Origin of the sequence: Eubacterium sp. AF34-35BH, from assembly GCF_003477765.1 — a bacterium.
GTDB lineage: Bacteria > Bacillota > Clostridia > Lachnospirales > Lachnospiraceae > Eubacterium_G.
The window spans coordinates 169,382-255,657 of the sequence record NZ_QUDZ01000005.1 but is presented as its reverse complement, the minus strand read 5'-3'; the positions used below and the strand labels follow the sequence as shown (position 1 = coordinate 255,657).

78 protein-coding genes and 3 tRNA genes are annotated in these 86,276 nt (G+C 31.6%); 50 read left to right on the top strand and 31 right to left on the bottom strand.

The window, feature by feature from the left end; all coding sequences use genetic code 11:
• Positions 1-340: 340 nt before the first annotated feature.
• The 11 genes from DWZ69_RS07870 to dnaA all read right to left on the bottom strand — a co-directional run bounded on the left by DWZ69_RS07870 (position 341) and on the right by dnaA (position 12,613).
• Positions 341-1,174, bottom strand: coding sequence for a TIM barrel protein (locus tag DWZ69_RS07870; protein WP_118000034.1), 834 nt, complete (start codon positions 1,172-1,174; stop codon positions 341-343).
• Positions 1,175-1,259: 85 nt separating this feature from the next.
• A tRNA-Ser gene (locus tag DWZ69_RS07865) sits at positions 1,260-1,347 on the bottom strand.
• A gap of 114 nt (positions 1,348-1,461) precedes the next feature.
• Positions 1,462-2,175, bottom strand: coding sequence for a lysophospholipid acyltransferase family protein (locus DWZ69_RS07860; protein WP_118000033.1), 714 nt, complete (start codon positions 2,173-2,175; stop codon positions 1,462-1,464).
• 120 nt (positions 2,176-2,295) lie between these two features.
• Positions 2,296-2,847 carry a Fe-S-containing hydro-lyase gene (locus DWZ69_RS07855; protein ID WP_022164583.1) on the bottom strand — a complete coding sequence of 184 codons (552 nt, stop codon included), beginning with the start codon at positions 2,845-2,847 and terminating at the stop codon, positions 2,296-2,298.
• Between the two features lie 73 nt (positions 2,848-2,920).
• On the bottom strand, positions 2,921-3,763 hold the full coding sequence (locus DWZ69_RS07850) for a fumarate hydratase (protein ID WP_118000032.1): 843 nt from the start codon (positions 3,761-3,763) through the stop codon (positions 2,921-2,923).
• A 210-nt stretch (positions 3,764-3,973) separates the two neighbouring features.
• Positions 3,974-6,502 (bottom strand): DNA gyrase subunit A, encoded by a 2,529-nt coding sequence (gene gyrA, locus DWZ69_RS07845; RefSeq protein ID WP_118000031.1) that lies wholly within the window; start codon positions 6,500-6,502, stop codon positions 3,974-3,976.
• 12 nt (positions 6,503-6,514) lie between these two features.
• Entirely contained in the window at positions 6,515-8,449 is a 1,935-nt protein-coding gene (gyrB, locus tag DWZ69_RS07840) for a DNA topoisomerase (ATP-hydrolyzing) subunit B (protein WP_118000030.1), read from the bottom strand.
• A gap of 16 nt (positions 8,450-8,465) precedes the next feature.
• Positions 8,466-9,554: a DNA replication/repair protein RecF gene (gene recF, locus DWZ69_RS07835; protein WP_118000029.1), complete on the bottom strand. Its 1,089-nt coding sequence runs from the start codon at positions 9,552-9,554 to the stop codon at positions 8,466-8,468.
• Positions 9,554-9,766, bottom strand: a complete 213-nt coding sequence (locus DWZ69_RS07830; protein ID WP_022164588.1) for an RNA-binding S4 domain-containing protein — start codon at positions 9,764-9,766, stop codon at positions 9,554-9,556. Before DWZ69_RS07830 ends, recF begins: the two co-directional genes overlap by 1 nt.
• Positions 9,767-9,828: 62 nt before the next feature.
• A complete protein-coding gene (gene dnaN / locus DWZ69_RS07825; RefSeq protein WP_118000028.1) occupies positions 9,829-10,929 on the bottom strand; it encodes a DNA polymerase III subunit beta in 1,101 nt (366 codons plus the stop codon).
• Positions 10,930-11,200: 271 nt separating this feature from the next.
• Positions 11,201-12,613 carry a chromosomal replication initiator protein DnaA gene (gene dnaA / locus DWZ69_RS07820; RefSeq protein WP_022164590.1) on the bottom strand — a complete coding sequence of 471 codons (1,413 nt, stop codon included), beginning with the start codon at positions 12,611-12,613 and terminating at the stop codon, positions 11,201-11,203.
• Between the two features lie 483 nt (positions 12,614-13,096).
• On the opposite strand from dnaA, the gene rpmH reads away from it, so the two are divergent.
• From rpmH to DWZ69_RS07750, 14 genes are all read left to right on the top strand, one after another.
• Complete coding sequence (rpmH, locus tag DWZ69_RS07815) at positions 13,097-13,231, top strand: 50S ribosomal protein L34 (RefSeq protein ID WP_021953614.1); 135 nt, start codon at positions 13,097-13,099, stop codon at positions 13,229-13,231.
• A gap of 57 nt (positions 13,232-13,288) precedes the next feature.
• The gene (gene rnpA, locus DWZ69_RS07810; protein ID WP_118000041.1) at positions 13,289-13,636 is read left to right on the top strand and encodes a ribonuclease P protein component; all 348 of its coding nucleotides are present in this window, start codon (positions 13,289-13,291) and stop codon (positions 13,634-13,636) included.
• 131 nt (positions 13,637-13,767) lie between these two features.
• On the top strand, positions 13,768-14,022 hold the full coding sequence (gene yidD, locus DWZ69_RS07805; RefSeq protein ID WP_022164592.1) for a membrane protein insertion efficiency factor YidD: 255 nt from the start codon (positions 13,768-13,770) through the stop codon (positions 14,020-14,022).
• A gap of 11 nt (positions 14,023-14,033) precedes the next feature.
• A complete protein-coding gene (locus DWZ69_RS07800; RefSeq protein WP_118000027.1) occupies positions 14,034-15,278 on the top strand; it encodes a YidC/Oxa1 family membrane protein insertase in 1,245 nt (414 codons plus the stop codon).
• 11 nt (positions 15,279-15,289) lie between these two features.
• The gene (gene jag / locus DWZ69_RS07795) at positions 15,290-15,934 is read left to right on the top strand and encodes an RNA-binding cell elongation regulator Jag/EloR (RefSeq protein ID WP_022164594.1); all 645 of its coding nucleotides are present in this window, start codon (positions 15,290-15,292) and stop codon (positions 15,932-15,934) included.
• 284 nt (positions 15,935-16,218) lie between these two features.
• Positions 16,219-17,598: a tRNA uridine-5-carboxymethylaminomethyl(34) synthesis GTPase MnmE gene (gene mnmE, locus DWZ69_RS07790; RefSeq protein ID WP_118436635.1), complete on the top strand. Its 1,380-nt coding sequence runs from the start codon at positions 16,219-16,221 to the stop codon at positions 17,596-17,598.
• 28 nt (positions 17,599-17,626) lie between these two features.
• On the top strand, positions 17,627-19,507 hold the full coding sequence (gene mnmG / locus DWZ69_RS07785; protein WP_243081040.1) for a tRNA uridine-5-carboxymethylaminomethyl(34) synthesis enzyme MnmG: 1,881 nt from the start codon (positions 17,627-17,629) through the stop codon (positions 19,505-19,507).
• Positions 19,508-19,823: 316 nt separating this feature from the next.
• On the top strand, positions 19,824-20,543 hold the full coding sequence (gene rsmG / locus DWZ69_RS07780) for a 16S rRNA (guanine(527)-N(7))-methyltransferase RsmG (protein ID WP_022164597.1): 720 nt from the start codon (positions 19,824-19,826) through the stop codon (positions 20,541-20,543).
• A 10-nt stretch (positions 20,544-20,553) separates the two neighbouring features.
• Positions 20,554-21,081 (top strand): hypothetical protein, encoded by a 528-nt coding sequence (locus DWZ69_RS07775; RefSeq protein WP_118000023.1) that lies wholly within the window; start codon positions 20,554-20,556, stop codon positions 21,079-21,081.
• A 744-nt stretch (positions 21,082-21,825) separates the two neighbouring features.
• On the top strand, positions 21,826-22,587 hold the full coding sequence (locus DWZ69_RS07770; protein ID WP_118000022.1) for an AAA family ATPase: 762 nt from the start codon (positions 21,826-21,828) through the stop codon (positions 22,585-22,587).
• Positions 22,588-22,826: 239 nt separating this feature from the next.
• Positions 22,827-23,768, top strand: coding sequence for a ParB/RepB/Spo0J family partition protein (locus DWZ69_RS07765; protein WP_118436632.1), 942 nt, complete (start codon positions 22,827-22,829; stop codon positions 23,766-23,768).
• 128 nt (positions 23,769-23,896) lie between these two features.
• Positions 23,897-24,367 (top strand): DUF4446 family protein, encoded by a 471-nt coding sequence (locus DWZ69_RS07760; protein WP_118436630.1) that lies wholly within the window; start codon positions 23,897-23,899, stop codon positions 24,365-24,367.
• Between the two features lie 311 nt (positions 24,368-24,678).
• Positions 24,679-25,140 (top strand): LytTR family DNA-binding domain-containing protein, encoded by a 462-nt coding sequence (locus DWZ69_RS07755; RefSeq protein WP_118000019.1) that lies wholly within the window; start codon positions 24,679-24,681, stop codon positions 25,138-25,140.
• Complete coding sequence (locus tag DWZ69_RS07750) at positions 25,137-25,967, top strand: hypothetical protein (RefSeq protein WP_118436628.1); 831 nt, start codon at positions 25,137-25,139, stop codon at positions 25,965-25,967. Before DWZ69_RS07755 ends, DWZ69_RS07750 begins: the two co-directional genes overlap by 4 nt.
• Positions 25,968-26,201: 234 nt before the next feature.
• Here DWZ69_RS07750 and DWZ69_RS07745 read toward each other — a convergent pair whose 3' ends face one another.
• Entirely contained in the window at positions 26,202-26,939 is a 738-nt protein-coding gene (locus DWZ69_RS07745) for a phosphotransferase (protein WP_118436626.1), read from the bottom strand.
• A gap of 183 nt (positions 26,940-27,122) precedes the next feature.
• Between DWZ69_RS07745 and serS the strand changes: the two genes are divergently transcribed.
• The 3 genes from serS (at position 27,123) to DWZ69_RS07730 (ending at position 29,838) form a co-directional block, all read left to right on the top strand.
• Complete coding sequence (serS, locus tag DWZ69_RS07740; protein ID WP_118000016.1) at positions 27,123-28,406, top strand: serine--tRNA ligase; 1,284 nt, start codon at positions 27,123-27,125, stop codon at positions 28,404-28,406.
• A 127-nt stretch (positions 28,407-28,533) separates the two neighbouring features.
• Positions 28,534-28,607: transfer RNA gene (locus DWZ69_RS07735), tRNA-Arg, on the top strand.
• Between the two features lie 220 nt (positions 28,608-28,827).
• Entirely contained in the window at positions 28,828-29,838 is a 1,011-nt protein-coding gene (locus DWZ69_RS07730; RefSeq protein ID WP_118436624.1) for a 3'-5' exonuclease, read from the top strand.
• Between the two features lie 192 nt (positions 29,839-30,030).
• Here DWZ69_RS07730 and DWZ69_RS07725 read toward each other — a convergent pair whose 3' ends face one another.
• The 11 genes from DWZ69_RS07725 to DWZ69_RS07675 all read right to left on the bottom strand — a co-directional run bounded on the left by DWZ69_RS07725 (position 30,031) and on the right by DWZ69_RS07675 (position 40,922).
• Entirely contained in the window at positions 30,031-30,786 is a 756-nt protein-coding gene (locus tag DWZ69_RS07725; RefSeq protein ID WP_022165197.1) for a tyrosine-type recombinase/integrase, read from the bottom strand.
• Between the two features lie 19 nt (positions 30,787-30,805).
• Positions 30,806-32,203, bottom strand: a complete 1,398-nt coding sequence (locus DWZ69_RS07720) for a D-alanyl-D-alanine carboxypeptidase family protein (RefSeq protein ID WP_118436622.1) — start codon at positions 32,201-32,203, stop codon at positions 30,806-30,808.
• 233 nt (positions 32,204-32,436) lie between these two features.
• Positions 32,437-33,051 (bottom strand): V-type ATP synthase subunit D, encoded by a 615-nt coding sequence (locus DWZ69_RS07715; protein WP_118436620.1) that lies wholly within the window; start codon positions 33,049-33,051, stop codon positions 32,437-32,439.
• 16 nt (positions 33,052-33,067) lie between these two features.
• Entirely contained in the window at positions 33,068-34,450 is a 1,383-nt protein-coding gene (locus DWZ69_RS07710) for a V-type ATP synthase subunit B (protein WP_118436618.1), read from the bottom strand.
• 11 nt (positions 34,451-34,461) lie between these two features.
• A complete protein-coding gene (locus DWZ69_RS07705; protein WP_118000012.1) occupies positions 34,462-36,228 on the bottom strand; it encodes a V-type ATP synthase subunit A in 1,767 nt (588 codons plus the stop codon).
• A gap of 11 nt (positions 36,229-36,239) precedes the next feature.
• Complete coding sequence (locus tag DWZ69_RS07700) at positions 36,240-36,812, bottom strand: hypothetical protein (protein WP_118000011.1); 573 nt, start codon at positions 36,810-36,812, stop codon at positions 36,240-36,242.
• Positions 36,813-36,827: 15 nt separating this feature from the next.
• Positions 36,828-37,136 (bottom strand): V-type ATP synthase subunit F, encoded by a 309-nt coding sequence (locus DWZ69_RS07695; RefSeq protein ID WP_022165203.1) that lies wholly within the window; start codon positions 37,134-37,136, stop codon positions 36,828-36,830.
• 32 nt (positions 37,137-37,168) lie between these two features.
• Positions 37,169-37,591, bottom strand: a complete 423-nt coding sequence (locus tag DWZ69_RS07690; RefSeq protein WP_118000010.1) for an ATP synthase subunit C — start codon at positions 37,589-37,591, stop codon at positions 37,169-37,171.
• Between the two features lie 26 nt (positions 37,592-37,617).
• The gene (locus DWZ69_RS07685; RefSeq protein WP_118436617.1) at positions 37,618-39,540 is read right to left on the bottom strand and encodes a V-type ATPase 116kDa subunit family protein; all 1,923 of its coding nucleotides are present in this window, start codon (positions 39,538-39,540) and stop codon (positions 37,618-37,620) included.
• Positions 39,540-40,595, bottom strand: coding sequence for a V-type ATPase subunit (locus tag DWZ69_RS07680; protein WP_118436615.1), 1,056 nt, complete (start codon positions 40,593-40,595; stop codon positions 39,540-39,542). The genes DWZ69_RS07685 and DWZ69_RS07680 overlap by 1 nt, the downstream gene beginning before the upstream one ends.
• A 3-nt stretch (positions 40,596-40,598) precedes the next feature.
• Positions 40,599-40,922, bottom strand: coding sequence for a hypothetical protein (locus DWZ69_RS07675; RefSeq protein ID WP_022165207.1), 324 nt, complete (start codon positions 40,920-40,922; stop codon positions 40,599-40,601).
• Positions 40,923-41,210: 288 nt separating this feature from the next.
• Here DWZ69_RS07675 and trmB point away from each other — a divergent pair, with 288 nt between their 5' ends.
• Positions 41,211-41,849 (top strand): tRNA (guanosine(46)-N7)-methyltransferase TrmB, encoded by a 639-nt coding sequence (gene trmB, locus DWZ69_RS07670; RefSeq protein ID WP_118000007.1) that lies wholly within the window; start codon positions 41,211-41,213, stop codon positions 41,847-41,849.
• A 71-nt stretch (positions 41,850-41,920) separates the two neighbouring features.
• Here trmB and DWZ69_RS07665 read toward each other — a convergent pair whose 3' ends face one another.
• The gene (locus DWZ69_RS07665) at positions 41,921-43,201 is read right to left on the bottom strand and encodes an AI-2E family transporter (RefSeq protein WP_118436613.1); all 1,281 of its coding nucleotides are present in this window, start codon (positions 43,199-43,201) and stop codon (positions 41,921-41,923) included.
• Between the two features lie 288 nt (positions 43,202-43,489).
• Between DWZ69_RS07665 and DWZ69_RS07660 the strand changes: the two genes are divergently transcribed.
• Positions 43,490-43,562, top strand: a tRNA-Lys gene (locus tag DWZ69_RS07660).
• Between the two features lie 544 nt (positions 43,563-44,106).
• Here DWZ69_RS07660 and DWZ69_RS07655 read toward each other — a convergent pair.
• Complete coding sequence (locus DWZ69_RS07655) at positions 44,107-45,483, bottom strand: site-specific integrase (protein WP_118436611.1); 1,377 nt, start codon at positions 45,481-45,483, stop codon at positions 44,107-44,109.
• Positions 45,484-45,611: 128 nt separating this feature from the next.
• A complete protein-coding gene (locus tag DWZ69_RS07650) occupies positions 45,612-46,211 on the bottom strand; it encodes a helix-turn-helix transcriptional regulator (protein WP_118024964.1) in 600 nt (199 codons plus the stop codon).
• Positions 46,212-46,378: 167 nt separating this feature from the next.
• Here DWZ69_RS07650 and DWZ69_RS07645 point away from each other — a divergent pair, with 167 nt between their 5' ends.
• The 26 genes from DWZ69_RS07645 to DWZ69_RS07515 all read left to right on the top strand — a co-directional run bounded on the left by DWZ69_RS07645 (position 46,379) and on the right by DWZ69_RS07515 (position 76,020).
• Positions 46,379-46,594 carry a helix-turn-helix domain-containing protein gene (locus tag DWZ69_RS07645; protein ID WP_021953575.1) on the top strand — a complete coding sequence of 72 codons (216 nt, stop codon included), beginning with the start codon at positions 46,379-46,381 and terminating at the stop codon, positions 46,592-46,594.
• A gap of 15 nt (positions 46,595-46,609) precedes the next feature.
• Positions 46,610-46,918: a relaxasome subunit MobC gene (locus tag DWZ69_RS07640; protein WP_118024963.1), complete on the top strand. Its 309-nt coding sequence runs from the start codon at positions 46,610-46,612 to the stop codon at positions 46,916-46,918.
• Positions 46,919-47,096: 178 nt separating this feature from the next.
• The gene (gene mobQ / locus DWZ69_RS07635) at positions 47,097-48,524 is read left to right on the top strand and encodes a MobQ family relaxase (protein WP_158573370.1); all 1,428 of its coding nucleotides are present in this window, start codon (positions 47,097-47,099) and stop codon (positions 48,522-48,524) included.
• Positions 48,469-49,266 carry a DUF6040 family protein gene (locus DWZ69_RS07630; protein ID WP_118436609.1) on the top strand — a complete coding sequence of 266 codons (798 nt, stop codon included), beginning with the start codon at positions 48,469-48,471 and terminating at the stop codon, positions 49,264-49,266. Before mobQ ends, DWZ69_RS07630 begins: the two co-directional genes overlap by 56 nt.
• A gap of 93 nt (positions 49,267-49,359) precedes the next feature.
• Complete coding sequence (locus DWZ69_RS07625) at positions 49,360-50,091, top strand: response regulator transcription factor (RefSeq protein WP_118024960.1); 732 nt, start codon at positions 49,360-49,362, stop codon at positions 50,089-50,091.
• A complete protein-coding gene (locus DWZ69_RS07620) occupies positions 50,088-51,395 on the top strand; it encodes a sensor histidine kinase (protein ID WP_118024959.1) in 1,308 nt (435 codons plus the stop codon). The genes DWZ69_RS07625 and DWZ69_RS07620 overlap by 4 nt, the downstream gene beginning before the upstream one ends.
• 185 nt (positions 51,396-51,580) lie before the next feature.
• Positions 51,581-51,745, top strand: coding sequence for a cyclic lactone autoinducer peptide (locus tag DWZ69_RS07615; protein ID WP_118024958.1), 165 nt, complete (start codon positions 51,581-51,583; stop codon positions 51,743-51,745).
• The gene (locus DWZ69_RS07610) at positions 51,738-52,355 is read left to right on the top strand and encodes an accessory gene regulator B family protein (RefSeq protein ID WP_118024957.1); all 618 of its coding nucleotides are present in this window, start codon (positions 51,738-51,740) and stop codon (positions 52,353-52,355) included. The genes DWZ69_RS07615 and DWZ69_RS07610 overlap by 8 nt, the downstream gene beginning before the upstream one ends.
• Entirely contained in the window at positions 52,352-52,762 is a 411-nt protein-coding gene (locus DWZ69_RS07605; RefSeq protein ID WP_118024956.1) for a hypothetical protein, read from the top strand. The genes DWZ69_RS07610 and DWZ69_RS07605 overlap by 4 nt, the downstream gene beginning before the upstream one ends.
• An 89-nt stretch (positions 52,763-52,851) precedes the next feature.
• Positions 52,852-53,988: a hypothetical protein gene (locus DWZ69_RS07600; protein WP_118024955.1), complete on the top strand. Its 1,137-nt coding sequence runs from the start codon at positions 52,852-52,854 to the stop codon at positions 53,986-53,988.
• Positions 53,988-54,803: a hypothetical protein gene (locus DWZ69_RS07595; RefSeq protein ID WP_118024954.1), complete on the top strand. Its 816-nt coding sequence runs from the start codon at positions 53,988-53,990 to the stop codon at positions 54,801-54,803. Before DWZ69_RS07600 ends, DWZ69_RS07595 begins: the two co-directional genes overlap by 1 nt.
• The gene (locus DWZ69_RS07590) at positions 54,790-55,647 is read left to right on the top strand and encodes a hypothetical protein (RefSeq protein ID WP_118024953.1); all 858 of its coding nucleotides are present in this window, start codon (positions 54,790-54,792) and stop codon (positions 55,645-55,647) included. The genes DWZ69_RS07595 and DWZ69_RS07590 overlap by 14 nt, the downstream gene beginning before the upstream one ends.
• Positions 55,647-56,303: an ATP-binding cassette domain-containing protein gene (locus DWZ69_RS07585; protein ID WP_118024952.1), complete on the top strand. Its 657-nt coding sequence runs from the start codon at positions 55,647-55,649 to the stop codon at positions 56,301-56,303. The genes DWZ69_RS07590 and DWZ69_RS07585 overlap by 1 nt, the downstream gene beginning before the upstream one ends.
• Positions 56,304-57,137: 834 nt before the next feature.
• Complete coding sequence (locus DWZ69_RS07580) at positions 57,138-58,130, top strand: hypothetical protein (RefSeq protein ID WP_118436607.1); 993 nt, start codon at positions 57,138-57,140, stop codon at positions 58,128-58,130.
• Between the two features lie 256 nt (positions 58,131-58,386).
• Positions 58,387-59,679 (top strand): GHKL domain-containing protein, encoded by a 1,293-nt coding sequence (locus DWZ69_RS07575; RefSeq protein WP_118000002.1) that lies wholly within the window; start codon positions 58,387-58,389, stop codon positions 59,677-59,679.
• A gap of 5 nt (positions 59,680-59,684) precedes the next feature.
• Complete coding sequence (locus DWZ69_RS07570; RefSeq protein WP_118000001.1) at positions 59,685-60,383, top strand: LytTR family DNA-binding domain-containing protein; 699 nt, start codon at positions 59,685-59,687, stop codon at positions 60,381-60,383.
• A gap of 185 nt (positions 60,384-60,568) precedes the next feature.
• Positions 60,569-68,470, top strand: coding sequence for an RHS repeat-associated core domain-containing protein (locus tag DWZ69_RS07565; protein ID WP_118436606.1), 7,902 nt, complete (start codon positions 60,569-60,571; stop codon positions 68,468-68,470).
• A gap of 21 nt (positions 68,471-68,491) precedes the next feature.
• Positions 68,492-69,547, top strand: coding sequence for a leucine-rich repeat domain-containing protein (locus DWZ69_RS07560; protein WP_117999999.1), 1,056 nt, complete (start codon positions 68,492-68,494; stop codon positions 69,545-69,547).
• A gap of 242 nt (positions 69,548-69,789) precedes the next feature.
• Positions 69,790-70,659 carry a leucine-rich repeat domain-containing protein gene (locus tag DWZ69_RS07555; protein WP_117999998.1) on the top strand — a complete coding sequence of 290 codons (870 nt, stop codon included), beginning with the start codon at positions 69,790-69,792 and terminating at the stop codon, positions 70,657-70,659.
• 174 nt (positions 70,660-70,833) lie between these two features.
• Positions 70,834-71,223, top strand: a complete 390-nt coding sequence (locus DWZ69_RS07550; RefSeq protein WP_117999997.1) for a hypothetical protein — start codon at positions 70,834-70,836, stop codon at positions 71,221-71,223.
• Positions 71,224-71,490: 267 nt separating this feature from the next.
• Positions 71,491-71,643, top strand: coding sequence for a hypothetical protein (locus tag DWZ69_RS12085; protein WP_158561105.1), 153 nt, complete (start codon positions 71,491-71,493; stop codon positions 71,641-71,643).
• A gap of 41 nt (positions 71,644-71,684) precedes the next feature.
• The gene (locus DWZ69_RS07540; protein ID WP_117999995.1) at positions 71,685-72,095 is read left to right on the top strand and encodes a hypothetical protein; all 411 of its coding nucleotides are present in this window, start codon (positions 71,685-71,687) and stop codon (positions 72,093-72,095) included.
• Between the two features lie 40 nt (positions 72,096-72,135).
• The gene (locus DWZ69_RS07535; protein ID WP_147364266.1) at positions 72,136-72,558 is read left to right on the top strand and encodes a hypothetical protein; all 423 of its coding nucleotides are present in this window, start codon (positions 72,136-72,138) and stop codon (positions 72,556-72,558) included.
• Between the two features lie 737 nt (positions 72,559-73,295).
• A complete protein-coding gene (locus DWZ69_RS07525) occupies positions 73,296-73,769 on the top strand; it encodes a hypothetical protein (protein ID WP_022165153.1) in 474 nt (157 codons plus the stop codon).
• 151 nt (positions 73,770-73,920) lie between these two features.
• Entirely contained in the window at positions 73,921-74,817 is an 897-nt protein-coding gene (locus DWZ69_RS07520) for a hypothetical protein (protein WP_118436598.1), read from the top strand.
• 93 nt (positions 74,818-74,910) lie between these two features.
• Positions 74,911-76,020 (top strand): DUF6273 domain-containing protein, encoded by a 1,110-nt coding sequence (locus DWZ69_RS07515; protein ID WP_118436596.1) that lies wholly within the window; start codon positions 74,911-74,913, stop codon positions 76,018-76,020.
• 84 nt (positions 76,021-76,104) lie between these two features.
• Here DWZ69_RS07515 and DWZ69_RS07510 read toward each other — a convergent pair whose 3' ends face one another.
• The 3 genes from DWZ69_RS07510 to DWZ69_RS07500 form a co-directional block, all read right to left on the bottom strand.
• Complete coding sequence (locus DWZ69_RS07510) at positions 76,105-76,701, bottom strand: metallophosphoesterase family protein (protein WP_117999987.1); 597 nt, start codon at positions 76,699-76,701, stop codon at positions 76,105-76,107.
• A 47-nt stretch (positions 76,702-76,748) separates the two neighbouring features.
• On the bottom strand, positions 76,749-78,647 hold the full coding sequence (locus DWZ69_RS07505; RefSeq protein ID WP_118436594.1) for a BMP family ABC transporter substrate-binding protein: 1,899 nt from the start codon (positions 78,645-78,647) through the stop codon (positions 76,749-76,751).
• A 66-nt stretch (positions 78,648-78,713) separates the two neighbouring features.
• Complete coding sequence (locus DWZ69_RS07500; protein WP_117999985.1) at positions 78,714-79,349, bottom strand: hypothetical protein; 636 nt, start codon at positions 79,347-79,349, stop codon at positions 78,714-78,716.
• A gap of 250 nt (positions 79,350-79,599) precedes the next feature.
• On the opposite strand from DWZ69_RS07500, the gene DWZ69_RS07495 reads away from it, so the two are divergent.
• The 5 genes from DWZ69_RS07495 to DWZ69_RS07475 all read left to right on the top strand — a co-directional run bounded on the left by DWZ69_RS07495 (position 79,600) and on the right by DWZ69_RS07475 (position 83,289).
• Positions 79,600-80,481 (top strand): RimK family alpha-L-glutamate ligase, encoded by an 882-nt coding sequence (locus DWZ69_RS07495; RefSeq protein WP_118436592.1) that lies wholly within the window; start codon positions 79,600-79,602, stop codon positions 80,479-80,481.
• Positions 80,482-80,623: 142 nt separating this feature from the next.
• Positions 80,624-81,451 carry an ATP-grasp domain-containing protein gene (locus DWZ69_RS07490; RefSeq protein WP_118436590.1) on the top strand — a complete coding sequence of 276 codons (828 nt, stop codon included), beginning with the start codon at positions 80,624-80,626 and terminating at the stop codon, positions 81,449-81,451.
• A gap of 60 nt (positions 81,452-81,511) precedes the next feature.
• Complete coding sequence (locus tag DWZ69_RS07485) at positions 81,512-82,093, top strand: DUF5662 family protein (protein WP_117999982.1); 582 nt, start codon at positions 81,512-81,514, stop codon at positions 82,091-82,093.
• A gap of 104 nt (positions 82,094-82,197) precedes the next feature.
• Positions 82,198-82,800: a rhomboid family intramembrane serine protease gene (locus DWZ69_RS07480; protein ID WP_022165143.1), complete on the top strand. Its 603-nt coding sequence runs from the start codon at positions 82,198-82,200 to the stop codon at positions 82,798-82,800.
• Positions 82,801-82,875: 75 nt separating this feature from the next.
• Positions 82,876-83,289 (top strand): HIT family protein, encoded by a 414-nt coding sequence (locus DWZ69_RS07475; protein WP_118436588.1) that lies wholly within the window; start codon positions 82,876-82,878, stop codon positions 83,287-83,289.
• A gap of 98 nt (positions 83,290-83,387) precedes the next feature.
• Here the strand turns inward: DWZ69_RS07475 and DWZ69_RS07470 are convergent, their stop codons facing one another.
• On the bottom strand, positions 83,388-84,449 hold the full coding sequence (locus DWZ69_RS07470) for an undecaprenyldiphospho-muramoylpentapeptide beta-N-acetylglucosaminyltransferase (RefSeq protein WP_022165141.1): 1,062 nt from the start codon (positions 84,447-84,449) through the stop codon (positions 83,388-83,390).
• 9 nt (positions 84,450-84,458) lie between these two features.
• Positions 84,459-85,859, bottom strand: a complete 1,401-nt coding sequence (locus DWZ69_RS07465; RefSeq protein ID WP_118436586.1) for an LCP family protein — start codon at positions 85,857-85,859, stop codon at positions 84,459-84,461.
• Positions 85,860-86,276 lie beyond the last annotated feature (417 nt).

Here is an 86,276-nt window from a genome sequence, read left to right as displayed (position 1 = left end):
CAACAGCCATATTAATTTAACATACTTATTTATGTTTGTCAACAACTTTTTTATTTTTTTAAAGTTTTTTCTGTCGACTAACAGATTTAAGTTGTTTGGCACCCACTCTTTGCGAGTGCATGAGATATACTACCATCTTTGGATACACCTGTCAACAACTTTTTTCATTTTTTTTCATTTTTTTTAATTTATCTCTATTCAGGCTCTATTCAATGCCTGTTTAGTAGCTCTTTAGCTTGTATTGGTGTGCTTTTAAATTTTTAACTGTTTTAATCTTCTTAATTTTTTATTCATTATCAATTTATCTTCTATTATTAGTTTTATATTTACAAAACATTTATCAAATATCTTTTTTATTCTTTATATAACTTCTTACTTTTGATATATTTCGGTTTAACATATCAAAATCTATGGAGCCATCTTTTTGGAATGCTGTAGATTCTATTGTATAGTCTCCTTTGTATCCAATGTTGTTTATGAAATCAAAAAATTTGTTAAAGTTCACAATGCCCTCACCTACAGGTAATGTTTTAAGTTTGCTCCACTCCATATAACCGCCATTATAATCATTTATATGTAAATGCTTTATGTTGTTTTCCCATAATTTTTTATTTTGATTTTCATATATGTCTTCCATTTGATTATGGAAAGCTGCCATTTTCGTATCAAATATTAATTTTGCATCAGGATATTCATTAAGTAGTCTCTTCCAATTACTTAATGGATCATGGTGATTGCAAACTACATTTTCTATGTATAAATCTATTTCATTTTCTTCAGCTATTTTTATTAATTCTCCATAGCCTTTTATGTTATTTTCTATTGTAGTATCTGAATATATTCCATCCCATAGATGCATTACCATTCTTTTTGCACCGATTTCATTTGCAATTTTACAATTTACTTTGAATTTTTCTTTGGCTGTATAAAAATTACCGTCTGCATTTTTTCCTAAATCTTCGCCTATGTGCTTTTCGCAGTGCATAACTGGAAATTCAGTTTCACATTTTTTTAATTCTTTCAATAAATTAGGAACCTTGTCATACCATGTGCTATACATCATAAATTCAAATCCATCACTATTTATGTTTGGCACACATTTTTTTATTAATGAAAAATCACGATTATTAGGCATTCCTATTAATGCTCCTGTAGAGCATAAAATTTTTTTCATTTTTTCTCCTAAACAAATATCATTTTTTATATTTATAAATTTTATTATATGTAAAAAGCTCAGACAAAACTGTCTGAGCTTTAAACGGAGAAGGAGGGATTTGAACCCTCGCGCCGCGCAAACGACCTACACCCTTAGCAGGGGCGCCTCTTCAGCCACTTGAGTACTTCTCCTTGCCTGATTATTTATCAGTATTTAATTACGCACTTCGCAGTGCATTTGTTATTATAATATAGGTGTTTTTATTTGTCAAACACTATTTTTCTTTTTCAACTCTTTGTAAATTTCTATACACACTCTTTTATCTTTGCTTCTATTCTTTCCTTAACTGTTTTTGCAATTTCCACTGTTGTTAAGTCTTTGTAGTCGTCATAATATAAAGGCTCAAGGTAATGAATTTGCACATCTACTTCTGATGTATCTTTTATGTCAAAAGGTTTGAAAGAGTCTATAAGTGCTACCGGAACAATTGGAGCTTTGGCTTTTGTGGCACTTTTAAAAGAACCACCTTTAAAATCTCCCGGTATATTTCCGTTTTTGCTTCTTGTTCCTTCAGGAAATATTATATAGTTTCTGCCTTGTTTTATTCCTTCTGTCATTTCTTTTATTATTTTCATTGCCTGACGTGGGTCATCTCTGTCCAATGCTTTTGCATCAAGTGCTTTTATTACCTGCTTTAGCAAGATTACGTCTTCCAAATCTTTTCTAATTACAAAAGATGTTGGTCTTTCATGTGTATCACAAATAAGCAGGACGTCAAATAAGCCCTGATGATTTGGTGTTAAGATGTATCCGTTTTCTTTTGGAAGATTTTCAAGTCCTGTGCATGTTATGTTTACATGAGCATATTTATTTACTCTGTGACATACATCGTGAACCTTTTTGTATCTTTCATCAATTGTGTATTTGTTCTCTTTGCCGGCTAATTTTATTTGATGAAAAAGCCAGGGAACTTTATAAAATCTTCGTGTTACTAAATATGCAATTCTATTTACTTTCATGAATATGTTCCATTCTTTTTATTATTATGCTGATTATTATACTGGTTATTATCTTTAACAATATTTTTAATGTCAAAATATTCCAATAATAATTACACTTTTTTGTAGTTGCTACTGCCCTTAGATTTCTTTATATTCTTCTATAGCTGTTTCGTATAAGTTATTTCCTTCGCTGTCAATTACAACTATTGCAGGAAAATTTTCCACATAAAGTTTTCTTATAGCCTCTGTTCCTAAATCGTCATAAGCTACAACTTCACTTTTCTTTATGGATTTTGATAAAATTGCACCTGCTCCACCTACTGCAGCAAAGTATACACAATTATTTCTTACTACTGCGTCAATTACTTCTTTTGAACGTTTGCCTTTTCCAATCATGCCTTTTAAACCTAAATCCAAAAGCTTAGGGGCATACTTATCCATTCTACTTGCCGTTGTAGGACCGGCTGAACCAATTGGTCTGCCTTCTCTTGCCGGTGATGGTCCCATATAATAAATAATATTGTTGTTCATTTCAATTGGTAACTGCTCGCCTTTTTCTAATGCTTCCCACATTCTTTTGTGTGCAGCATCTCTTGCAGTGTAAATAGTTCCTGTTATATATACATAATCTCCTGCTCTTAATTCTTTTGCAACTTCATCAGAAATTGGAGCTTTTATATTATTGTCCATTTAATTCTCCTTTAAAACTATTATTACATCTAATAAGCTTTGATTCTATTCGCTAAAGTATATTAGTCTTTAATTATATTGTTCTTGTTACGTGTCTGTTTACATGACAGCAAATATTTATTGCAACTGGTAAACCTGCAATATGTGTAGGATATGTTTCCACATTTACAGCAAGTGCTGTCTGAGTTCCACCTAAGCCTCCCGGACCAATACCTAATTTGTTTATTTTAGTTAACAACTCTTCTTCCATTTCTTTTACGTATGGAATTTTAGAGCTACTGTCGGCTGGACGTGCTAAAGCTTTTTTAGCCAAAATTGCACACTTTTCAAAAGTTCCACCCACGCCTACACCTACTACCATCGGCGGACATGCATTTGGACCTGCATCTTTTACTGCTGTAAGGACAGCATTTTTTACACCTTCTATTCCGTCGGCAGGTTTTAACATAAATACTCTACTCATGTTTTCGCTTCCAAAACCTTTTGGTGCAATTGTTATTTTCACATTTTCGCCAGGTACGATGCTGTAATGGATTACCGCCGGAGTATTATCCTTTGTGTTTTCTCTTAAAATTGGATCTTTTACTACTGATTTTCTTAAAAATCCATCCACGTATCCTTCTCTAACTCCCTGATTAATTGCATCTTCAATATTCTCGCCTACAATATGTACGTCCTGACCAATTTCAATAAAAACAACTGCCATGCCTGTATCCTGACAGATTGGTATCATGTCCTCACCTGCAATTTTCAGGTTTTCATCTAATTGCTCAAGAATCTGACATCCTAATGGTGATTTTTCATTTTTTCTTGCATTATCAAATACTTTTTTCATATCAGGTGATAGGAAATGATTTGCTTCTATACACATTTCCTTTATATTTTTGGTTATTTCTTCTGAATGGACCTCTCTCATTTTATGTAATTCTCCTTTGTTATTAACATTCCCTTGAAAAAACTTAATAGTTATTAGTTTTAATTAACATTATAATTATCAAACGATTATAAATAGCTTAGTTTAGAAGTTTAATAATACATTGTTAATTTAATTATGTGTGTTTTTATTTTGTATTTCAAAAAAGAAGCGACATAATGCCGCTTCTTTTCAAACATTTGGCATTTTGAATTATTCATTTTCAGAATTTTCTTCATCTGTTTCTTCTGAATTTTCAGCCTCTAATCTTTCAGCTTCTTCTGCATCTGCCTGAGTTACACTTTCTTTTACTTTTGTAATGCTTGCAACGACAATATCATCTTTGTTTCCGGTATTCATAAGCTTAACGCCTAAAGTTACTCTACCTAAAACTGAAATATCATCTACAAACATTCTGATTACAATACCTTCGTTCGTAATCATCATTATTTCGTTGCCATCATTAACAGCCTTTGCTCCAACAACTTCACCTGTTTTTTCTGTAATCTTGTAGCACTTAACACCTTTACCGCCACGATTCTGTAATTTGAATTCAGTAAATGGTGTACGTTTACCCATTCCGTTTGCTGAAACAATAAGAATATATTCTCCTTCTGTGTCAATTTGCATTGAGATAACTTCATCGTTACCTTTAAGTTCAATACCTCTAACACCCATTGCTGAACGACCTGTTTCTCTAACGTCTGTTTCACGGAACTTAATTCCCTGACCATTCTTTGTAACAAGCATAATGTTATGTGTGTTATCTGATATTGTCACATCAATTAATTCATCACCTTCACGTAAAGTTATAGCCTGTATACCACTCTTACGAATATTAGTATATGCATTAATAGGTGTTTTCTTAATTGTTCCATTCTTTGTAGCCATAATGAGATACTTGTTATCTTCAAATTCTCTCATCTGGACCATTGCAGAAATCTTTTCTCCAGGCTGTAGCTGTAATAAGTTTACAATAGCCATGCCTCTGGCAGTTCTTCCTGCTTCCGGAATTTCGTAGCCTTTTAATTTGTATATACGACCTGTATTTGTAAGGAATAAAATATAGTCGTGAGTTGAAACCATAAACATGTCTTTCATAAAATCATCATTTATAGTTTGCATTCCCTTAATACCCTTACCACCACGGTTCTGTGCCTTAAAGTTATCCACAGTCATTCTCTTTATGTAGCCTAAATTAGTCATTACAATAACTGTATCTTCTTCAGGAATTAAATCTTCATCGTCCATATCAATGTCGATACCGATCTTTGTTCTTCTATCATCACCGAACTTGTCTCTGACAATTTCAATTTCTTCTTTAATAACAGTTAAAAGTTTATTTTCATCTGCAAGTATAGACTTTAAGTAAGCTATCTTTTCCATTAATTCCTTGTATTCATTTTCAAGGTCTTCTCTTGCTAAACCTGTTAACTGTCTGATTCTCATATCAACAATAGCCTGTGCCTGAGCATCTGATAAACCAAATCTTTCAGATAATTTTGCCTTGGCATCTGCTGTTGTTCTTGAATTTCTAACAATCTGAATAACTTCATCAATATTATCAAGTGCAATTAATAAGCCCTCAATAATATGAGCACGTTCTTCAGCTTTATTTAATTCAAATTTTGTACGACGTGTAACAACATCCTTCTGGTGTTTTAAATATTCATCTAACATCTGAAGTAAATTAAGAACTTTTGGTTCTCCGTTTACTAACGCAAGCATTATTACACCAAATGAATCCTGTAACTGTGTATGTTTATACAACTGATTTAAAATTACATTTGCATTTGCATCACGACGCACTTCAATAACTACACGTGTACCTTCCTGATCTGATTCGTCACGAAGGTCAGTGATACCATCAATTCGCTTTTCTTTTACTAAACTTGCAATCTTTTCAACAAGTTTTGCTTTATTTACCATGTATGGAAGTTCAGTAACAACAATTCTGCTCTTACCATTATCCATTGTTTCAATTTCAGAGACTGCACGCGTTTTTATTTTTCCACGACCTGTTCTGTAAGCTTCTTCAATTCCTTTTCTACCAAGAATTGTAGCACCTGTTGGAAAATCAGGTCCTTTTACAATTTCCATGATTTCTTCAATTTCAGTGTCTCTGTTTTCCTGAACTCTGTTATCAATAATCTTAACGATTGCATTAATTGTTTCAGCTAAATTGTGAGGTGGAATACTAGTAGCCATACCTACGGCAATACCACTTGTACCATTAACGAGAAGGTTTGGATATCTTGCAGGTAATACTGAAGGTTCCTTTTCCGTCTCATCAAAGTTAGGTATAAATTCTACAGTATCTTTGTTGATATCTCTAACCATTTCCATGGAAATCTTGCTAAGACGTGCCTCTGTATAACGCATTGCGGCAGCGCCGTCACCATCTTCTGAACCAAAGTTTCCGTGACCATCAACTAATGGATATCTTGTGCTCCAGTCCTGAGCCATATTTACTAATGCTCCGTAAATTGAACTATCACCATGTGGATGGAATTTACCCATTGTATCACCAACGATACGGGCACACTTTCTGTGTGGCTTGTCAGGTCCGTTGTTAAGTTCAACCATTGAATAAAGTACACGTCTTTGTACCGGCTTCAAACCATCTCTAACATCAGGAAGAGCTCTTGCTGCGATTACACTCATGGCGTAATCAATATAAGAGGTTTCCATTGTTTCCTTTAAGTCTACTTCATGAATTCTATCAAATATCTTATCGTCCACTTAATGTTCCTCCTATATATCTAAGTTTTGAACAAACTTTGCGTTTGCCTGAATAAATTCTCTTCTTGGTTCAACATCATCGCCCATAAGAGTTGTAAATGTTAAATCCATTTCTGTTAATGTATCTTCGTTTATTTTTACCTGTTTTAAAATTCTTGTTTCAGGATTCATTGTTGTATCCCAAAGCTGTGATGCATCCATTTCTCCCAAACCTTTGTAACGCTGAATCTTGTTCTGATTGTCACGTCCAATTTCTGTAAGAATCTTATCAAGTTCTGCATCACTGTATGCATAATAATTTTTCTTATTTCTTGTTACCTGATAAAGTGGTGGCATTGCTAAATATACATGGCCATCCTTAATAAGTTCAGGCATAAATCTATAAAAGAATGTAAGCATAAGTGTATCAATATGAGCACCGTCAACATCGGCATCAGTCATAATGATAATCTTGTCATAACGTAATTTGCTAATGTCAAATTCATCATAAATTCCTGTACCAAATGCTGTAATCATTGAACGGATTTCTTCGTTCTGCATAATTCTGTCTAATCTTGCTTTTTCTACATTTAAGATTTTTCCTCGAAGAGGTAATATAGCCTGAGTTGCTCTAACTCTTGCCTTTTTGGCTGAGCCACCGGCAGAATCTCCCTCTACTATAAAGATTTCACATTTTTTTGGATCCTTATCTGAGCAGTCAGATAATTTTCCAGGAAGTGCTGCTACATCTAAAACTGTTTTTCTACGTGTAGTTTCTCTTGCCTGTCTTGCTGCTTCTCTGGCACGCTGTGCAAGTACAGCTTTTTCGCAAATTATTTTTGCCACACCAGGATTCTGTTCAAGAAAGTATGTAAGCTGTTCGCTTACAACACTATCAACGGCAGTTCTGGCTTCACTGTTTCCTAATTTCTGTTTTGTCTGACCTTCAAACTGAGGATCTTCGATTTTTACACTAATGATTGAAGTTAAGCCTTCTCTGAAATCTTCACCTGAAAGATTATCTTCTTTTTCTTTCAAAATCTTATTTTGACGGGCATAGTTATTTAATGTTTTTGTTAAAGCTCTCTTAAAACCTTCAACCTGCATACCACCTTCCGGTGTGTTAATGTTGTTTACAAAGCTGAAAGAATTTTCGTTATATGCATCATTGTGCTGCATTGCCACTTCAACATAAACATTGTTTACTGTGCCTTCACAATATATTACATCTTCATACAAAGGAGTCTTGCCCTTGTTTAAGTAAGTTACAAACTCCTTAATACCACCTTCATAGTGGAATGTTTTTTCAATTGGCTCCTCAGGTCTTACATCTCTTAAAATAATCTTAAGGTTCTTTGTAAGGAACGCAGTTTCTCTTAATCTTGTTTCTAACACGCTATAATCGTAAACTGTGTCTTCGAAAATTGTTTTATCTGGTAAGAACTTTACCTCTGTTCCTGTAAATTCAGGATCGCAATCTCCAATTATTTCAAGTCCACCTAATGCATGACCTCTTTGATATTTTTGGTGATGAATCTTTCCATCACGACATACTTTTACTTCAAGCCATTCTGATAAGGCATTTACTACTGACGCACCTACACCATGAAGTCCACCGGAAACCTTATATCCGCCTCCACCAAACTTTCCTCCGGCATGGAGCACTGTAAATACCAACTCTATTCCTGATTTTCCTGTTTTTGTATTAATACCTGTAGGAATTCCACGGCCGTCATCTTTTACTGTAATTGAATTATCTTCATTTATCTGCACATCAATTGTATCGCAGTATCCGGCTAAAGCTTCATCTACTGCATTATCAACAATTTCATAAACCAAATGATGAAGACCTCTTAAAGATGTTGAACCAATATACATTCCCGGCCTTTTTCTAACTGCTTCAAGTCCTTCTAAAACCTGAATCTGATCTGCTCCATACTCATTTTCTACATTTGTGTTGTTACCCATTAGTAACTCCTTTCAGTTAAACTGTCTTTTCTTCTACTTTTCCTTCTGTTACCTGGAAAACCTTATTTATTTTAAATCTGTTTTCTATAAATTCATCTAACCCGGTACATGTAATAATAGTTTGAATATCATCAATGCTGTTAAGTAAATGATTTTGTCTCTCTGAATCAAGTTCCGACAAAACATCATCAAGTAACAATACCGGTGTATCATTTATTAGATTCTTTACTAACTCTAATTCTGCTAACTTTAGAGATAAAGCAATTGTTCTTTGCTGTCCCTGACTTCCATAAATTCTGATATTCTTGTCGTCATTAAAAAATAACAAATCATCTTTATGTGGACCAATGGATGTTGACTTATACTTAATATCTCTGTCTCTGTTTTCTTCAAGTTGCCTTAATAAATCTTCTGCCTCACAATTTTTGTTATAAACAATATTAATATCTTCCAATCCACCTGTAAGTTGTTTGTGTATTGGTTTAATTATCTCGTTTATTTTTTCTATAAAGTTGGTTCTTCTTTCAATAATTTTTGAACCATACTGTGCTAATTGTCCATCCCAAACATCAAGTGTCTGCTTTAGTTCTGGTTTAAAATAAATATCTTTTAATAATTTATTTCTTTGAGCAATAATTTTGTTATAGTTGGTTAAATTATAAACATATATTTTGTCTAACTGGCACAATTCCATATCTACGAACTTTCTTCTCTCCGATGGACCTTTCTTGATAATTTCCAAATCCTCTGGAGAAAAAATAACAACATTAAAAAGCCCAAAAAGTTCACTTGCCTTTTTTATTGGTATTCCATTTATGGCAATACCCTTTGTTTTATTCTTGCGCAAATGAATATCTATTCTCTGTTCCCTGTTGTTCTTTTCCAAATATAACTTAATGTGTGCCTCACCTGAATCTAAGTTAATTAATTCAGCGTCCCTATTAGTTCTATGAGACTTTGTAGTGCTGCAAACATATATTGATTCTAATATATTTGTTTTTCCCTGGGCATTGTTGCCATATAAAATATTTGTTTTTTCATCTAAATCAAGTTTCAATAATTTGTAATTTCTAAAATTACTTAATTCTACTTTTTTTACAATCATTACTTAACTAAAACCACAGTTCCTTCAAATTCAAATGTATCTCCAGGGTAAAGTTTCTTACCTCTTCTTGTATCAACTTCACCGTTCACTTTTACCTGTCCATCCTGAATTAAGAATTTTGCATCCACACCAGAACCAACAATGCCTGCTAATTTCATAGCCTGGCCTAATTTTATAAAATCATCTTTTATAGTAATACTCAAATCTTCCATTTTTATCCAAATTATTCAGTGCTGAATAATATTCCTTTCTTGTCTTAGTCTGATTGTGACTTTTACTGAACTACAGGAAGAACAATGTAAATATAGCTTCCCTCTTCATCTTTAATAAAACATGGAGCTTTAGGGTTAGTAAAGAACATGCTTACTTCTTCCTGATCTAAAACTTTCAAAATATCAATAAGGAACTTAGGGTTAAAGCTTATTAATAAATCGTCTCCATCCTTTGTAATTGGAATACTTTCATCCATTGAACCTATAAATGTATTAATAGTTAATTCCATTTCTGTATCTTTCATTGATAAGAATACAGGTTTCTTGTCTCCTTCTTTTATCAAAAGAGTTGCTCTGTCTATACAATCAGCCATTTCTTTCTTGTTAATTGTAATTCTTGTTTTGTAATCATTGCTAATCATCTTGTCTGTATCAAAGAAGTTAGTTGATTCAATTAATCTTGAAACTACAATAGTGTCATCGAATTCAAAAAGAATATGATTTGAAGTAAAGTAAATATTTACATCATCATCTACTCCACCATTTAAAATTTTACTGATTTCATTAAGTGATTTACCTGGAACTAATACTTTGTAATTTCCATAGTTTTCTTTTAGTTCAATATTTCTAATTGCAATACGGAATTTATCTAAAGCTACAACTTTAAGCTTACTTCCGTTTACTTCAAATAATTCACCTGTAAGTAATTTATTTTTTTCAGCATCATTAATTGCGAAACTTGTTTGTCTGATAATTTCCTTTAATGAAAACTGTGAAATAGTAATCTTGTCTTTCTTTTCAATAACAGGTAGATATGAGAAATCTTCTGCTGACTTTATGAGAATGTTAAACTTAGCATTTTCACATGTAATATTAGCAGTACTTTCATCCTTTACTTCTATAGTTACATCATTGTCCGGAAGCTTTCTTACGATTTCTGAAAAAATCTTTGCATCAATAGCAATGCTTCCTGCTTCAGCAATTTCACCTTGTACTGTAGTCTCAATACCAAGTTCCATATCATTAGCAGTAAATTTAATAATACCTTCAGTGGCATCAATAAGGATACATTCTAATATAGACATTGTAGTTTTTGATGAAACAGCTTTCATTACAATGTTAATACCAGTTATCAAATCTGATTTTTTACAAATTAACTTCATGGGTAAATCTCCTTCAAATTTCGTATAAATATATAAATATTAAGATAATAATAATAATAAGGCACGTTAATATGTTAAAAAAACGTTTTAACGCCCTATTTATGGGAAGTTCCTAAAATAATAACATGTTAATAACTCAAATTTAATTAACAACTTCTTAAAAATTATAATCAAAAAGCTATAATAAAAAAATCTGAAATTTCAAGTTATTAATGTACTATTAACGTAGTTATTAACCTAAAATCGGCACTAATTAACAAAGTTACTAACATTAATTAGGATTAATCTTCTTTTTAAGAACTTCAATAGTTGCTTTAATGGAAGGATCTGTTTCCATAGCCTTCTTTATTTCATTATAACCATAGCTAACAGTGGCATGGTTTTTCTTTCTTAGATATTTTGCAATAGTTTCCAGCTTCTCGTCAGTGTAAACTCTGCATAAATACATGCAAACCTGCCTTGGAAAAGCAACATCGCTGCTTCTTTTCTTAGAACAAATGTCAGCTGCTGAAATCTGGTAATGTTCAGCTACTGTATTAATTATTGATTGACAGGTTATTTTTTCTTCAGTAGTGTCTACTTTTAATGTTTCCATTGCAAATTCTTTTGTAATAGGAACACGATTAACTTTTGAAAAAGCTATTACATTATTAAGAGAGCCTTCAAGTTCCCTTACATTGGATACAAAATTAGTAGCAATGTAATCTAAAGCTTCTAATAAATTAGCATTATCTACATCTTCTTTGTCATCAGTAACCTTAATTCCTTTAGAAAGGGCATGCTTCTTTAAGATAGCCATACGTGTTTCATAGTCAGGACTGTGTATATCTACAGTAAGTCCCTGCTGGAAACGAGTTGTAAGTCTATCTGCAATATCTTCTATTTCATTAGGTTTTCTGTCTGATGTAAAAACAATCTGTTTATGTTTTAAGAATAATTCATTGAAAATGTTGAATAATTCTTCCTGTGTTCTATCTTTTCCTGATATAAATTGAATATCATCAATTAATAAAACATCAACGTTTCGATATTTCTTTCTAAATTGAATAATTTCGTCCTGGTCTTTCTTTTGTTTACCAAGCAAATCAACAATTTCATTAGTAAAAGATTCTGTTGTAGTATACAAAACCTTAGAATTAGGATTTGACTTAAGTACATAGTTACCAATTGACTGCATAAGGTGTGTCTTACCTAAACCAACCCCTCCAAATATAAATAATGGATTGTGGGCTTCACCCGGTGAGTCTGCAACGGCAAGTGAAGTTGCCTGTGCAATGGCGTTGTTACCTACTACGAAAGAATCAAAAGTGTATTTCTTGTCCAGGTTAGCTTCTAAAATTCTTCTTTCAAGAATTAAGTCTTCTGAATTGGCTGCGTTTTCTTCGTCGCTTTCGTCAGAAGAGTCTTCTAAAGAAGCATCTCCAGGTAATAAAATCTGTAAATCTGTGTTTTCACCTAAAAAATGGGCAAGGGAAAGTTTAAGAAAATCAAAATATTTCTTCTTAATATATTGTAGTCCACTGCTACCACTATTTCCTGTGAAAACAAGTTTGACTAATCCGTCCTTATAATATTGTACATTTAAGGGTAAAATGAACGTTTCAAAAGTAATATCCTGGATGTCGTATTCTTTTTTTAAATAATCCAATATTTCAGGCCATTTTTCCTTTAAATTATCTAACATATTGTCCTCCTCAAAGTATAAAAAGGCCCAAAAGCCCATATATAAAAATATAATACATCAAAAAGGGCAAATTTTCAATATTACAAAAAAAAAATAAACATATATATTATAATAGGAAGAAAGTAAAAATCTTAAAAAGTTACAAAAATCATAAGAAAACAGCAAAATAACAAAAATTTTTTTTCGACAAATAATGACAATAACTTTTTTACAGTTATTAACATTTGAGATAATAAAATAGAAAAAATACCCAAAAAAAGGCTAAAACAGCAAAAGTTATTAACATGTTATTAACATTTAGTTGATAACTTTTGATAATTACTCCATTTTTCATCATAGTGTGTTAAAGGACATAAAAAAATTAATTTAAAACACTTGAAATTATATGGAAATTGTGGTTTAATCAGTAAATGACTGCGATTATTTTTATTATGGTAATTGTAATGATGTTTTACTATAGAACAGAAAAGGAGGTGCCGTATTATGAAAATGACATTTCAGCCAAAGAAAAGACAGAGATCAAAAGTTCATGGATTCAGAAAGAGAATGAGCACTGCAGGCGGAAGAAAAGTTCTTGCTAGCAGAAGAGCAAAAGGAAGAAAGAAATTATCAGCTTAGGTCACAGATAATGTGACCTTTCTTTATATGCAATTGAGAGGTTGGTGAAATATGAAAATGAAAGATTATACTTCATTAAAAAAGAATATCGATTTTCAAAAGGTATATAAGGAAGGAAAATCAAAAGCTAACAAATATTTAGTAATGTATGTTTTACCAAATGATTTAGGCATTAACAGATTAGGTATATCCGTTAGTAAAAAAGTAGGAAATAGTGTAGTAAGACATCACCTAACCCGCTTAATCAGGGAAAGCTATAGACTAAATAGTAATATGTTCAATAGTAGTTTGGACATAGTCGTAGTAGTGAGAACCACTGCTAGGGACGAAAATTATCATTCATTAGAAAGTGCTTTAATGCACTTAGGAAAGATTCAGAACATCTTGCAGAAAAATACAAACTAAAGAAAGTGTTATTTAGTATAAAGTGAAGTATTATTTAATATTGGACGTAATTAGTTTGGCAGGATGAAGTTCGTAACTAAATGGAAAATAAAGTGCTAATGACTTAGTGAGTAAATATTAGGAATAATGTTATGGATAAGGTTAAGAAAATTTTTAAGAAGATAGGAAAATTTATTAATTTAATTCTTATTGGAATGGTTAGAATTTATAGGAAGTATATTTCACCTATGAAAAGAATGCCATCTTGCAGATACATTCCTACATGTTCTCAGTATGCAATAGAAGCTTTACAAAAATATGGACCCTTAAAAGGATCATATCTTGCAATAAGAAGGATATTGAGATGCAATCATTTCCATAAAGGAGGATACGATCCAGTTCCTTAAAGGAGGATTAAATGGATAATTTGATTATCGCCACTCAGACTGGTGGTATTTTAAAACCATTTGCATGGATTTTAGGAAAAATTCTTGAAGTTTTATATGATGGTTTTGCTTTTTTTGGTATTTATAATATTGGTCTTTTAATTATTGTATTTACTTTTGTAGTTAGAATGCTTATGTTACCAATGACAATTAAGCAGCAGAAATTTACAAAAATGAATTCTGTTATGACACCTGAAATTCAGGCAATTCAGAAAAAGTACAAGGATAAGAAAGATCAACAGTCACAGTTAGCAATGCAGGAAGAAATGAAGGCTGTTTATGATAAATATGGAACATCACCAACAGGTAGTTGTTTACAGCTTATTATTCAGATGCCTATTCTTTTCGCATTATACAGAGTAATTATGAATATACCTGCGTATGTTCAGCCTATTAAAGAATTATATGCTTCTGTAATCACAAGTTTAAATGCATCACAGATGAGCCAGTTCTTTGGTATTAACACAGCAGGTTCAAAGTTAAAAGCTTCACAGATTACACAGTGTATTGATGCTTTAACAGGATATTCATCAAGAACTAAAGGTGCTATTAATTTGGCAAAGGGTGTTGATGCAAGCAATGTTTTATCAGCTTCATCAAACACAAGTGCTGTGGACAAGATTAACAGTCTTAACAGTTTCTTTGGTTTAAACCTTGGCATATCACCAAGTGCAATGTTTAAGGCAGGAACAGTAACATTAATCGTTGCTTTAATTATTCCTATTCTTGCCGGTATATTCCAGTTATTAAGTGTACAGCTTTCACAGAAAATCAATGGTGTTGCAAGTACACAGGATAATCCAATGGCAGGCTCTATGAAGGCAATGAATATTATGATGCCATTATTCTCAGTATATATGTGCTGGATTTTATCAGCAGGTATCGGTTTATACTGGATGGCAGGTTCGTTGATTATGATGCTTCAACAGGTAATCATTAATCTGTATCTGGGTAAGATGGATGTAAATGATATTATAGAAGCAAATAGGGAAAAGGCAGCTGAAAAAGCAGAAAAGAGAAAAGCAAAGCAGGGAATTTACAGAGAACAGGTTTTACAGGCTTCAAAAACAAATACAAGAAGCGTTCAAAGTAGTTCAAACATGACTGCAGCTGAAAAAGAAGAAAAAATCAGAAAATCAAAAGAAAATGCAAAGGCCGGTTCATTGGCTGCAAAAGCTAATATGGTCAGTGATTATAATAAGAAACACAGCAAATAGAGGTAATAAAGATGGAATATGTAGAATATAAAGGAAAAAACGTTGACGAAGCAATTACTAATGCATGCGTCGCTCTAGGTATTGCAGCTGATAAACTTGATTACGATGTTGTAGAAAAAGGTTCAAACGGTTTTTTAGGATTTGGTAGTAAACCTGCTATTATTAAAGCTAGAAAAAATGAATCAGTAGAAGACATTGTAACTGAATTTTTAAACAAAGTTTTCAGTGCAATGGAACTTACAGTTAAGTTAGACATTAAAGTTGAAGAAGGTGAAAAGGAAAACACAATCAACATTAATGTAATTGGTGATGATATGGGAATTCTCATTGGTAAGAGAGGACAAACACTTGATTCATTACAGTATCTTGTAAGCCTTGTAGTAAACAAGGAAAGCGATAAGTTTAACAGAGTTAAGCTTGATACTGAAAACTATAGAGAAAGAAGAAAAGCAACACTTGAAAATCTTGCTAGAAATATTTCTTTAAAAGTTAAGAGAATTAAGAAACCTGTAGCATTAGAGCCAATGAATCCTTATGAAAGAAGAATTATTCATTCAGCTTTACAAAATGATAAGTTCTGTACTACAAAGTCAGAGGGCGAAGAACCTTACAGACACGTAGTAGTAATGCTTAAGAAGAGAAACAATAACAGATAATTTGTTTTAAATAACCTGTTAGGTTAAGTTGGGATATACCTGATTAAACCTGACAGGTTTTTTTATGTAATAAGAAATTCCTTCAGAATTTCTTATTACATAAAAAACGTTCCACTATGGATGCACCCTGCGTAAATGGAAAAATGTTGCTAAATAGGCACGCGCTGGTTGCGTAGAATGTTGCAAGGGACATTCTTTTTACCCTTTTTATAATAATGAGAATGTGGTATACTCTTACATTAGGTAATTATGCAATTATAAATAATATTAATTTAAGGTGATTTATGAAGATTACAGATACAATTGCGGCTATCTCAACATCAACAGGTAATTCGGGTATTGGAATTATTCGTGTTAGCGGAGACGAAGCCATTGAAATAGTTGATAAAATTTTTAAGTCAAATAAAGAAGGAAAGAGATTAATTAATGTTAAATCTCATACAGTTAATTACGGAAATATTGTAGATGGGGAAAAGGTTCTTGATCAGGTTTTAGTTCTTGTAATGAAAAATCCACATTCATATACAGGTGAAGATACAGTAGAAATTGACTGTCATGGTGGTATGTTGATTTTGAAAAAAGTTTTGGATTTAGTAATTAAGAATGGTGCTAAGTCAGCTGCACCAGGTGAATTTACTAAAAGAGCTTTCTTGAATGGCAGATTAGATTTGTCTCAGGCTGAGGCTGTTATGGATTTAATCAATTCTCAAAATGATTTTGCGTTAAACAGTTCCATTGAACAGTTAAAGGGTGGAGTTTCTAAAAAAATTAAAGAAATTAGAAGTGATGTGATTTACCATATTGCTTTTATTGAGTCAGCATTAGATGATCCGGAACATATTAGTCTTGATGGATACGATAATGAAATTTCTGAAATGATTAATAAGAATATAAGCAAGATAAAGAAAATGATAGATACTTTTGACAATGGTAGAATAATGAAGGAAGGTATAAAAACTGTTATTTTAGGTAAGCCAAATGCAGGAAAGTCTTCACTTCTTAACCGAATGTTAGGAGAAGAACGTGCCATTGTAACGGATATTGAGGGAACAACAAGAGATACCTTAGAAGAAAATATTAACTTAAATGGTTTGTCTTTGAAAATTATTGATACTGCAGGTATTAGAAATACTGATGATAAAGTTGAGCAGATTGGTGTAAATAAGGCTAAAGAGATTGCCGAAGGTGCAGACCTTATTATTTATGTAGTTGACGGTTCAAAAGACATAGATGAAAATGACAAGGAAATATTAGAAATTATAAAAAATAAAAAAGTTATTGTTTTATTAAATAAGACTGATATTGATCGCGTTGTGGACATAGAACAATTAAATGAAATACCTAAAGAGGATATTATTGAATTTTCAGCAAAAGCTGGTTTGGGAATGGATGAACTTGAAGAAAAAATAAAAGATATGTTTTATTCAGGTGAGATTACTTTTAATGACCAGGTTTACATTACAAATGCAAGACACAAAGAAGCATTAGAAAATTCTTACAATAGTTTGCTGAAAGTCAAAGAGTCTGTTGATGCAGGCATGCCGGAAGATTTTTATTCAATAGATTTGATGGATGCTTACGAACAACTGGGACTTATAATTGGAGAAAGCGTAGAAGATGATTTAGTAAATGAGATTTTCTCAAAATTCTGTATGGGAAAATAATAAATTTAGTGAAGAGAAGAGAGAAGAAATGTTAAAGATTGAAAAAAATTATGATGTAGTAATAATTGGTGCAGGACATGCAGGTTGTGAAGCTGCTTTGGCATCAGCTAGACTTGGACTTGATACTATAGTTTTTACGGTAAGTGTAGACAGTATCGCACTTATGCCATGTAATCCTAATATTGGTGGAACATCTAAAGGACATTTAGTTAGAGAAATAGATGCTTTAGGTGGAGAAATGGGTAAAAATATTGATAAAAGTTTTATTCAATCTAAAATGCTTAACAAGTCAAAAGGACCGGCTGTGCATTCACTTAGAGCACAGGCTGATAAACAGAATTATACTAGAGAAATGAGACACACTCTGGAAAATACAGATAATTTAACTATTAAACAGGGAGAAGTTTCAGAATTAATAGTTGAAGATGGTGTTATTAAGGGCGTTAAAACTGTATCAGGTGCAACTTATTATGCAAAAGCAGTAGTTTTAGCTACAGGTGTATACTTGAAATCAAAGTGTATTTACGGTGATGTTTGTGAATATACTGGTCCTAACGGACTTATGGCAGCAAATCATTTATCAGATTCTTTAGTTGCTAACGGAATTAAGATGAGAAGATTCAAAACAGGTACACCTGCCAGAGTAGATAAACGTTCAATTGATTTTTCAAAAATGGAAGAACAGTTTGGAGATGAAAGAATTGTTCCATTTTCGTTTTCAACAGATCCGGAAAGTATTCAAAAAGAACAGGTTTCATGTTGGTTGACTTATACAAATGAAAAAACACATGAAATTATAAGAGATAACATTGACAGATCACCTTTATTTTCAGGTATGATTGAGGGAACAGGTCCAAGATACTGCCCTTCAATTGAAGATAAGGTTGTTAAGTTTGCTGATAAAAACAGACATCAGGTGTTTATTGAGCCTGAAGGACTTTATACAAATGAAATGTATTTAGGTGGTATGTCATCATCACTTCCTGAAGATGTTCAGGACGCAATGTATCACACAGTACCAGGACTTGAAAATGCCAAAATAGTTAGAAATGCGTATGCAATAGAATATGATTGTATTGATTATGGTCAGTTACTTCCAAATTTGGAGTTCAAAACAATAAAAGGTTTGTTTAGTGCAGGTCAGTTTAATGGAAGTTCAGGCTATGAGGAAGCTGCAGCTCAGGGTATTGTTGCCGGAATTAATGCTGCAAGATTTGTTCAGGGAAAAGAAGGCATTGTTATTGACAGATCACAAGGTTATATTGGTGTGTTAATTGATGATTTGGTAACTAAAGAAAGCCATGAACCTTATAGAATGATGACTTCAAGAGCTGAATACAGATTACTACTTAGACAAGATAATGCTGATTTAAGATTATCTAAGTTAGGATATGAAATAGGTCTTGTTCCAAAGGAACGTTATGATTATATTTGCAGAAAAGAAGAGTTAATAGAAGAAGAAATTAACAGACTTGAAAATTATAAAATTGGAGCAGCAAAAGAAAATCAGGATATCTTGGCAGATTTAGGTAGTTCATCATTAAAAACAGCAACTACCTTAGCTGAATTAATAAGAAGACCGGAGCTTGACTATGAAAAGATTGCTCCATTAGATAAGGAAAGACCTGAATTGTCATATGATGTAAAAGAACAGGTTAATATAAATATTAAGTATAATGGATATATCGAAAGACAAAAGAAACAGGTTAAAAACTTTAAAAAGCTTGAAAACAAAAAAATTCCTGAAAACTTTGACTACACAAAGGTAAATAGTTTAAGAAAAGAAGCTGTACAGAAGCTGGAATTCTATAAACCATTAAGTATTGGTCAGGCTTCACGTATTTCAGGGGTTTCTCCTGCAGATATTTCAGTGTTGTTAATTCATATGGAACAACATAAAAGTAAGTAATTGTTTTTTATAGAGTAATAAGTTAATATAGTGATTGATAAATGTATTTAAATAATATTATTTAAATACATTTATTTATGTAAAGAGTTATCGAAAGTTAATTAGAATATATTAATAAGTAATTGGATAATTAGATGAATATGTAAATGAGTAAATAAATGAGTAAATGTATGAGTAAGTATATGAGTGTGTATATGATTATATAAATGAGTGTATGAATACAGTAATATATGAACATATATAACATTTAGAAATATATAATATGTAATTTAATTTAATGTATTTATTTGGATGCAATAAAAATTTAGGAGATTATATGAACGGCAAAGAATTGTTAATTGATGGAATAGAAAAGATTGGATTAGAAATAAGTGAAGAACAAGCTAACCAGTTTATGAAATACTATGAAATGCTAATAGAAACTAATAAGGTTATGAATCTTACAGCAATTACAGAATTAGATGAAGTAATAATAAAGCATTTCATTGATAGTTTATTAGTTGCAAAGAAAATTAACGTAAATAATTTTGATTCACTAATAGATGTAGGAACCGGTGCAGGTTTTCCAGGTATTCCAATTAAGATTATGTTTCCTGAAATTAGAGTGGTGTTATTGGATTCATTAAATAAAAGATTAAAGTTTTTAAATAATGTAATTGATGAATTAGGCTTAAAAAATATAACAACTGTTCATGGGAGAGCTGAAGATATTGCACATATGGATGAATATAGAGAAAAATTTAGCTTATGTGTGTCAAGAGCCGTAGCTAATTTATCAACTTTATCTGAATATTGTATTCCATTTATAAATGAGAGTGGAATATTTATAAGTTACAAGTCTGAATTCAGTGAAGAAGAAACTGATAATGCAAAAAAGGCTATAAAAGTTCTTGGTGGAAAGATTGAAGACACTTATATTGAAGAATTACCACATTCTGATATTAATAGGAGTTTTGTTGTAATAAAAAAAGAGCGTTCTACATCTAATAAATACCCAAGAAAAGCAGGTGTACCATCAAAGAAACCAATAAGATAAGGAGAAAATAGTGACAAAAGATTATCTGTTTAATAGAAAAAGCAAATTACAAGAAAAATTAAAGATATATGAAGATAAATTAAATGATAATATGTATTCAATTGTTGAGTCTAAAAATAAAATAGACCATTTAGAATCAATGGTTGATGAAGCTTCTGAAATCTTTTCCGTACGAGGAAGAGGTGATAGTGGTTTAAATAATCAGGAAATTAACCAGTTAGAAGTACATATATCATCATATTTAACTGAAAATGATTGTTTAAAAGATAAAATTAGCAAATTATCCAATGAAATCAGTATAATTGATACCTGTTTAGAAGAAATATCGAATGTTTCACGTGAAACATTTGATATAAAAGAAACTAAATTATATGAAAGAAAAGAAAATAATACTGTTAAAAGTAGTATACATACTAATCTGAATATAGACAATAATAAAATTATTGATAATTTGGCAGAAAGTTTAAATCTTATAGAAATTGATAAATATAAAGCCAAAGATAAAATACGGGAAGTAATAAATATGTTAGAAAAATAAGATGTTTCACGTGAAACATCTTATTTTTATGTCAAATGAAGCTGTTTATAAGTAGTATAACATTAAAATATTATATAATAGGTGTAAGCTAATATAAAATAATAGTTTTAAACTTTACTCCGGGGTAAGATTCAGAATAAAAATAATGAATATGTAATATTTAGTGCAATGTGGATAAGAAACTTCCTTTTCGCACTATAATAGATATTTAAATTATCTTCTAAATCATATAAATAACATACATATAAAAAAAAATAAGTATATATTGTAAAAAATATAGAAATACTATCAAATCATCTATAAATAACTATTTATTATTAAAAAACTGCAAATATTGAATGTTTCACGTGAAACATTCAATATCTATGTATAAATACAAAATCAATTATATAGATATTGTTAAATTTAATGTGAATCAATAAAATATAAAAAATGTAAGAGATGTATATACAAATATAATAATATAAATATAAATAGATAAATAAATAAATATAAATACATATAAATATATACAGATATCTAATATATATAAGTGGATTAGATACGAGAAAATATAAAAAAATGTTTCACGTGAAACATTTTGGAAAAAATACAGTTAAAAATATATAATAGATGCCAAAAGGAACTAATTAATCTTACAAATATATAGAAAAGCGTATATTATTGTGGTAAAATAGCTAAATGGGGAAATTTGACTTAAAAATAAGAAAGAAAGGCATTAGTTATACTAATGATAGATAGAGAATGGGTAAAATTATTGCAATTGCAAATCAAAAAGGTGGTGTAGGCAAAACAACTACAGCAATTAATCTATCTTCTTGTTTAGCAGAGAATGGAAAAAAAGTATTATTAGTTGATATAGATCCGCAGGGAAACGCAACAAGTGGAGTTGGAATAGTAAAACAGAATCTTGAAAATACAATATATGAGTTATTTTTGGGAGAATGCACTATTTCTGAGTGCTTAACACAAAGTGTAGTGGAAAACTTAAACGTTTTACCTTCAAATGTTAATTTATCAGGGGCAGAAATTGATTTGATAGGCGTTGATGGAAGAGAATTTATATTAAAAGAGACTTTAGAGATGGTGAGAGATCTTTATGAATATATAATTATTGACTGTCCTCCATCTTTAAATATTTTAACTGTTAATGCCATGGCGGCAGCTGATTCAGTTATAGTTCCAATTCAGTGCGAATATTATGCATTAGAGGGATTGTCTCAATTAATACATACTATTAATCTGATTCAAGAGAGATTAAACGAGAATCTCGAAATAGATGGTATTGTATTCACAATGTTTGATAAAAGAACTAATTTATCAACAGAAGTTATTGAAAATGTTAAAGAAAACATACAAATTAAGATTTATGATACTGTAATACCAAGAAATGTTAGATTAGCAGAAGCACCAAGCTATGGATTACCAATTCATATGTATGATGGTAAATCGGCTGGAGCTATTGCTTATAACAATCTGGCATTGGAAGTTATAGCAGAAGAATAATTTATCAGTTTTTATTATATTATATTACATTATTATTTCGTATTATAGTATAGAAGTTTTTATAAAAAGAAGGTTGAAAAATTATCAAAATATGATCATAAATATAGAAATTATATGGTAAAATGTTAATAAAAAATATGTACATATATAAAATTACAAGTAAATGTTCGTTTGTTTATCTATTTATTTATAGTTACAAAGATAATGTACATATATAAACGACATGAAAAGGAGTTTATATGGCAGCAAAAAGAAAAGGATTAGGGAAAGGTATAAATAACTTAATTCCTGAAACTGATGTTATAAGGTCTACGCCTAAAAAGAAAACAGAGAAGAAGGAAGTTGTCAAAGAGGTTGTAAAGGAAGTAATTAAAGAAGTAAAAGTTCCGGTTTCTGGAGATACAATGATGAAAATATCAGACATAGAACCTAATAGAGAACAGCCAAGAAAGAATTTTGACAAGGAAGCTTTACAGGAATTAGCTGATTCTATTAAACAATTTGGAATTATTCAGCCAATTGTTGTACAGAAGAAAGATGATTATTATGAAATTATAGCAGGAGAACGCAGATGGAGAGCCGCAAAGCTTGCAAAATTAAAGGAAGTTCCTGTTATTATAAAAGAATATTCAGATAGAGAAGTAATGGAAATTGCTTTAATAGAAAATATTCAACGAAAGGATTTAAATCCTATTGAAGAAGCTTTAGCTTATAAGAGTTTAATTGATGAATATAGTTTAAAACAGGAAGAACTTGCAAATAGAGTGTCAAAGTCAAGAACTGCAATTGCGAATTCTATGAGATTGTTAAAATTAACAGATAGTGTTCAAAATATGCTGATTAATGATGAAATTTCAATGGGACATGCGAGAGCTTTGTTGACTTTAGAACAGGAAGATTTGCAAATTGAAGCGGCAAAGACTATTGTTAGCAAGGGATTAAGTGTACGTGATACTGAAAAATTAGTAAAGTCAATTCTTAATCCAAAGCAGGTTAAACTTCCAATTCCATCAGCAGAAGCAGCTATATACGATGCTATAGCTAATAAGTTAAGAGAAAAAATGGGCACAAAAGTTTCAATTAATCACAAGAAAAATGGTAAAGGAAAAATTGAAATCGAATACTATTCACAGGAAGAATTAGAAAGATTACTTGAAATGTTTGATGATATTAAAGAGTAATTATTATCAAAAAAAATAAGATAGATAGTAAGAAGAATTAATCCAAATGGAAATAAGATATCGAATGATACTTCGTATTAATAAAATAGTATCATTTAATGAAAAGAACAAAACAAAAGGAGTAGAAAATGAAAGATTATATTTATTTAGTAATAATAGCAGTTATGTTTGTAGTATTTTTAATTCTACATATTAAGCAAAACAACAGAATTACAAAACTTATGAACAGATATGAAAAGTTCATGAAAGGTAAGAATGCTGAAAATTTATCAGCAGCAATTGAAGAAAACTTCCAGCAGATGGATAAACTTCAGCAGGCATACACATCTAATGAAGAAAAAATGGATAAAACATTGCATAATTTAACATCAACATTCCATAAATTAGGAATTGTAAAGTATGATGCTTTTAAGGAAATGGGTGGAAATTTAAGTTTTGCTCTCTGCATGCTTGATGACTCAAACACAGGATTTATCTTAAATACAATGCATGGTAGAGACAGTAGTTATACTTATATTAAGGAAATTACTAAAGCTGAATCATATGCTACACTAGGCGAAGAAGAAAAAGAAGCTTTGGAAAAAGCAATGAATAGTTAATTTGAAAATTAAAATTAATGGTAATGAAATAAGACAATTGTGTTTTAATAATTTAATTCGTTGTATATTAAATGAAAAATAATATATAAGTAAAATTATATTGAATCAAAATTAATATATAAGTAAAATTACATTGAATCAAAATCTTACAAAAACCAAAAGTTACTACAAAACAAAGTAACGATTTGGAATTTGTAAGATTTTTTTTACCACTTAGCGCTATAATTTTACCACTTACAGAAAATATATTTACTAATTAAGAATAAAGCAATAAAATAAATGCATGTTTAATAAATTTTAAGAGGGAGCCAATGAAAATTACGGTAGATTTAGACGAAAACTACATAGAAAATGAAGTTGTTATAAAATGTTCGAAAATTAATGAAGAAATAATTGAATTACAAAAAGTAATATCGACATACAAAAGCAAAAATGTAAAGATAAAACTGTATAAAGTAAATGTTGTATATTACGAATTTTTGGAGAATATTATATTTTTTGAAACGGAAGGTGATGTGGTAAAAGCTCACACAAGAGATGAAATTTTTATGACGAAAAATAGATTATATGAATTGGAACAGATTTTACCATACTATTTTTGCAGAATATCAAAGTCTGCTATAGTTAATGTAAAAGAAATTTATTCTATTTCAAAAAACATAACAGCTTCTTCAAAAATAGAATTTAAAGATACTTATAAACATGTTTTCGTATCAAGAGGTTATTTTAAACCGTTAAAAAATAAAATTGAAGAGATAAGGAGTGTAATATGAAAAAAAAATCAGAAAATATAATTGTTGGTGTCTTAATAATTGCTACAGCAATTTTATGGATGTTAAATGAATTAGGGGTTATGAGAAATATAAATTTAGGTCATATTGTATTTACAGCATTGTGGGGAGCTTGGTTGATTAAAGGACTTATTCAAAGAAAAAGTTTTGTTGTATTTATGTCACTAGCTTTTTTGGCAATTGTTTGGGACAAAGAACTTGGAATTGAAGCAATCACACCATGGCCGATAATTGGAGCAGCTATTCTTTTAACAATTGGTTTCTCATTTATTTTCGAAAAAAACGGCAGAAAAGAATGGGAAGAAAATCAATTTAGAAAACATCATAATTTTGATAATAACTACAAAAAAATGTCTACTGAAAATAGAACAGAGTGGGAAAATGATAATAATAAAGAGCAATGGAAAAATAATAGTACTACAGAGAAAAATACAACATATGGAACAGCACAACCAAATAGAAGTTATGAAGATGGGGAGCATGTATATCATATAAATCGTTTTTCTGGAACTGAAAAATATATTGATTCTCAAAATTTGAAAAGTGTTGAAATTATTAATAAGGTAGGAGGTATGGGAGTTTATTTAGATAAAGCTAAAGCGGCAGGAGATAAAGTTTATATGAGAATTGAATGTTATGCAGGGGGAATTGAAATTTATATTCCAAGAAATTGGAAACTTGAAAATCATGTAGACTGTATAATGGGTGCTGTAGAAGAACCTGGTAATATTGATTCAGCAGGAAATGATGTTATCTTAGAAATTAGTGGAAAGATAATAGCCGGAGGAATTGAGATTATCAGAGTATAAATATAAGATTATAAATTAATTAAAGTAATGATACATAGTTTAATATTAAAAAAGTAATAATATAGAGTTGAAGAATAACTAGAAAGAAAAGACCTGGAGATTAAATCTTCGGGTCTTTTAATATTGAATAATTTAAATATTTATTTTATATAAATTAATTAGATGTAATCTTATAAATAATTAGCATATTACAATAATTAGAAATATAATTAATGTATATTTAAAAGAGTTATTTTAATATTCTATAATAGAAATTAAGCTATTTAACAAATCTTCTTCTCCTGGATTCTTCTTGCCAAGTCTTGCGGCTGCTACAATTGGAATCCAGTTATGAACATACTTTGAACTTGTGTTAGTTGCATCGCAGAATTTTGTTAAATATAAATCAGCGTATTCTGGCATGTTCGTTTTCATCCAAATATAAGTGCGGGCTACGTCGGCACTGGCACTGCCCTGGGCTGCATGATTCCAATCTAAAATGTAATCACCATTATCAGATACCAAAATATTATGTGGTGTAAAATTACCATGAACAAGTTTCTTGTGTTTTGGACATGTGTTAAGCATATCTAAAAGATCAATTTTCATTCCTTCATCTAAATCTGATAAATTAATGTAATCAGTAAGCTTGTCCTTTTGAATTGGAAGTTTAGGGCATTTAAATTTATGAATAGAAGTATGAACTTCAACCATTTTGTCTAAATATTTATCAACATTGTCAGGATCATTTTTTATTAAAGAAAATAAAGTGTCCCCTTTAATGGAATCTGATTTAAAACACCAGTGGTTGTCGTTAAAAGTTACTTCTTTAATAGAAGGAACTTTGACACCTGCGGCTTCAACTTCGGTTGTAATAAATGATTCTAAAAAAACTAATCTTTTGTCATAGTTTTCGTTGAAAACCTTATATGTATCAATTCCATTAGTGTATATTTTATTGTTGCGTCTTGTGTTAATTATTTCAAAATTCATAAGTAAACCTCTTAGATATATATTTACATTCCAAATTAGTATATCACAATTAAAAAATCTTGGCTACAATCCTTGAAAAAATAAGGCTATACCTTGCAAAAATACTATGATAGGGGTATAATCGAAATACCGTTTTAATAATAAAAAAGCGCGAAAAAACATAGAAAATAGGTGGTAATAAATATGTTAGATATTAAATTTGTCAGAGAAAATCCGGAAATTGTTAAACAGAATATTAAAAACAAATTTCAGGATAAGAAACTTCCATTAGTTGATGAAGTTATAGAATTAGATGATCAGAATCGTAAGATCAAAAAAGAAGTTGAATCACTTCGTGCTGAAAAGAATAGTTTATCAAAGAAGATTGGTGGACTTATGAAGGAAGGCAAGAAGGAAGAAGCTGAAGAAATTAAGGCAAAAGTTGCTGCCGGAAATGATAAGATTGATGAACTTACAGCAGAAGAAAAGAGAACAGCAGAAGAAATTAAGAAGAGAATGATGGTTATTCCAAATATTATTGATCCATCAGTTCCTATTGGAAAAGATGATAGCGAAAATGTTGAGCTTGAAAGATTTGGTGAACCTGTTGTTCCTGATTTTGAAGTTCCATATCATACAGAAATTATGGAAAAATTCAATGGCATAGATTTAGAAGCTGCACGAAATGTTGCAGGAAATGGTTTCTACTATCTTATGGGAGATATTGCAAGACTTCATTCAGCAGTTCTTTCATATGCTAGAGATTTTATGATTGATAGAGGTTTCACATACTGTGTACCACCTTTTATGATTAGAAGTAACGTAGTAACAGGTGTTATGAGTTTTGATGAAATGGATCAGATGATGTACAAGATTGAAGGTGAAGACCTTTACTTAATCGGTACAAGCGAACATTCAATGATTGGTAAGTTTATTGGAACACATACAAATGAAGAAAATCTTCCATACACACTTACAAGTTATTCACCATGTTTCCGTAAAGAAAAAGGAGCTCATGGTATTGAAGAAAGAGGAGTTTACAGAATTCATCAGTTTGAAAAACAGGAAATGATTGTTATTTGTAAACCTGAAGACAGTATGATGTGGTATGACAAGCTTTGGAAGAATACAGTAGATTTATTCAGAAGCATGGATATTCCTGTTAGAACATTAGAATGTTGTTCAGGTGATTTAGCAGATCTTAAAGTTAAGTCAGTTGACGTTGAAGCATGGTCACCAAGACAGAAGAAATATTTTGAAGTGGGTAGCTGCTCTAACTTAGGAGATGCTCAGGCAAGAAGACTTGGAATTAGAGTTAAGGGTAAAGATGGAAACTACTTTGCTCATACACTTAACAACACAGTTGTTGCTCCACCACGTATGCTTATTGCATTCTTAGAAAATAACCTTAATGCTGATGGAAGCGTAAACATACCTGAAGTTTTAAGACCATACATGGGTGGAAAAGAAAAAATCGAAGTAAAATAATTAAGTTATTAACATATTTTCTATACAATTTATATTTATGATAATAAAATATGTAATACCTAATAAAATGTTAATATGATATATTAGTTACGGCGAAGATGTTTCTTTGCCGTAATTGATTATAAATGTCTCAGTACCTCAGTAGGATAGAGGGTTCGCCTCCTAAGCGAAACGTCGCAGGTTCGATTCCTGTCTGGGACGGGTTAAAGCAGCTACTATGTAGCTGCTTTTTAATATAATAGTAAATTTCATATAAATTTACTATTATATTAAAACGTTCCACTAGGGATGCATACTTGTAAAACATACTATTAAATGGTATTATAAAGCTTGAGGCTTTAGTATATTGAAGTAACGTACATTTAGAAATATAAGTAATGTATACTTATAAATATGCTAATAATATAAATGGAGAAAAAAGATGGAATATATTGTAATGGATTTGGAATGGAACCAAAATCCTTACGGAAAAAGTCATCAACATTCAGATTTACCATTTGAAATTATAGAAATTGGCGCGGTAAAAGTAAGTGGTGATAGGAAAGAGATAATAGATTCTTATCAACAGGTAATTAAGCCAAGAGTATATAAGAAACTTCATCATAAGATTGAGGAGATTACTCATTTCACTAATGAGGAATTAAGTCATGGTAAGGATTTCAAAAGAACCGTTTTGGATTTTTTGGACTGGTGTGGTGATGATTACATGTTTTGTACATGGGGCTCCATGGACTTAACAGAACTCCAAAGAAATATGAAGCATTATAAGTTAGAGAGAATTTTAGATTTTCCGTTATTTTACGTGGATTTGCAGAAAATGTTTAGTCTACGATATGATGATGGACACATGAAAAGAACTTTGACAAGCGCAGTTGAATATTTGGAAATTCCGGAGGACGGAGAGTTCCACAGAGCATTAAGTGATGCTTATTATACCGCAAAAGTATTACAAAAAATGGACTATGAAAAGTATAAGGGAAGATTATCAATTGATACTTTTTATTCTCCAAGAATCAAAGAGGAAGAAATCTTTGTAAGATTTGATGAGTATACTAAGTTAGTAACAAGAGAATTCTTGGACAAAGACGAAATGTTCAAAGAAGAAGAAATCAGTTCAATGTTATGTAATAAGTGCGATAAAACACTTGAAGTTATTATCGACTGGTTTTCTGATAGCGGTAGAACATACTATTGTTTAGGAAAATGTCCTGAGCATGGTTATGTTAGGGGAAAGATTAGAGTAAAAAAATTAGAAGAAGACAGTTTCTTTGCTATTAAGATTATGAAATCTACTGATGATGAAGGTGCTAATTCAATACATGAAAAACAGGAATCAATTAGGGAAAAGAGACGAGAGAGAAGACAGAGGTCTCTGGATAAAGAAATAGTCGTTGAAGAAATATGGGATGAAAACGAAGAAGACGACGATTAAAAAAAGAGCAGTAAATCAATTATGATTAACTGCTCTTTTTTTATGTAATAAGAAATTCCTTCAGAATTTCTTATTACATAAAAAACGTTCCACTATGGATGCGCACTCCCGCGAATGGAAAAATGTTGCTAAAGCAACACGCGCTCGGCACATAGAATGTCCCAAGCGACATTCTTATATAATATAAATTCCTTAGAATGGATTTTCTGATTCTCTTGTTTCTTTGTAATTAGTAATAAGTGCATCTAATTCATCAAGAAGACATTCAACTGTTCCGTAGAATGCATCGTTGTTTGCAGGGTTGTCAAAATCTTCTTTAATAGATGTAAGAGTATCAATTATATCTGTAAGTCTCTTTTTACCACTTCCGTTAAGATATAACATATATCTGCTACGTGCATTTTCCTGTGGTGTCATTTTCTTTAAAACAACTTCCATATTTGGCTTTTCACCAATAAATCTATATGTAATAGATGGTGAAGCGTGATTAAATAAATGCTGAAGATGATAAATGTCTCCTGTTTTCTTATAATAGTTCCAAGCGAATGTCTTACGCATTGTCTGGGCACCAATTGAGCTAAGTCCAATTTTGTGACCGGCTGCACGAAGCACTCTGTATGCCTGTTCACGACAAACAGGACGATTCTGTGTCTTGTGACCTAAAATAAGATAAGCGTCAGGATCCTTTCCTTCTGTATAGTCTGTAATAATTTTTTGTAATTCTTCAGGAACTGTAAATGTGTTTTCAATATTCTTTGCTCCAATTTTTACAGTGATTTCAGATTTACCTCTAACATCTTTGTTCTTAAATGTAAGAATATCCTGAAGTTGAAGACCTGTACCGATACCAAGTTCAAACATAATATAATATTTGTAATCAATATCTTTTAGAACCTTCTTAAAATTTTCTAGTGTTTCATAGTCCTTAATAGGTGCAACCCAATTCATATAAATACCTCCTAAAATATTAATGCCTATAACGTCTTTTCATATCTCGAATTTTATTTAATTTTCTTTGATGTGCTTTAATAGCAATGATAGCCGCAGCAACTATTGCAATAAATAAAACAATTAAAATAATTGGAAGAAAATTAAATGATGTTTTCTTTGAATTATTTGTAGTTGTTTTACTATTATTGGTTTTTTCAAGAGCCTTAGTAGTTGTACTAACAGCATTTGTTACTATGTTATTAGTTGAAGTAGTTTCCTCAGCTTTAGTCTCATCATTGTCTTTAGACTGTGTATAGTTAATATTTGCAGTTCCAAGAACCATATCCCCATATTTATAGGTAATTGTTGCAAATGAACCATCAGTTAAATTGAAAGATACATCAGTGTCTAAATCGCTAAATGAAATTCCTTTTGGAATTAGAATTGATGCATTCTTGTCTACTGTAATATTTGAAATTGTATCAGAAAAAGGTGATATAAAATCATTAGAAGTGTCGAAGTTAAATCGACTATCATTTTCGGATACATTTTCGTAGTTAAAATTATCAAAACCGTAATCAAGTAATTTCTTTGTATCGTCGAAAACCTGATCACCGTTAGATTTCATCACAACGGATATAAGTGAAACATTTCCACGTTTGGCATAAGTCACAAGTGTTTTTCCAGCCTGGTCTGTGTAACCGGTCTTGCCACCAATTACATCTGCGTCATAATATGGACTGGTTGTAAAAATCATCTTATGTCTCTGATATGACTGGAAAGGTTCAGTTCTCTTATTATTTGCAGGAATTGTATATTCAGTTGTATGAATTATATCCAAAAAAACAGGATACTGTATGGCAGCTTTCATAATCATTGCCATATCATAAGCTGTTACATAATGGTTATCATCATGTAAACCATTTGGGTTTGCAAAATGAGTATCTGTAGCACCTGCCTGTTTTGCACGTTCATTCATTAGCTTGGCAAAAGCCTCTGAACTTCCTGCAATATGTTCTGCTAAGGCTGTAGCTGTTTCGTTGGCTGAGGAAAGCATTAATGCGTATAAACAATCCTTAACACTCATTTTCTCACCAACCTGACACTGAATGTTAGAATCCTCAGCAGTAAGACTGTCTAAATTCTTCTTTGAGTAAACTACAGTGTCATTCATTTTGCAATTCTCTATTGCAAGTAAAGCAGTCATAATCTTTGTAATACTTGCAGGATACATTTTCTTATGTGGATCCTTTTCGTAAATAATTGTACCTGTTGTTGGTTCAATTAGAATTGCTGATTCTCCAATAATAGATGGAGCTTTTGGTAAACTTTTCTTAGTAGCGGCAGACACATCTGTTTGCCAGCCACCAAACGCCTGTCCAACAAAAGTAACAAGCATAAAAACTGATAATATATATGATAAAAATTTCTTCATTTAAATCCTCTTTAATTCTTTTTATATGTCTCATATTATTTTACTAGGAACATGTAAAAAAATCAACAGTAATCCCCCTGGTAAAATAGTGAAAAAAGTATGAAAAATGTGTGATTAACTTAATTAAGAAAAGATTAAAAAAACAAAAAAGATTAGAATGTTAAAACACCCTAATCTTTTCTTAACTTTTTGTTATGTTATTTGCACTTCAAAATAATCTTATAAACTTATTATTAATGAACTCTTGATTTTATAACTTTTAGTCGTGTAAATTCTTCACGTTCTTTTTCTTCAAGTGCATTTTCAATAGTTTTAACAAGTACCTCATAGTTAGGTATTGTTATGTTTTGAAGAGCGTTAGCACGTTTCTGTGTTTTCTTAATGTTGTATGCCAAACGGTAGGCGGCATTTTCAATCATGGATAATCTAATTGTAAGGTCTTTTACCTTTTCAAAATGAGATTTTGCTTCGTCCAAAGATTCTGTTGTTCCGTAAAATGAATAAACAGGATTTTGAACTTCATCTTTATGTTTTACAAGGGGAATTTCAGTTCCCATAACACTTCGTGTTTTTATGTGAATATCCTGTTCAGGCGGAACGTTAAAGGCAAAAGTCTCTACGTTTTTGATGCCAAGCTCAATGTTGGCTTTTTCTAAAGCTGCATAAGCATCTGTAAAAGTTTTATCAATTTCATACTGAATTAATTCAGCTTTTTCTGTTAGGTCCATAATCTCACGTATAAGAATATTTCTTTTTTTGTCCATTAGTTCGTAGCCTTGTCGTGCCAGAGCCAGTGAACTTTTGGCGGCCATTAAATTACCCTTAGTAGGTACTGTATTCAAATTCAATTGTGCCACCTCCTAACTAATCTGTAAATGCATTGTAGTATTTATCTAAAATCTTCGTATCAATTCTATCAAGTTCTTCTTTAGGAAGAATATGAAGTAATTTCCAACCTAAATTTAATGTTTCGATAATGTTTCTATTAACACCGATGCCCTGACCAACAAATTCAGCTTCAAAAGCTTTACCAAATTCAAGATATTTTTTGTCAGTTGGTGATAATTCATCTTCACCGATAACTGAAGCCAAGGCTCTTGCATCTCCAACTTTTGCGTAAGCAGAGAAAAGCTGGTTAGCAACATCCTGATGGTCTTCTCTTGTAAATCCTTCACCGATGCCGTCCTTCATAAGACGTGAAAGTGATGGAAGAACATTAATAGGTGGATAGATTCCCTGACCATATAATGAACGATCTAGCGTAATCTGACCTTCAGTAATGTAACCTGTTAAGTCAGGTATAGGATGAGTAATATCATCGTTTGGCATTGTTAAAATAGGAATCTGTGTAACAGAACCTTTGGCACCTTTTATAATACCTGCACGTTCATAAATAGTTGCAAGTTCACTGTATAAATAACCTGGATAACCTTTTCTTGAAGGAATTTCACCTTTTGAAGAGGAAACCTCACGCATAGCTTCCGCAAAAGTAGTCATATCAGTTAGTATAACAAGAATATGCATATCTTTTTCGTAAGCTAAATATTCTGCAACAGTTAAAGCAACTTTTGGTGTGATGAGACGTTCTACCACAGGATCATTTGCCATGTTAAGGAACATTACAGTATGTTCTAAGGCGCCTGATTCTTCAAAAGAACGTTTGAAGAAATCGGCAACGTCATTTTTTACACCCATAGCTGCAAAGACAACAGCAAACTTTTCATTGGTGTCATCACCTAAAGATGACTGATTAACTAACTGGGCTGCCAGCTGGTCGTGTGGCAAACCGTTTCCTGAAAAAATAGGGAGCTTCTGTCCACGAATTAAAGTTGTTAATCCGTCAATGGCGGAGATTCCTGTTCTAATGTAGTTTCTAGGATATTCTCTACTAACAGGGTTAAGAGGCATACCGTTTACATCTCTTTTTTCTCCATTAATAGGTGGAAGTCCGTCTAAAGGCTTGCCTATGCCGTTAAAAGTACGTCCTAAGATATCCGGTGACAGGGCAACTTCCATAGGGTGTCCTGTTAGTTTTGTATGTGTATTGGTAAGAGACATGCCTTCAGATCCTTCGAAAACCTGAATAACAGCTTTGTCTTCATTGATTTCGATAATACGTCCAAGTCTTTTCTCTTCTCCATCGTTCATTTTAAATTCAACAATTTCGTCATAAGCGGCATCTTTTATACCTTCAAGAGCAACTAAAGGCCCATTTATTTCGCTTAATCCTAAATATTCTATAGCCATGTTGCACCTCCTTATGCCTGTTCCTCAATAATTTTTGCGTAGAAATCATCAATTGCTACTTTGTAATCGTCAAACATTGAAAGTTTGTTATTAGGAATATCATATTTAATGGCAATAACTTTTTCAAAAATGTTATTTTGTTTAAGTATGGACATTGGTATTCCCATAGCTATAAGTTTTGATGATTTTTCATATAAATAAAGAATTGTTTTCATCATTAATAGCTGCTTCTTTAGTGGAACGCATGTATCCTGATCATGGAACGCGTTCTGCTGTAAAAATCCTAAACGTATTACTCTGGCAATTTCCAAAGTGAGTTTCTGGTCATCAGGTAAAACGTCGCTACCAATTAATTTTACAATTTCCATTAATGAACTTTCCTGATTTAAAAGAGAAAGCACCTGTGCTCTGCAGGATGAAAAATCAGGTCCAACGTTTGTGTTGTACCAATTAGTTAATTCATCAGCATATTCGCTGTAACTTGTAAGCCAGTGAATGGCAGGGAAATGTCTTGCGTAGGCAAGTGATTTATCAAGTCCCCAGAAACAACGTACAAATCGCTTTGTGTTCTGTGTAACAGGTTCTGAAAAGTCACCACCCTGTGGAGATACAGCTCCAATAATTGAAATTGAACCTTCAGTTCCGTTAAGGTTTTCCATATAGCCGGCTCTTTCATAGAAAGCAGATAATCTGCTGGCAAGATATGCAGGGAAACCTTCTTCAGCAGGCATTTCTTCAAGTCGACCTGATAATTCTCTAAGAGCTTCAGCCCATCTTGATGTAGAGTCTGCCATAATTGCAACATGATAGCCCATGTCACGATAATATTCTGCTAAAGTAATACCTGTGTAAATTGAAGCCTCTCTGGCTGCTACAGGCATGTTACTCGTATTTGCAATAAGTGTTGTTCTGTCCATAAGTGGATTACCTGACTTTGGATCAACAAGTTCTGAAAATTCATCAAGAACCTGAGTCATTTCGTTTCCACGTTCACCACAACCAATGTAAATAATAATATCTGCATCAGCCCACTTGGCAATCTGATGCTGGTTCATTGTTTTTCCTGTACCAAAACCACCGGGTATTGCTGCAGTACCGCCTTTTGCCAAAGGGAAAAGAGTATCCATGATTCTTTGGCCCGTAACCAATGGAGCAGTAGTACCAAATCGTTTGTTAATTGGTCTAGGCTGTCTGATTGGCCATTTCTGTGTAAGAGTCAGGTCTAAAGTAGAACCATCATCTTTCTTAATGGTTACAATAGTGTCGTTAATTGTATACTGACCATCATCCACAACACTTACAACAGTTCCCTTAATGTAAGGTGGAACCATTGACTTGTGAACAATAGCTCTTGTTTCCTGAGTTGTGGCGATAATTGTACCGCCTGAGATATAGTCACCTACATTTACTGTAATGTGTACATCCCATTTTTTTGTTATATCAAGTGAGTTTACATTTACTCCTCTGGAAATAAATGCACCTGACTGTTTCTCTATTTCGCTAAGTGGTCTTTCAATACCATCAAAAATATTATTTAAAATACCAGGAGCTAAAGTAACGAAAATAGCACTGTCTGTACCATATATTAGTTCCCCAGGTTTTAGACCACTGGTTTCTTCATAAACTTGGATGGTAGTCATTTCAGATGAAAGACCAATAACTTCACCAACCAATCTTTCAGAACTAACGTAAACCATTTCGCCCATTTTAAAGTCTGTTTTACCTTTAATATAAACAACAGGCCCGTTAATTCCATAAATCTTTCCTGTTTTCTCCAATTGACTGCCTCCTAAAATGTAAATGCAAATTGTTCCTGTTCTTCAATAAGGCGTGTTTTAAAAGAATTGTCTATAAGAATATTTTTCTCAGGAACAATAGTTCTTGTTCCACCTAGAAATTCTTTTTTATAAACTTCAATATTTACATTAAAAGATTCATTTAAACCGTTAAGTAAATGAGAATCTTCAGGATCAATGTAAATAGTAATGTTTAAGTCACCATATTCCTTAATGATTTTATCTATTTGGTTTTCAAGCTGTTTAACATATTCAGGTGTTTTTCTATATACTATGAGTTTTCCCCTAACAGATTCGAAAACTTTGGATTTTAATTCCGACTGCTTATTTGTAATTTGTTTCTTAATAAGCATTTGGGCTGAAGCTAACTCCTTTTTTGAATTAGCTTTAACCTGATTCATTCTGGCACGTTTAGATTCTTCTGATAAAAGAGTGGCATTTTCTTTGTGAATTGCCAGTTCATCATCTAAAGATGCCTTGTAGCTACTAAGTGATTCAGCGCTTTTGTTGTTGGCACTTTCTAAGGAAATACTTCTAAAGTGCTCCATCTTTTCTTCTATAGTCATAGCCCTGTATCCTTTCTAAATTTTGATTCCGATAGCCTCGTTAATATAGTTAGTAATGAAATTCTTTTGGCGACCAAGACCATGTCGGTCGGGAATTTCTACTAACAAAGGCTGTTTCTTGTTAAGTTTTATGTCGTCTATTACTTCAGGAATTTCAAAACTTAATTTTTCTGTTATAAGTAAAATTCCAAGATTTTTATCTTCCAGAACTTTTTCAACTGCGGCTTTTGCCTCTTTACGACCGTGGACAACTACGCCTTCAACACCGGCTAAACGCATGCCTGTTAAAGTGTCTACATTGTCGCTGATTAAATACATTTTCATAAAAGCCTCCTAAGCACTGTGTACAAATGAATTTATGCAACGTGTGTAAGAATAAGGAATGCAACAATAAATCCCCAAAGAGCAATACCTTCTGCTAAGGCAACGAAGATAAGTGCTTTACCGAAAATGCTTGAATCTTCGCTTAATGCTCCAAGAGCTGCACTAGCTGAGCTTGCAACTGCGTAACCTGAACCTATACATGAAAGACCAATTGCAAGACCTGCGGCAATAAGACCTAAACCGTTAGAAGAAGCTGCATCACTTGTTACAGCGGCGCTTGCTGTGTTACTGAAAATAACGATAGTTCCTAAAAGGAAAGTTCCAAAGAATGTTAAGCAGTTTGTTAAAACTGTTCTTTTGAAACGACCTTTACTCTGTTCTCCAACAAAGTAAACTACTAATGGTAAAACAATTGTAAGTAATAAAGCTACTGAAAATAAAACATTAATTAACATATTAAAATTCCTCCTGATGTTTAAAATTATTTTTTGTTTCTTTTTCTATATGGAACGAATTCCCTGCCATTTCCTTCATAGAAACGACCAAAGATTTCGTAATATTCCAAACGAAGAACCTGTATACCAACTACAAGACCTTCCATTGCTAAAACAATGATGTTTCCGATAATTACAACGAAAATATTAGCACTGCCACCATTTTCCGCACCTGCCAAAGTCATTACAACCTGCATCATGGCTGCGTGGCTGATTGCAAAAACGCCAATACGCAGGAAGGATAAGGCATTTGATAAATAAGTGATTAAGTAATCAAACAATTCAAAAAATGCTGTGGCTGCAAAAATTCCCGGTGAATCATCAATAGGTTTCTTCTTTGCCAGTATGTTTTTCAAAGGTTCCTCTAAGAATATTAAAATTAGTGGTATAACAAACATAACTACCAGCAAAGCAGTTCCAGGTAATGGATGACCTGTCATGTATAAGAGAATAACAAGAATCACACTACCGTAGAAAATAAATCCTGTTACAGCATTAGGTCCAAACAACGCTTTTCCTAAATTCTTTTGTTTTATGGCTGTAGCAATGTTTAAAATCATGGTTGTTAAAATAATAAATGAACCAAATAAAAATGCTGCAACTAAAACAATGTTAATCTCACCTAAAAATGGAAGTGTCATCATGGAATCCAAAGGTTTTATAACTGATTCAAATTCAAAACCGAAGAAACTTCCAAACAGGGCACCGAATATACATGAGAACACTCCGGCGGCACAAACAATGCCGGCAAGATCCATTTTCTTAACTTTGTATAAAATGCCACCGCCGATTACTAAACATAAGCCCTGACCTAAATCACCAAACATTACACCAAATATAAGTGCATAGGTAATTGTCAAAAACAGGGTAGGATCAAATTCATTGTAACCCGGTAAGCCATACATACGAACAAAAAGTTCAAATGGTTTGGCAAATTTAAAGTTTTTAAGCTTAGTTGGAGGAGTTGTTTTGTGATCCTCAACATCATCGCTTATAATACAAACAACATTTATGTCATTGTCTGTTTCCTTTAAAAGCTTTTTAGCTTCCTTACTTGTCATCCAACCACAAAGAACCTGAAATGTAACGCCTGAATCTTTTGTTACAGCAGATAATTTTCTAACATCAAAATTGCTGTAAGCTGACTCAATTCGTCTAATGGCTGAAACCAGTTTATCCTTATTCTTCTCGATAATCTGATTTATTTCCTGTTCTTTTTGTTTTTTCTTTTCTTCTATTTCAGTTTTTTTATTAGCTATTTCCAAACATTCGTCATTAGGAAAGCCTTTATATTTCTTTGGTATAGCTATTTCGTCAAATCTAATGTTATGGAAATCTTTCTCAACTTCATCAAAATAATCTAATGGAGCGAAAAATACACCATAAACAAAATCCGTATCATTAAGAGTTGATATGAAAATCGCATTAATGTCGGGATCTAAGTAAGATTCAAACTTGTCGAAACTGCTTTTTGGAATTCTACCAAAACGATATTTGAAAAATTCCATATCATAAATTCTTTTAAGAGTATAATTAAGTGTCTTAAAAGGTGCTAAAATGCCATAGTCTGTGTTAAGACTTTCTATTTCTTTGTCTAAGTCATCAATTTCACTTCTAACGTCAGCCAGACTGTCATCAATTTTGTAAAGGAACTTCTCAGCATCCTTTACACCAACATTAGAAACTTTAGCTTTTTCCGGTTCCTTAACAAGTTGCATTAACTCGTGACTTTTGTTAAGTGCAGCTTTAAAAGGATTTTCTTCAGAAAAAGTAGTAAATTGTTCGTTAGAACTAAATTCCGTTAGGGCATTTTCAAGATGAATGTCATGCTTGCTTAAATAATTTTCTACCAAATTATCAATCTCAGTTTTGGGACCGGCAAGAGTGACAAAACTCATTTTTTCAATCATTATAACACCCCTTTCTTCCTATTAATATAGTGTGCAATGTTTTCGCTGTCATAACCATATCGTATACATTCCATTGCAGTAATAATTTTGGCAACTTCCAAACTTTTCAAATGTAGGTAAGCATTAATGGCTGCCAAAGAGTATGGGGCAGTTTTAAAATTTTTCATATATATGGTATTTAAAACGCTGCCAAATTGTGTTTCCATATCATCATAATCATTAAAACCGTAGGTTCTGCCATAATAGCATTTGTTAAGAAGTTCAAAAAATTCTCCATCACTTTCACATTCAACAAAAGCCTTAATGTTAGAACGGTCAAGATTATAATATATTGGAATTAAAAACGAGTAGATTTGAGAATGAGAAACTGAGTAATAGTGTTTCATTCTGTAAATCCACAATATGTTAAGCAAATCAACCTGAGGACCAAAGGAGTTAACAAAATATTTCTTCTCGCCCTTTGGTACAAATGAGTCTGCATGATTCCAAATGTAACTAAAGAAAAATAAATCTAAAGACATTTCGTAATCAAATAAAACAGGGTTCTCCAAATTGGATACCGCCTTAATTACTTTCTCATAAACAGAACCATTTAGATTGCTTATAAATTCTTCCATTGTGTTAGAATTAACCAAATTATCAATATTTAATTTTGAATGTCGCTTAAAGTGTTTGTCTACCAACATCGGTATAGTGCTGCTACGACTGTCCATAATATTACGCATACAGGCTTTCAATGTGGCAATTTCATATTTCATAAAATAAAATTCCAAATATTTTCGTTGTGAAGTTCCTGCAAAATGAAAAATCTTGGAAAAATCATGATAAGTTGAAAAAGTCAGTCGACTTTCTATTTCACCACGATGAGCCTGAGTAGAATCAATTCCGGATAAAACTTCCGAGTATGCCGGAAAAGTCTGAAGATAAGTAAGTAGTTCAGACACAGTTTTTAGTCCTGTAATTTCTTCGTATTGTTGGGAAGAAAGCAGTCGTTTCTTCATAGCTCTTATTTTGGTAGTCATACCACTGTAAGCAGTGAGTTTTCCTGATTTCATTGACTACTCCTTAATAATATTGTTAAAAATCTCCTGTGCAAGAGATTCAGTTTTTTCATTATATGCAGACTCTAACTTGGCAAGTTCAGCGTTGCAGTCTTCCTGATATTTAGCGATTTCCTTTTCGCTTTCCTTTGCAAGAGTCTTCTCGTATTCATTAACCTGCGCATTAACCTGATCTTCTAAGTTCTGGTCAAAAGCCTGCTTTTCCTTGCTAATGTAGTCAGCATATTTGGCTTTTTCATCCTGAGTTTTCTGCATTATCTTAGCAGAAGCAGAGTCAATGTTTGCAAGTTGGTCGATAATACTGTTAAGTTCCTGACTCATAGTAGGTCCTCCTTATTTTGATTGGCATTACAAATTCATAAAACATTTGATAAATATAGGAAGTTTTATAAATTAATATGCCGTAAATATAAAAGAACCGGTTTTTGTACCGGTATTTAAAAATCATACATGAGTAATAAATCTCACAATTTAACTTTAGCACTTTTACAAGAAATTACAATAAAAAACTTGAAAAATTGTGCAATTAATCATAAAATCTCTTAGAGACAATAATATATGAATATAATACTTTAAAAATTGTTAAAATATACGCAAAAGGAGAAATTCATGAGATTAAGAAATGTACCCGGTTCAAGAGAAGCCATTGCCGATAACGATATGGCAATTAATGAACCAACAGAACTTAAAGGAAAGTGGAAGGAAGAGTTTGGAAATGACAACCCTATTAGAATTGAAATAGGAATGGGTAAGGGAAAGTTCATTACAACTCTTGCAATGGAAAATCCAGACATTAACTATATTGGAATTGAGAAATATTCAAGTGTACTTATTAGAGCAATCGAAAGATGTGAAGAGATTGAAGTACCTAACCTTAGATTTATAAGAATGGAAGCAGAATATATCTGTGATGTTTTCGAAAAAGGTGAAGTGGATAGAATTTACTTAAACTTCTCAGATCCATGGCCAAAGGACAGACATGCTAAAAGAAGATTAACTTCAAAACAGTTTTTTGAACGTTATGATGTAATTCTAAAAAAAGATGGCATTGTTGAATTTAAAACAGACAATGATTTATTATTCCAGTTTTCATTAGAGCAGGTTCCGGAAGCCGGCTGGGAATTAATAGAACAAACATGGGATTTACATAATGATGAAAGATTAATGCAGGGAAATGTTATGACTGAATACGAAAGCAAATTTTCACAAATGGGAAATCCAATACACAAGCTAATTGCCAAAAGATAATTTATTAGGAAGTTAAAAAGAGGAAAGGTTAAGCAAAAAACTTAATCTTTCCTCTTTTATATAGTAAAAATTTATTTTTCTTCTGTCTGATTTTTAAATCTGTCTTTTAATTTATTATATAATTTTTTATCAGGTTTATTTTTTCGTACCTTTTCATTAGTTAAAATTGGCAGGTCTATATTCTTTTCTTCAAGTCGTTTATTTACAGCATCCTCAGTTAAACCGGTAATAACTGCGACACATGGAACACCAAGAAGCATACCGATAACACCGGCAAACCATCCACCAATAGTGATGGCAAAAATAATCCATAAAGGTCTAAGACCTGTTGAGTCACCAAGAATCTTTGGACCAATAACATTACCATCAAGCTGCTGAATAATAATAATTAAAACAGCGAATACCAATGCACTCTTTGGCGAGTAAATGCAAAGAAGTAAAACACTTGGTACACCACCAATGAACGGTCCGAAATATGGAATCATATTTGTTATACAAACAACAATGCTTACAAGCAAAGCACAATCGGAAAATCCTTTAACACCAAAGAACGAAATTACAATCATTGAAACAAAACATAAAAGACCAATAATAAGTGAGTCTACCATTTTGCCATCAAAGAAATCACTGAAAATTTTAATTGAACGTTTTGTCACATACCAGATTCTTTCAGCACGTTCTTTTTTGAAAAATGCAAAAACAACACGTTTAATTCCACGAGCCTGCATTCTTTCATCAATAATAAGGTAGCATGAGACAATAATGGCTACAATAAAATTAATAGCAAACTTCACAACAGAAACACCGGTTGTAACAATAGTAGTTGTAAGTGTTGAAATGAATTTGCTTAATGTACTTTGTAAAGTAGTATCAGCGTTAGTAACGGTATTCTGAATATATTTAAAATCAATATCAGGATATCTTTTTGAAAGATTATTGATAAAATCCATAATGCTGTTTGCCCAATCAGGCATTTTGTCAAGCAACTGCGTCAAACTGTCAATAATCTCAGGAATAAGATAAACCAAGCCAACTACCAAAACAGAAATAACAAGCAAATAGGAAAAAAGAATTGCAAGTAATCTGTTTAATGCATTATTTGTAATGTGAAGCCATTTCTTAAAAACAGTCTTTCTCATCCAAGAAACAAGAGGGCTAATAAGAAAGGCAATTAAAATACCCATAAAAAAAGGTGACAAAGTAGATAGCAGAGTATTAAGGGTGGCTGAAGTTGATTCCCAAAAGAAAACAGCTCTAATAATAATAGCCATAATCAAAACAGTTACAGTGCTGTAAATGCAAATAGTAAAATATCTACTGTTACCTTCGAATTTGTTTTTGTTATCGCTCATATAAGTCTCCTAAAAAATTCAATTTCATTTCCCACTTTTGTGCAAGCACAAGTAGGCTAATAACTTTTTGACACTGTTAAGTATAAATATAAAATGAAATAAGTACAAGGGCAAAAGTTGTACTTATGGTAAAATAAATTCATATATAATAGGTAGAAACTACATCAAGTAAGGCAAAATAATAAAAAATTACAAAAAAGTTAAAAAAAATTGAAAAAACTCTTGAAAAAGTGTGAAGGCTAGTATATAATAACACTTGTCGCTGATGAAGTGACAAAAATAAAACAAGCGCCTCTAGCTCATTTGGTAGAGCACCTGACTCTTAATCAGGGTGTGCAGGGTTCGAGCCCCTGGAGGCGCACTTGCGGGTACCGTTTCGGACATTAAATTGCCTGGGGTGGTACTTTTTTTGTGCGTTAGCAATGAGCAGTGCAAAATGGAAAGAAAAAGGACGATATGGTCTGAATGCTTGCATTCAAGACAGAGCGTCTTTTTTCTTTTTATTTAATGCGGCGAATGCCGCATCAGCGAGATGAAACTAAGTGCAATCGAGCTGTGCACTGCCTTATTTAAAGGCACATTCCGCAAAATCCCTTATAAAACCAGAAACTTCTCTGAAACATAAAAGCAACTTGTTTTCCCCTGAAAAATACAATCTTAAAATAACTACCAATCTACATATTTCAGTTTTAAAATCATTATTAAAAAATTAATGTAACAACAACATCAACATTAAAAAACATCAATAAAAATCAGATTAAATTAGAAGGAAAAAGGTTCGAAAAAATCAATGTTATGTAAACCTTTCCCACAAATCTTCCCACAAGTTGTGGGAAGGATGTTATTTTCGATTATATTTTCTTATATCTATTCATAAATTATTTTGTAAAAAATCTTATCTCATCCTATCCTATCTTATCAGAAATAGCATTCTCAAATATATTGACAGCTTTCTTTCTGGATTTTTCAGTAACATGAGAATAAGTATTCAGAGTAATCTTTATATCTGAATGTCCAAGTAGTGACTGTACATCTTTAATGTTAGCACCATTTAATACTAATGTAGAAGCGTAAGTATGTCTTAAACAATGAAAATGAAAGTGACTGATTTCAGGCAAATTCTTCTGAACTACTTTGTTACACCATTTGAGAGTTTGAGTTGTAAGTAATTCTCCATCAGGCTTTGTACATACAAAAGTTAAAGGAGATAGTGAAACGTTGGAATCAATATCATCCACATGAATTCCATGACAAAAACGTGTGGAATTCTTAATATAAGATTCGTTATAGTCCGTATAAATCTGACAATGTGATTTACCTCTTATTTCGGTTGTATGATAAAACTGATTCTGATACAAATCGCCATAGATTTTTTTGTTTCGTTGTTGCTCGTGTTTTGCAATTAATAAAATATGGGCAAGACTGTCTCCAAAATCTATAGCTCGTGGCTTGCCATTTTTAGGAACTTTCAGCTCCCAAGTTTTCAAATCCTTGTCATAATACATCGAACGTCTAACATATAAAACCTGATTTTCAAAATCAATATCATCCCAAGTTAGTCCACATACTTCTCCGGCTCTCATACCTGTATGGTAAGCAATTTGAATTGGTAATGCCAAATAACAATAATCTTCTACGGAAGATAAGTAGTTAATTATTTTTAAAAATTCCTGATGCGTTATGGTTTGTACTTTAGCTTCATTAGAGTTACCAAAAAGATAATTATCTTTTGCAACTTTTCTTTTTTTAACATATTGCATTAAATTTTCTCTAAGCAGTTTTTTGGGATAGACTGCATACTTAAACATATTGTTAAGGACAAGAAAAAATTTCCTCATAGTTGCTTTTGCATAAGGTTTGGCAATTTGATTGCCTTCATTGTCATAAATGCCAAAATATAATCCGTCAACATATTCCTGAATATCTTCTATAGTTAAATCCTTTAATTTGATTTGAGAAAAAGAATTATTGTGAATATTATTGATTACATTTTTATATCCGTATTTGCCATTAGTGGTAAGATTACTATTTTCAATTTCGGCATTGTACCACATATCGGCAAGCTGTCCTACAGTTAAGGAACCAGCATAAAATATAGAACCATCCTGACGATATTCTTCAAGAGCCTGCTTTAGCATAAAAGTAGTTTCGGCTTTAGTTTGACCGCCCTTGAATTCATGCATTTTCCAATTTCCATCCTGATCTTTTATTCTAAATCGGTAATACCATTGAGAACCTTTTTTTCTTACACTTCCTGTTTGTAGTGACTCAAAATTATTCATATTATTTCCTTTCCAAGTTAAGTACTTGGGAAAGGATAATAGGCTAATATATCATTTTTCTTCAAGTAATTAACTTTTTATTTTTTTGTAACCATGTGAAATACCTCCTACATAAAATTATTTAAATATTATTGCTTCAAAAGAGCGTTAAGTCTGTTGTTTGCAATAGTTGGATTTTTTGCATAAGTTCTAAGAATATCGCTTAACTCGGTAAAAGTATTTATTGTACTGTTAAGCTCTCTTAAAAACATAACTTCATTAAACTCATTTGAAGAACTAAACCCAATAGTTTTAGCAATATCACTATTATCATTATTAGAATAATTAGAAAGAGCAAATTCAAAAGATTTGTTAAATTCTGCAAATTCATTTAATAATAATAAAAACATGTTTTTAGAAAACATTGATGCGTCTTCAGTTAAATTATTAGAGAAAGATTTTAAAACTGAATTGAATGAATCAATTAGTTTCAGTTCCATATAATCTTTTACATCAGAGTTCAAATCTGATGTTTCTCCACGTAACCATTCCGGTGTAGTGTGAAGTATTTCAGCAAGACTGTCCACAACAATTTTTTTAGAATTATCAATAAGTCCTGCTTCATATCTTTGAGCTGTGGATATATTAACGCCCATTTTGTCAGCTATATATCCTAAACTCAGATTTAATTCTTTACGTCTTTGCTTGATACGTTTTCCAATATCAGCACATAATTGTTTATCTCTCATAGGAATAAACTCCTCTCTTTAAGATAACAAAATAATATCATATATATTTGCATAATGCAATATTGAGTATTGAAATTAATTTGCTAAAGATATTGACAAATTTTAAAAAGCAAATTATATTATAAAACAATAATTGCAATATGCAAGTGAGAAAGGAGATGATAAACATGCAAAATGCTAAATTAGCTTATACAGTAGAAGAAGCTTCAAAATCTACAGGTATAGGAAAGAATACTTTAAGAAATCTAATTGAGTGGAAAAAAATACCTGTAATAAAGGTAGGCAGAAAGTTTCTTATTAAAAAAGATGTGCTGGAAAATTTTTTGTCAAAAAATGAAGGCAGAGATTTAAGAATAAGAAATGATGTTGAAGCAATTAAATAATAGGAGGGATTTAAAATGGCAAAAAGAACATATGAAGAAAGAAAAGATGAACTTTCAAAGAAACAAATTGCATATTTGGAAAAGGCAAACAATTTAAAGGAACAGATTAAAGAGTTGGAAAAGAAGCAGGCTGAGGAAAATAGAAGAAAGCGAAATCACAGGTTAATTGAGGTAGGTGCAGCAGTTGAATCAGTTTTGGGAAAAACTATTGAAAAAGATGACATACCTAAATTGATAGGATTTTTAAACAAGCAGGAACAAAACGGTAAATATTTTTCAACAGCAATGGGAGTTAAGGAAACAAATGTTAATTCAAATAAGTAGTTTGTGAAAGGGAGTAGATATTTTTCTATTCCCTTCTTCTTTTAAGAAGGGCGCACTTATACGTGGGCGGAGCCCAACGTTTATAAACATTCGCGTTGCTCATTGTGCGCTCTTACTCAGAGGGAGCCAAACTATGCGTTTGGATAGCACCAAGTTTCACTTGGATGGAGGTGTAAATATGGCAATATATCATTTTACAACAAGAATAATTAAATCAAGTATTGGAAAATGTGTTGTTGCGTCAGCTGCATATATTTCAGGACAAAAATTAAAGGATGCAAGACTTGGTTTATCTTTTAACTATACAAGAAAAGAAGAAGTTGTATTTGCAGAAGTACTCTTACCTAAAAATGCACCTGAAGATTTGGCTGATAGAGAAACTTTATGGAATGCAGTTGAAAAAAGGGAAAATAAACGAAACAGTCAGTATGCAAGAGAGTTTGAAATAGCAGTTCCCAATGAGTGGAATCGGGAGCAGACAATTTCAAGAATGCGGGAATTTATAAAGGAGAATTTTGTAAATAAAGGAATGGCAGCAGACTGGGCATATCATGAAAAAGAAGGAAATCATCATGTGCATTGTATGTGTACAATGAGAGCATTTAATAAAGATGGAAGTTGGTCAAATATGCGAAAGACAGAGTTCGCACGTGATGATAATGGAAACAAAATACCATTGCTTGATGAAAATGGAAAACAAAAGGTAAGAATCAGAAAAGGAAAGGGCGAAGAAAAACTTTGGAAAAGAATTGATGTGATTCAAAATCAATGGAATTCAAAAGAACAGCTTAAGGAATGGAGAAAAAACTGGGCTGATTATTGCAATAAATTTCTTATAGAGGAACAAAAAATAGATCATAGAAGTTTTGAAGAGCAGGGATTAGATATTGAACCTACAATTCATGAAGGCTATGCAGCAAGACAAATGGAACAAAAGGGAAAAGTATCAGACAGATGTGAGTATAACAGAAAAGTTAAGGAATCAAATAAATTGGTAATGCAGATTAAGAAGAGCATTGCTGAAATAACAAAAATATTAAAGGAAAGGGTTGAACAGATATATGAAAGAGTTGGAAGAGTTAAAGGAAGTATTGGCAGTGATAGAAAAGGTAGGGGATACATTGAGCCTAATGGAAGAACTGAATCAGGAAAACAGTCTGTTGAGTCAACAGGTAGATTCATTAATGATACAGAACAGAAAATTAATAGAACAGAACAAAACATTAAAACAACAGAATCAGCAATTGCTGAAATCAAAAGAAGAATGAGGAAGGAGAGTAGTAAGATAGATGACAGAATCAGAAAAATTAAAAATGAACGAGCTGGCAGACTTAGCAGAAGAACTGACAGCGGAGTTACAGCAGATGGAAACAACAATATTAACGCAGAAAGCAAAGATACAGAAACAATCATCAGACAACTTAAAACTGCAACGGACATTGCAGAAAGCATCATTGCAGATTCAGAATCAAGCAGAGAAAATAAAATTGTTGAACGAGAAAATAGAGAGCTTGAGCGAGAGCGACTTGCAGTTGAGGAAAGCAGAAGAAATGATGAAAGAAGCAATGAAAATAAAAGAACAGACAGACAGGCAAAGAGAAGATAACAACGCAATAATAAACGAAATCAAGGTGCAAAAGAAATTACTTGAAAATAAAGAAATAAAATTGTCAGAAAAAGAGAAAAAACTTGAATTAAGAAAGCAGGACTTACAAAAAGAAGTAAGTCAACAAGTCCTGATGGGAAAATTGAAAACAGAAAACCAAATGGAGAAAAAGTATAAGGGATTGATTTTTATATTACTTACATATGGAATTGTATTTTCGTTATGCGTTGCATATAGAAATAGTGTTTTGAAAAAAGACATTTTTCAAATTGGTAATTGGATTAAAAATATATTTATTAGAGTAATTAGATTAATTAAAAAAGCATATAACATTGTCGGATTTGAAATAAATTGTAATATAGGTAACAAAAACATGGCAGACGGTGTGAAAATATTGGCATATGTTGGAATAACAATAATGCTTTTGTTGATCGTTATGTTAATAATGGTTTTAGTTATAAAAATCGTAAAGCTGATTAGAAATAAAGTATTAGATAGAAACGCAGCTATAGTTGTATTAACAGAATTACTGGCAATAATTATTTTTGGAGATGTAATAAATAATTTATGGAAAATCAATTTAGTTATGGGTGCAATGGTTGTGTTGGTGATTTATGCCATTATAAAAGTGATGGTGAATGTTGAAGATATAGTTAGAAGAAATTATGTGCTGATATTAATAAGTGGGGGGATTGGAGTTGCGTTAGTTGTTTTTATGTTAGCAAAAGAATACATTAAATAAATTATTTGCATAATTAGACAAATTTGAGTTTTATTGTATTCTCTGTTACAATACAGAATTGTAATCTAAAAATACTGGTTGGGGGTGAAATCAATGATAGTGAATATTGCAGTGTGTGATGATAAACAGGCATCTTTAGATATTATTCAGAAAGAATTGGTTAAAGCTGCAAATAATTTAAACATTACAATAGAAACTTATCTTTATATGGATGGGAATGAAGTGGTAGATTTGATTTGTAACAGCAAAGAAGACTTTGACATTTTATTTTTAGACATAGACATGCCAAATATTTCCGGTCTTGAAGTCGCAAAAAAAATACGAAATGCAGGGTCTGATATTATACTTATTTTTATTTCCGCACATGAACAGTATGTGTTTGAATCTATTGATTATAATCCATTCAAATATATTAGGAAAAATAAAATAGAAGAAGAAATTGAATATTCACTGAAAAGAGCATATAAACGAATTTCCAGTGAAAATGCTAAAAGCATTGTAGTTAAAACAGAGGATGGAGAAGTCCGCTTAAAACATACAAGTATTATGTATTTTGAAGTATATGCAAGAAGGATGAGTGTATTTACAAACGGTAATCAAAAAAGAAATCTTGTAGGAAGAAAAACCATAAAGAAACTTTATAGTGAATTGAATGATGAAGATTTTATCCAAATACATAGTGGTTGTATTGTTAATGTGAAATATATAGATGAATATTCAGGTCACGATATAACATTGGATAATGGAACAAAATTGATTGTCAGCAGACCAAGAATAAAAGAAGTAAAAGAAGCCATATCAAGTTATTGGAGCAGAAGAGTATGATAGTATTATATTGGAGCGTAGAATATTTTGCAACATTAGTGGAAACTATATTGTGTTGTATTTTAGTAAAAATTTTTATAAAAAATGAATCATTTAATGATAAAAATAGTAAAATGAGAATATTTGTATATTCCTGTTTAGCGTCCATTATGGTTATGACAGTAAACAAAATGGAGCTGTTTTCATTTATTAATGGAATATTGGGAATTATTATGTTGTTTTCGCTACAGTGTATTATATACAGGCAGAGATATAACTTACTGATATTATCGACTTTAATTTATGCGGTAATAGATTCGGCAATTGATTTTGTTATTGCACAAATGGGTGGAATCCTTATGTCGGTAAAGACAAGTTATCTGCTTAACGAGCAAAGTTTAGAACGTTGTGGATGCGTTTTCATTAGTAAGTTGATATTATGCATTTTAATTTACTTAATTTATAAATATAATTATGAAAAAGTAGACATTCCTAAAAAGTATATAGTTGTAATATGTTTTATTGCAATTATATTAGTTGCTTTAGATTACTATACTATTGAAAAAAGTATAGTATCCGACAGTCAGGATATAAGGTTATTTTCGGTTATCTTTTTTTTCTTTTCAATTGTAATGATAATCGTGATGTTTGATTTGGTATTAAAGTTAGCGGAAAATTATCAACAAAAACAGGAGCTAGCTTTGTTGGAATTACAAAATGAAATGAATGTAAAAGCTGAGAAAAATACGGAACAGACCTTTAATTTATGGAGAAGTAGCATACACGATTATAAACATAAAGTATTGGTAATTAAACACTGGTTAGATGAAGGAAAAATAGAAGAATTAAAAGATTTTATTGAAAATGAAAGTGAGACTCTGGCGCAGAAGATTTATTACATAAAAACAGGTAATGAAGTGGTAGATGCCATTATAAACACAAAACAAAATTTGGCAGAAAAAAAGGGGATAAACTTTTCAGTTAATGTTAAAATTCCACCGGAATGCATAGTTTCAGATATAGATTTTGTGTGTATTTTTGGGAATTTAATTGATAATGCCATAGAGGCATGTGAAACACAAAGTGAGAAACGTATTGAAATTATTGTTAAGGAAATAAAAAAATTACTAATCATAAAAGTAATTAATTCATATAAGGGCAAATTACCTGATAAACTTTCGACTACAAAAAAAGAAAAGAGGTTTCATGGAATTGGATTGAAAAATGTAAAAAGTATTTTAGAAAAGTATGATGGAACATATCAAATGATAAAAGAAGATGACGAAGTAATTACAAAAATTATGATATTAAACAAAAAAAGATAACTCTGGAGTTCATTCCAGAGTTAATTTTTTTTTGCAAAATAATCCAAAAAAATAGCAAAAAAATCCATTTTTCGTTTTGTGGGATATTTTTTGATACTATTTGTAATAGCAATACAGAAATCAAAAGTATTGCTATGGGGTAAACTCAAGGACAAAATTAAAATGATGAAAGGAGATGAAAACAAATGAAAGAAAACAAGAAATTAGTCGGTAAGATTTTAAAGTCTGTTGCAAAAGTGTCAAGTGAATCAGCATCCATTTTCTGCTTTTATGAGCCTAAAATGCCTATGCAACTTTTGAAAGAAAAGCAGACAAAAAAGAGTTGCCATAAGGTAAATAAGAGTGTTTAAACATTTAGCGGAAGATGTTACATTCTTATTAATAAAAAATAAAATGTTAGATATTCAGTCATATGAGATTTATCTGTATGCAGTAGAGGTTATCATATTGAATGGAAGCATCTTATTAACATGTTTATTGATAAGCATATTGTCAGGAGAATTATTTCACATGCTGGCTTTCATTTTATTCTTTATACCGCTGAGAATGCTTGCAGGAGGATATCATTGTAAAAGAAGCGAGGTTTGCTTTTTATGTTCGATAGGAGTATATGGTCTGTCAATAGTGTTGGTTCATTGTGCAGAAAACTTATATGTAAATATTGTTATGCAAATACTCGGGATACTGTCAATTATAGTGATAATAGTATTTTCACCATTGATTAATTCAAACCATCCATTGGAGAAGTACCAGATTAAGCGAAATAAAAAGATAATATATGGAATGATTGCTGTTGATTTTGTCCTGTATGCAGTTTTCTATAAGCTTAATTTAACAATGGCATCAAGCGAGATAGTCTTTATTATTTTAGTTGCATTGACACTATTATTGGGAACGTTGAAAAACATAAGAAATATTTATAGGGAAAACAGATTAATTGAAGAAAGGAATTTAAAATGAGAAAGAAAATAGGAAAAGTAACAGCGTTAACATTGGCGTTATGTATGTCATTAGGTTGTACAGGAGTTTTTGCGGCAAACCAGTCTTTTAAATTCGATTTTAAAGCTAAAGAACTAAAAAAGCAGACAGCTAATTATGCAAAAGAAGATAATGAACAAAATGCATATGTTACATTGAAGGATACGAACTACAGTAATTTTTTATCAGGTGATGTATTTGGATGCCGTGTAAGAAAGGCATCTAATAATGCGGCAGTAACAAATTATACACTAATTAAGAAAATTAAGAAGTATAAATTGCCATATACGGCAAAAGGATATAAAAATACAAAGTATCATTTAGTGGGACAAATTGATAGTAGCGGAGATTATTCTAGTTTAAAAGTGCAAGGTGTGTGGCTTCCATAAGCTTTGAAATATTTTTATTACATATAAATTTTAGGTGGGTGCATGGGATATATATCCCATGCATTTGAAAATATTAAAGGAGAAAGGTTATGCATTTAAAAATAAATAGAGTAGGCATCTTTTTGATAATTGCATTAGCAAGTATGTTTGTGTGTGGGTGTAACAATAATAGTAAGACTTCAAATAATTATAATAAGGCTCAAAAGGAGTGGAAAAGAGAGAAGTTAGATGACAAATTGGTGGCAGATTTTAAAGCAGATAATATTCCCAGAAAAAATTATAATTCTTATGAGGTTGAATATACGTCAGTACCAGTGAAAAAAATAAAAGATATATTTTTCGATAAAGACAAAAGCAAAACTAGTATAACGAAAGAAGAGCGAGAAGATGACTCGGATATGGAAGAGTTAACATCAGAAAATGGGTTATATATATATTCCACAATAGAAGGAACAAATGGAAGAACAAAGGAAAGTGATTATTATAGAGCATTTCTTGGCTATGATTCAGATGCATGGGATGTGAATAATATGCCGACAAACCTAGGTACCGAAGATGAACTAAGTTTTCTTTCAAAAAAGAAATTGGATGAAAAAATAGAAAAAAGAATAAAAGAAATCTTACCAGGTTTTTCTGTAGGAAATTTTAATGTTAGATCCCTTACAAGTGATTATTTAAATAGTATACAAAATAAATATTTTGAGGAAGCGGAAAAAAGTAGTGATGAGATGATACGTGAGGAGTATAAAGAACAACAACAATGGAAAAAAAATTGGCGAAAAAAAGACGATGCATATTATGTTGTAGCAGAATTGTCATTGGATGGGATAAATATAAATAGTGGTGAGACTATGGAGTTGTCTAATGGAAAAAACATTAATCCTGTTTATATAACAATAATATATAATAAGAATGGTTTTGTGTATGTTGATTTCAGTAGTGTTATTAAAGTAAAGAATAGAAAGGAAGATGAAATAGTAACAGTGGCACAAGCATTAAAATCATTAAAAGATGATTTGACGTCAATTATACTTACAGATGAAAAGACCATTAAAGATGCACAATTTAGATATGTAATGATTAGTACATCAGACAATAAGAAAATAGAAATACGACCGGTGTGGATATTTGATGTTATGGTTAAGCTTGAACAAAAAAATAAAGATGACGATAATGGTGAAGAGATTTACATGGTGGATGCCGTAACAGGAGAGGTGTTACGATAATGTTGAAAAGAGAAATTAAAAACTATGGAGAAATTGTATTCAATGTAAGATTCTGTTTGTGTGTTGCCTGTATTTTTTTATTGTTTCAACTAGATACAGGAATACCTATGATGTTTTCTTCTTATCATTGGAGTGTAACTGCAAAAGAATGGGATATTATAAGCACTCTTCTGGATGCAATATATTTTGGAATGTATATTCAAATGATAAATATAGTATCTACAGCAGGATTTGGATTACGCTTCTGCGAGGAATGGAAAGCGGGAATTGTTCCGTGGATGGTTAGAAAATGCGGGCTAAAAAAATATGCAAGACTGTACGTTTCTATTGCAACACTTTCAGGAGGAAGTATTGCAATAGTTGGATTTATATTGTATGTGATATCCATAAAGATGCATAATGTATCATTGCTTAATCCAGAGTTACTAGAAAATCTTAAAACGACAGCAAATTATGGATATACACTGAATACTCATAGTGGAATAAAATATATTATAATAATGGCAACTCTTTATTTTATAGTGGGAGCATTGGCATCCGTAATTGCTATATGTATGTCCACGTTGATAACAAATAAGTATTTTGTTATGGTATCGCCATACCTTATATATAGAATTTACGTAGAAATTTCTAAAATTATAAATATACCATATAATCAGCGAATTGATTACTATTTGTTTGGACGACAAGAGATTGGAAAGTCATTTTGGCAAACTGAAACAATAATATTATTAATTCTTATATTAATTATCATTGCAGGGCAGTTTATGTTTAGAAAAGGATTAAGGAGAAAATTGGTATATGAAAAATATTAGAAAGATATATGCAGTATGGAAATTTCAAATGATTTCAAAGATTATTAATATAAAAACTTTAATTATCTTTTTAATAATGTTTTTGTATATTAGAGCCTATGAAGAACCTATTATGGATTTCTTAAAAGCAGTGGGAATTGGTATTGAGCCATATTTGTATCCCATATTGATGAATGACATAGTGTTTCCAATTATAATTTTATTGGGATACCTTATTCTAGTATGCGATGCTCCATTTATAGGTAATGGATATCTTTTTCTGGTAGCAAGATGCGGGAAAAAATCATGGATAATAGGTGAATCATTGTTTATGTTATCTTATTCTGCATTATATACGTTATCAATGTATGTTTTTACCATTATAAATTTCGGAACTAAAATTGAATTTGGCACAAGTTGGGGAAAGGCAATACTTACCTTAACAAGAACTGATGCAGCACAACAGTTTGGTATACATGATTTCAACCAGACGGTAGTAGAGAATTATATGCCTATTGAAGCAACTGCAAAAACTATTTTTTTATGTACATTACTTTTGTGGTTTATTGGAATGTTGGTATTTGCTTTGAATTATCTGTTAAAAAATCAGGTGGGAGTATTGTTAGCAGCAATGATTATATTTGGAGATTTGGCAATATACAATTTCTTTAGTGACAGTTTATATAGATTTTCACCAGTGTCGTTGATGAAATTGTCAGTGATAACAGGAGTGAACCAATGGAATCCTACATTCTTATATGCAACTAGCGTATTAATAGGTGGAAGTTTAATACTTATGGCAATTGTAATGGTTAGTGCAAAATTTACAAAGGGTATAAGCATAGATAACAGGAGGCAACGATAATGAATGAAATGGTAAAAGTGAAAAATGTGACATTAAATATAAAAGATGCATTAATTCTTGACAAAGTTAATTTAAGTGTAGAAAAAGGAAGCATATGTGGTTTGGTAGGAAGAAATGGTTCGGGAAAGACAATGCTGATGAAGTGTATTTGTGGATTTATTCCGGTAACAGAGGGGGAGATTCTAGTGAATAATCAGAAAGTGGGAGTAAAGGATAAGTTTGCAGAAAATCTCGGATTTATTATCGAGACACCGGGATTTATGCCAAATTATACGGCATACAAAAATCTTGAGTTTCTTTCTTCCATTAACTCAAAAGTGAATAAACAAAGAATCAGGGAAGTAATTGAGTTGGTTGGTCTGGATCCTGATAGTAAAAAGAAGGTTGGAAAGTTTTCTCTTGGTATGAACCAGAGGCTTGGATTAGCACAGGCAATTATTGATAATCCGGATTTGTTAATTCTTGATGAACCGTTCAATGGACTTGATAATGATGGAGTAAAACAAATCAGAAAACTGTTACTGACATTAAAAGAACAGGGAAAAACAATTATTATGGCGAGTCATACAAAGGAGGATATAAATATTCTATGTGACAGAGTATGCTTTATGGATAATGGACGTCTGATATTAGGAACTAATAAGGAAAATGAATAAAAACCTAAAATCCTTCCCACAAACACTTGAACTTTTTACATTTTATTATAAAATACCATAAAGTTTTATATTGCCCGCAATGCCCGATAAATAAAGGAATTGCGGGCATTTTTATAACACAAAATAATGCATAATAAACTGATATAAAATGCCCTAGGGCTTTCAGGGTGTGCAGGGTTCGAGGCCTCAATTGTCATTTCGGTCGATGCTTCTGCCAAGGGCAGAGTTGTCCACAGGACAACCGCATCCCTGGAGGCGCACTTGCGGGTACCGTTTCGGACATTAAATTGCCTGGGGTGGTACTTTTCTTTGTGCGTAAGCAATGAGTCACATAAAAAAAGAGAGAATGTTCAGAGAGAAATGTTTACATTTCGAAAAGAACATTCTCTCTTTTTTTAATGCGGCGAATGCCGCATCAGCGAAATGAAGCAAAGCGTAATTGAGCTGTATGTGACTCATTCAAGTGGTGAGTAATCGGCGAATGTCGCATCAGCGAAATGAAGCGAAGCGTAATCGAGCTGTATGTGACGAATTAAAGTGGAGAGCAGCAAATATTAGGCGTTCTATTCGTAATTATTGGTGCAATAGAAAAGCATAAAAAACAGGGCAGGTAGCTTTAAATACTGGAATTTTTGACAAATATATGAATACATATTATTATAAAGTTGTATGCGTTTTGTGTACAACTTTATTTCATAATGGGGAAGTATGAAAAAGTACATATCTAAATAAAAACTTACAAAATCTATTTCTAAAAGTTTCAGTTACAAGTTTCATACATTTTTCCATTACAGTAGTTTTAACATAAGATAAAACAAAATTCAGGAGGGAAATATGAAAAATAAGAAGAAATTATGCATAACTATTGTGGTGTGCCTGGTGGTTGGAATTATCAGTGGAATTGCGTATTTCCAAGTTGGTAAAGCAGCAAAAAAAGACAACAGTCAGGTAGTTAATGAAAGCACTACTACTAAAAAAGACAAGGGTAAAACCGGAAAATCTTTGTTAAATGAAATTAATATAAAATCTTACAAGGACATTTCAAAAATTGTTGTAGGTGAAAATTCACAGGAAGATGTATCATGGGTAGAACCAATTCAAACAATAACATTCACAAATAAAGATGATATTGATTATTTATATAATCAACTATCTAAATTAAAAACATTGAATAAAAACGGAGCTGATGATGAAAATGAAGTAGAAGCTCCCAAAAAGCGAACAATAAAAATATATGGGAAAAAAGGGTTAAATATTTTGATTAATTATAATCCAACTAGGGGAAGTCTGATTGGAAATATATATGAAAAAGATAAAAGTGTAAAGACTTTTGCTTTTGAGAATATCTCTGAAGAATTTAATAATTGGCTTATTAATCAATGTGATATTCAAATGAAGACAGATTATTCAGAACAATACAATAGGTATCAAAAGATGCAAAAATATGTTACTGCATTACAAAAATATGAAGGTGAATCCTGGTATAGCGGAAACGAGATTGCACTGGTTGATGGCGATTTGAAACTAAAAGTTTTTATATGCAGAGATAACAGTGAAAATCGCAAAAAAATATTAAAAATTGTAGATTCACCAGAGGACATTGTGTTTGGAAATAGAGAAATTTCTTATGCAAAATTAAAAACTGTAAAAGAGTTTATTAGCAATCAAATTCTTCACGACAGAGAAAAATATGACTACATAGTTGGATGTGCTATTACTTCCAAAGAAATCAAAATTACCATGTCAGGTAATGTAAAAAAATCACAAATAAACGACTTTTTAACAGAATTTGAAGAGTATAAAAATTATATAAATATAGTCAAATAAGATGTAAAAATCAGAAAAAAATCAACGCTTATGTCGAAAAAAACGACGTTCGTGCAAAAACTATTTACAATTAAATAAAAAGAAGTATGCTAACTCTTGTCCGGGCAATACAACAGTATATACGGAAAGGACAAGGGAAGTGTACAAGTGGGTACATTGGTTTTGGAGCTTATTAAAATGAGTTGATTTATATTAATCTTATATGTAAAAATATGGTATAATTTAATATATTTTACATTAGGGAGCAAAGAAATCAATGAACATATTTTGTAATATACTGGCAAATCTTTTTCATATAATGGGGATTTTATTGATTGCAGAAAATATTTTACAGTTTACTAAATCTAAAAATAGTAATGGTCTAAAAATATTAGCAACAATTATTGTATCCATATTCAGTGCTAATCCTGTATTGATGAAACATACGGGGCTGGATTTAATAAGCTTTTTAGTATGTATATTTATAATTATAAAGATTTGTTTTGTTGAAAAAAATAAGACGGTAATTGTATATATCATAGGAAGCTCTATGGTATTGGAATGTGTTGAGATGTTTTTTTCACAAATTGTTGAGACAATAGTAGAGATGCTAAAACTCAATGCAAGAAATTATTCTAATCTAATAGCATCACTATTAACGTTGATTTGCATTATTGTTTTATCAATTATAATAAAACGAAAGTATATTTACGGAATAAAGAAGATAGCTGTTAAATATTGGACAATTATGACGATAAATATAATGGCAAATTTCTGTGTATTGGCAATACTGGCATATATAACAATGAAACAGGTTGTACATGACGGGAAAGCTGTTTACATCATAATTTATTTACTTGTTTCCATAGGATTAATAATTCAAATAGTTTCAACAGTAGCTTTGATAATTTCAAGAAATATACACAGAGAAAATGAAATGTTAGCAAAGAAATACTTGGAAGAACAAAAAAACTATTACGAATACCTGGAACAAAGGGAAGTCGAAACCAAGAAATTCAGACATGATATAAGAAATCATTTATATCTATTGGATAAAGTGAAAAAAGAGGGGAAGAATGAAGAATTTGAAAAATATCTTCAGGATATTATAGAGCGCGTTGACAGGTTAGGAACTAAGGTAAATGTTGGAAATGATATTGCCAATGCCATATTAGATAAATATTATGCTGAAGCAATTAACAAAGGCATTAACATACAGATTCAGGGACATTTCCCAATAAACTGTAGTGTTAGTGCATATCATTTATGTACAATATTTTCTAATCTGTTGAGCAATGCTATAGAGGCGGCAGAAAAAGCCACGATAAAGAAAGTTTGGGTAATATGTCGTTATACGGAAAACGAGATAATAATAGAAATTGGAAATTCTTATTGTGATAATAATCTTAATAAGAAAAATCTAAAAACTAAAAAGCCCGAAAAACAGTATCATGGTTGGGGATTGAAAAATGTAGAAGATAGCGTCAATGCATGTAACGGGTTAATAGACATAGAAATCGAAAATGGTTGTTTTGTTGTATCAGTTACATTAAAGAATAATGAGGTATAAGGAAAATGAATATAGCCATTGTTGATGATGAAAGCTGTTGGAGAGAAGTAGCGCAAAAAGTAATTAATAATTACACAGGAGATAAAGACAGAATTGAAATGTTTAGCTCGGGAATGGAATTCCTGAAAAAAGACAAATACTATGATGTTGTAATTATGGATGTAGAAATGCCGGATTTAAACGGCTTTGAGACAATAACGGAATACAACAAAAGTAATAAAAACAGTATTGTCATAATTCTTACGACACATTTGGACTGTGCAAGACAGGGATTTTTGGTAAATGCATTTCGATACATTGATAAGTTAAATATGCAGAATGAATTAGAAGAAGCTTTTGGAGCAATACAAAAAATAAATGAAAATAAATACGCCTGCATAATAGGGCATAAAAGTAATGAGACAAGAGAAATTCCTATTAATTCAATTCTATATATTGAAACAAAGTCAAGAAAAACACTAATTCATACAGAAGAGGGTTGCTTTATTTCGGATGAAAAAATCAATGACTTGGAAAACCGGTTAGAAACATATGGGTTTTACCGAAGTCACAAATCCTATTTGACCAATATGGCAAAGGTGGAATACATTGATAAAGAATTTGCATATTTTAAAGATAATGAGAAATCTTATGTTAGCGTGAGAAAATATGCAGAAACGAAAAAACGATATATTGCAGCAAAGAAAAAAATCGCAGCTATGTAATAAAAAAACGGCATGAACGTCAAAAAAACAACGTTCATGTCGTTTTTTTCGACGTTCGTGCAAAGTCTATTGATAAGGAAGGGAAATGTGAGTATACTGTGATGCGTATCTAAATTTAGATGTACAAACATAAAAAGTAGGGAGTGCTTTTTTACATTACTAATCAAAAATGGGAGGAGAAAAAATTGAAGAATGTACTTAAGAAAGGAATCGCATTTACATTGGCATTAACATTAAGCGTTAGCAGTGCAAACGTGAGTCTGTTTATTACAAAAGCAGATCAGCAGGCAGAAGAAAAAAGCAATGTTGAAAACAGTAATTTCACAGTTAACAGTGAAACAGTTAAACCGAAAGTTGTAGAGGAAGTTATGTCAGACAGAACAACAGATTCTACTACTTTTTTGCTATCCAATGGTATGAAACAGACAACATACTATTCAGATGACATTTATTTTGAAAATGAAAAAGGCAAATTAGCGGAATATGACAATGAGTTTGTTAAGCTTGATAAAAATGATAAAAAGCAGGTTGTAAATTCAGTAGAAGTAAGTGGAAGTGAAAAAGAAGAATACAGTTATGTAAATAACGAAGGGGATTCAAAGCAGTTTTTACCAAACAAACTGTCAGAGAAAACACCAGTCGTAATGACAAAGGAAAATTATGTAGTATCTTTTGCACCAACAGATGTAAAAGGTGAAGGTGAAGAAGGAACAGAGGAGAATGCCTTATCAGCAAAAACTAAAAAAATAAGCCTTGATTCTAAAACTGTAACAAACGTTTATGATGGAAGCAGGGAAGAGAAGAAGATAGTTGCTAATTATGAAGGAAAGAATGAATCAACGGAATTATCTTATGAATCATTAGAGCATGGATTAAAGGAAAACATTACTTTAAACAATAAACCTGAGAGTAATATTATTTCATTCAACTTTACATTACAGGACAGCTATGCAAAAGTGGATGAAGTTGGTGGAGGAATAACAATATATTCAGATGACGATGACATTGTAGGTGGAATAGAAGCACCTTTTATGAATGATGCAACTAAAAACAATTATTCTGAAGAACTACATTATGAATTAGCAGAGGTGTCAGAAAAAGAGAGTAACGTACATAAGTATATTTTAAAACTTGTAGTTGATGAAAATTATTTGGAAAATGCATCTTACCCGGTGGTGATAGATCCTACAGTTACCTGGAATGGAACAGGGGATTTACCGGAAGCGTATGTTTTGAAAAGTGCGGCAAGTACAAATTATTTTAGCAGCGGCGTGAAGACTTTTTCCGTAGGAAAGGGAAGTCAGGGAGTTTTCCGTACATACTTTAGAGCAATGAAGCTGGCGAACACAGTAAAAAATAAATATATAGACAGCGCAACACTAACAGTATACGAAAATGGAGACAGCGTAAGCGGTTCGACAATTTATGTGAAACCCGTAGCAAACAGTTTTAAGTGTGGAACCGTAAACTGGAACAATCAGCCGGGTGGCACCAGCGCTACGCTTGCATCTTTTAAATCAAAGGGGAAAAAGAACGCAAAGCATGAAATTAACTTAAAAACATGGGCGCAAAATGTTTCCAAAGGTTCAGGTGGTGGAAATAAATGTTATGGTCTTTTATTTAAGGCAAGTAGCGAATCAGCTTCATCGTATGTAAAATTTTATGGGGCAAGAGCAGCAAGTTATGTGCCAAAATTAAAAGTGGTTTATTATGATGCACCGGCTACAGCAACAAGTGTTAAAGCCGTTAGTGCAAGCAACACAGCCAGAACATTTATTGCCGGAGGAGAGTTATTAAATGTTTCATGGAGTGGTGTATCAGCACATGCATTAAGCTATGTTCAGTATAGAATTGAAAATTCATCAGGCACAGATGTAGTGGGCTATTCCGAGTCAACACATATTGGAACTACTGCATCAGGAAGCAAAAACATAAATATAAGCTCTTTAACTGACGGAACTTACAAAATATATGTCAGGGGAGCTGATAAAGCAGGTATAAAAGGAACAGGAAAAGGGGCTACATTTGTTGTTGACAAAACGAAGCCGGTATTTAGTTCTGCAATAATTAGCAGTAGTTCTGCAAACAATTATAAAAGTGAAGCACCATCAGTAAGCTGGAAAGTTACGGAAAAAAATCTAAGTGCCATTCAGTTTAGTGTAAACGGCAGTGCATATAAATATTTGAGTAATCAGACCAGTGGAAGCGAAGAAATAGACAGCCTTGTTTCAGGTAGCGCAAATGCAATAAAAATCAGAGCAGTGGATAAGGCAGGAAACATAAGTGATGTAAAAAGCTTTACATATTACTATGATGAGGACGAACCTGTAATAAGTGCGTCAATTAGTCCTAATACTAATAGTGAAAAAATGGATAACTCAGGGAAAAATCCTATATTGAAATATACAATAAGCGATAAGACATTAAAGAGTTATGAAATAGAATTAAACGATGAAAAGATAAATACCAGTGGTTCATCAGGAGAAGTGGAATTAAAGAATGTTGAAGAGGGAGAAAATGACATTTACATTACATCCATAGACAAGGCAGGAAATGATTCTGAACAGGAACTTTCATATTATAAGGACACAGTAGCACCGGAAAAAGGAACTGTCAGAATAACTCCAAAGACAGGCTTTTTTAATTCAAGTAATCAGATACCGATAGTTAAATGGGATGGAATAACAGATGATAATTTATCATGTGTTCAGGTAAAGATAGACGATGGGGAATATAAAGAGCTAGGAAAAACTTCAAAGGGAGAAGGTCAGTTGCAAAGTGCTGACTTTAAGAAAAATGGAAAATATAAAATTACAATAAGAGGAATAGACAAGGCAGGAAATGTGTCCGAGGAAATCAGCAGTAATTATTATTACGATGCCGCAGATTATGCTTTGGAAGATTATACACCTATAAATGTTTATGCAACAGAACAGATTGGTGGAAACACAATTCTCAGATTTGCAACAAAGAATGAAAAATACCGAGATGATGTGAAGTATCAGGTATACAGATCAACAACACCAAATGTGGTAATTAGTGAAAAAACATTTGTTAAGTCTTATTCATCAAAAGGTTCAATCAGAATATCAGGTGATGAAAATGTAACATACTATTACAAGTTAAGAACAGTGAAAAAAACCGGTACTGAAACATTGTATAGTGATTATTCAGATGAAATAAGTTCTACAACAATAGGAATGGATATAGCAGAAAGACGATTAGGAGAAAATACATTAAATGAATATATGTCGTTAGAAACGTCAAATGGTAGCGGTCAGGTAGAATTATCCAAAGGAAATTTTGTTTATTCTCAGGATGATATATCATTACCTGCACCACAGTTACCAATAAATATTTCCAGAACATACAACTCTAAATCAACAGAAATTACATCTATGGGATATGGCTGGAGACAGGCGTATGATATGTATGTTTCAGAGGTTGGAGATAAAATTTACTATGTGGACGACTCAAATGCTTTGTACACATTTGAAAAAAAGGATGATAAATATATATGTAAAGAGAATATAGATTTATCATTAGAGATAGATGATGACATATTATCCAGAAAAATAGAAAAAGACGGTAAAGTTATAAAGGAATTAGAATTAGACGTTTATTATAAAATTATGGATAAAGACGAAAATATTTATCGTTTTGATGAGTTTGGACGTTTGATTTTAATAGAAGAGAGTAATGGAACTTTTGTCAACATAGAGTACAACAATAAAAACGGAAGAATAGACAGTGTTAATACATCTAAAGGTCAGGTAGTGAAATATTCATATAATGATAATGGCTTGATTAGTAAAATTGTTGCAGCTCCTAATAGTGACAAGTCATACAGTTATGAGTACCAGTATGAAAACAGCAAATTAAGCAAGGCTACATTTGTAGGAACAAATGGAAATAAAATAGATTATAAATATGGTTACGATAATAACAATAAATTGTCAGAAATAACAGATGCAATGGGAAATAAATATTACATTAATTATAATGCAGAACGTATTTCTAAATTTATTTATCCTAACGGAGAATATAATGAGTTTAGTTTTGACAATGATTCAAAACAATCACAGACTATGTCAAAACTAATAAAAGTTAGTAATGGAAAGAAAGTATATAGTGAAGAGTACCATTTTACAACAGATGGTAGAATTACATATAATAAGGATGCACTAGGCAATGTTTCAGCTTATACATACGATAACAATAATAAAACATTAGTGACAAAGAGTACCGACAGTGAAAGTTATTATACATTAGAAGGTGATACAGTAGTTCTGAAATCTGTGGAAAATAGTGAAAACACTAAATATGATACCCATGGTAATATTGTTAAGTCTGTAGATGAAGCCGGAAATGTAACAGAATATACTTATGATTATAGCGATAACTTGTCAGAGGCGGTAAGAAATCAACCTAAAACTGTTAAAACAACAGACTATAGTGGAAAAGTTATTGAAAATTGCTTAAATGAGTATGATAAGTTTGGAAATGTCATAAAAGAAACAGATTACATAAAAAACATTGTAACCATATATACATATGGAGATGATGGTGAAGTGTCAAGTGTTCGTGAATTATTAGGAGAGAACGTAAAGGATAAAGACTTTCAAAATACAGCCATTTCATCAAGCGTTGAAAATACAGAGTATAATGATGATGGAGATGAAACAGAGGAAGAATCACAAGAGGGAACAGTAGAAGAAAAGACTGTTAATATTTATGATGATTTAGGTAATGTTGTATTAGACATTACAAGTAATTCTGAAATCAATGATGATATAGTTTCAAAATTATCAAAGGACAGCAGTGTAAATAATATAAAAGACTGCATTAAAGGAACTAAGTTGGTTGTAAATAAGTATTATTATGACGAATTTTTAAGAACAACTAAAACTACAGAAGTGTCAAGAAAAGGTGTAAGAACTACAGAAAATAAATACGACAATAATGGGAGCGTTATAGAATCAAAAGATGAAAAAGGCAGAATAACGAAGACAACACTTGATTCTATGAATCGTGTTACAAAGACAGAATTAATTGTAGGAAATGATACCAGAGAAGATAATGTTTCATACTCCTATGGAAGCATCAATAGAAATAATGGTATTAAATTAGAATTATTAGAAAATCTAAGTGTTGTGACTACAACAAATAAAAAAGGAGAAATCGTAGGAAAGACTTATACTGATGCATACGGAAGAACAGTTAGAGAAATGAGTTCCGGTCTTTTTGCTGATTATTCATATGATAACAGTGGCAAGCTTTTTACTACCTACGTCAGCGGAGTAAATGAAACAAATATGGATTTGGTGGCAGATGGAGAACTGGAAGTTTCTACATATGATTCAAAAGGAAGATTAACAGCTACAATCAATAATCCTAAAATTGAAGGGAATATAATAAAAGTAGGAGATGACTCCATTGTTACTAAAAATAAATATGATAACGCCGGCAATCAGATATCATCAACAGATGCAATGGGAAATTTAACAGAGTATGAATATGACAATCAGGGAAGAATTAGCAAGGTAATTGAAAATGGAGAGGTTAAAGGAACATACAAATATGATGAATTTAATAAAGATTCTTCAGGAAAGTATAAATCAATAGAAGAATTAGTTACCTATGCTAACGGAGCCGTATCCAAAACAATAACTAATGGTTCTGATCAGATAATGTCAGTGGAAGATGAGAGTTCTGATGGAAATATAAAAACAGAGTATGAATATGACAAAGATGGAGAATTAATAAAGGAAATTTATGCAGATGGCTCATATAAAAAATACGAATATGATATTGATGGAAATCAGATTAAAGAATCAAGCTACTTATCTAACGGTAATCTGACAAATGAAACAGAATCTACTTATGATGATGAGGGACAGCTAATAAGAAATATAGACAAAAATGCCAATACACCATATCGATATACATATTATGAATATGATGATTATGGAAGAAATATATCTGTGGCAGAGGTGAATGGAAGTAGCACTCCTAGCGCAGATGAAATTGAAAAATCAAAATTAAAATATGTTTATAATGTAGATGATGTTATTGAAAAAGTTTATTATCCAAATAATAAATCTGACAAACTAAAAGGCATTAAGTTCAATTATAATAAGGATAAGTGGATTGTATCCATAGAAGGTTTATTTTCAGGAGATGAGGCTTGTAAAATAAGAGAATATATTTATCAGAACGATGGAAAAATTAAGACCATTAAGGATTACAATAACTTTATGGATAAAAGTTCAAATTATATACAAAGAGAATATGAATATGATATATTTGACAGGGTTATATCCATGAAGTATTTCAGTAATTTAGCTGTAGATAACATATTAGAAATGTATAACTACAAGTATGATAAAAATTCACATGTAGTCTACAAAAAAGAAGTCTTTAATTATTCAAATAATAAAAAAGATGAGGAGACAACTTATGAGTACAATAATCTAAATCAGCTTAAGAAATCTGAGAAGAAAGATAACCTGACTTATAAAACTACACTGTCAACCTATGAATATGATAAACTTGGAAATAGAACTTATGAAGGAGTTACTACTAAATATACAGCTGCAAATACGGACGAAAAGCTGGAAGGTAATTTCCATTATAATAGCTATAACAAATTAAACCAGTTAATAAGTTCATACGAAGTAGAATCATCTCAAGGAACAGCAACAAAGACATACCATAAGACTTATAAGTATGACAAGAAAGGAAACAAGATTGCAGAAGTAGATGAGAAGAGGGGAGAAAATTCTACTTTTACTTACAATGTTGATAACCAGTTAATTGATGTTAGTATTAAAAAGAATGGTAAAGATAAATACAGACAGCATAACGAATACAACGGTTCAGGACAGCGAATTAAGAAAATCGACACTACTGTTTCCGATACAGAAGAGAAAACAGAAACTATAAACTACTACTATGAAGGAAGCTTGCTACTTTATACAACAAATGAAAAGGGTGAAAAGACAAGTCAGAATATTGTTGGAGATGCAAGTAATGTTTTTGCAACAATCAGATACACAGATGGACAGTCAGAGTATTTTTATTCTAAAGACATACAGGGAAGTACAACCAACATCATAGATAAAAAAGGAGAGTGTCGCAATTCATATAATTATACAGACTTTGGTGAAACAACCGAAAGAATAAGTGCATCAATAAAAAATGAAGTTTGTTATACAGGCGGTGTGTATGATGAAACCACAGGATTATATTATTTGAATACAAGATACTATAGTCCGGAGGATGGTGTATTTCTAAGTCAGGACACATACCGAGGAGAAGAAAACGATGCAGCAAGCTGGAACTTGTATGGATACTGCGAAGGTGATCCTATAAACTATACAGATCCGACAGGAATGTGGGGCGAAGAGATACATAAGGCATTAACGAAATCGGCATACAATAAGGTTCTTGGTAAGTCATTGTCAAAAAAAGAAAGGAAAAGACTGAAAAATATTGGCTTGAAGCGTTTACAAAAGAATTGTACATTTCCAGATAAACAAAGGGGAACAAATCCTCGATATAAAGATGGTTCATACCATGGACATGGTAATTATGATAAAGTTATGTCAAGGGCATTAAGTGGTGCAAATAAAATTTATAAGAATAAAAATTATGAAGGATGTAGCAGGCAATTAGGAATTGCATTACATACAATTCAGGATTTTTATGCACATAATGTTAAATTAGATGGTGAAGTGGTTACATCCAGAAAGGTGGCAGATGGAGTAGTTAAAGTTTCAGGAGATGGAAAATTCACGTTGGGTAAGCATCCAAAATATATTACAGACAAATTTATTGAAAAATATGAAAAAAAACGTGGAAGCATAGCTGCTGAAGTAACGAAAAAAGAAAAGAAAGGAAAAAAATTAGGGATACACTCAATGACGGCAGATAATCCGTTAGCCTATTTTAAAAAGGGAAAATGGGTATTTGTTAAATCAAGGTGGAGGAATCCAAGGTATAAAAAAGCACGTACGGCTTGTGTGAAATATTTAATGCATTTTGTAAAAAATGAGAATAGAAAAAGTTATAAATTGAAATATTAGTTTTAAGGAGGAATATCATATATGAAGAGTATAAAACAAAACAAGATGTGTATAAGCATTTCATTGATGTTAATACTGTTGTTATGCATGTTTACGGCAACATCAAAAAATATATACGCACAGTCAAAAGACAGTAATGACGTAAAAGCTATCCAGAGCATAATAACAATCCAGAGAAATAAAGGTGCAAAGGTTAGCACAAATTTAGATAATAAGAGACAGTACAAATGGAGCAAGAAAACAGGCAGACTACGAGAAATAAACTGGTATAAAAAAGGACTTAAGGGAAATATTAATTTTAATAAATTAACAGAATTAAGATACATAAATGTAAAAAGAAACAGCCTGAAAAATATTAGTCTAAATAAAGTTGAGAAACTTAAGATATTAATGTGTCAAAAGAACAAACTAAATAAACTATATATTAAAGAAAATAAAAAATTAGATGTTTTAGACTGTTCTAACAATAACATTAAGAAATTAAATGTAGTAAAAAACGAAAAATTATGTGAATTTGATTGTTCTCATAATTCATTAAAGAAGTTAAAAATTAGTAAAAGCATGAAAAAGCTGTTTGCGTTAGATTGTTCATATAATAAAATAACAAAGTTGAAGATTAAGGGATTACATCATTTAGAAAATATTGATTGTAGCCATAACAGATTAAAGCAGTTATGCATAAAAAATATTGGATCTGTTGTTTATTTAGATTGCCAAAACAATAAATTAACAGAATTAAATTACCCTAATGAAAATATTGCAGAATTAAATTGTTCTCATAATAAACTGATATCAATAGATGTAAACTATATGGGGCAATTGAATTGCTCTTATAATAATATAAGAGAATTAAAAGGTGGAAGTAATAGCTTGTCATCGTTATATTGTAGTCATAATCAGATAACAGACATAGATATTGGAAATTTGTTTGAGGATTGGCCGGGAAATTTATATTGTGATCATAATAATATCTCATCTCTTGATTTAACCGGAATTTTAGGAATGGAAAAGGTAGTGTGTGACAAAAAGGTTAAAATGATTGGCGTTGCTAGTGGAACCAAGGTGGTTAGAAAATAGTCTTAATGGCAGAGAGCTTATAATCTTTATAATAAATACTTGGGATTTCAGGATTATAAAAAGTACATAAAACTTTATATACCTCGCAATGTCTTATATATAATGGCATTGCGAGTATTTCAAGTATTTCCTAATCAAATGAATTTCGACTTTAAGTGAATATCGAAGCTTAAATCGGTGAAATAAAAATCGGAAAAACTACGTTAAATTATTATAAACAATTTAACAGGAGGAGAAAACTTATGAAGAACGGAAAACTAAAGAAAGCACCTATAACAATTATATTTTCATTAATGATATTATTTTGTATGTTTACGGCAACATCAAAAAATGTGCATGCTCAAGAGAAAGATATTAATGATGTAAAAGCCATTCAGAAAATAATAACAATCCAGAGAAATAAAGGTGCAAAGGTTAGCACAAATTTAGACAATAAGAAGCAGTACAAATGGAGCAAGAAAACAGGCAGATTGATTGAGGTAAGTTGGGCTAAAAAGAGCTTAAAGGGAAAAATCAATTTCAATAGGCTGACAGGGTTAAAAGATATCATTATTACTAGAAATAAAGTTACAGAAATAAACATAAATAAGTTGAAGAAACTTGAATTTTTAGAGTGTTCCAATAATAACCTAAGGAAGCTTAATATACAAAAGCATAAAAAATTAGAGGAGTTATTTTGTTCCCACAATCGTTTGAAAAAGTTAAAGCTTGACAAAAGTATGCAGGAACTCTCATATGTCTATTGCTCAAACAATAAAATAAATAAATTACATGTTGAGGGGTTAAAGATGTTGGAAGTTCTTGATTGCGATAATAATGGAATGAAGAAGTTAGAGCTTAAGAATCTTGGTGACATTTGTATTTATTGCGAAAATAATAAGCTTAAGAAGTTAAATTTTTCAAATGTTGCAGTTGTAATGTTATTTTGTAGTTATAACAAGATGGAGGCTGTAAACACATACAACGCACAGGTACTTCATTGTTCTAACAATAAAATTAAAGAAATAAAAGGTTCTTTTTACAATATGACATATTTGAAGTGCGATAATAATCAAATAACGGAATTGAACATTGATAAACCATGTGATGAATTTGAAGAACTTTATTGTTAGAACAATAATATTACAAGAATTGATTTTGCAGGAATAAAGAGTATGAATAAAGTTGTGTGTGACAAGAAAGTAGATTTGGCCGGCTTATCAAAAAAAGTCAAAGTTAAAAGAAAATAAAAATTGGAAAAAACTACGTTAAATGATTATAAACAATTTAACAGGAGGACAAAACTTATGAAGAACAGAAAACTAGAGAAGACACCTATAACAATCATTCTATCGCTAATGATATTATTTGGTGTGTTTACAGCAACATCAAACAATGCATATGCACAGTCAAAAGATATTAATGATGTAAAAGCCATTCAGAAAATAATAACAATCCAGAGAAATAAAGGTGCAAAGGTTAGCGCAAAATTAGATAATAAGAAACAGTACAAATGGAGCAAGAAAACAGGCAGACTGCGAGAAATAAACTGGTACAAAAAAGGACTTAAAGGAAAAATTAATTTTAATAAATTAATAGAATTAAGATACATAAACGTTAAAAGAAATAACCTGAAAAATATTGATATAAATAAACTTAAGAATCTTGACGTATTAATGTGTCAAAAAATAACTTGAATAAGTTAAATATTAAAGGCAATACAAAAATAAGAATTTTGAATTGTTCAAACAATAACATTAAGAAACTAAATGTAATAAATAAGGAAAAGTTATATGGATTATATTGTTCGCATAATTCATTAAAAAAGTTAAAAATTAGTAAAAGCATGAAAAAGCTGTTTGCGTTAGATTGTTCATATAATAAAATAACGAAATTAAATATTAAAGGAGTACGTCTTTTAGAAAATATAGATTGTAGCCATAACAGACATAGATATTGGAAATTTGTTTGAGGATTGGCCGGGAGATTTGTATTGTGATCATAATAATATCTCATCTCTTGATTTAACCGGAATTTTAGAAATGTCAAAGGTAGTATGTGACAAAAAGGTTAAAATGGTTGGCGTTGCTAGTGGAACGAAGGTGGTTAGAAAGTAGAAATTTTACTTATATCATCTAAAAATAAAGGGAGTTGTTTTATGATAGAGAAAAAGATTAAGGGTTATGCAGCACAATTTATTATTTTCTCGATTTTTTATTTGATGATGTTTGGAGTAGGTATCAGTATTATATTTTATAACAAACCAATAGTTGCAATAGTATGGTTTACATTAATATTAACAATCGTATTAACATTTATGTATTATTCATCGACCAGAGTTATTTACAAAGTGGAATATAATGAGAATAATTTGATTTTTTACTCATGTTTAAAGAGGTATAAAACCAATAGGAAAGTAGAATTTCAAGAAAAAACGATTGGCTGTTTTGTTATGTTAAATGGAAGAAAACTGAGATTACCATTTTATACCGGAATACCATCAAAACATACCCAGTATTGGGAAAAGTCAGAAGTAGAATTGGTAAAGAAGTGGATAAATGATTTGTAAAAAGAATGATAGAAAAATACTACAAAGTGGAGAAATAAAAATGAAAATTAAAAGATTATCAATACTTGTGTTGATATTTGCATTGTGCTTATCAGGCTGTGCAAATACAAAAAAAACAAAATATCAATCTGGAAGAGACACTTACCTATCAGTAGGTGACGGACGATTTCAAATGATGAGTAGTTTTGATTACACGATATATGATTTAAAAGAAGATGAGTCTATATTTGATAAAATTACTTTTTATTATGATAATTCTAAAGAGAGTAAATTATATTTAGTTAATGAGAATAATAATTATATGATTATCGATTATAAAAACAATAGCTATAAATCGTATGATAAAAATAATTTATCAAATGAATTGGAAAAAATCTTTGATTCAACAAAGATGATTAAATTACAAAAGATAAATTATGAAACTCTTGGTAGTGATGAACCGGCATTAATAATTGACAATTAGAAGGATTATATTTATCAAATAAACAATTAATTAAGAAGTATAACGGAGATAAGAATGTTAGATTTGTACATAGGCATACATGGTGAAATTACAATAACTATATTTAGAATATTAATTGGAATAATATTACTTATTAGCGAGACAGTCTATTGTGACAACATATTATGGAGTGTTATTTGGTGTGATTTCAATTTATATATCAAATCTTAGGGTATCAGGTATACTGATAGGTGCCATATTAGGACTGCTCGTTAGTTTTGCGCTAATCATTTATAAAGAAACAGAAAATATTAATAATTTTATAGTATTATTTATAACTTTTTATGAAATAACAGAAATCATAGTATATTCTTTTAAATTTGGCTTTTATAAATATGCCCCTAATATTAGGAATTATATGCAGACCATAGAACAATATACTTTAAGTTAGTGGTAGCATTTTATGTTACATTGATTAGTTACATCATTATAAACCACCAAGAGAAAAAAAGAAAAATATTGGAAAATAACAAATTTTTTTGGTTAGGAATATTTTTTATTGTAGGAGCAATTTTTGCTAATACAATACATCCATTAGATGTTCCTGACGAGTGGTAAGATTTGTGTTTAATCTTACTGAATGTGAATTATAGTCGCTACGATTATCTTGTACCTATATGCATTTTATTGGCAATAGCTTTAATAAGAATGAGCTTTAGATTACTAAGAAAAAAGGGAATTTTAGGAGAAAATTTGAAATGAAAAAACGAGTTATAAAAATATTGTGGATAATGGATTTATTGATTTATGTACTTTTTTCATATGTATACCGGACTGATGGCTTAGAGGTACAACTAGCGAAGAAAGGTTCTGATTTACATAGAGTGTATATTGATAATCAGGTAACATATAGCAATTTATATTATAATCCTATTAGTCCAACATTATTAAAAATTGGTTTGGCAGGAATGATCATAACCGCGTTAATTTTTGCTTTTTACGGAACATATATTTCAAGGAGATGGATTCTGAAAAAATATGCAAATAAGACAAAGGGGACTGACTTAAAGGAGAATGATAAAAATAATAAATCTATGAAAGCAAATACACCGTTGCGAAAATTGTTAAGCAATGTAATTTTAGTAGTTATTATTTTGTTTTTATATTTATTTGTTTTACATATAATTCAACGTTTCATTTACATAAATTTTTGTATGCTAGTAGGCGAGTAAAGTTTAATGATTATTTTAAACTAAAGAGAGGGAGAAGTTATGATTGAAAGTTACATTATGAGTGCTTTTAGATATGCACTTGCTTTTTGCATAATGGAAACTGTGCTATAATACAAAAGTATTGTGAATCAAATACGGAGGGGAGTAAAAAATGAAGAAACGTATATTCGGAGCAGCAGTAGTTATAGTGGCAATTGTGTTGATAATCGTTGCCTTTAATTCAAAAAATGATAATCAGAAAGAAACAGTTAAATTTGATAAATTATTAAGTAGTTTATATACTGGCTCCCAGCAATTAAATCTAAATTTCAAGTGTTACAATCCTAATAGAGCTTCATGGAAGAAAAGTAATATTGAATCTGTAAGAGTGGCAGTTGGTTCTGATGAATTTGATGTGAATGTAGATGAGTTGAAACTTGAAGACGAATTAATAGATAACAAATATTACATGGGACATATTACTTTATCAGGAGAATTCGAGACATCAATAGGGGATGATGCAAGGTTAATTGTAAAAAAGAAGGACGACAACGAAGAACATAGCTATGAAATAGGAACATTGGTGTTCATAAATGATGAAAACGAAAATTACAAGGAGTGTAGTTTTGTTAATGCAGAAGCTGTTTTGAAAACTGATAATAATGACAACGTATATAATTACGGCATTATAATAGAGTTAAATACAAATAAAAATATAGAAATAAGTAATGTAAGGTTAGGTTTGGATAATTATGTAGAAGTTGATAATAATTATAAGATTTTTAACCAACAGGATTTTGAAGAAATTCATAGTATGATTGGCGATTCCAAACTTGAGAATAAAATCAAAGATGTTTATAAGAAGAAATTTTATGAAACAATTATCATAGAGGATTTAGGATTAAAACTGCAAAAAGGAAAGAACTATGTATATTTCCCATTAAAATATAAAAAGGGAAACACCTTGAGTTTAGATGAGGCTGTTATTTCAATAAATTATAAATCAAGTGGAGAGAATAAAGAAAAGGTAGTGACTAATTCTGCGACTTTTTATGTAGCAGGTAATTAAAAGAAGAAAATTACATAAACTGTCCATGCCACTTTTTCAGTTGCTTTTAAAGTGTATGAGTAATATAATGAAAAAGATAAAATGGAGGTATATATGGCGGCAAAAACAAAAGTTAAAGAAGTTAAGTTGACTGACGAAGAGAAGTATGCGAAAGCGAAAGAACTGACACAGGCTGTTAATTGTCTGACAAGAGACAAGGAAAGAGCAGAAATTTACGGAACAATAGCTAAGAAATATAGAGAGCTAGGTGACTATGAGGACTCGGCTAAGTTAGCTGAAGAGGCAGAGGTTAAGGCAAAAGAATTTAAGAAAAAGGCTGACGCTAACAAAAAGAATGAAAAGAAACCTGATAATTTTCAGGAAGAAGAGAAGAAGAGTAACGGAGTTGTCCGAAAAATAGTTTTAGGAATTATTCTTGTAGTAATAGTTGTTGGAATTGTAGGAGTAATTTTTTCTCAGACAAAACAGGGAAGATATGTTAGAGCTTCATATTATGAAAAGGTTGGCAATTATGAAAAGTCCTATAAGATGTTCAATAATTTAAAGTCTTACAAGGACAGTCAGGATAGAGCAACTTTAAGCAAATATGAATATGGCATAGATTGCAAAAAGAAAGATGAATACGAAGTTGCAAAGAATACATTGAGAAGTTTGGGAGATTATAAAGATTCCGAAGCTCAGTTGTGCGAATTGGAACTTAACAATATTGATAAGTCTGAGGTTGGCACAAGTGTACTTTTTGGAGAGTATAAGTGGCTTATTCTTGAGAAAAAACAGGGAAGAGCATTTTTGGTTAAGTCAGAACCAATTCCAGGATATGCATACAATGATGAAAATATTAGCGTAACATGGGAAAAGTCATCTCTTAGAAAATTCTTAAATAGTGATTTTATTGATGAAACATTCTCTGAAAGTCAGAAGTCAAAAATATTAGAAACAAGGATTTCAATTCCCCTTAATAGTCAGTCTAAGACAAAGGGTGGAAAGGAAACAACAGATAAGTTGTTCATGCTTAATGCTGAGCAGGCAAACAGATATGAAGAAATCCTAAGTAATTATACAAGAGACTGGTGGCTTATTGATGCGGGTATCAGCGACAATACAGCTCAGTTCGTATCTAACGGCAAGGTCATGGATTATGGTTACGAGGTATCAAGCCAGAATATTAACATTCGTCCGGCAATGTGGATTCAGTATAAGTAAAACAAATAAAAAAGATGTGATAATTCACCGGTTTAATCAGATATATAATCTGAGATTTAAACATTAAAGTGAATTATCACATCTTTATTTTTCGTAATCTATTACGCAGCGTTCACAGGCATTAACGATAATTGTGTTGCCGAATTTGTCGTAGCGTTTGAATTCGTGACCATATGCTTTATGAACATGACCATGCACAAAATATTTTGGTTTATATTTTGTCATAATTTCCTTAAACACACTGAAACCTGTATGCGGCAAATCTTCTCCATCATTAATTCCCTTGGCAGGTGAATGACAAACCAAAATATCAACACCACCTTTCAGGAAAAGCTTACGCTTAAGTTTGGCGTAGCGGCGTCTCATTTGTCTTTCTGTAAACTGGAAAGTTCCCGGACGGTAACGCATTGAACCACCAAGTCCCATTATTCTAATTCCGTTGTAGACAATCAAATCGTCATCAATACACACGCATCCCTCTGGAGGCGTTGAAAGATAACATTCGTCATGATTACCATGTATGTAAAGAACTGGAACGTGAGATAGTGTTACAAGAAATGACAAATACTGTGGAGCCAAATCACCACAAGATATTATCAAATCAATATCTTCTAATTTATCAGGTGAGTAATAATCCCAGTAGTATTTGGATTCCTCGTCTGATATAAATAAAATCTTCATATTAGTCCTCCGAACTTATTTTTAAGAAACCCCATTGTTTCTTTTGGCTATTGATTTACACCTTGCTGCATTGCAACAGGTTTTGCTTCTTCTTCAAGTTCATCAATAACAGGTATCTCACCGATAATATTGTCCGAAAGCCAGTCCATTGTAATAATGTCGTTTGGTGAGAGAGTTTGGTTTTCACCATTTTTTATTGTTTTGTCCTGTGAATAAATAATTCCTGAAAATGGATTAAAATCACCGGAGCGAATTGTTTTTGTTAATAGATTTATTAATTTTTTAATGCCCTCAGGTAACCATGGAGAACTAATTACTTCAATTGCGTTTTCAGCCATGCCCCACCAGTAGTTAATTGCTTTTACATTCTTTGAGTCATCTGCTTTCCATGTACCATTAAGAATGGCTTCTATAAGCTGCTCATAGAATTTTCCCCAGTTATATATTGGAATGGCAAGATTCCAAATACTGTCAGGATATGACATGTATAAACCGTAGTATCTTGTTCCGGCTTCTGGAACAGACAAATCTTTGTCGGAAACGCAGTCAGGCTGTAATTGTTTAATCTGTTCTTCAACGTCAACGTCTTTTAAACAGCTCCAAAGCAGATGAATTTTTGCTCTTGGGTTAGTCATTTTTACACCCTGTGCAAATGAGTTAATATTGGCAATTGTTCCGTATATAGGATAATCGGCAATGTATACAATTTTGTCATGCGATGCCATTGAACCGGCAACTGCACCCATAATGAATTTAGCTTCATGCATTCTTGCGTAGTATGTTCTCATTGAAGTATGAGGGTCATGCAGTGAGCAGTTTAGTATTGTAATTTTTGGATTAGCAATTGCAGCCTTTAAGCTTGCCTGAGAAAAAGTTGGCGATGTTGTAAATATTACATTGCAGCCATTGGCAATGGCATCATCAATTGCCTCTTCAATATTGTGTGAATTAATACTGTCATAGTATACGGTAGTTACATCATCAGGAAAAACTTCGTTAAGGTGCAATCTACCTAACTCATGGGAATAGGTCCATGCACTGGATGCTGAAGTTTTTTCATAAATAAATGCTACCTTCAAATGCTTTGCACCCGGTGTCAAAAGCTTTGTTAAAACAGAAGCTTTTTTGGTTGAAGCAGTCATTCTTAAGTCAACTTCGGTATCTGACATAAGCTCAAACTCAGAGAAATTTGAATTAATTAATTTAGTTAATTCACTGTCTGACATTTCTAAAAGTTCTTTATAGCCATATAGTTGTGTAAACGCTAGGAAAGCATCGCCACAAGTGATTTCCTTAAGATTTTCGCCACCGATTTCATCATATTTGGATTGAAAAGTTAGAAACAGCGAGCGAAAATCTATTCTTTCGTTATGGCTCCAAACTTCTCCAGGCTTTTTGCCTACAACAGTTTGCAATTTTTCAAAACTTCCTAGTTTTGAAAAATATAAGTAATTGATTTCTGACAAACTATAGAAATCAACAAATTCATAATAAAGTTTAACATCATAATCATCTGTTTTTTTCGGTAAAATTCTTGTTACCTGTCCCATTACGGAAACTGCATCGTAGTATTTTAAAACGCTGACACGTTTATTTCCTTCTAAAACATAGAATTTGTTCATGTATTCATAAGCAATAATAGGATCGGTAATTCCTTCTTCCTGTTGGGCTGTGGAAAGTGTCATCCACTTGGAAGCAAACTCGGAATTAGGGTCGAGAATAGGCATAAAGTTGCTGGAAAAAGAATTGCTTCTTCCGGCAGTTTTGGTACCTACCACCTGGGCTAATGGAATCTGAACTAACCCAAGAGATACTTCTCTATAACTTTTGGTTGTATGCAAAATATCATCAAGAACTTCAAGAGTTGGACTTTCTCCAGCCATAAGTTTTGACTGATAGTCTTTTTTCCCAATTTTAGCTGCCTGTACATAATCTGAATAAGACATAGAAACCTTCCTTTCAAATAAAAACAACTCTAAGCATAAGCAAAGAGTTGTCTGGTGTCATGTTAATTAATTTTTTCTGAGATAAACACTTACACTTGTACTTTGGTAATATGCTATAAGTGTAATACTCTTTGTTTTCCACCAATGCTCAGCGGAACCATTTGAATATGTTCTTGCAAATGTATAATTTCCGTATGTACCTGAAATGTTAGAAACTATAGCATCATAAGAATCCTTTGAAAGTTTCCCATACTGTAAACGCACTTCATAAAGCTTACCTTTTTCGTTAAGTACATACTGAAGTAAAGCGTTAGAATCAGTAGGAAGAACTTGTGCACCAAAGTATTCAGGTGGATTCTTCTCGCTGAATTTGTATGTAAGATATGCAACTTTTCCATCTGAAGAAGCTGCGTATGAACCATCCTGAGTACCTTTCTGTTTCTTTTCATAAGAAGAAATAGATTTACGTTTACTGCCAAACTTAACATCAGTTAAATTCTTAATGGATTTACTAATTGTTTCATCCTGTGAACCTTCTGTTGACATTACAGATACTGAATCAGGTGATGAATTGCTGCTGCTAGTATCTTTATTCTTAAGTTTTGGTATAAAAATTATTAGTAATGCAACAACTATAATCATTATTGTAAATATAACGATATATGTTATATTTTTGTTCGTTGTTTGTTTTGTATCGCGCATTTGCCGCCTCCTTAAAGCTAATCTTTACATAATTTTAGCATAAAAGGTCAATAAGTTAAAGGTAAAAAGCAAAAGTATGTTGATAAAAAATAAGAATTTGTTATAATTAAAGGGTAGTACCTATTACTTATAAGTCTCTCCTAAGACTCATAAGTATACTAACATATTTTTCAGTCCGGAACGGTTAATGGCAAGGGGGCCTTAACCGTTCTTTGCTGTTAAAGGGAAAATACAAATGTAGGAGGGCAATATGGAGACAGCTTGGTTGGTAGTAAATGGATATTTAAAAAGTGAAAAGTTTGAAGAAATATATAGTTGGTTAATTGAAGCAGCAAAGGAAAGAAACATTAATTTGAAAAAGTTGCCTAATGACCAGCTTGATTCAATTATTCCGGCAGATCCTGAAAATGTAAACTGGAGAGAAAGACCGGAATTTGTTTTGTTTTGGGATAAGGATGTCAATTTGGCAAGAATGCTTGAAAGAGAAGGCTTCAGGGTATTTAATAATGCAGATGGAATAGAGGCGTGCGATGACAAGGCGCTAACTTTTATCCGCCTAAAAAACAAAAACATAAAAATGCCAAAAACTTTTATTGCACCAATGACATTTGATAAGGAATATAAAGATTATACTTTTTTACTTCAGGTTGAAGGAAGCCTTGGCTATCCTATGGTGATTAAGGAGAACAAAGGTTCTTTTGGTGAACAGGTATATTTGGTAAATAGCTATTATGAAGCAGTTGATAAAATAAAAGAAATCGGGCATCATGAGTTTATCATGCAGGAGTTCATCGAAAGTTCTAAGGGTAAAGATGTTCGAATACACGTTGTAGGTGATGAAATTGTTACGGCAATGGAGCGTGTAAATGAAAATGATTTCCGCGCCAACATAACTAACGGTGGTAAAATGAAAAAGTACACACCAACTAAAGAGCAGGCACAGATGGCTATAGATGTATGCCGTGAACTTAATTTAGATTTTGCAGGTGTGGATATCATGTTTGGAAAAGAGGGAGAACCTGTTCTTTGCGAGGTGAACTCCAATGCTCACTTTAAAAACATATATGACTGCACAGGCGTGAATGTAGCGGAGAGTATTTTAGATTATATTGTTAAAAGTATTAAAGATTAGCATTGAAATTAAATGAGTGGAAAATTGATGCTAAACGTATTAGTAAGCCAAGATTTATATTTGAAGTAAATAAGAAAAAGATTCAATTTATTAATAGAAACTTAAAATTAGTTGATTAATATAGGAGGAAACATTCCAAAAAATGAGCAACATTGGCTGGGTGATTTATTCAAGAGAAGATGCAGAAAAAAATAAAGGTTTTATCAGAATGCTTAAGGAAGATTTCGACCAATATAATGTTGAACTTAAGCTGGTTATTTTAGAAGAAATTGATAAACCAGAGGTGTTTGTAAAGAATGCAAACATTGATTTTGCAATAAACAGAAGCAGAAATTCTTACATTGCAGAACTTCTTGAGAAAAGAGAAATAAGAGTTTTTAATAACAGCATGGTTACAGACATTGCTAATAACAAAGGCAAAAATTACAAATATTTGGAAGGCATAGTTCCTTTTCTACCAATAATTTATCAGGGAGAAGTAATTGGTAGCCATGAAAGCATACAGGATTTTACTTATCCTTATGTAATCAAAAGTTGCTGTGGACATGGTGGAAGTCAGGTGTTTTTAGTACATAATGAAGATGAGAAGAAACAGGCACTTTCTAAGATAAAGGACGAGTATGTTATCCAAAAACTTTGCTCTGACATTGGAAAAGATGTTAGGGTATATGTTATAGGAAACAAAATTGTTAAGGCTGTTTTAAGAACTTCAAAAGAAAGCTTTAAGAGCAATTATAGTCTTGGTGGAAGTGCCCGGGAATATAATTTAAATAATTATGAAATTGCCATGGTTAAGCAGATTTTAAACAAATTCAAAATTGATTATGGTGGAATTGATTTTACATTTCATAATGGAAAGGCTGTGTTTAATGAAATTGAGGACGCAGTGGGAGCAAGAATGCTTTACAGCGTTTGTGACATAGACATTGCTAAGTTATTTGTAGATTATATTATAGGTGAGATATCATAAATAATATTCCAATATGGACACTCGTTAGAGTTAAAAGAAAATAAAAATGGAGATATTAAAATGGAAAAAAGAAACTTTTTTCAAAGGCTGACAGGTCATTTTTTTACAATAACAAGACACAGACATCAGGTAATTAAACATTGTAAAAAAGCTGGTATATTGTGGCAGGGACTTAGACATGACTTGTCTAAATATACGCCAACAGAATTTATTCCGGGAGTTAAGTTTTATACAGGACACAGAAGTCCTAACGAGGGCGAAAGGGAAGTTTTCGGATATTCAAAGGCTTGGATGCACCACAAAGGACGTAATCGTCACCACTTTGAATATTGGGTGGATTACAATATTGAAACCCATAGAAATGAACCGGTGGAAATGCCTTACAATTATGTGGCTGAGATGTATTGCGACAGATTGGCTGCCAGCAAGATATACAATGGCAAGAAATATAAACAGACGGATCCCTTAGACTATTTTAGCAGAAGAAAACCTCACAGAAGCATTAATTTGAAAACAAGGGATGAAATTGAAAAATTGCTTGTTATGACTGCAGAAGCCGGTGAGGACGAGGCATTTAAGTACATTAGAAAGAGACTTAAAGAAGAAAAGAAAATTAAGGGAAAGAATAAAGCAGGACATTAGATAAGTAAATTAAATGCCAGAGAAAGTAAGAAAATATATAAGAAAATAGATCACTGGAGAAGTAAGAAATCAAGTAAACAAAGAAAAAATAAGGAAATAAAACTATGAATAAGAAGAACATACCAATAGTGACAACAATTTTGATAATTATAAATATTGCCGTGTTTCTAGTAATGGAGTTCACAGGCAGCACTGAAAATACTCAGTTTTTATATGAACATGGCGCAATGTACTGGCCGGCTGTTTTGGAAGATGGCCAGTGGTACAGATTGATAACCCATATGTTTGTACATTCAGGTGCCAACCACATAACAAATAATATGTTTATGCTTGGAATATTGGGCTATCAGATTGAAAAAGAATATGGACCAATTAAGTATCTGATTACTTATTTTGTAAGTGGTATAGGTGGCGCGGTATTGTCGGCTTTAATAGAAATGAGTTTAGGAGAAGCTGTTGTTAGCGTAGGTGCTTCAGGCGCAATATTTGGAATATTCGGAGTTATGCTTGTTATGATTTTCAAAAATAGACAAAGAATGGGACAGGTGTCTGCACCACGACTTATTATTTTATTTGTTTTGATGGTATTTGGAAATATGGAAGAAGGTGTGGATGTAATGGCGCATCTTGGCGGAGCATTAATTGGTGTGGCAATGGGATTTTTGCTATATCGCATCAAAGACAGAGGCAGATATTTTAATTTGTAGTAGAAAAAATATTTGGATGCTTTTGACACCCGAATTATATATGATAAAATTATAAAAAAGATTAGGAGGCATAACATGAGTGATTGTATTTTTTGTAAAATAGCAGCAGGAGAAATTCCTAGCACTGCGCTATATGAAGATGACAAGGTAAAGGTGATTTTTGATGCAGGTCCGGCAACATTAGGACATGCTTTGGTTTTACCAAAAACACATGCAGCAAACGTGTTTGAGATTGATGATGAAACACTTGCACATGCTCACATTGTTACAAAGAAAGTGGCAACAGCCCTTAAAGAAGCAACAGGTTGTAAGGGTATCAATATCTTACAGAACAATGGAGAAGTAGCAGGTCAATCAGTGTTCCACTTTCATATTCACATTATTCCAAGATATGATGAGGATGATGCACACATTAAGTGGACACCTGGCACACAGGACACAGAAGGTTTAGAAAAAATTGCCGCAAAGGTTAAAGAAATATTGAAATAGTTATTAATAAAAAAGCCCTATGTTATATTCTGATATGAAGTTAAATTATTGTATGCATATCAGTTTTAACATAGGGCTTATATTTTATTTATATTATTTTATTTGCTCAAATCTTTTATTAAGCCAACAATTTTTTCAACACCACCTGTACCTGATGATTTTGACATTGCTTCAATGTATGTGTCCTTGTTGTCAAAGACTTTATGTACTGTTGAAATCAAATCATCTTTTGTGGCTACATCTTCATCTAGAACTTCACTGAAGCCCTGCTTCTTATAAGAGTTAGCGTTTAATATCTGGTCACCACGACTTGCATTAGCAGATAGTGGAATCAGAATATTAGGCTTGTTTAATGCTGAAATCTCGCAAATGCTGTTGGCACCGGCTCTTGATATAATTATGTCTGCCATTGCAAAGAAATCTTTCATTTCTTCACTGATATATTCAAACTGAGCATAACCTTCTGTACCATTAAGAGATTCATCTACCTTACCTTTTCCACAAAGATGTGCAACCTGAAAATCTTTAAGAAGTTCAGGTAAAGCAGCTCGAACAAGTTTATTTACCTTCTCAGCACCAAGACTGCCACCTGTTACCATAATAACAGGTTTGTTTGCAGTGAAACCACACATATCAAGTGCCGTGATTTTATTTCCTGTAAACAATTCTGCTCTTATAGGTGAGCCTGTGTGAACAGCTTTCTCGCCTAAATACTTAGCAGTTTCAGGGAAATTGTGACAAACTTTTGTTGCCTTCTTTATGGCAAGTTTGTTCGCAAGTCCCGGTGTCATATCTGATTCGTGAATAATTACAGGAACCTTGTATTTGGCAGCTGCAAATACAACAGGAACTGTAACAAAACCACCTTTTGAAAATACAATATCAGGTTTAAATTTTCTGATGATTTTTTTTGCCTGAAAATATCCTTTTAAAACCCTAAATGGATCTGAAAAATTTTTCCAACTGAAATAACGTCTAAGTTTACCGGAAGAAATTCCCTGGTAATCTAAACCGGCATCTTCAACTAATTTAGTTTCCATACCACCTTCAGAACCAATATATTTAATTTCAAAGCCTGCCTCTTTAAGCTGAGGTACAAGGGCAATGTTTGGTGTAACATGTCCTGCTGTTCCACCACCGGTTAAAATAATCTTTTTCATAATATTCACCTAGTTTCCTTGTTCTTTATTATATTTTTTTATTTGTTTTTTGATTTCCTGTGTAGTTTTTCCATTTAAAGTCATGTTCATTAAATCAGTAGCTCGTGCCACAGAATCTTTATCCTGTAAAACAGTTGCAAGATATGTTCCTGTATAAGTACATAAGTCTTTTGAAGGAGTACCGATTACACCAAATGACATAATGTTCCAACCGTCAGAACCACCATCTTTTAATAAATTAATTGATGATGAAATATCCATGTCAGTTGTAAAACTGTTTTCGATAGCATCTAAAATACTATTATAATGAAGCAATGTTGTGCCACTTAATGCCTTTTTCTCGATGGCTTTAAGAACCTTAACCTGGTTTTTGTTTCTTTCCATATCACCATTGCCGAATGAATGACGTTCTCTTGCATAAGTAAGAGCAGTGGCACCATCCATTTTCATGTTACCTTTAGTATAGGTGTATTTCTTACGTTCCTTTGTTTCAGTATCACCGTATGAAGCATAAGTTGTTGTACTGAAAGGTTTATCAACCTTAACTGTAACGCCACCCATTGCATCAATAAGTTTGGCAAAACCTGTAAAGTTAAGCTTTACATAATGATAACGACTGCTTGAAATTTTGAATCCATATAAAGATTTTAATGTGTCCATTAAAGCTTTATTGCCCGGATTCCATGAAACCTCACTTGCCCATTGCCAATCGCTAACAGTAGCAGCAGTTCCGTCTGCTTTTTTAGCTGTACCTTTTCCATATAAACCAACATGTGTTAGTTTGTCATATGAATCAGGGGCAACGCATTTTGCCTTCACCTCTACATAATAATCTCTAGGAGTTGAAATCATTAAAACATTGTGAGTTTTTGGATTTACAACTGCTAAAATATTTGTGTCAGAACGTCCTAATGACTTCCTGTTAAATTCTCCAAAAGTATCATTTGCAGAAACGAAAACTACAAATGGTTTATTATCTAGCTTTTTACCGTTAGTGAATTTAGAAAAATCACGGAAAAGGAAAAAGCATACAAGTGCCAATAAAATAATTACAATAACTGAAATAATCTTCCCAAATGTTTGAGCGTTCTTAGACTTCTGTAATAAGAAGAAAACTAAGCCTAAAAGTACAAGAAGAATAAGTATTGTTACACCAACTATTGTAGGTGTGATAAAAGCAAAGTCTTTAGTAAGGAATAAATAAACATCAGTAATTGACAATGCAAGCTGAATTAGCACTAGAACAATCCCAACGATTTTTCCTGCCTTTGAACCTTTAGTTGGATCTTTAGCCTTTACACTCTTTTTACTACCGGAGTTTGATTTGGCATGATTTGCTGCTGATGTTGTTTCAGAACTATATCCGTAGTAGCCGGTTTTTGTATCTGATGAATTTTGTTTTTTACTCATAAGTACCTCCTAAATTCTTTTATAGAGTAACATTTTAATTTTTAGTAAAAGCTAAATAATCACTTTATTTGAAAAAGTGATTAAAAAACTTTAGCCATATAATTGTTTGTATCTGTTATACGAAATAAAATGCATATTTATTGAGCAAAATATAAATAATTCATTCAAGTATATTCATTAATATTTCATTCAAATTAAAATGCGTTGAAAAACTATCAAAAATTGTTCCTGACAGTCCGCAAAATTCGGTCTAATTATACTACATATTTATAAAAAAACAAAGAGCAACAGTGTATCTTTAACTATTCAGCCAACAGTTCAAAGTCTCAAAGAGCCTTTTCGCTGTGGTGAATCACCGAATGATATATAACTATTCAGCCAACAGCTCAAAGTCTCAAAGAGCCTTTTCGCTGTGGT

What these genes read in the sequence shown, in the direction of transcription:
- DWZ69_RS07870 (WP_118000034.1), bottom strand. Translation starts at nt 1,174, where the DNA reads ATGAAAAAAATTTTATGCTCTACAGGAGCATTAATAGGAATGCCTAAT.
- DWZ69_RS07860 (WP_118000033.1), bottom strand. Translation starts at nt 2,175, where the DNA reads ATGAAAGTAAATAGAATTGCATATTTAGTAACACGAAGATTTTATAAA.
- DWZ69_RS07855 (WP_022164583.1), bottom strand. Translation starts at nt 2,847, where the DNA reads ATGGACAATAATATAAAAGCTCCAATTTCTGATGAAGTTGCAAAAGAA.
- DWZ69_RS07850 (WP_118000032.1), bottom strand. Translation starts at nt 3,763, where the DNA reads ATGAGAGAGGTCCATTCAGAAGAAATAACCAAAAATATAAAGGAAATG.
- gyrB (WP_118000030.1), bottom strand. Translation starts at nt 8,449, where the DNA reads ATGGGTAACAACACAAATGTAGAAAATGAGTATGGAGCAGATCAGATT.
- recF (WP_118000029.1), bottom strand. Translation starts at nt 9,554, where the DNA reads ATGATTGTAAAAAAAGTAGAATTAAGTAATTTTAGAAATTACAAATTA.
- DWZ69_RS07830 (WP_022164588.1), bottom strand. Translation starts at nt 9,766, where the DNA reads ATGGAAGATTTGAGTATTACTATAAAAGATGATTTTATAAAATTAGGC.
- dnaN (WP_118000028.1), bottom strand. Translation starts at nt 10,929, where the DNA reads ATGAAGTTAATTTGTAAAAAATCAGATTTGATAACTGGTATTAACATT.
- dnaA (WP_022164590.1), bottom strand. Translation starts at nt 12,613, where the DNA reads ATGTTAGATAATTTAAAGGAAAAATGGCCTGAAATATTGGATTATTTA.
- rpmH (WP_021953614.1), top strand. Translation starts at nt 13,097, where the DNA reads ATGAAAATGACATTTCAGCCAAAGAAAAGACAGAGATCAAAAGTTCAT.
- rnpA (WP_118000041.1), top strand. Translation starts at nt 13,289, where the DNA reads ATGAAAGATTATACTTCATTAAAAAAGAATATCGATTTTCAAAAGGTA.
- yidD (WP_022164592.1), top strand. Translation starts at nt 13,768, where the DNA reads ATGGATAAGGTTAAGAAAATTTTTAAGAAGATAGGAAAATTTATTAAT.
- DWZ69_RS07800 (WP_118000027.1), top strand. Translation starts at nt 14,034, where the DNA reads ATGGATAATTTGATTATCGCCACTCAGACTGGTGGTATTTTAAAACCA.
- jag (WP_022164594.1), top strand. Translation starts at nt 15,290, where the DNA reads ATGGAATATGTAGAATATAAAGGAAAAAACGTTGACGAAGCAATTACT.
- mnmE (WP_118436635.1), top strand. Translation starts at nt 16,219, where the DNA reads ATGAAGATTACAGATACAATTGCGGCTATCTCAACATCAACAGGTAAT.
- mnmG (WP_243081040.1), top strand. Translation starts at nt 17,627, where the DNA reads ATGTTAAAGATTGAAAAAAATTATGATGTAGTAATAATTGGTGCAGGA.
- rsmG (WP_022164597.1), top strand. Translation starts at nt 19,824, where the DNA reads ATGAACGGCAAAGAATTGTTAATTGATGGAATAGAAAAGATTGGATTA.
- DWZ69_RS07770 (WP_118000022.1), top strand. Translation starts at nt 21,826, where the DNA reads ATGGGTAAAATTATTGCAATTGCAAATCAAAAAGGTGGTGTAGGCAAA.
- DWZ69_RS07765 (WP_118436632.1), top strand. Translation starts at nt 22,827, where the DNA reads ATGGCAGCAAAAAGAAAAGGATTAGGGAAAGGTATAAATAACTTAATT.
- DWZ69_RS07760 (WP_118436630.1), top strand. Translation starts at nt 23,897, where the DNA reads ATGAAAGATTATATTTATTTAGTAATAATAGCAGTTATGTTTGTAGTA.
- DWZ69_RS07755 (WP_118000019.1), top strand. Translation starts at nt 24,679, where the DNA reads ATGAAAATTACGGTAGATTTAGACGAAAACTACATAGAAAATGAAGTT.
- DWZ69_RS07750 (WP_118436628.1), top strand. Translation starts at nt 25,137, where the DNA reads ATGAAAAAAAAATCAGAAAATATAATTGTTGGTGTCTTAATAATTGCT.
- DWZ69_RS07745 (WP_118436626.1), bottom strand. Translation starts at nt 26,939, where the DNA reads ATGAATTTTGAAATAATTAACACAAGACGCAACAATAAAATATACACT.
- serS (WP_118000016.1), top strand. Translation starts at nt 27,123, where the DNA reads ATGTTAGATATTAAATTTGTCAGAGAAAATCCGGAAATTGTTAAACAG.
- DWZ69_RS07730 (WP_118436624.1), top strand. Translation starts at nt 28,828, where the DNA reads ATGGAATATATTGTAATGGATTTGGAATGGAACCAAAATCCTTACGGA.
- DWZ69_RS07725 (WP_022165197.1), bottom strand. Translation starts at nt 30,786, where the DNA reads ATGAATTGGGTTGCACCTATTAAGGACTATGAAACACTAGAAAATTTT.
- DWZ69_RS07720 (WP_118436622.1), bottom strand. Translation starts at nt 32,203, where the DNA reads ATGAAGAAATTTTTATCATATATATTATCAGTTTTTATGCTTGTTACT.
- DWZ69_RS07710 (WP_118436618.1), bottom strand. Translation starts at nt 34,450, where the DNA reads ATGGCTATAGAATATTTAGGATTAAGCGAAATAAATGGGCCTTTAGTT.
- DWZ69_RS07700 (WP_118000011.1), bottom strand. Translation starts at nt 36,812, where the DNA reads ATGACTATAGAAGAAAAGATGGAGCACTTTAGAAGTATTTCCTTAGAA.
- DWZ69_RS07695 (WP_022165203.1), bottom strand. Translation starts at nt 37,136, where the DNA reads ATGAAAATGTATTTAATCAGCGACAATGTAGACACTTTAACAGGCATG.
- DWZ69_RS07690 (WP_118000010.1), bottom strand. Translation starts at nt 37,591, where the DNA reads ATGTTAATTAATGTTTTATTTTCAGTAGCTTTATTACTTACAATTGTT.
- DWZ69_RS07685 (WP_118436617.1), bottom strand. Translation starts at nt 39,540, where the DNA reads ATGATTGAAAAAATGAGTTTTGTCACTCTTGCCGGTCCCAAAACTGAG.
- DWZ69_RS07680 (WP_118436615.1), bottom strand. Translation starts at nt 40,595, where the DNA reads ATGAAATCAGGAAAACTCACTGCTTACAGTGGTATGACTACCAAAATA.
- DWZ69_RS07675 (WP_022165207.1), bottom strand. Translation starts at nt 40,922, where the DNA reads ATGAGTCAGGAACTTAACAGTATTATCGACCAACTTGCAAACATTGAC.
- trmB (WP_118000007.1), top strand. Translation starts at nt 41,211, where the DNA reads ATGAGATTAAGAAATGTACCCGGTTCAAGAGAAGCCATTGCCGATAAC.
- DWZ69_RS07665 (WP_118436613.1), bottom strand. Translation starts at nt 43,201, where the DNA reads ATGAGCGATAACAAAAACAAATTCGAAGGTAACAGTAGATATTTTACT.
- DWZ69_RS07655 (WP_118436611.1), bottom strand. Translation starts at nt 45,483, where the DNA reads ATGAATAATTTTGAGTCACTACAAACAGGAAGTGTAAGAAAAAAAGGT.
- DWZ69_RS07650 (WP_118024964.1), bottom strand. Translation starts at nt 46,211, where the DNA reads ATGAGAGATAAACAATTATGTGCTGATATTGGAAAACGTATCAAGCAA.
- DWZ69_RS07645 (WP_021953575.1), top strand. Translation starts at nt 46,379, where the DNA reads ATGCAAAATGCTAAATTAGCTTATACAGTAGAAGAAGCTTCAAAATCT.
- DWZ69_RS07640 (WP_118024963.1), top strand. Translation starts at nt 46,610, where the DNA reads ATGGCAAAAAGAACATATGAAGAAAGAAAAGATGAACTTTCAAAGAAA.
- mobQ (WP_158573370.1), top strand. Translation starts at nt 47,097, where the DNA reads ATGGCAATATATCATTTTACAACAAGAATAATTAAATCAAGTATTGGA.
- DWZ69_RS07630 (WP_118436609.1), top strand. Translation starts at nt 48,469, where the DNA reads ATGATGAAAGAAGCAATGAAAATAAAAGAACAGACAGACAGGCAAAGA.
- DWZ69_RS07625 (WP_118024960.1), top strand. Translation starts at nt 49,360, where the DNA reads ATGATAGTGAATATTGCAGTGTGTGATGATAAACAGGCATCTTTAGAT.
- DWZ69_RS07620 (WP_118024959.1), top strand. Translation starts at nt 50,088, where the DNA reads ATGATAGTATTATATTGGAGCGTAGAATATTTTGCAACATTAGTGGAA.
- DWZ69_RS07615 (WP_118024958.1), top strand. Translation starts at nt 51,581, where the DNA reads ATGAAAGAAAACAAGAAATTAGTCGGTAAGATTTTAAAGTCTGTTGCA.
- DWZ69_RS07605 (WP_118024956.1), top strand. Translation starts at nt 52,352, where the DNA reads ATGAGAAAGAAAATAGGAAAAGTAACAGCGTTAACATTGGCGTTATGT.
- DWZ69_RS07600 (WP_118024955.1), top strand. Translation starts at nt 52,852, where the DNA reads ATGCATTTAAAAATAAATAGAGTAGGCATCTTTTTGATAATTGCATTA.
- DWZ69_RS07595 (WP_118024954.1), top strand. Translation starts at nt 53,988, where the DNA reads ATGTTGAAAAGAGAAATTAAAAACTATGGAGAAATTGTATTCAATGTA.
- DWZ69_RS07590 (WP_118024953.1), top strand. Translation starts at nt 54,790, where the DNA reads ATGAAAAATATTAGAAAGATATATGCAGTATGGAAATTTCAAATGATT.
- DWZ69_RS07585 (WP_118024952.1), top strand. Translation starts at nt 55,647, where the DNA reads ATGAATGAAATGGTAAAAGTGAAAAATGTGACATTAAATATAAAAGAT.
- DWZ69_RS07580 (WP_118436607.1), top strand. Translation starts at nt 57,138, where the DNA reads ATGAAAAATAAGAAGAAATTATGCATAACTATTGTGGTGTGCCTGGTG.
- DWZ69_RS07575 (WP_118000002.1), top strand. Translation starts at nt 58,387, where the DNA reads ATGAACATATTTTGTAATATACTGGCAAATCTTTTTCATATAATGGGG.
- DWZ69_RS07570 (WP_118000001.1), top strand. Translation starts at nt 59,685, where the DNA reads ATGAATATAGCCATTGTTGATGATGAAAGCTGTTGGAGAGAAGTAGCG.
- DWZ69_RS07560 (WP_117999999.1), top strand. Translation starts at nt 68,492, where the DNA reads ATGAAGAGTATAAAACAAAACAAGATGTGTATAAGCATTTCATTGATG.
- DWZ69_RS07555 (WP_117999998.1), top strand. Translation starts at nt 69,790, where the DNA reads ATGAAGAACGGAAAACTAAAGAAAGCACCTATAACAATTATATTTTCA.
- DWZ69_RS07550 (WP_117999997.1), top strand. Translation starts at nt 70,834, where the DNA reads ATGAAGAACAGAAAACTAGAGAAGACACCTATAACAATCATTCTATCG.
- DWZ69_RS07540 (WP_117999995.1), top strand. Translation starts at nt 71,685, where the DNA reads ATGATAGAGAAAAAGATTAAGGGTTATGCAGCACAATTTATTATTTTC.
- DWZ69_RS07535 (WP_147364266.1), top strand. Translation starts at nt 72,136, where the DNA reads ATGAAAATTAAAAGATTATCAATACTTGTGTTGATATTTGCATTGTGC.
- DWZ69_RS07525 (WP_022165153.1), top strand. Translation starts at nt 73,296, where the DNA reads ATGAAAAAACGAGTTATAAAAATATTGTGGATAATGGATTTATTGATT.
- DWZ69_RS07520 (WP_118436598.1), top strand. Translation starts at nt 73,921, where the DNA reads ATGAAGAAACGTATATTCGGAGCAGCAGTAGTTATAGTGGCAATTGTG.
- DWZ69_RS07515 (WP_118436596.1), top strand. Translation starts at nt 74,911, where the DNA reads ATGGCGGCAAAAACAAAAGTTAAAGAAGTTAAGTTGACTGACGAAGAG.
- DWZ69_RS07510 (WP_117999987.1), bottom strand. Translation starts at nt 76,701, where the DNA reads ATGAAGATTTTATTTATATCAGACGAGGAATCCAAATACTACTGGGAT.
- DWZ69_RS07505 (WP_118436594.1), bottom strand. Translation starts at nt 78,647, where the DNA reads ATGTCTTATTCAGATTATGTACAGGCAGCTAAAATTGGGAAAAAAGAC.
- DWZ69_RS07500 (WP_117999985.1), bottom strand. Translation starts at nt 79,349, where the DNA reads ATGCGCGATACAAAACAAACAACGAACAAAAATATAACATATATCGTT.
- DWZ69_RS07495 (WP_118436592.1), top strand. Translation starts at nt 79,600, where the DNA reads ATGGAGACAGCTTGGTTGGTAGTAAATGGATATTTAAAAAGTGAAAAG.
- DWZ69_RS07490 (WP_118436590.1), top strand. Translation starts at nt 80,624, where the DNA reads ATGAGCAACATTGGCTGGGTGATTTATTCAAGAGAAGATGCAGAAAAA.
- DWZ69_RS07485 (WP_117999982.1), top strand. Translation starts at nt 81,512, where the DNA reads ATGGAAAAAAGAAACTTTTTTCAAAGGCTGACAGGTCATTTTTTTACA.
- DWZ69_RS07480 (WP_022165143.1), top strand. Translation starts at nt 82,198, where the DNA reads ATGAATAAGAAGAACATACCAATAGTGACAACAATTTTGATAATTATA.
- DWZ69_RS07475 (WP_118436588.1), top strand. Translation starts at nt 82,876, where the DNA reads ATGAGTGATTGTATTTTTTGTAAAATAGCAGCAGGAGAAATTCCTAGC.
- DWZ69_RS07470 (WP_022165141.1), bottom strand. Translation starts at nt 84,449, where the DNA reads ATGAAAAAGATTATTTTAACCGGTGGTGGAACAGCAGGACATGTTACA.
- DWZ69_RS07465 (WP_118436586.1), bottom strand. Translation starts at nt 85,859, where the DNA reads ATGAGTAAAAAACAAAATTCATCAGATACAAAAACCGGCTACTACGGA.